Below are 112,811 nucleotides of genomic sequence, written 5' to 3'. Positions count from 1 at the left end.
GGTGGGGCTCATGCAGACACTGAGCATCGAAGGCGCGAAGAACGACATCCGCGTCAACTGCCTGGCGCCGACGGCGGCCACCCGCATGACCGAGGGACTGATGCCGCAGGAAGTGCTGGACGCGCTCAAGCCCGAGGCAGTGGTGCCCGCCATGCTGGTGCTGGCGGCCGAGAACGCGCCGAACCGCACCATCCTCTGCGCTGGCGCCGGCACCTTCGAGGCCGCGCACATCACGCTGACGCAGGGCGCCTGGCTCGGCATCGGCGTGGACACGCCCGAGCAGCTGGCCGCACGGCTCGCCGAGGTGACCTCGCGCGAGGGCGAGATCGTGCCGCAGAGTGGTTCGGCCCAGGGCAGCAACGAGGTCGGCAAGGCGATGGCCAACGCCCGCAAAGGCTGATCCGCAATCCGGTCCATGGCCGCTTGACCTCGAGTGCACTCGAGCATTTCCAATGGGTTTCGCCGGGCCTTCCGGTTCATTCATTCCCCAGGAAAGCAGCCATGAACACGACAGACGACAGCAGGGCGCTGGTGCAGCGCATCCATTCCGAGCTGGACCAGGGCAACGGCCAGTTCTTCATCGACAGCCTGGCCGACGACGCCCGCTGGACGCTCCAAGGCAGCACGCCGTGGTCGCGCACCTACGCGGGCAAGGCCGCCATCCGCGAAGAGCTGCTCGAGCCGCTGTTCGCGCAGTTCGCCGGGCCCTACGTGAGCAAGACCGAGCGCATCATTGCCGAGGGCGACCGCGTGGTGGTGCTGTTCAGCGGCGACGTGCCCACCCGGGCCGGCAAGCGCTACAACAACCGCTACTGCTACATCTACCGCATCGAAGGAGGCAAGGTGAAAGAGCTGATCGAGTACTTCGACACCGCACTGGTCGAGCAGGCGCTCGAGGCGCCGCCGGCGGCGGCTTCTGCCCATGCCGGCTGAGGGCGGCGCGCCCTTTCACATCGGGGAGCTGGCACAGCGCACCGGCCGCACCGTGCATGCCATCCGCTGGTACGAAACGCAGGGCCTGGTGCCGGGCGTCGTGCGCGACGATGGCGGACGGCGCCTGTACGGCGAGCTGCACGTCGGCTGGCTCGACCTGATGGACCGGCTGCGCCGCACCGGCATGTCGATTGCGGGGATGCGCGAATACACCGCGCTGGCGCTGCAGGGCAAGGCCACGCTGCGCCAGCGCCGCGACCTGCTTGCCGCGCACCGCGCGCGCGTGGCCGAGACCATTGCGGACTGGAACCAGGCGCTGTCGCTGGTCGAGCGCAAGATCGATTTCTACGACGACTGGATGCAAAGCGGCCACCGGCCGCCCCTGCTGCCCGCTGAAGCGCCGCGCGCGCCGCCGCCCCGGCGAAAGGCGCGGTAGCCCGGTTGCCTACTCCGCGATGAAGCCCGTGTCCTTGCGGATCGAATCGCGGTCGCGGTGGTTGTTCAGGCGGCCCAGCGTGTTGTCGAGCAGGCGCTTGAGCTTGTCGGCTGCGCCGCGGAAGGCTTCGTCGAGGGTGGTGGCGTGCTGGGTGACGGCCAGCGGCTGATGGTGGGCCAGGCGTGCTTCCATTACGCAGCACTTGTCTCCGGCGCCGGCCTTGTCGTGGTTCTCGTCGCTCAGATGCACTTCGACGCGGGTGACGTCGTCGACGAAGCGGCCCAGCTGCTGTTTGATCTCGGCGTCGGCCCAGCGCTCCAGCGCGTCCTTGTTGTTGACACCATTGCTCGTGTTGACCTGGATCTGCATGCCTTGTCCCTGATGATGGATGAACGAGCCTCTACTGTGCGCCCTAAACGCCCCAGGTACGCGTAGGCATGTTCCCCAACCCCCGGAACGGGGCGGGATTCAGCTCTGGATATAGGTCGTGAGCTGCGCGATGGTTGCCTCGTGGTCGGCAATGATGTCGTCCATCAGGTCCTGGATGGAGATCATGCCCACCACCTTGGTGCCGTCGACCACCGGCAGGTGGCGGAACTTGCGCTGGCTCATCAGCGCCATGCAGGCGCGCGTGCGGGTCTGCGGGGTCACGGTCATCACGTCGGGCGTCATGATCTCGCGGACCTTCATCTCCTTGGAGTTCTTGCCTTGCAGCGCCACCTTGCGGGTGTAGTCGCGTTCGGACAGGAAGCCCACCAGCCTGTCACCGTCCATCACCATCAGCGCGCCCACCTCGAAGCGCGCCAGCGTGGCCAGCGCATCGAACACGCTGGTGTCGGGCGAGGTGCGCCAGGCCGCGGAATCGTGACGCTTGAGCAGTTCGGAGACGGGTTTCATCGCGGTAACTCCATCAAAAAGGTTCGGCTTCGACCGGCGCGTCCATGCGCCGCACTCGGTCAAATGATAGGGGCGGAACCTCCTCCGCGATGCAAAAACCTCCAGGAGATTGCGTGTGCCGCGCCGGCACGCGCACCCACGCGAACTAAGGTGTTGCTGCGAGCACGCGGCTGAGCGCCACCGGGTCGCCCACCACGGTCTTGACCAGGCCCTTGTCGTCGAAGCTCACCTGGTACTCCGACCAGCTGTCGCGCCAGTAGCGCCAGATGGGCGCATCGAGGCTGGGGTTCTCGCTGGCCACCGGATAGCCGATGGCCATCAGCACCTGTTCGCGCGTCATGCCGGGCGCCACTTTTCCGGCCATGATGGCGTCGCGCACGGCGGGCGGGAAGGCGGCCATCTTCAGCTTGGGGTCTTCGGTCACCACGTAGCGCTGCGCGAAGTCGATCAGGGTGATGTTGCGGCTGTAGTCGTTCTTGATGCGCTGGGGCTTGCCCGCGAGATCGAGGTTGAACCAGCGGAAGTCGTAGCCCGTGATGCGCGCCGGCGTGCCCACGGCCACGATGCTGGTGCCCTGCTCGTCGTAGTTGATGTCGCTGATCGAGTTGCCGTAGGTGCGCATGTTGCAGCACAGGTAGCCGCTGACCAGCGGGCCCGGCGGCGGCGAGGGACGCTGGGCGTGGACGACGGTCGCGGGAACGACGGTGGCTGCCAGCAGGGCGGCAGCGGCAAGGCGCTTGAACATGGATTTCCCTCGGTACTTATTGAAAATGGCTGCGCATGCAGCGCGCGGATTCTAGAGGGCGCAGTGCGCCCAGGCGCAGGCAAAATGGGCCCGTGCAGCTACAGAAAGCGTAGCGGCGTGATTTGCCGCACAGCGCGGTCCACAATGCGCACCCGGCCTTCAGGCCCGCACCTTCCCCCACAGAGCGAAAGAAAGAACACCCTCGATGGCGATCCAGTGGTTCCCCGGGCACATGTACACGACCCAGAAGGCCATCACCGAGCGGGTGAAGGACATCGACGTGGTCATCGAACTGCTCGACGCGCGCCTGCCCGGCTCCAGCGCCAACCCGATGCTGGCCGAACTCACGGCTGGCCGGCCCACGCTCAAGGTGCTCAACAAGCAGGACCTGGCCGACCCCGCGCGCACGGCGCTCTGGCTTGCGCACTACAACGCGCTGCCGGCCACGCGCGCCATTGCGCTCGATGCGAGCCTGACCACACCCGCGCAGGCCATCGTGCGCGCCTGCCACGAGCTCTCGCCCAACCGCGGCGGCATGGCCAAGCCGATGCGCGTGCTGATCTGCGGCATTCCGAATGTCGGCAAGTCGACGCTCATCAACACGCTCACCGGCAGCCGCAAGGCCAAGACCGGCGACGAGGCCGGCATCACCAAGCTGGAGCAGCGCATCACGCTGGCCGACGATTTCTACCTCTGGGACACGCCCGGCATGCTGTGGCCGCGCATCGTGGTGCCCAAGAGCGGCTACAACCTGGCGGCCAGCGGCGCCGTGGGGCGCAATGCCTTCGACGAGGAAGAGGTGGCGCTCGAACTGCTCAACTACCTGAAGGCGCATTACGCGGCGGGCCTCACCGAACGCTTCAAGCTGGCCGAGCACGACGCCGCCGCCATCGCTGCCATGAAGGACGAAGAGGTGCTCGACGCCATCGGCCGCAAGCGCGGCGCGCTGCTGGGCAAGGGCCGCGTCAACCTGCAGAAGGCCGCCGAGATCGTGATGCACGAGTTCCGTGCGGGCAACCTCGGACGCATCACGCTCGAGACGCCCGAGGAGTTTGCGCAGTGGCTCGCCGAGGGGCTGCGTGCCGATGCGGAGCGTGCAGCAAAGAAGGCGGCGCGCGGCAAGAAGCGCAAGCCGGCCGCCGAGTCCGCCGAGGGCGAAGGGCCACCGCCGGACTGACCAGCCGCAGGCCGCCCGCCCACTATCATCGAGCCATGCAACGCCTCACGCGCCAACGCAACGCTGTCTTTTCGGCCTTCAGCGACACCGGCCTGGTGCTGACCGCGCCGGAAATCCTCGAGCGCGCCCGTGCCATCGTGCCCGAGATCAGCCTCTCCACCGTGTACCGCCAGGTGTCCATGCTGCTGGCCGACGGCGAGATCGCCAAGGTCGAGCTGCCGGGCGAACCGGCGCGCTACGAAGTGGCCTGCAAGCCCGATGCGCACCATCACGGCGAAGAGGCCGACCACCACCATCACTACTTTCACTGCAGCAGCTGCGGGCAGGTCTTCATGCTGCATGCCTGCCCCGGGCCCATGACCGACCTCGTGCCCAAAGGCTTCCAGGTGAAGAGCCATGAAGTGACGCTGCATGGCGTGTGCGCGGCCTGCGCCGGTGCCACCCGCAAGGCGCGGACGCCCAGGGCCCACTGACGCTCGGCGGCAGGTCAGCGCATCTGCAGGCGGGCGTCCTTCGGATAGCTGATGGTGTAGTCGGCCGCGACGCGCGCGGTCTTGCCGGCATCCAGATCGAAGCGCCACATGGCCAGTCCAGGCTGCTTGTTCCAGGCCAGCTCGGCGGGCTGCGGCGAGAACTGCGCGGCCACGCGCACCTGTTCGTCCACCGAAACGGGAGCCGCCTCGAGCACCTGCACCGCGATCGGCGTGCGGTGGCGGTTCTCCACCACGTAGGCGCGCTGCACCTTGCGCTCGGCGCGCGAGCCGGCAAAGCCTCCCGTGCCCTGGCTGTCGTTCTCGGGCTCGGCCTGCACGCGCACCAGTTCGTCGCGGCCGAAGGACAGCGTGAGCCTGGCGTCGCTCGGCGCGCTCCAGCGGCCGCTGCCGACGAAGTTGCCGTCGCGGTAGAGCTGCAGCGCACCGGCCGGCCAGACGCCCGCCGGCTGCGCAAGCTCGGCCACCAGGAAGGCGCTGGCGTCCACGCGCGGGCTGGTGCGGGCCGCGAGCTTGGCCGTGTCTTCGTGCTGGCCCAGCGCCAGCGTCACGCGCTGGCCGCTGGAGGGCACGTCGATGCTCTGGGGCACCGCGAATTCGGTGGCAAAGCTGTTGTCGAACACGTTGACGTCGAACAGAGGCTCCGTGGCTTCGGCCATGGCGCGCCGGTCGGCGGATGCGGCGGGCGCGGGCGCCGCCATCATCGCGGGCATGCCCCCCTGGACACGCGGCGGCGGCTCGATGCCGATGCGCCACGCGCTGGGCGTGCGGCCCGCGGTCTCGCGGCGCGGCTGGCCGGTGGAGAGCACCAGCTTCACGCCGCGCCAGTCTTCGCCCGTGGCCTGCGCCACCAGCGCCTGGCGCTCGATGCGCACCTTGCTCGTGGCGGTGTCAAGCAGCGCGCGGTAAGTGGGCGTCCAGCCGGGGCCGGCGACCTGGTAGCTCAGCTTCACGTCGGCATCGGCGCTGGCGGCCAGCGTCACGGTCACCGCCATCACCTGCGCGCCATGGCCTTGCGAGCGCTTGCGTTCGGCCAGCAGCGGGTTCAGCTGCCGGTCGATGTCGGCCTGCCTGCGCTGGATCTGGTGCTGCTTGAGCAGCGAATCCTGCCCGGTGCGGCGCATCGCCTCGGCCATCGCGGCGAGGTTGCGCGCATCGATCGGCGTGCGGGCGCCCTGGGCCGATTCGCCGCTGCCGCCCGAGAGCCCTTTCAGGTAGCCCGTCACCATGCCGAGCGCGTCGTTCTCGGCCTGCAGCGCGGCTTTCTGGTCCTCGAGTTCGCGGATGCGGCCATCGAGCGCGCTGGTGGCGCAGCGGGGCGACAGTTCGCGCGCCTCGCTCAGCACCGAGGTCTCGCCCACGCGCACCGATGCGCCGGCCGACACCTGCAGGCTCTGCACGTCGAGGCCCGCGGGCAGGCAGGCGAAGGTGACCGACCGGCTGCCGGCCGCAATGCGCGCGACGCGCTCCACGGTGGCGCTGCCGGGGTAGACCTTGACCTGGGTGATGCGCGAGTTGTCGGCTGCGGCTTGCGCGTGGGCGCCGGCGCTTGCCGCCAGCCAGGCGGTGGCGGCGAAGCTGGCACGGAGAAGAAGGAAGGCGGTGGAGGGTGCTTGCATGGAGAACCTTCGGAAGTGGATGGATGGCTTGTCTCCACTCATACGGCCGGGCTCGTCCAACGGGGTTAAGTCATTGCGGATTTTTTCGTCGCGGGCATTGCTGTCGCCCATGCAACCGCGGCGGCGCGGCCGGTCGCACGCGCGACGACCTGCGGCGGCTGCGCTTCATAAAGTAGGCCGTGCCCATCGCCGATGCACTTCTGCCCAGAGGAGACCTTCCATGCTCGACACCATCCAGGCTATCAACAAGACCGCCGCCTTCAACCGCTGGGCCGGCTTCGAAGTCACCCGCGCGGCCGAAGGCGAAGCCGAACTGCGCATGCAATGGCGCGAGGAAGACATGGGCCAGTACGCCGGCTTCCTGCATGCGGGGCTCATCGGCGCCATGCTCGACACGGCCTGCGGCTTCGCGGCCGCCACGGTGGCTGGCCGCGTGCTGGCCTCGCACTTCTCGGTGAACTGTTTGTCGCCCGCGCTGGGCCGTGCCTTCATTGCGCGCGGCAAGGTGGTGAAGGCCGGACGCAAGCAGGTGTTCGCCACCGCCGAACTCTATGGCCAGGGCGATGGCGACAGCCTCAAGCTCGTGGCGACGGGGAGCGCCATCCTGGTTCCGGTGCAAGAACCTCCGCCGGCGAAGTGACTGCGGCCCTGCCGCCGGCGCGCCGGGGCTTGAGCCCGAACAGCGGCCGCAGCCAGTTGAAGCGGCGGATCAGCCCGTCGGTGAGCAGCCAGCAGCCCACGATGGTCAGCACGACCAGCAGCGTGGGCTCCAGCACCGGCCCCAGCGCGAGCGGAGCCAGCAGCGCAATGCCCGCGATGATCAGCGTCTGGTGCAGCACGTACCACGGGTACACCGACTCGTTGGCCCAGCGCAGCCACGGCCACGGTCGGTTCAGGTGGCGGTGTCCGTGGCCGAGGATGGTGGCGACCGCCAGCCACAGGTAGAGCACGCGCAGGCTGTCCATCGGCACGCCGGAAGGCGGCCCCTTGGCGCCGAGCCTCAGCGCGATGAAGGTGGCGATCGCCGCCGCAGCCAGTGCCAGCGACACCCGCCGCAGGCGCTCCAGTTCGCGCCACACGCCCGTGTCCACACCCATCCAGTAGCCGTACAGGAACACGGTGAAGTAGATGCTGTGCAGGTGAAAGTCGCGGATCAGGTTGTGCGTGGGCGGAAAGTGCCGGGCCAGCAGCATCGTCCAGGCCAGCAGCGGAAGCGCCGGCAGCAACAGCAGCTTCCAGCCGCGCAGCCCGTTGAAGCGGCGGCGCATCCATTGGCCGGCCGGCGACTTCCACAGCGGCAGCGTCAGCGCGATGAGCGCCGTGTAGCTGAACAGGTAGGGCAGGTACCAGAGGTGGTTCCAGGTGATGCCGAACTCCGCGCCGTCGAAGGCCGCTTTCGGCCACGGATCGCCCATCGAAAGATAGCGCAGCAGGAAGGCGCCGAAGCCTGGCGCCACCAGGCCGCTGGCCACGCCCTGCGCATAGGCCTGGTAGGGCACGACCACCGCCATGCCGAAGGCCAGCGGCAGCATCAGCCGCACGCCTCGGCTGCGCAGCAGGCCCCAGGTGCCCTGGTGGCGGCTCAGGAAGCCCAGCGATACCCCCGAGACCAGGAACACCAGGTCCATGCGCCAGAGGTTGAGCATGCGCATCGGCCACTGCAGCCATTCGGCCGCATGCGGGCTCTTGAGATGCCACGGCCAGTCGGCCACGTAGTACATCGCCACGTGGTACAGGATGACCAGCAGGAAGGCCAGCGCGCGCAGCGCGTCGATGTCGTGCCGGCGGTCGGGCAGGGTGGCTGGGGTTGTGCTCATCGGTCGATGGTTGCGTCCACCCGCCGCGCGCCGACTGCACAAGGGACGGATCCCGGCCCTTTTGTGACGAGCGGTGGCCTGCGGGGACGAAATTCGCCCATGGGAAGCGCGGATCGCGAGAATCCCGGGCATGGCAGATTCCCGGAAGAACCTGTACGAGCGCTACGAACCCATCCGCCGCCGCGTGGAAGTGGGCTTCTGGATCGTCTTCATGGCGCTGCAGGCAGTGTTCAACACCACCGTGGCGCTGATCGACGCGCGCGACCGTGCCGTGCCCCGCGCCGCCTGGGAAATCGTCACCTGGGAGGTGTCGAGCCATCTCGTGCTGCTGGCGCTGGTGCCGGCGGTGGTGGCCATCCAGCACCGGCTGTCGCCGCTCGCGCGCACCCACCTGCTGCGCTACCTGGGGTGGCACCTGGCCGCCAGCGTGGTCTTCAGCGTGGTGCATGTGGCGGCGATGTTCGCGCTGCGCGCGATGGTCTATGCGGCCGTGGGCGAGCGCTACGACTTCGCCGGCTGGACCGGCCGCTGGGGTTACGAATACCTGAAGGACGTGCGCGCCTACCTGTCAATGGTGTTCGGCATCTGGGCCTACGGTGTGTTCATGCTGCGGCTGCAGGGCGAGGCGCGCGTGCTCGACCCGCCCGAGGCGGCGGCAGCAGCGGCCGCCGAGCCCGCCGAAGCCCATCAGGCAACTGCGCCGCCCGCGCGCCCCGAGCGCTTCCTGGTGCGCAAGCTGCGGCGCGAATTCCTCATTGCCGCGAGCGACATCGACTGGCTCCAGGCCGAAGGCAACTACGTCGGCCTGCACGTCAACGGCCACGACTACCTTCTGCGCGCCACGCTCACCGATTTTCTGGCGCAGCTCGACCCCGCCCATTTCGTGCGCGTGCACCGAAGCCATGCGGTCAATCTCGGCCGCATCAAGGAAATCGAGCCGCTCGACGGGGGCGATGCCCGGCTGCACATGCACGATGGCAGCACGGTGCCGTGCAGCCGGCGCTATCGCGAGGCCTTGCGCGCCGGGGCGGGCTGACTGGGGCCGATCCGTCCTGTTCCGGTGCGAACGCTGCACTGGGAACGCCCATTTCCACCTGTGACGCACCACTAATGAGCTTTTAGGCACCATTTTTGCTTTCTTGCGGCGCTGGCCCGAGCAATTCGGGTGCATGCACCAATTCAAAACCAAAAACTGCAAGAAGCTCCAATGGACGCACTCAAACAGGGCGCAGACGCGCTGTTCATCCTTCTCGGCGCGATCATGGTGCTGGCCATGCATGCCGGTTTCGCCTTCCTGGAACTGGGCACCGTGCGCAAGAAGAACCAGGTCAATGCGCTGGTCAAGATCCTGGTCGACTTCTCGGTCTCGACCATCGTGTACTTTCTCGTGGGCTATGGCGTGGCCTATGGCACCCACTTCTTCGTGGGGGCCACCGAGCTTGCGGCCAGGAGCGGCTACGAGCTCGTGAAGTTCTTCTTCCTGCTCACCTTTGCGGCGGCGATTCCGGCGATCATTTCGGGCGGCATCGCCGAACGCGCCAAGTTCTGGCCGCAATTGATCGCTACGGCGGTCATTGTCGGTTTTGTCTATCCGCTGTACGAGGGCATTGCCTGGAACAAGGCCTTCGGCATCCAGGCCTGGATCGCCTCGGCCACGGGCAGCGAGTTCCATGACTTTGCCGGTTCGGTGGTGGTGCATGCGGTGGGCGGCTGGCTCGCGCTGCCGGCCGTGCTGCTGCTGGGCGCGCGCCGCAACCGCTACCGCGGCGACGGCTCGCTGAGCGCGCATCCACCCTCGAACATTCCCTTTCTGGCGCTGGGCGCCTGGGTGCTGTGCGTGGGCTGGTTCGGCTTCAACGTGATGAGCGCGCAGAGCATCGACAAGATCTCCGGCCTGGTGGCTGTCAATTCGCTGATGGCAATGGTCGGCGGCACGCTGGTGGCGCTGGCGCTGGGCAAGAACGACCCCGGCTTCGTCTACAACGGCCCGCTCGCCGGGCTGGTGGCCGTGTGCGCGGGTTCCGACCTGATGCATCCGCTGGGCGCGCTGGTGGTGGGTGGCGTGGCCGGCGCCATCTTCGTGGTGATGTTCACGCTCACGCAGAACAAGTGGAAGATCGACGACGTGCTCGGCGTCTGGCCGCTGCACGGCCTGTGCGGCACCTGGGGCGGCATCGCGGCGGGCATCTTCGGCACCCAGGCGCTGGGCGGCATCGGCGGCGTGAGCGTGTGGGCGCAGCTCATCGGCACCTTGATGGGTGTGGCATGGGCGGCGCTGGCGGGCGCGGCGGTCTACGGCGCGCTCAAGGCCACGCTGGGGCTGCGCCTCACGCAGGAAGAGGAATACGACGGCGCCGACCTGTCGATCCACCACATCTCGGCGACGCCGGAGCGGGAGGTCAATTGGTGAGTGCTGCGCGGTAGATCGGCTTGGGCTATTCTCGGCGCCCTTTGCAACCGCCCGAGGAGAAGAACCCATGACAACATCCACCCGCTGGCTGCGCCGCGGCATTGCCGCAATGGCCGGCAGCATGCTGATGCTTTCGTTTGCAGCCTACGCCGGCGCCCCGCAGGTCAAGACCCAGGCGCCGGGCTTCTACCGCACGATGCTCGGCGACTTCGAGGTGACGGCGCTGTTCGACGGCACCATCGACCTGGAGCCCAGGAAGCTGCTCACCAACACCACGCAGGCACAGGTCGGCAAGCTGCTCGATCGCGGCTTCGAGAAAGACACTGTGCCCACCTCGGTGAACGGCTATCTCATCAATACCGGCAGCAAGCTGGTGCTGGTCGACACCGGTGCCGGCGGCCTGTTCGGCCCCACGCTCGGCAGCCTGCAGGCCAACCTCAAGGCTGCGGGCTACCAGCCCGAGCAGGTCGACGACGTGCTCATCACCCACATGCACGGCGACCATGTCGGCGGCCTCGTGCAGGACGGCAAGCTGGTGTTCCCCAACGCCACCATCCACGCCGGCCAGGAAGACGCCGACTTCTGGCTGGACAAGGGCAACCTGGAGAAGGCCTCCGCCGAGATGAAGGGCTTCTTCCAGGGTGCGATGGCCTCGCTGAACCCGTATGTGGAGGCCGGCAAGTTCAAGGGCATGAAGGGCAGCACCGACCTGGTGCCCGGCATCAAGGCCGTGCCTGCCCACGGCCACACGCCGGGCCACAACATCTACGTGGTCGAGTCCAAGGGCCAGAAGCTGGTGCTGTGGGGCGACCTGATGCACGTGGCCGCCGTGCAGTTCGCGCAGCCGCAGATCACCATCTCGTTCGACGTCGACTCGAAGCCGGCGGCGGCGGAGCGCAAGAAGGCCTATGCCGATGCGGCCAAGGGGCGCTACCTGGTCGGCAGCGCGCACCTGCCGTTCCCGGGGCTGGGCCATGTGCGGGCCGAGGGCAAGGGCTATGTCTGGGTGCCTGTGGATTACCAGCAGCTGCGATAGACAGCCAGCCGGCTGAAGGTTGAACGGCGCGGGCAGGTGTTGTCGCGCCAGCAGCACGAATGTGCGCGCTGTAGCAAACTCGCCCGACCGCTCCGTTCCACACCCCACGCCAACATGACCCAATCTCCCCCCGCCCTCGAAGTCCTCCCGCGCGACCTCTCCGCCTACCGCAAGGGCAACGTCGGCATCGACTACGTGCACCGCTTCGAGTCCGGCAAGCCGGGCCCGCACGTGCTGATCAACGCGCTCACGCACGGCAATGAAATCTGCGGCATGACCGCCGCCACGCACCTGCTCGACACCCAGGTGCGCCCGAAGATCGGCACGCTCACCGTGAGCTTTGCCAACGTGGAGGCGTACGAATCCTTCGACCAGGCGCTGCCTTTCGACAGCCGCCAGCTGGTGCACAACCTCAACCGCATCTGGTCGCCCGAATGGCTCGACGGCACCGAGGACAGCCCGGAGCTGCGCCGCGCCCGCGCGCTGCGCCCGGTGGTGAGCGCGGCCGACCACATCCTGGACATCCACTCCACCAGCCAGCCGGTGATTCCGTTCTGGGTGTATCCCGCGTTCGATCGCAATGCCGAAGCGGCGCTGGCCATCGGCCGTCCGTCGGTGCACCTGGTCATGCCCGACGGCCTGGGCTCCGGCACCCCGCTGATCCAGCATGGCCGCCACGGCCTGCCCGATGGCAAGGGCGTGGCGCTGGTCGCCGAATGCGGCCAGCACTTCCTGCGCTCGGCGTCCGAACTGGCCACCGCCATCTCGCTCGACTTTTTGGCGCACTTCGGCCTCATCGACAAGGACCCCGCCGTGCCGGCACCCGGCCCGCAGCGCCGCTTCGAACTGCTGCAGACCCACGTCATCAAGTCGGAAGACTTCGCGTTCGTGCGCCCGCTGATCGGCTTCGAGACCTTTGCCAAGGGCGAGCTGATCGCCACCAACGGCCCGGACGAGATCCGCGCGCCCTGCGACGAGTGCACGATCTTCATGCCCGCGCAGCGGGTGATCGTGGGGCGCGAGGCGGTGTACCTGACGAAGCCGATCTGAAGCGAGCCGTTTGGCAGACCCGGGCGGGCCAGTCCGTGTCTAGGCGGCGATAAACAGCGCCGGATCCACCATCGCCCGGTTCAGCATCACGGACCAGTGCAGATGCGGCCCCGTCACGCGCCCGGTGGCGCCCACGGCCGCCAGCTGCTCGCCGGTCTTCAGCACATCGCCCACCTTTGTGTCGATGCGGCTCAGGTGGCAATACATGGTCAGCAGGCCACCGCCATGGTCGAGCCATACCGTGCCGCCGTTGAAGAAATAGTCGCCGGTGTCGATCACGCGTCCCGGCAGCGGCGCCAGCACGGGCGTGCCGGTGCCGGCCGCGATGTCCATGCCGCTGTGCGGATTGCGCGACTGGCCGTTGAACACGCGGCGCAGGCCGAACGAACTGGAACGGCGGCCCGGCACGGGGACGCGCATCTGCAGCGAGGCATCGGGCCGCAGATCGGTGAAGGTGGCCATCACGGCGGCCAGGTGCGCGCGTTCGCGTTCGTAGCGTGCCTCGTCCTCGGGCGACAGGTCGACGGTGCGCGGCGGCACCGTCAGGCGCTGCTCGCGGTATTGCTTGGGGCTCACCGTGTAGGCGATCTGCTTTTCATTGCCGCCCTCGTACCGTACGGCGATGCTCGCCTCGCCCGGAACGGCCGCGAGCGGAATGCCCACCAGTGCGGTCCACTCGATGGCATCACCCACCACCAGCAACGGCACGTCGCCGGAGAAGGCCTTCGGGCGCCGGGCCGCCGGACCGAGCGACAGGCGGGCCACGCCGCCCGGTACCTGGGATGCATGCGGCCAGACCTCCGGCGGCTTCTTTCGGGGCGAGGGAGCCGCACCGGCGTGCGTCGAGGCCAATGCCATGAGGCCGAAGGTGCCGAGCAGGGCGCAGCGGCGGTCGAGGCCGGTCGAGCGGGAATCGGGAAGCGAGGGATGCATGGCGTTGAACTCAAGGCTTGCGAAGCGAACAAACAAGGGCGCAGCGAACACAAGGGGACCGGAAATGAACATCCGAGCACTGGGCCGATGGGTCTTGATGGTAAGCGCGGCCGCCGTGGCCGCCGGGTGCAACAGCACCGCGATCCGTGTAGGCGGCGCGCCCGAGGCGAGCATCAGGAACTGCGTGGCCGCGGCCGCGCGCGAATTTCGCGTGCCGGCGTCGAGCGTCATTGCGGACAAAGGCACGACGCCGCGCGACGGCGTCTACACGGTCAACCTGAAGATCGGCGCGCAGGGGCGGCCGGCGCTGTGCACGACGGATGAAAACAGCGCGGTGCTGGGCGTGGTCTACAAACGGCACGAATGAATGACAAAAAAGCCGGCGCCATCGCGGCCGCCGGCTTTGTGCAGACAGAGGGCGGCTACTTGCCCCAGCTGTCCCGCATGCCCGCAGCGCGATTGAACACGCGCTTGCCATCGGCACTTGCCTTCGCATCGAGCACGAAGTACCCGTGCCGCTCGAACTGGAACGCCACACCGTCCTGCGCCTTGGCCAGCGACGGTTCGACGTACGCGGAGCAAACCTCCAGGCTCGCCTTGTTGAGTTCGTCGAGCAGATCGCCGCTGCCGGGATTGGCCGCCGCGAACAGGCGCTCGTAGAGCCGCACCTCGGCCTCGACCGCATCGGCCGCGGCCACCCAGGTGATGTTGCCCTTCACCTTGATGGCGTCCGCGCCGGGCGTGCCGCTCTTGGTGTCGGGCACCAGCGTGGCCTGCACTTCGACGAGCTTGCCGTTGGCATCGCGCGTGGCGCCGGTGCATTCGATGACGTGGCCGTACTTCAGCCGCACCTTGTTGCCGGGGAAGAGGCGGAAGAACCCTTTGGGCTGCACGTCCTCGTAGTCGGTGCTTTCGATCCAGACCTCGCGGCCGAGCTTGAACTCGCGCTTGCCCATCTCGGGGTGGTGCGGATGCACAGGGGCGGAGCAGTCGTCGAGCACCTCGTCGCCGCCCATCAGTTCGCCCCAGTTGGTGATCACCAGCTTGACCGGGTCGAGCACGGCCATGGCGCGCGGCGCGATGGGGTCGAGGGTGTCGCGCAGCGCGGCTTCCAGGCTCGCGTAGTCGATCCAGCCGCCGGACTTGGTGGTGCCGCTGCGTTCGCAGAACAGGCGCAGCGCCTCGGGCGTGTAGCCGCGGCGGCGCAGGCCCGCGAGGGTGGGCATGCGCGGGTCGTCCCAGCCGTCGACGTGCTTTTCCTCGACCAGCTGGCGCAGCTTGCGCTTGCTGGTGAGCACGTGGGTGACGTTGAGGCGCGCGAACTCGTACTGGCGCGGATGCGGGCTGGCGATCAGGCCGCCTTCGGCCAGGCGGTCGAGCAGCCAGTCGTAGAAGGGGCGCTGGTCTTCGAATTCCAGCGTGCAGATGGAATGGGTGATCTGCTCGAGCGCGTCCTCGATGGGGTGCGCAAAGGTGTACATCGGGTAGATGCACCACTTGTCGCCGGTGTTGTGGTGGGTGGCCCGGCGGATGCGGTAGAGCGCGGGGTCGCGCATATTGATGTTGGGGCTCGCCATGTCGATCTTCGCGCGCAGGATGGCGGCGCCGTCGGGCAGCTGGCCGGCCTGCATGGCGCGGAAGCGGGCGAGGTTTTCTTCCACGCTGCGGCTGCGGAACGGGCTGTCGGTGCCGGGCGTGTTGAAGTCGCCGCGGTTGGCGCGGATTTCCTCGGCGCTTTGCTCGTCCACGTAGGCCAGGCCCGCGCCGATCAGGTATTCGGCGGCGCGGTACATGAAGTCGAAGTAGTCGCTCGCGAAGTATTCATGCGGCTGCAGGGTGCCCGGGGCGCTCGGGCGGTCGGCCAGGAAGGTTTCGTAGCCGAGCCACCGGACGGCATCGCGGATGGAGTCGACGTATTCCTGCTCTTCCTTCTCGGGGTTGGTGTCGTCGAAGCGCAGGTGGCAGACGCCGCCGTATTCCCTGGCCAGTTCGAAATTCAGCCAGATGCTCTTGGCATGGCCGATGTGCAGGTAGCCGTTGGGCTCGGGCGGAAAGCGCATGCGCACCCTGGCCGGGTCGGCCATGCCCTGGGCGTGATGGGCGGCGTCGCCGGGCGAGCCACCCCATTTGCGGCCAGAATAGGCCCCCTGCGCAAGGTCGTTTTCGATCACGTGGCGCAGGAAATTGCTCGGTGCAGCGGCTGTTTTTGCGCTGTCTTTGTCGGTCGGGGAGGTCATTGCGGCATTCTAGAACGCACCCCCTGCCAGTTACCTTTGGCTACGTTCTTCACATTGCGGCGGGCAACCGCTTTGCATTTGGCGCGTTCAATACACACATGGGCGGGAAACGCCCCAACAAGGAGTCCAACATCATGAGCCTCACACGTTCAACCTTCTTCAAATGGGCCGCCGCGGGTGCCGTGGCAGCCGGTGCATTGTTTGCGGCCACCTCGGCCAGTGCCCGTGGCGACGTGAGCTGGTCGATCGGCGTGGGTCTGCCAGGAGTTGCCGTGGGCGTGGGCGCTCCGGCCTACTACCCGGCCCCGGTCTATGCGGCCCCTGCGCCGGTGTACTACGCACCGCCGCCGCCCGTGTACTACCGTCCGCCGCCGCCGGTCTATTACCGTCCGGCCCCGGTGTACTACGCGCCGCCGGCTTACTACGGACCGCCGCGCTACTACGGTCCGCGTGGCTACTACCACGGCCATCGCCACTGGCGTTGAGCGGTTCCGCAGGCGGCAAACATCCGCCCAATAAGAAAGGCCGACCTTCCGGGGTCGGCTTTTTTTATGCGCCCGCGCCGTGCCCGCCATTTCACATGGCGCGAAACAGGTGGCCGTAGAGCCGGCTGACAGGGATTTTTTCGGGCCGGCCGCGCAGGTCGAGGTGCAGCTTGCCGGCCTCGTCGCGGTGCACGGCCTCGATGGCCGAACTGCGCACCACCACCGCGCGATGCACCTGCCAGAAGGTTTCGGGATCGAGCTGGGTCAGCAACTGCTTGAGCGGCGTGCGGATCAGGTATTCGTGCGCGGCGGTCAGCACGCGGATGTATTTGTCGGCGGCCTCGAAATACAGCACCTCTTCGATCGGAACCATGCGCACGGTGCTGCCGCCGGCGTCGCTGGCGGCGATCATCTTCAGCAGGGCGGTGGAAGTGGCGGGCGGCGCCGACGCGCCGTTGCCTGCTGCGGCGGCAAGCACCTCGCGCCATTGCGCAAGCGTGCGCTCGAGCGCCTCGTCGGCGGCGGCGGGCGCTGGCTTTGCCTGCTGCTGCGCAGCCAGCGCCTGCTGAAGCCGCAGCACGGTCTTGCGCAAACGCTCGGGCTGCACGGGCTTGAGCACGTAGTCGATGGCCTGGGTTTCGAAGGCGCGGGCGGCATATTCGTCGTACGCAGTCACGAAGACCAGCTGCGGCATGGGCGCCTCGTCCACGGGCCAGCGGTCGGCCAGCTCGGCGGCGGCGCCCAGGCCGTCGAGGCCCGGCATGCGGATGTCGAAGAACAGCACCTGTGGCAGCAGGCGCAGCGCCTCCTGCACGGCGCTGCGGCCGTCGCCCGTGGTGGCGAGCACCTGCAGTCCGGGCCATGCGGCGCCGAGTTCGGCCTTGAGGGCCTGGGCGAGCAGCGGTTCGTCTTCGGCGATGAGGGCGGTGGGATTCATGGACGGGGCTGCAATGGAAAGCTGAGTGTGGCAAGGGTTCCGCCCGAAGGCCCGGCGGCCAGGTTCATGCGGCCCTGGTCGCCATACACGGTGGCAAGCCGTTCGCGCACCTGCTCGAGCCCGAAGCCGCTGCCTTCGGAAGTTTGCGCTGCATCGAGGCCGACGCCGGTATCGCGCACTTCGATGATCAACCGGCCGTCGAGCTGCCGCGCACGCACATCGATCGCACCGCCTTCGACCTTGGGTTCGAGCCCGTGGCGGATGCTGTTTTCGACCAGCGGCTGCAGCAGCAGCGGCGGCACCGGCGCGTCGCGCAGTTCGGCGGGCAGATCGAGCGTGTAGCGCAGGCGCTCGCCCATGCGCACGGACATCAGCTCGAGGTAGTCGGCCAGCCGTTCGAACTCGGCCGCGAGCGGATGCGCAAGTGCGCGCGAGCCGCTGAGCGTCATGCGCAGGTAGTTGTTGAGGCGGTCGAGCATGGCCACGGCGCGCGGCGGATCGGTGGTGATCAGCACGCGCAGGTTGGCCAGCGTGTTGAACAGCATGTGCGGCTCGAGCTGGGTCTCGAGCAGCTTGAGCCGCGCCTCGGTGGCGTTGCGCTGCGCCAGCTCGATCTGGCTGCGCAGGTGCTTGCTCCGGCCCAGGCTGTAGAAGAAGAAGCACATGCAGACGGTGGCCGTCACGGTGATGACGATCGTGGTTGCGAGCTTGCGTTCCGTGAAGCTGCCGAAGTCGAGCAGGGGCTGGTGGGTCCACGCGTCGCCGATGGCGTTGCCCCCGAGGAAGCCCACAGTCACGCCGCCCGCCACCAGCAGATAACCCCAGGGGCCGGACGGCCAGAGGATCTCCCGGTGGCCGCTGATCAGCAGCCGGCCCACGTCGATGAAGAGCCAGCTGATCAGCCCGATCGACAGCGAATACACCATCTGCGCATCCCAGTTCCCGTGCTGCGTGATGGCCAGCGCGGCGGCAATGAAGCAGCAGAACACGACAGTGATCAGGCCATGCCGCAGCATGCCCCGGACATTCTCCGCGCGGAAACGGGGGAGCGCTTCGGCACTCATCCGCGCGTTCCGGAGCGCAGCGCCCGCCGTTCGCGCTCCACCAGCCGGTCATGGAAGCTGCCGCCGGGCGCAACGAACCAGATCACGGCGCCGTGGATCAAGAGGCCCAGGCCCCAGCCCATGAGCGGATACACGGCCCAGGTGTGGCCGCGCGATGCGGAGAGCGCCACCAGAGCGAGGTTCACCAGCACATAGACGAAGGCGTGGATGTACCAGCCCATCTTGGCGCCGGCGCGGCGGCGGGCGAGCTTTTCGATGTCGGGAAGAGACGAATCCGAACGGGATGCAACGGGGTTCATGACAGCTCCTTGAACTGGACGGGAATGAGAGTGGCGGCGGTTGATGACGGTGATGATGGCGGCTGCAGCGCAGCCCGCCGCCGCATTTCCTCGGTCGTCTCGCCCGGCCCGTCGGGGCGCCAGCCCGGCGGCTTGAGCAGGTAGCCGGCGAAAGCCCGCACCGAGCGCGCCGAGCGCAGGTCGCGCAGCAGCGCCCGCCAGTGGGTGAACTCGATCTCGAAGAGGTTGTTGGAGGTGATCGGCCTCACCAGCCCATAGCGGCAGGGCAGGTCGGCGCGCTCCGGAATGTAGGTGCCGAACAGGCGGTCGAACACGATCAGCACGCCGCCGTAGTTGCCGTCCAGGTACTCGAGGTTCGAGGCATGGTGCACGCGGTGGGCCGATGGCGTGTTGAGCACCCATTCCAGCGGGCCGAGCTTCGGAATCCAGGCCGCGTGGATCCAGAACTGGTACAGCAGGTTCAGCGTGAGCATCAGCAGGATCACCTTTGGCGGCATGCCCAAAAGCGGCGCGAGCATGAAGAAGGCGAGCGTGCCGGTGAGCTTGCCCGTCCAGCCGAAACGGTAGGCGGCCGACAGGTTGAGCTGGTTCGGCGAATGATGGATGGCATGCGTGCACCAGAACCAGCGCACCCGGTGAGCCGCGCGGTGGTACCAGTAGTAGCAGAACTCCTGGCCGATGAAGCAGGCGACCCAGCCGCTCCAGTGGCCCATGGGCAGCGTGAAGAGGCGGTGGTTCCAGAACCAGTCCATGGCCCCGGTCCAGAAGGCGAGCGGCAGCAGCCAGCGCAGCGGGTACTCGCGCACCAGGAAGTCGACCACCGAAACGCCGGCGGCCTTCCAGTCGTAGCTGCGCCATCCATTGCGCCACGACAGCACCAGCGCCTCTGCGATGGAGGCGGCCAGCACCACCGAGACGGCAATCTTGAGGATCAGAAAGAGCACTGTCATGGCGGTTCCTGGAGTGTGGCCGGCGGCGATCTTAGGCTGCGCGGGCGGCCACGGCCATGGCGTCGCTACGGATCGCCAACTTCCACAGCCGCACCGCCCGCGCCGCGAACACGCCACTGAAGGCGCCGTACACCATGGGAACGGCGACGCTGAAGCCGGCCTGCTGCCGCAGCTCGGGGCGCATGGCCAAGGCCACGCCCACCGCGTACTTGGTGAAGAAGATGCCCATCATCAGCAGCAGCGGCACCACGCTGCCGGCCAGATGGAATTCGCGGGTGGCCCGGTCGTAGCGCGTGCTGGCGGGCAGCGGCTGCTGCAACACCACCAGCACCAGGGCGGCCGCCGCCACGGCCCAGCCGAGCAGGGCGCCGGGCGAATCGCCGAAGGCCGAGATCACGCCGGCCAGCGAAAGGCCGGTCATGGCAATCGGCATCAGCGTGACCTTGGCCAGGCTGACGCTGCCGGACATCAGCTGCTTGCAGCCAAGCCACAGGAGCAGCACGAAAACGGCGAAGACCCACTTCGGGGTGTGAAGAATGATTTGCAGCAGCATGGCGTTTCTCCGGTTGAAAAGACGATTCGATGGAGCGGACTGTGCCGGCGCCCCCGCGCCGCCGCCAGGCTCCTGCGACGAAATGCGGAGCGGCGGCGCGAGCTGCGGCGAACCGGCGCGAAATGCAGCCCTTGTCCGCAGCTTTACCGGCGCTTTACGGTTCATAAGACAGGCGCGCTACGATGCGGCGCTCCACTAGCGGCTGTACTTGCGCACTGCCACACCCCATGGAATCACCGAACTCCGAGCCTTCTTCCGGCGATTCGCCTGCTGTCCAACCGGCAACCCCACCTTCTTCGTCCCCGCCTGCACGGCCACCCTCGCGCCGCAGGCTCTGGCTCGGCAGCCTGATTGCGCTGGTGCTGCTGCTGGTGCTGGGGGGCGGCGCCTGGTATCTGATCAACCGCAAGGGCAGCCCTGCCGGCGGACCGGGCTTCGGCGGCGCGACCGTCACGGTGGGCCATGCGGCGGCGCGCGAGATCGAATTGCCGGTGACCATCGATGCGCTCGGCACGGTCACGCCGCTCGCGACCATCACGCTCAAGGCGCAGGTCGGCGGCGTGCTGACCGAAGTGCTGTTCACGGAAGGGCAGACCGTGGCAAAGAACCAGCTGCTCGCCCGCATCGATCCGCGGCCCTACGAGCAGGCGCTGATGCAGGCCCGCGGCACGCGCCAGCGCGACGAGGCGCAGCTCGATGCCGCGCGCGTCACGCTGGCGCGCTACCGCACCCTGCTGGGACAGGACTCCATCGCCCGGCAGGACGTCGACACCCAGGCCGCGCTGGTCCGCCAGCTCGAAGGCACGGTCACCACCGACCTGGCGGCCGAGGCCGCCGCCAAGCTGAACCTCGACTACACCCGCATCACAGCGCCGGTGGCCGGCCGCATCGGCCTGCGCGCTGTGGATGCGGGCAACACCGTGACGGCCAACGCGGCCACCGGCATCGCGGTCATCACGCAGATGAACCCGATCGACGTGCAGTTCTCGATGCCGCAGGACCGCGTGCCCGACATCCAGGCGCAGCTTGCCAAGGGCGAGCCGCTGCCGGTCACCGCCTTCGACCGCACCCGCGCGGCAACGCTCGACACGGGCACCTTCTCTACGCTCGACAACGTGGTCGACACCACCACCGGCACGGTGAAGGCCAAGGCGCGCTTCGGCAATGCGCAGACCACGCTGTTCCCGAGCCAGTTCGTCAACGTGCAGATGCTGCTGCGCAAGGTGCGCGCGGTGGTGGTGCCGGTGACGGCGGTGCGCACCGGCCCCAATGGCGACTACGTCTATGTGATCAACGAGGACCGCACGGTGTCGATGCGCGCGGTGAAGCGCGGCGAGGCCAACGTCGAGGTGGTGGCCATCACCTCGGGCCTGAAGGCCGGCGAGAACGTGGTGACCGAGGGCGGCGACCGCATCAAGGACGGCGCGGTCGTGCAGCTGCAGGGCGACCGGCCCGCGGCAGGCCCGCGCGGCGGCGCTTCCGGGCCGCGCGGTGCGGCCTCGGGCCCGCGCGGACAGCGCGGCGAAGGCGGTGGAGAGCGGCGGCGCCAGCGTCCGCCGCAATGATGAAGAGCAGCCGCCACAACAACCCCCGGAACAAGCGAGCGCGTTCGCGATGAGCCCCTCCCGCCCCTTCATCGAACGGCCGGTGGCCACGGCGCTGCTGATGGTGGCCATCGTGCTGGCCGGCCTGGTGGGCCTGCGGCTCTTGCCGCTGGCCGCGCTGCCGCAGGTCGACTACCCGACCATCCAGGTGCAGACCCTCTACCCCGGCGCCAGCCCCGAGGTCATGAGCCGCACCGTCACGGCTCCGCTCGAGCGCCAGTTCGGCCAGATGGCGGGGCTCAACCGCATGAGCTCGGTGAGCTCGGCAGGCGTGTCGATCGTCACGCTGCAGTTCGCGCTCGACCAGACGCTGGACGTGGCCGAGCAGCAGGTGCAGGCCGCCATCAATGCCGGCGGGTCGCTGCTGCCGGCCGACCTGCCGGCGCCGCCCGTGTACGCCAAGGTGAACCCGGCCGACGCACCCATCCTCACGCTGGCCGTGAGCTCCCAGACCATGCCGCTCACCGAGGTGCAGAACCTCGTGAACACGCGGCTCGCGCAGAAGATCAGCCAGGTCAGCGGCGTGGGGCTGGTGTCGCTTTCGGGCGGACAGCGGCCGGCGGTGCGCATCCAGGCCGACACCAACGCGCTCGCGTCGGTGGGCATCGGGCTGGACACGCTGCGCAGCGCGATCAGCGCGGCCAATGCCAACAGCGCCAAGGGCAGCTTCGACGGACCTCGTCGGGCCTACACCATCAATGCCAACGACCAGCTCGTGACGGCGGACGACTACAAGAACCTGATCGTCGCGTGGAAGAACGGCGCGCCGGTGCGCATGACCGACGTGGCGCGCGTGGTCGACGGCGCCGAGAACACGCAGCTGGGCGCCTGGGCCGCATTGCGCGCGGGAGAACAGCGGCCTGTGCTCTACCCGGCCATCATCCTGAATGTGCAGCGGCAACCGGGCGCCAATGTGATCGGCACGGTCGATGCCATCAAGAAGCAGCTGCCCGAGCTGCAGGCCTCGCTGCCGGGCTCGCTCAAGGTGGAGGTGCTGAGCGACCGCACCACCGGCATCCGGGCCTCGGTCTCGCACGTGCAGCTCGAGCTCGGGCTGGCCGTGGTGATGGTGGTGCTGGTGATCTTCTTCTTCCTGCACAGCGTGCGCGCCACGGTGATTGCCAGCCTGGCGGTGCCGATCTCGCTCGTGGGCACCTGCGGGCTGATGTACCTGCTGGGCTACAGCCTCAACAACCTGAGCCTGATGGCGCTGACCATTGCCACCGGCTTCGTGGTGGACGACGCGATCGTGATGATCGAGAACATCGCGCGCTACCTGGAGGAGGGCGATCCGCCGTTCAAGGCGGCGCTCAAGGGGGCCACGCAGATCGGCTTCACCATCATCTCTCTCACGGTGTCGCTCATCGCGGTGCTGATTCCGCTCTTGTTCATGGGCGATGTGGTGGGGCGGCTGTTCCGCGAGTTCGCGGTCACCTTGGCCATCACCATCCTGATTTCCGCGGTGGTGTCGCTCACGCTGGTGCCGATGATGTCGGCGCGCTGGCTCAGGCCGCAGGCGGAGGAGGGCGGGCGCTTCGGTGCCAGCGTGCAGCGCTTCTTCGATGGTGTGATTGCCCGCTACGACGTGTGGCTGCAATGGGTGTTGCGCCACCAGCCGCTGACACTCATCGTGGCGGTGGCCACGCTGGCGCTGACCGTGCTGCTCTACGTGGTGATTCCGAAGGGGCTGTTCCCGACCCAGGACACCGGGCAGCTGCAGGCGCGCATCGAGGCCGCGCAGGATGTGTCGTACACGCGCATGGCCGAGCTGCAGCAGCAGACAGCCAACGCGATCCTGGCCGACCCCGAGGTGGCCAGCGTGAGCTCGGTGGTGGGCGTGGATGCGGCCAACAACACGGCGCTGAACACCGGCAGCATGCTCATCAACATGCGCGCCGACCGCGGCAACCAGGAAGCCACGATGCAGCGCCTGCGCGAGCGCGTGCGGGCCGTGGCCGGCGTGACGCTGTACCTGCAGCCCACGCAGGACCTGACCATCGACGCCGAGACCGGCCCGACCGAATTCCGCGTCTCGCTCGAAGGGGTGGACACCAACACCGTCGATGCCTGGGCGCAGAAGCTGGTGGAGCGCCTGCGCACCGAACCGCTGGTGCGCAACCCCACCACCAACGCAGGCGCGAAGGGACTGGCCGCCTACGTGGACATCGACCGCAACACGGCCTCGCGCCTCTCGGTCACGGCCAGTTCGGTGGACGACACGCTCTACAGCGCGTTCGGCCAGCGCATCGTCTCGACCATCTTCACCGAGACCAACCAGTACCGCGTGATCCTCGAAGCGCAGCGCGAGGCCCTGGCTTCGCCGCAGCTGCTGGGCAACCTGCAACTGCGCACCGGCAGCGGCGGCGCCACCACGCTGTCGTCGATTGCCACGGTGCGCGAGCAGGCCGCGCCGCTGCAGGTGACGCATGTGGCGCAGTATCCGGCCGCCACCGTGGGTTTCGACACGGCCGACAACGTGGCGCTCGGAAAGTCGGTGGCGGCCATTCGCGCGGCGGCCAGGGAGATCGGCATGCCCGCGAGCATGACCATGACCTTCCTGGGTGCGGCGGGGGCCTACGAGAAATCGCTGTCCAACCAGCTGTGGCTGATCCTGGCGGCGGTGGTGTGCGTGTACATCGTGCTGGGCGTGCTGTATGAGAGCTACATCCATCCGCTGACGATTCTCTCGACGCTGCCCTCCGCCGGCGTGGGTGCGCTGCTGGCCTTGATGGTCACGGGCAACGACCTGGGCGTGATCGGCATCATCGGCATCATCCTGCTGATCGGCATCGTCAAGAAGAACGCGATCATGATGATCGACTTTGCCATCGACGCCGAGCGGCGCGAGGGCAAGTCGCCGCACGAAGCCATCCACCAGGCGGCGCTGCTGCGCTTCCGGCCGATCCTGATGACCACGCTGGCGGCGCTTTTTGCGGCGCTGCCGCTGATGTTCGGCTGGGGCGAGGGCGCCGAGCTGCGGCGGCCGCTGGGCCTGGCCATCTTCGGCGGCCTGGTGGTGAGCCAGGTGCTCACGCTGTTCACCACGCCGGTGGTCTACCTGGCCTTCGACCGGCTGGGCCGCCGGTTCGGACGCAAGCGGGAGGCCGCGGCCGCATGAACCTGTCCAGGCCTTTCGTCGAACGCCCGATCGCGACGGTGCTGCTGACCATCGGCATTGCGCTGGCCGGGATCGCGGCGTTCTTCGTGCTGCCTGTGTCGCCGCTGCCGCAGGTCGACTTTCCCACCATCTCGGTCACGGCCAGCCTCTCGGGGGCGAGCCCGAGCACCATGGCCTCGAGCGTGGCCACGCCGCTGGAGCGCCGCCTCGGCGTGATCGCGGGTGTCAACGAACTCACCTCGACCAGTTCGAACGGCTCGACCCGCATCAGCCTGCAGTTCGATCTCAAGCGCAACATCGACAGCGCCGCGCGCGAGGTGCAGGCAGCCATCAACGCGGCGCGGGCCGACCTGCCGGCCACCCTGCGCAGCAACCCGATCTACCGCAAGCGCAACCCGACCGCCGCGCCCATCGCGATCCTGGCGCTCACGTCCAGGACGCGCACGCCGGGCCAGATCTACGAGGCCGTGTCCAACATCGTGAGCCAGAAGCTCTCGCAGGTGGAGGGCGTGGGCGAGGTCGAGATCGGTGGCGGCTCGCTGCCGGCCGTGCGGGTGGAGCTGGAGCCTTTCTCGCTCAACCGCTTCGGCATCAGCAGCGAGGACGTGCGCGCCGCCATCCAGGCCAACAACGCCAACCGGCCCAAGGGCGCCATCGAGAACGACGAGCGCCGGCTGCAGATCTACACGCCCTCGCCGGGCCGCCATGCCGTGGAGTACCGCGACATGGTGATCGCCTGGCGCAACGGCTCGGCGGTGCGGCTGGGCGACGTCGCGCGGGTGATCGACAGCGTGGAGAACACGCGCACCCTGGGCCTCTTCAACGGCCAGCCCGCGGTGATCGTGCTGGTCACGCAGGAACCGGGCGCCAACATCATCGACACCGTGGACGGCGTGCGCGAGCTGCTGCCCGAACTGCGCGCGCAGCTGCCGCAGGACATCGAGGTGCAGGTGGCCTCCGACCGCACCAACTCCATCCGCGCGTCGCTGCGCGAGATCGAGGCCACGCTCATGATCTCCATCGCGCTGGTGGTGCTGGTGGTCGGCCTTTTCCTGCGCCGGGCGCGCGCCACCATCATTCCGGCGGTGGCCACGGTGGTGTCGCTGCTCGGCACCTTCGGCGTGATGCACCTGCTGGGCTACAGCCTCAACAACCTGAGCCTGATGGCGCTCACCGTGGCCACCGGCTTCGTGGTGGACGACGCCATCGTGGTGCTGGAGAACACCAGCCGCCACATCGAGGCCGGCATGGGCCGCATCGAGGCGGCCCTGCGCGGCGCGCGCGAGGTCGGTTTCACCGTGCTGTCGATCAGCCTTTCGCTGGTGGCGGTGTTCATTCCGCTGCTGTTCATGGATGGGCAGATCGGCCGGCTGTTCCGCGAATTCGCGGTCACGCTGTCGGTGGCGGTGCTGATCTCGCTGGTCATTTCGCTCACCACCACGCCCATGCTGTGCGCCATGCTGCTGCGGGCCGAGGAGCCTGGCGCCAGGCCGCCGGGGCGCCTGGCGCGCATGGCGGAGAGCGTGTACCAGTGGAGCCTGCGCACCTACGCCCACAGCCTGGACTGGGCGCTCGCGAGCAAGACCGTGGTCATGGTAGTGCTGCTGGCGGTCATCGGGCTCAACGTGTACCTGTTCTCCGCCATTCCCAAGGGCTACTTCCCCGAGCAGGACAACGGCCAGCTCAATGCGGGCCTGCGTGCGGACCAGAGCATTTCGTCGCTGGCGCTGAGCGAAAAGCTGCGCCAGGCGGTCGACATCATCCACAAGGACCCGGCCGTGGACACCGTGGTGGGCTTCGCGGGCGGCAGCCGCTCGGGCGGCGGCTTCATGTTCGTCAACCTGAAGCCGCTGTCGCAGCGCACCGAGAAGACCGCCGCGGTCATCAACCGGCTGCGGCCGCAGCTCAACCAGCTCACCGGCCTGCGCGTGTTCCTGAGCCCGGTGCAGGACCTGCGCATGGGCGGGCGCTCGAGCAACTCCACCTACCAGTACACGCTCAAGGGCGACAACCTGGCCGACCTGCGCACCTGGACCGCCAAGCTGGCCGACCGGCTGCGCCAGGAAACCGCGCTGACCGACGTCGACAGCGACCAGGCCGACAACGGCGTGGAGACCTACGTCGACGTCGACCGCGACAGCGCCGCGCGCCTTGGCGTGACCTCGGGTGCGGTCGACAACGCGCTCTACAACGCCTACGGCCAGCGCTCGGTCGCCACCATCTACGACGAGCTCAACCAGTATTCGGTGATCATGGAATGGGCGCCGCGCTACCAGCGCGCGCCCGTGGTGCTGAAGGACCTGTACGTGCCTTCGACGCTCACCACCAGCACCAGCGCGAGTGGCGCCACCACGGTGAGCTCGCTCGCCAACACCACCGACGCGAGCACCGGCACCTCGACCACCACCTCGGCCAACCCCGGCCTGCGCACCGCTTCCACCGGCCAGGCGCTGGCGGCCAACACCACGCTGATGGTGCCGCTCTCGGCCATTGCCAAGGTCAGCGAGCGCGCGGTGCCGAGCTCCATCGACCACCAGGACACCGAGCTTGCGAGCACCGTCTCGTTCAACCTGGGCGAAGGCGTCACGCTGCAGGACGCGCGCCGCATCGTCGCGCAGGCCGAGGCCGACATTGCGATGCCCGTCAACGTGCGCGGCAGCTTCCAGGGCACGGCGCTCGCAGCGCAGCAGTCGCAGGGGCAGCAGCTGGCGCTCATCCTGGCGGCGATCGTGGTGATCTACATCGTGCTCGGCGTGCTCTACGAAAGCCTGATCCATCCGATCACGGTGCTGACCACGCTGCCTTCGGCGGGTGTGGGCGCGGTGCTGGCGCTGCTGCTGTTCCGCATGGATTTCTCGATCATTGCGCTGATCGGGCTCTTCCTGTTGATCGGCATCGTGAAGAAGAACGCGATCCTGATCATCGACTTTGCGCTCGATGCCGAGCGCGCGCGCGGCATCTCGGCCGTGGAAGCGGTGCGCGAGGCCTGCCTCTTGCGCTTCCGGCCGATCCTCATGACCACGCTGGCCGCCGCGCTGGGTGCGCTGCCGCTGGCCATCGGCTTCGGCCAGGGCGCCGAGCTGCGCCAGCCGCTGGGCGTGGCGATCATCGGCGGCCTGATCGCGAGCCAGCTGCTCACGCTGCTGACGACGCCGGTGGTCTACGTGCTGCTCGACAAGCTGCGCCGGCGCTCGGGCAACGAACGGCACCTGAGCCGCGCCGCAAGCATATGACCCACCCCCGTCCCTCGCTCACTTCGTGTAGCTCGACTCCCCCCTCAAGGGGGCAACACCAGCGGCCCGGCAAAGCCGGTTCCGCGGTGTTCCTGGCCTGGGGCTGCGTGGTTTCAGCCGCCGCGGGCAAAGCGGTCGCGTGGTGAAAGACCCGGAAGAATGAATGAAGCTGCCATGACACACCGACAACGCATCCTTTCGCATCTGCCCGGCAGGCTGTCCGCCCTGGCATTGGCCGCTGTGCTGGCCGGCTGCGCCGTAGGGCCCGCCTACGAAGTACCAACCTCGGCCGCACCCGCCGGCTGGAAGGAGCAGAAGACCGCCGAGGGCTGGCTGCCCGCCGCGCCGGCCGATGCGCTCGACCGCGGCGAATGGTGGAAGCTTTTCGGCGACGCCACGCTCGACGAGCTGGCCGCCCGCGTGCAGGTGTCGAACCAGAACATCGCCGCGGCCGTGGCCAACTACGCACAGGCCCAGGCGCTGGTGCGGGGCGAGCGGGCCGCGCTGTTTCCCACGGTGTCGCTCGACGGCAGCGGCCGGCGCAGCGGCAACGTCGGCGGCACCAGCAATGCGTCCAATGCCTTTTCGGCGACGCTGGGCGTCGACTGGGCGCCCGATGTGTGGGGGCGTCTGCGGCAGGCCGTGAGCAGCGCGCAGGCCAATGCACAGGCCAGCGAGGCCGACCTGGCGTCGGCGCGGCTGTCGGCCGTCGGCGACCTGGCCACCAACTACTTTTCGCTGCGCGAGGCCGATGCCGAGATCGTGCTGCTCGACCAGACCATCGAGGGCTACCAGCGCGCCTTCGAGATCACGAGCAACCGCTACAAGGCCGGCATTGCCGCGCAGACCGACGTGTTGCAGGCGCAGACCCAACTCGTGAGCGCACAGGCCGAACGCGTGGGCCTGCAGCGCACCCGGGCCACGCTGGAGCATGCCATTGCCATGCTGGTGGGCGTGGCGCCGGCCGATTTCAGCCTGCCCCCGGCGCAGTGGACGCCCACGGTGCCCGGCATTCCTACGGGCGTGCCTTCCACGCTGCTGCAGCGCCGGCCGGACATTGCGGCGGCCGAGCGCGCGGTGGCCGCGGCCAACGCGCAGATCGGCATTGCGCGTTCGGCGTACTTCCCCAACTTCGGCCTCAGCGCCTCGGTGGGCAGCAGCGCGAGCCGGGTGAAAGACCTGTTCAACGCATCCAATACGCTGTGGGCGCTGGGCCTGTCGGTGGCGCAGGTGGTGTTCGATGCGGGTGCGATCGGCGCCAGCGTCGATTCGGCCAAGGCGGCCCACGAAGCCAGCGTGGCGCGCTACCGCCAGACCGTGCTCACCGCCTTCCAGGCGGTGGAAGACCAGCTCACCGCAGGCGCCGCACTGGCGCAGCAGGAAGGCCTGCGGCGCGAAGCCTCGGCCGCAGCCGACAAGACCGAACAGCAACTGCTCAACCGCTATCGCGCGGCCCAGGTGAGCTACACCGAGGTCGTCACGGCGCAGGCCGCCGCCCTCGGCGCGCGGCGCACGCTGGTGCAGTTGCAGGTGAATCGCCAGACCGCCGCGGTGGCGCTGATCCAGGCCCTGGGCGGCGGCTGGCAAGCCGGCTGGACGGGCGAAACCTTGTCGCCCGCGCCGCCGACGGCGCAGGCTGCCCCTTCTCCGCAGAGCGGAGTGAAGTAGCTGCCCGGGGAGGGGCGGCTGCCCCGTCCCCCTCAGCCCCGCTGCGCCAGGCGCGCGGGGCCGCTTCTCACGACGCGATCGCCTGCGCGCTCAATGCGCGTGGCGATCCATGCTCCCGCCGAGGTAGTCCTTGTCGGTGACAAGCACCCACAGCGCGAGCACCAGGATGGCCGCAGCCACGAGCACCGCGTTGACCATCGCCTTCTCCACGGTGGCAAAGCCGAGCACCCAGGGTGACACGGCCAGCCAGATGGCGAGCGCGCCTTCGGTCCACTCTTCCCATGCACGCGGTACCAGCGTTGCGCCCAGCGCCACGGCGCCCAGCAGGACACCCGTCGCCACTGCGCTCCACATCGCGGCTGTGACGCCCTGGAAGCCCAGGACCCAAGGCGAGATGATCAGCCACGCGCCCAGGGCGACGTTGACCGGATCTTGCCAATGCTTCACTTGCTTCATGGTCATTACCTCCTGTCGCGACACACAACCGCGACAGCGGTTGGACCGCGCCGATCCGGCGGGGTTCCGCGATGCGGCACTGCAGCATGCAATCGGATCCGATCTGTGCCTAGCCCCCGCGCGCCACCGGCGCCACCAGATAGGCGCCCGACTCGAACAATTGCGCCTCGGCCTGGTCGATGCGCCGGATCACCGGCTTGCCCGCGCGGCTCGCGAGCAACTCGACCAGTGCTTCGGTCACGGCCACGCCAGCCGCCACCGAGGGAAAGAACGAGGGGCTGTTGATCGTGAAGAGCAGCGTTTCGTCCGCCAGCAGCGACAGCGGCGAAGCCACGCTGTCGGTGATGGCCACGATGCGGCAGCCGGCGGCCCGGGCCGCCTCGGCCACCTGCAGCGCCTCGCGCGAGTAGGGCATGAAGCTGGCCACCACCAGTGCGTCGCCCTTGGCGAAGGCGCGCTGCTGCATTTCGAGCGAACCGCCCTGGCCATCGACCAGGTGCACGCTGGCGCGGAAGAGCCGGTAGACGTAGACGAACGAGAACGCGATCGGAAAGCAGGCCCTGAAACCCGCCGCATGCACCGCGGGAGCCTTCTCGATCAGCGCGCAGGCCTTTTGCAGCGCCTGCTCGCTCTGCTGGTGCGTGGCTTCCAGGTTGCGGCGCTGCACCTCGAACATCTCGGCCGTGAGGCTGCGGTCCTGCGCGCGGCCGATGAGCTGCTTGGCGCGCCCGCCGTAGGTTTCGCTGCCCAGGCCCATGTCGCCGGCAAAGGCTTCCTTGAGCTGCGGCCAGCCCGCATAGCCCAGGTGCTGCGCAAAGCGCACCAGCGTGGCGGGCGTGCTCTGCGCGCGCGTGCCCACACTGCGCATCGAGGCGGTCACCACCTCGTTGGGATGGTCGAGCACATAGCGCGCCACCTGTTGCAGCGCGGGGCTCAGTTCGTTGAAACGCTGGCGGATCTGGTCTCTGGCGCCCATGGCGGTGTCTCTCTTCTGGCGGTCGTTGGAACGAATGTACCGGACGTGGAACGACGGAACAGTTGACGGAACAAATGTTCCAGATAACAATATCGTGGAAACGTTAGTTCCAAACACGAATCCGCCAGCCACCCGCCATGACGCACGTCTTCCACCGCCACCTTCGCCACACCCCGCCGGTTGCCGCCGGCTCCAGCGGCATGTTCATCCGCGATGCCGAAGGGCGCGAATACCTCGACGCCTCGGGCGGCGCGGCCGTGTCTTCGCTCGGCCACGCGCACCCCGAGGTGCTGGCCGCCATGCATGCGCAGCTCGACCGGCTGGCGTATGCGCACACCAGTTTCTTCACCAGCGAAGTGGCCGAGCAGCTGGCCGACGAGCTGGTCGCTTCCGCCCCCGAGGGCATGAGCCACGTGTACCTGGTGAGCGGCGGCTCCGAGGCGGTGGAGGCGGCGCTCAAGATGGCGCGGCAGTATTTCGTCGAGACCGGCCGGCCGCAGCGCACGCACTTCATCGCGCGCCGCCAGAGCTACCACGGCAACACACTGGGCGCGCTGGCCGTGGGCGGCAACGCGTGGCGGCGCGAGCCGTTCGCGCCCATCCTGGTGCTGGCCACCCATGTGGCGCCGTGCTATCCGTACCGCGAGCAGCGTGCCGATGAGAGCGCCGAGCAGTACGGCCTGCGGCTCGCGGCCGAGCTCGAAGCAGCCATCCTCGCGCAGGGCGCCGACCGCGTGATCGCCTTCGTGGCCGAAACGGTGGGCGGTGCCACGGCCGGCGTGCTCACGCCCGTGCCGGGCTACTTCAAGGCGGTGCGCGCGGTGTGCGACAAATACGGCGTGCTGCTGATCCTCGACGAGGTGATGTGCGGCATGGGCCGCACGGGTTCGCTGCACGCCTGCGAGCAGGAGGGCGTGGTGCCCGACCTCATCACCATCGCCAAGGGCCTGGGCGGCGGCTACCAGCCGGTGGGCGCGGTGCTCGCGCAGCGCAGGATCGTCGAGGCCATGTCGAAGGGCAGCGGCTTCTTCCAGCATGGCCACACCTACCTCGGCCATCCGATGGCCTGCGCGGCGGCGCTCGCGGTGCAGCAGGTGATCCGGCGCGACGGCCTGGTCGCCAAGGTGCGCGAAGACGGCGCAGCCTTCGGCGCGATGCTGGCCGAGGCGCTCGGCGGCCACGCGCATGTGGGCGACATCCGCGGCCGCGGCTTCTTCTGGGGCATCGAGCTGGTGGCCGACCGCGCGAGCAAGGCACCGTTCGATCCAGCGCTGAAGGTCCATGCGCTGGTCAAGAAGGAAGCCATGGCGCGCGGCCTGCTGTGCTACCCCTTCGGCGGCACGGTCGATGGCCGGCAGGGCGACCACGTGCTGCTCGCGCCGCCCTTCATTGCCACGCGGCAGCAGCTGCAGGACATCGCGGCCCGCCTCGCGGCTTCCATCGATGCGGTGACGCGCGCCGCCGCGCGCTGATCCTTTCGTTGCCGATTTTCTTTCGTCTGTTTTCTTCAACGCCGTTCCGAGGAGCGCTTCCATGCCCAAGCTTCGTCTGCCGATCCCTTTCGGTGCTGCCGCTCTCGCGGTGGCCTTTGCCGCCCTGTTGCCGCACGCAGCCGCGCAGGCCCAGGAGAACGACACGCTCGCCAAGATCAAGGCGAGCGGCGCCATCACCTTCGGCTACCGCGAGTCGTCGTTCGGCTTCTCCTACCTCGACGGCAACCTGAAGCCGGTGGGCTACAGCATCGAGATCTGCAACCGCATCGTCGAGGCGGTGAAGACCGAGCTCAAGCTGCCGGCCATCGAGATCAAGTACCAGGCCGTGACCTCGGCCAACCGCATTCCGCTGGTGCAGAACGGCACGGTGGACATCGAGTGCGGCTCCACCACCAACCTGGTCGAGCGCCAGAAGCAGGTGGCGTTCTCGCCCGACATCTTCCGCTACAACGTGCGCATGCTGGTGAAGGCCGATTCGGGCATCAGGAGCATTGCCGACCTGCAGGGCAAGACGGTGGCCACCACCACGGGCACCACCTCGTTCCGCCTGCTGCGCGAGGCCGACAAGGGCCGCAACCTCGAGGTGAACAACCTGGGCGGCAAGGACCACAGCGATTCCTTCCTGCTGGTGGAAAGCGGCCGTGCGCAGGCCTTCGTGCTCGACGACATCCTGCTGGCCGGCCAGATCGCGAATGCGCGTAATCCGAAGGACTTCATCATCACCGGCGAGAGCCTGCGCACCGAGAACCAGTCGCTCATGTTCCGCAAGGACGATCCGGCCTTCAAGGCACTGGTGGACCGCGTGGTGTCGGGCATGATGAAGTCGGGCGAGATGGAAAAGCTCTACAACAAGTGGTTCATGTCGCCGATTCCGCCCAAGGGCATCAACATCAACTACCCGCTCAATGCCGAGACGAAGGAGGCCTTTGCCAACCCCTCGTCCAAGGGCATCTGACCAATCCTGCCGCATGACCCGCATCGCCCTGATCCACGCCCTCTCGCACTCGGTTGCGCCCATCAACGCCGCCTTCGAGCGCGACTGGCCCGAGGCCGTGCGCATGAACCTGCTGGACGACAGCCTTTCGGCCGACCTCGCGCGCAACGGCCGCGGGCTCGACGCGGCGATGCATGCGCGCTTTCAGCAACTCGCGCAGTACGCGGTCGACACGGGTGCCGAAGGCATCCTCTTCACCTGCTCGGCCTTCGGGCCCTGCATCGAGGCGGTGGCGAGGCGGCATGCGGGCATGCCGGTGCTCAAGCCCAACGAGGCGATGGTGGCGGAGGCCGCGCAAGGGCAGGGCCGCCTCGGGCTCATCGCCACCTTCGCGGCCACGCTGGTATCGATGCCGCCGGAGTTTCCGGCCGGCACCGCACTCGAGCCCGTGCTGGCCGAAGGCGCGCTCGACGCGCTGAACGCCGGCGACACGCAGCGGCACGACGCGCTGATCGCCGCCCAGGCGGTGGCGCTGCGCGAGCGCGGCTGCACGCGCATTGCGCTCGCGCAGTTCAGCATGGCGCGCGCGCGCGCCGCCTGCGAAGCGGCCAGCGGCCTGCCGGTTCTCACCACCGTCGACAGCGCGGTGCGGGCCCTGCGGCTGCGCACGAATCAAGCTGCGCGATAAAGCCCGCGGATGCCAGGGGCCAGCTGAACCTGGCCTGACTCGATGCCTCGCCATAATTGCTGCTCTTTAAAGGAGTAAGCGTGGACATCGTTTTGCTGGTGAAGGCCGCCATCATGGGCATCGTCGAGGGGCTGACCGAGTTTCTGCCCATCTCGTCGACGGGACATCTGATTCTTGCAGGCTCGCTGCTCGGCTTCGACGACGACAAGGCGAAGGTGTTCGACATTGCCATCCAGACCGGTGCGATCTTCGCGGTGATCCTGGTGTACTGGCAGAAGATCCATTCCACCGTGGTGGCGCTGCCGAGGCAGCCCAAGGCAAGGCGCCTCGCGCTCAACGTGGTCATCGGATTTCTCCCCGCCGTGGTGCTTGGGCTGGTGTTCGGCAAGATGATCAAGGCGCACCTCTTCACCCCGGTGGTCGTGGCCAGCACCTTCATCATCGGCGGCTTCATCATCCTGTGGGCCGAGAAGCGGCCGCCAGGCTCGGTGCGCATCGAGCATGTCGACGACATGACGATGTGGGACGCGCTCAAGGTCGGCCTGGTGCAGTGCTTCGCGATGATTCCGGGCACCAGCCGCAGCGGCTCGACCATCATCGGCGGCATGCTGCTCGGCCTGTCGCGCCAGGCGGCCACCGACTTTTCGTTCTTCCTGGCCATCCCGACGCTGATCGGCGCCGGTGCCTACAGCCTCTACAAGGAACGCGCGCTGCTGTCGGTGGCCGACATTCCGCTGTTCGCTGTGGGGCTGGTGTTTTCCTTCATCAGCGCCTGGCTCTGCGTGCGCTGGCTGCTGAAGTACATCAGCACGCACGACTTCATTCCCTTTGCCTGGTACCGCATCGCCTTCGGCATCGTGGTGCTGGCCACGGCCTGGACCGGCACGGTGGTCTGGGCGGAATAGGAACAGGCGCAGCGGCTGTCCCGGCGCTCAGGCGCCGTTCCCGTGCCCCAGGATGGCGCTTGCGGCGCGGGCCTCCTGGCGCACCGCGGCAGCGATCGGGCCGTCGATGGCGGGGTCGAAGCCGCCTGTCGCCCCCAAGGCCGTCAGCACGGCGCACACGCGGCCCGCATAGTCGTAGACCGGCGCCGCCACGGCGCTGATGCCGCGCAGGTAGGTGTCTCTCACGCTCGCGCAGCGCGCCTTCTGCACGTCGCGCCGCAGCTGGCCGATGGGGTCCTTCGCGTCCAGCGTGGCCCGCATGTCTTCCGGTGACTCCGCCAGTTCCTGCTCGGCCAGCGCCAGCACCCGCGACTCGTCGAGGAGGCCCAGGAACGCGCGGCCGGTGGCCGACCAGAGCATCGACATCACCGAGCCCGCGCGCACGTTCACCGTGACCGGCAGGCCCGGTTCCTCGAAGCGTACGATGGTCGGCCCCTTGTTGCCCATGACCGCGACGAAGCAGGTCACTTCGAGCGATTCGCGCAGCCGGACCAGGCTGGGCTCGGCCGCGCGGATCGGGTCGGCCTGGCGCATGGCGGCCAGGCCGATCTGGATGGCTTCCGTGCCCAGGTAGTAGTGCTGCGAGACGGCGTCCTGCAGCACCAGCCCTTCCTCCATCAGGCTGGCAAGGTAGCGGTGCACCTTGGCCGGGCTTTCGCCGACGTGGGCCGACAGGGCGGTGAGGCTGCTGCGGCCGCCCAGGTGGGCCAGCCCCTTGAGCACCGCCATGCCGGTTTCGGCCGATTGCACGCGCTGGCGGCGTTCGCGGGTCGCGGGGGAGAGCGCGGGGAGTTCCGGGGCTTGGGTCATGTGGGCTTCATGTTAGGTGCTGGAACCGGGCGCCGAGCGGCCGCCCGGGTTCAGGGTTGTCCCTTGACCATGATTACGCAATGCGTATGATACTTACGCAATACGAAATCATGTCGGAGACATCCATGAAAAACCGCCTTGCTCGGTGCCTTGCCGTTCTTTCCCTTGCTGCCGCGGCAAGCGCCAGCGCCCAGACCTTTCCCGCCAAGCCGATCCGCTGGCTCGTTCCGTACGCGGCGGGCGGCGGCTCCGACTTCCTGGCGCGCACGGTCGCGCAGACGCTCTCCGCCCAGGTGGGGCAGCCGGTGCTGGTGGACAACAAGCCCGGCGGCAATACCGCGCTGGCCGCGGCCGAGACGGCGCGCGCGCCGGCCGACGGCTACACGGTGCTGTCGGCCGACAACGGCACGCTGGTGTTCAACCCCGCGCTCTACAAGGCGCTGTCTTACAGCCCGACCAAGGACCTGGCACCCGTCACGCTGATGGGCAAGTTTCCGATGATCCTGGTGGTCGGCGCCAATTCCGGCATTGCCACGGCCAAGGATTTCATCGCCAGGGCCAAGGCCAAGCCTGGCGACCTGAGCTACGCCTCGGCCGGCGCGGGCAGCCCGCATCACCTGGCGATGGAACTGCTCAAGGTGGAGGCCGGCCTCTTCATGGTCCACGTGCCGTACCGCGGCGCGGCGCCTGCGCTGGCCGATGTGGTGGGCGGGCAGCTGCCGGCCATGATGGTCGACCTGGCGGCCGGCGCGGGCTTCATCAAGGGCGGCAAGGTCCGCGCTCTGGCGGTGGCCAACCCGACGCGGCTGCCGCAGCTGCCCGACGTGCCCACTTTCGCCGAGCTCGGCTACAGGAACGTCGAGGCCGCCGCGCTGGTCGGCGTGGTGGTGCCCTCGGCCACGCCGCCGGAGGTGGTGAACACGCTCAACCGCCAGCTGGTGGCCGCGATCAACGAACCCTCGGTGCGCACGCGCATGACCGACTTCGGCGTGGAGCCCGTGGGCAGCACGCCCGCGCAGTACGCCGCGCTGCTCAAGAGCGAGACCGTGCGCTGGCACAAGCTCATCCGGGACCTGAAGATCACCCTCGACTGAGCCCGCCGCCATGTCCGCCGACACCGCCTTGCCTCCACGCACCTCCGGCTGTCCCGTCGCGCACGGGCCGCTGTCTTCCGAGCGCACGCCCACCGGCTGTCCCGTCAGCGCGCGCGCGGCCGAGTTCGACCCCTTCGAGGACGGCTACCAGCAGGACCCGCCCGAATACGTGCGCTGGGCGCGCGAGAAGGAGCCGATCTTCTTCAGCCCCAGGCTCGGCTACTGGGTGATCACGCGCTACGACGACATCAAGGCGGTGTTCCGCGACAACATCACTTTCAGCCCCTCGAACGCGCTGGAGAAGATCACGCCCACGAGCGACGAGGCCAATGCCGTGCTCGCCTCCTACGGCTTTGCTTTGAACCGCACGCTGGTGAACGAGGACGAGCCCGCCCACATGCCGCGCCGCCGCGTGCTGATGGACCCGTTCACGCCCGAGGCGCTCAGGCACCACGAGCCGATGGTGCGCGAGCTGGCGCGCAGCTATGTCGACCGCTTCATCGACGACGGCCGCGCCGATCTCGTCGACCAGATGCTGTGGGAAATTCCGCTGACCGTGGCGCTGCACTTCCTTGGCGTGCCCGAGGAAGACATGGACACGCTGCGCAAGTATTCGATTGCGCACACCGTCAACACCTGGGGCCGGCCGAAGCCCGAAGAGCAGGTGGCCGTGGCGCATGCGGTGGGCAACTTCTGGCAGTACGCCGGCAAGGTGCTCGAGAAGATGCGCCAGGACCCCGACGCGCCCGGCTGGATGCAGTACGGCATCCGCAAGCAGAAGCTGCACCCCGAGGTGGTGACCGATTCGTACCTGCACTCGATGATGATGGCCGGCATCGTGGCCGCGCACGAGACCACCGCCAACGCCACCGCCAACGCGGTCAAGCTGCTGCTGCAACATCCGCAGGTGTGGCGGGAACTCTGCGAAGACCCGGGTCTCATTCCCAACGCGGTGGAAGAGTGCCTGCGCCACAACGGCTCGGTGGCCGCCTGGCGGCGCCTCGTCACCAGGGACACGCAGGTGGGCGGCGTCGATTTGCCGGCCGGCTCGCGGCTCCTGATCGTCACCTCGTCGGCCAACCATGACGAGGCGCATTTCGCGGATGCCGACCTGTTCGACATTCGCCGCGACAACGCCAGCGACCACCTGACCTTCGGCTATGGCTCGCACCAGTGCATGGGCAAGAACCTCGCGCGCATGGAGATGCAGATCTTCCTCGAGGAGTTCACGCGGCGGCTGCCGCACATGCGCCTTGCCGAGCAGCGCTTCAGCTACGTGCCGAACACCTCGTTCCGCGGGCCCGAGCACCTGTGGGTCGAATGGGACCCTGCGGCCAATCCGGAGCGCGCGAACCCCGCGCTGCGCGAGGTGCAGGTGCCGGTGCGCATCGGCGAGCCCTCGCGGCACGCGATCGCGCGGCCGGTGGTGGTGGAGCGCGTGACGCCGGTGGCCGAGGGCATCGTGAAGCTGCGGCTCGTGTCGCCGGACGGCAAGCCGCTGCCGCGCTGGACCGCGGGTTCGCACATCGACGTGGAATGCGGCTCGCCCGAGCTGTCGCGCCAGTATTCGCTGTGCGGCGATCCCGACGAAGCCGGCGTGCTGGAGATCGCGGTGCTGCACGAGCCCGGGGGGCGCGGCGGCTCGGCCTGGGTGCACACGCAGGTGCAGGCCGGCGACCGGCTGCGCATCCGCGGGCCGCGCAACCACTTCCGGCTTGACGAGTCGCTCCGGAAGGCGATCTTCATTGCGGGCGGCATCGGCATCACGCCCGTGAGCGCCATGGCGCGCCGCGCGAAGGCGCTGGGCATGGACTACGAACTGCACTACAGCGGCCGCAGCCGCAGGCGCATGGCCTTTCTGGACGAGCTCGCGGCGCTGCACGGCGAGCGGCTGCATGTCCATGCGAGCGACGAAGGACGGCGCTGCGATCTGCGCGCGCTGCTCGTCGAGCCGGTGGCCGGTGCGCAGGTCTATGCCTGCGGCCCGCTGCGCATGCTCGAGGCGCTCGAAGACTGCTGCGCCGCCTGGCCCGAGGGTGCCTTGCGCGTGGAGCATTTCGAGTCGACGCTCGCCACGCTCGATCCGTCGAAGGAGCATGCGTTCGAAGTCGAGCTGAAGGATTCCGGCCTGGTGGTCACCGTGCCGCCCGACCAGACCCTGCTGTCGGCGTTGCGCGCCGCCAACGTCGATGTGCAGAGCGATTGCGAAGAGGGCCTGTGCGGCTCGTGCGAGGTGCGGGTGCTGTCCGGCAAGGTCGATCACCGCGACGTGGTGCTGACCCGCCCGGAACGCGAGGCCCACAACAAGATGATGGCCTGCTGCTCGCGCGCCTGCGAAGGCCGGCTGGTGCTCGAACTCTAGGGTTGGTCAGCGCGCCTAGGCGTGCCCGCCGGCCATGTGCGCCGTCTCGGCGCGCGAGCCGAGTGCCAGCTTTCTGTAGATGCCCTTGATGCGGCATTCCACCGCCAGCCGGGGCATCGCCAGCGCTTCGGCGACGTCGCGGTGGCCGAGCCCCTGCACCACGAGTTCAAGCGTCTTGCGCTCCTGCGGCGTCAGCGCCGCCTCAGGCATCGACCCCGGATCGGCCGCGTGCCCCGCATGCCAGGCAAGCACGCGCCGCGCAATGGCCGGATCGATGGTGGCGCCGCCCTGCTCGATGCTGCGCAGGCCGATGCTCAGTTCGAGGTCGTCGCGCTCCTTCAGGAGATAGGCCACCGCGCCGGCGCGAAGCGCGGAAAAAATGGCTTCTTCGCTGCGGGAGGCGGAAATGGCCACGGCCGGCACCTGCGGATGGTGAGCCTGCAGCCACTCGACGAGCTCGACCGTTTCGTCGCCGGGCAGGCCGATGTCCACCAGCACCACGCCGAAGCTCGGCTTTTCCAGCAGATGCATGGCCATCTCGGCATCGTCGGCCCAGATGATCTGCGGCTCGTCGCATCCGAGCGTAGGCAGGATGTAGCGCAGACGTTCTTGCATCGCCGTGTCGTTTTCGACCACGAGCACCGAGCTCAGCGAGACGGTTTCGACGGCTTCCGAGGAGAACATTTGGGCGGCATTCCGGGGCTGTGGCCGAAAAACTGGGACGTTTCGACTTATTTTCCATGAATGTTGCCTTAGTTCACATTTGTGGCGCCTCGTTTGTCCATGCGGTGGTCAGGGCTTTGCGACAGCGAGTGCTGAGGCCGACGCCGCCGGTGCGCGGTTCGAAGGCAAGGCTGCGGTCGAGGCTTCTTCATCTACCAGTTCTCCGGGATGGTCTTGCCGAAAACAAAAAGACACACTTTCCACGTTTTGTTCTAACTGTTCACGGGGAAAAGTCTATGGCCAACCAGACGACGGCAAAACAGCAGCAGTTCGCACGCAGGCTCGGACGGCTGCTGCCGATGACCCTGCTTCTTGCGGGAAGCGCACACGCTGCCGGTTATGCAGCCGGCGATGCGGGCAACCCAGGCCCTATTCGGCCAGGCTGGTCATCGAGCAGCGGCGGCAGCGCGGCCGTGGCCACCGCAGACGGCGCCACCGCAATCGGTGCGGGTGGAGATGGCAGCAACGGAACTGCCGGCGGCATCGGCGGAACCGGCGGCGCGGGAGCCAGCGCAACCGCCAATGGCTCGACGGCCATTGGAGGCGGTGGAACCGCTGGGCAGGGCTTTGCAGGAGGCACCGGCGGAGCTGGCGGCAGCGGCGCCCGGGCTTCGGCAAGCGGGGCTATCGCGCTGGGGGCGGGAGGCGCGGGCCCGGAAGGCTGCTGCGGCTACCCCGGCCATGCAGGTGGCAGCGGCGCGCAGGCCACGGGCAACGCGGCGGTCGCCATCGGAAGCGCCTCGGGCACCCAGCAGGGCGCCGTGGCGTCCGGCAGCGGCAGCACGGCGATCGGTGGCGCCAACGATGGCGTCTCGGGCGCGGCGGCGCTTGCAACGGGCAGCGTGGCCATCGGCTCTGGCAGCCAGGTCGCAGGCGGCGCGACCGGAAGCGTGGCCATCGGCGCGAACTCCTCTGCCACGGCGCCCAACACGGTCTCTTTCGGATCGACCGGCCAGACGCGCGGCCTGGTCAACGTCAGCGCCGGATCAGTGACCGCCACGAGCACCGATGTCGTCAACGGCAGCCAGCTGTACACCGTGCAGCAAGCCGCCAATGCGGCTTCCAACGCAGCGGACACCGCGCAGGCCACCGCCAGTGCCGCAACGGGCACGGCGGTTCTTGCCCAGACTGCGGCGGCGGCGGCCCAGGGCACGGCGAGCACCGCGCTTGCCAATGCGGCCACGGCACAGGCCACGGCCAATGGCGTCCAGAGTACGGCGAACACTGCCCTTGCCAATGCAGCCACTGCGCAAACCACGGCCAACGGCGCCCAAACCGCGGCAGCGGCTGCCCAGGGCACGGCCAACACCGCCTTGGGCGTGGCGAACAATTCGGTCCAGTACGGTCCGGGTGGCACGACTGTCAGCCTGAATGCCAACGGCGGCGCGGGAACCACGCTTGGCAACGTCCGGGCCGGCACGGCCGCGACGGATGCCGCTAACGTCGGTCAGGTCCAGCAGGCGGAGCAGGGTGCCGTCGCGGCCTCCAACAGCTTCACGGTGCAGCAGGTGACGGCCTTGCAGAGCGTGATGAACCAGGCCCTTGCCAACGGCCTGTGCAGCTTCAGCGGGGGCAGCGTGACCTGCGGCACGGGCAGCAAGGCCACCGGTGCGGGTGCCACGGCGCTGGGCGCCAATGCCACGGCCAATGGCGACAGCACCACCGCGGTGGGCAGCGGCGCCGAGGCCCGCCATGCCGGCTCGGTGGCCATCGGCGCCGGCGCCAGGGCCCTGGCCGATCCCACCACCGCCGTGGGCAACAACGCGGTGGCCACCGGCAACAACGGGGTGGCGCTGGGTGCCAACACGCTGGCCGCGGGCAGCAATGCGGTCGCGCTGGGCCAGGGCTCGGTGGCGGATCGCGACAACACCGTGTCGGTGGGTAACGCGGCCACCGGACAGCTGCGTGGCATTGCGAACGTCGCGCCTGGGTTGCTGGGCACCGATGCGGTCAACGTGAACCAACTGCAGCAGGCGGTGAGCAACGCGACCAGCCAGGCGAACGCCTTTGCCGCAAAGGGCGTGGCATCGGCATTGGCCATGCCGTCGATGCCGACCCTGCCGGCGGGCAAGAAATGGATGGGGGCGGCCGTGGGCGGCTACGCCGGCGCATCGGCCATCGGCTTTGCTTTCGGCTATCAGGTCAGCGACAACCTGAACCTGGGGCTGGGGGTCTCCACCGCCACCAGCAGCGGCAGCAGCAACCGCATTGCCGCCCGCGTGCAGGCCGGCTATTCCTGGTGAGGTGCGCCGCGAAGACCAGGCGCGCCTGTGTTGCCGCTGCCGATCAGCCCATCAGGTTGCGCAGCGCCGCCTCGACCGCCGCCGCTGTGGCCAGCGGCTTTTCCATGGGAAACAGGTGCGTGCCGTCGAGCATGGCGATGCGTCCCCTGGTGACCTTCTGGGTCATCGCCATGCCCACCTGCTTCATCTCCGCGGACTGGCGCCCGCCGATGAAGGCCGCCTTGCACTTGAGCGGATGGCGGCGCAGCAGCGCGCCCAGGTTGTGGGGCAGGGTGTTGTAGATGGCCGTTTCCACGTCGCGGTCGAAACTCAGTTCGCGCATGTCTTCGCTCGCGAAGGTGCCGTGGTCGATGTAGTCGTGCAGCACCTGCTCGTCCCACCTGGCAAAGGCCTTCTTGCTGCGGAAGTGCTCGAACACCGCTTCGCGGTGCGCCCAGCTGTTCCTGCGCTTGCGGCTGATGGCGCCGGGCGAAATGCTCTTCATGAGCGGTGTGCGCTTGACGACATTGAGCGTGTTCGCGCGCCAGCCGCTGAGAACCGGCGAGTCGAGCAGCACCACGCCGCAAGCGAGCGCCGGATGCAGCGCCGCGCACATCAGGCTCAGGATTCCGCCCAGCGAATGGCCGACCAGGAACACCGGGCCGCCGGCGCGGTCGGCGCGCTGCTGTGCGAAGTCGGCCAGCTGCTGCACCAGGTGCGGCCAGTTGTCGGTGACGGGGTACTTCGGGTCGTGCCCGAATTTCTCGATGGCATCGACCTCGAAGCCGCGGCTGCGCAGGCTGTCGAGGACGACGCGGTAGGTGCTCGCAGGAAAGCTGTTGCCGTGCGAGAACACGACGGGAGGCATCGGCATGGCCGCGGTCGGCTTCAGATCAGTTTTTCGTCGGGCGTCGAGATCTTGCGCAGCGGGCTGTGCCGCGTGGCCGGCATCTTCAGCGGATGCTCGGTGGCGGAGTCGTCCCACACCGGATCCTCGATGCTGTCGAACACCTCGCGCAGCTTCTGGCCCCAGCTGTTGTGCATCATGCGGTAGTAGGGGTTGTCGGCGTCGATGCAGATCACGCGGTCGGTCTCGAGCTTGTTGGCCTCGTACACCACCAGGTCGAGCGGCAGTCCCACCGACAGGTTCGACTTCATGGTCGAGTCCATCGACACCAGGGCGCACTTGGCGGCTTCGTCGAGCGGGGTCTCGGGCGTGAGCACGCGGTCGAGCACCGGCTTGCCGTACTTGGATTCGCCCACCTGGAAGTAGGGCGTCTCGGTGGTGGCCTCGATGAAGTTGCCGGCCGCATAGACCAGGAACAGGCGCATGCCTTCGCCCTTGACCTGGCCGCCGAAGATGAAGGACACGTTGAAGTCCAGCCCCGCATGCTTGAGCGCCTCGGCGTCGCGGTCATACACGTGGCGCACCGCCGAGCCGAGCACGCGCGCGGCGTCGAACATGCTCTTGGCGTTCCAGATGGTGATGGGGTCGCCCTGCGAGCCGTCTTCGCGCGTTTCGCGCAGCTCCTCGATCTGCAGGATTTCGCGCACCGACTGCGAGATGCTCAGGTTGCCCGAGGACAGCAGCACCATGACGCGGTCGCCCGGCTGCTCGTAGACGATCATCTTGCGGAAGGTGCTGATGTGATCCACGCCCGCATTGGTGCGCGAGTCGGAAAGAAACACCAGGCCGGCGTTGAGTTTGATGCCTACGCAATAAGTCATTTTTTCATCTCGCACGAAGGATGCCCGCTACGCAGCGCTGCGTTCGCGCGTGTTCAGTTTTTGTAAGGCATAGAGCGCGTCGAGCGCCTCCCGTGGCGTCATCGCATCGGGGTCGAGCGCGGCCAGGGCGGATTCTACGGCGCTGGCCATGGGCGTTTCGGCCGACGGGGGCGGGGCGAACAGGTCGACCTGCGCCCGCGTCTGGGCATGCTGCGACTCCAGCGCCTCGAGCGCCTGCCGCGCATGGTTGACCACCGCGGCCGGCATGCCCGCGAGCCGCGCCACCTGGATGCCGTAGCTCTTGCTGGCCGGACCGGGCTGCATTTCGTGCAAAAACACGATGTCGCGCCCCGCCTCGGTGGCGCTCACGTGCATGTTCACGGCGCAGTGGTGCGTGGCCGGGAATTCGGTCAGCTCGAAGTAATGGGTGGCAAACAGCGTGAAGGCCTTGCTGCGGTCGTGCAGCTGGGCCGCGATGCCCGCGGCCAGCGCCAGCCCGTCGAAGGTGCTGGTGCCGCGGCCGATCTCGTCCATCAGCACCAGCGACTGGGCGGTGGCGCTGTGCAAGATTTGCGCGGCCTCGGTCATCTCGAGCATGAAGGTCGACTGCGCGTTGGCCAGGTCGTCCGCGGCGCCGATGCGGGTGTGGATGGCGTCGATCGGCCCGAGCCGGCAGGCCGCCGCCGGCACGTGCGAGCCGATGGACGCCAGCAGCACGATGATCGCCACCTGCCGCATGTAGGTCGACTTGCCGCCCATGTTGGGGCCGGTGATCACCTGCATGCGCTGCTGCGGCCCGAGCTGGGTGTCGTTGGCGATGAAGCCGCCCGACGATTTTTCGGCCAGCCGCGCCTCCACTACGGGATGGCGGCCCTGCTGGATCTCGATGCAGGGGTGCGAGACGAAGCTCGGCGCGCGCCAGTGCAGCGTGTGCGAGCGCTCGGCCAGCGCGCACAGCGCGTCGAGCGTGGCAATGGCGCCGGCCAGCTGCGTGAGCGCCGGCACCGAGGGCTGCAGCGCATCGAGCAATTGCTCGTAGAGCCACTTCTCGCGGGCGAGGGCCCGGTCCTGCGCGCTCAGTGCCTTGTCCTCGAAGGCCTTGAGTTCGGGCGTGATGAAGCGCTCGGCGTTCTTCAGCGTCTGGCGGCGGCGGTAGTTGTCGGGCACCTTCGAGAGCGCGCTTTGCGTGACCTCGATGTAGAAGCCGTGCACGCGGTTGAACTGCACGCGCAGGTTGGAAATGCCGGTGCGCTCGCGTTCGCTGACTTCGAGCTTCAGCAAAAAATCGTCGCAGTTCTCGCTGATGGCGCGCAGCTCGTCGAGCTCGGCGTCGTGGCCGGTGGCGATCACGCCGCCGTCGCGCACCAGCGCCGACGGGTCGGGCTTGATCGCGCTCGCCAGCAGGTCGGCACAGCCCGGCGGCGGCGCGAGCCGTTCGATGATGCGGCCCAGCAGCTCGCCAGAGGCCGGAAGCGCCGGTGCCAGCTGCTCGGCCTTCGCGAGCGCGAGGCGCAGCGCGAGCAACTCGCGCGGACGCACCTGCCGGAGCGCGATGCGCGCCGCGATGCGTTCCACGTCGCTGGTGTTCTTGAGCTGCTCGCGCAGGGTGCGCCAGGGCGCGGCCGTGCCGCCCAGCACGGTGGACTGGAGCGCGGCAATGGCTTCGAGCCGGGCCTGCGCCTCGCTGCGGTCGCGCCGCGGCGACAGCAGCCAGCGCTTGAGCAGCCGGCTGCCCATGCCCGTCATGCAGGTGTCGAGCAGCGAGAACAGCGTGGGTGCGTCTTCGCCTCGCAGCGTTTGAACCAGCTCCAGGTTGCGCCGCGTGGTGGGCGGCAGTTCGATCAGGTCGCCATCGCGTTCCACCGACAGGCGTTGAACGTGCGAGAGCGCGCGGCCCTGCGTGTGCTCGGCATAGCCCAGCAGCGCAGCCGCGGCGGCATGCGCATTGGCGAGCGATTCGGCATTCCAGGCCGCGAGGCTGTTGCTGCCCATCTGCTCGCTGAGCTTGCGTTCGCCCAGGCCGCCGTCGAACTGCCATGCGGGCCGGATCGAGAGCGTGAAGGGCGTGGACGCACGCGCGGCCTTCAGGCGCTGCTCGAAGGCCGGCGTCACCTCGGCGCTGTAGAGCAGTTCGCTCGGCGCGATGCGCGCGATCCAGGCTTCGAGCGCATCGGCCGGGCATTCGGCCAGCCGCAACTCGGCGCCGGTCACGCTGAGCCAGGCCAGGCCGCAGAAGTTGCGTGTGCCCGCATGCACCGCGAGCAGCAGCGATTCGCTCTTGTCGTTCAGCAGTTCCGAATCGGTCAGCGTGCCGGGCGTGACCACCCGCACCACCTTGCGCTCGACCGGCCCCTTGCTGGCGCCGACTTCGCCCACCTGCTCGCAGATGGCCACCGATTCGCCCAGCTTGATGAGCCGCGCAAGATAGGTGTCGACCGCATGGAAGGGCACGCCGCACATCACCACCGGCTGGCCGGCCGACTGGCCGCGCTGGGTGAGCGTGATATCGAGCAGGCGGGCGGCCTTTTCGGCGTCGGCCCAGAACAGTTCGTAGAAATCGCCCATCCGGTAGAACAGCAGTGTGTCCGGATGGTTCGCCTTGAGGCCCAGGTACTGCGCCATCATGGGCGTGTGCCCGGAGAAGTCGCTGGTGGAGGGGGAGGGTTGCGCGGTCGTCGTTTTCACTCGGACGATTATCGGGGACGGCGAACGGTCCGGCCGGGCCGGCAGCCCACCTTTAAAATCCGCCGGCGCGAACCCCGCGTGAAGAAACAAGGCGCCCATGGTCCACCCGGATGAATTCAAAGGCCCTGAAGCGGACGCGCTGCCCGACACCGCCACCGTGCCGGCAGAACTCGCTGCGCTGTACCTCTGCATGACGCCAGCACAGCTCGCCGACCTGCGCAAATCGAAACGGCCCGACGGGCGGGCAGGCCACGGCGCGTCCATCATCAGGCCGGTGGAAGGCGGCGCTGCAGCCGGGCCGAAAGACGCGGTGCTCTATCAGCTCGGCACCTTGCGCGGCTTTGCGAAGGCGCACACCGCCCCAACGGCCTTCGACACCGCGTCGGACTCCGGGTTGCCGGGCTGGCTGTCCGCCAGGCTGCCTTTCTTTGCCGAGCGCGAACCGCGCATCAAGCGCGGGCGGCGCGTGCTCATCGGCGGCGCCTGGGACCGGGCGGACCCGCTGCGCGAGAAACGCTTCGCCGAGCTGGCGAAGGGCCGCATCCGATTCACATCATTGACATGCGCCGAAGCCGCCGCGAGCCTGTGGGCCGACGTGGCAAGCCATCGCGCATTCGCCGAAAAGGGCCTCGCGCTGCTCAGGAGCGAGACGCAGGCCATCGAGGCCGCGCTGGCCGACACCGGCCTGCTGCTGGCCGCGGCTTCGAATCCGGAGACGGTGGCCTGACCCGCCTCCTTCAAGACCGACCATGGACGAGTACCGATGCTGATCAACTGCGTGGCCTACGAGAACGGCGCCAAGCTCGCCGACATTCCGGTCGAGGACATCAGCGAGTACATCTCCCGGCCCGGCTGCTTCGTCTGGGTGGCGCTGAGCGACGCCACGCCGGAGGAACTGGCCCAGATGCAGGATGAATTCAACCTGCATCCGCTGGCGGTGGAAGATGCCCACCACGGCCACCAGCGGCCCAAGGTCGAGGAATACGGCGATTCGCTCTTCGTCGTGATGCACCTGGTCGAGCCTTCTGCCGAGGGCGAGCACTGCGTGAACGTGGGCGAGGTCGACGTGTTCGTGGGGAAGAACTACGTGCTCTCGGTGCGCAACCGCAGCCAGCAGGGCTTCCTGGGCGTGCGTGAGCGCTGCGAGCGCGAGCCCGAGCTGCTGCGCAACGGCGCGGGCTTTGTGCTGTATGCGCTGATGGATGCGGTGGTCGACCGCTACTTTCCCGTCATCGACGCGCTCGAGGTGGAACTCGAATCCATCGAGCAGCAGATCTTCGCGCAGGGCGGCGCGGCGCGCGACAAGATCAAGCAGCTGTACGACCTGAAGCGCCGCAGCATGATCCTCAAGCGCGCCGTGGCGCCGCTGGTCGAGGCGGCGGGCAAGCTGCACGGCGGGCGGGTGCCGCAGATCTGCGTGACCTCGCAGGAATACTTTCGCGACGTGGCCGACCACCTGGGCCGCATCAACGGCTCGATCGACGCGATGCGCGACACCATCGGCACGGCCATTTCGGTGAACCTCTCGATGGTCACCATCGAGGAGAGCGAAGTCACGAAGCGGCTGGCGGCCTGGGCCAGCATCTTTGCGGTGTGCACCGCGTTCGCGGGCATCTGGGGCATGAACTTCGAGCACATGCCGGAGCTGAAATTCCGCTACGGCTATGCGGTGGCGCTGGCGCTGATTGCGGCCACCTGCAGCTATCTCTACTACCGGTTCAGGCGCGCCGGCTGGCTCTGAGGGGCCGGGTCACTCGTCGTGCGTATCGTGCGTGGCCGCCGCGCCGCGCCGCCAGTAGCCGGAGGCGCGCGTCCACTTGGGGTTGGCGCCGCGTTCGCCCACGAGATGCGCGCGCAGCGCCTTCGCAATCGCCGATTCGCAGCCCACCCAGGCGTGGAAGTCGCCGGCCGGCAGTTCCATGGCCTTGAGCGTATCGAGCAGCACCGGGCTCAGGCCCGGTTCCGCGCCGTTGCGGTGCACCCACTTCAATGTGAGCTCCGCCTGCGTTTCGAACGGAACCTGGTCGGCCTCGCTGTCGACCTCGGCCAGCACCACCACGCGTGCACCGGCCGGCAGCTCGGCCAGGCGCCGCGCAATGGCGGGCAGGGCGGTGTCGTCGCCGATCAGCAGGTGCCAGTCGAACGCCGTCGGCACGATGAACGAGCCGCGCGGGCCGCCCACGCCGAGCACGTCGCCGGGCCTGGCCCGCTCGGCCCATTGCGTGGCGGGGCCGGCCTCGTGCAGCGCGAAGTCGAGTTCCAGCGTGTTGGCGCGGGCGTCGTGGCGGCGCGGCGTGTAGTCGCGCATGGCGGGCCGGCCGCCCGCGGGCCACACCGGGCCGTCCGGCCCCATGGTCGGGAGCGCGAGCTGGCCGGCCGCGTCGGGGAAAAAGATCTTTGCGTGGTCGTCGAAGCCCGGGCTCGCGAAGCCTTCGAGGTCGTCGCCCGCGAGCGTGATGCGAATCAGGTGCGGCGTCAGGCGCTGCACGGTCTGGACCGCGAGCCGGCGAAAGCGAAGCTCGTGGCGCACGCGGCGCGGCGTGCGGTCGGGCGTGATGGAGGCAGAAGTGGTTGTGAAGTCGGTCATTTCAAAGAAAGAAGTTCAGATGCGCTCTAGCTGTTGAGCGGCGCTGTCGAGCACCGCGGCGAAATCGTGGGCTTGTTGTTCGGTGAGGGGGGCGCCAGAGAGGCGCATGCGCATCGCGAGCTTCAGGTTCTCGATGGCGCGCGTGACCTGTGGCGGGCGGCCGCCGCGCGGGCCGGCGCCGTCGACGCCGCCGTTCATGCGGGCCATCATGGCGTCGGCCGTGTCGCGGTTGGCGGCCAGGAATTCCCGGCCGCTCGCGGTGATGCTGTAGCGCTTGCGCCCGCCGGTGTCGGCCGTTTCCACGCTCAGGTAGCCCATCTCCTCGAGCAGCGTAAGGGTGGGGTAGACCACGCCGGGGCTCGGCGCGTAGCTGCCGCCCAGGCGGTCCTCGATGGCCTTGATGAGTTCGTAGCCGTGGGCAGGCTTGTCGGCGATGAGTTGCAGCAGCACGAAGCGCAGCCCGCCATGGCCGAACACCCGGCTGCCGCCGCGTCCGCCGCGGCCTCCGTGCATGCGCTCGTCGCCGCCGTGGCGTCCGCGGCCGCCCGAGAGACCGTCTTCGTGTTCGCCGCGCGGAGAGTGGCAGTGGTGATGGTGGTGGTGGCCGAAATGGAAGTGCCGCATATCGATGTCCTCTTGAGGTATATCTAAATTATTTTCGATATATCTAAAAAAGTCAAACAGCTCTGCCTTTCGCATCACTGCGGCGCATCCATGGGCGGGTAAGGCAGTGGGGCCGAGGCCCCGGCAAACGGGCGGGCGGCGCCCGTCCGGTGATCAGGCGATCATCGATTCCAGGTCGGACGCCAGTTCGCGCGGTGCCGGCATGTCCTGCATCACGTCCTCGGAGAGGCCGATCGCGTCGGCAGGCTGGGCTGGCCATACGTGTTGCGCGTCGCCGATGCGGAGCCCTTCGCGCTCCAGGGCGACGCGCCAGACCGCCAGGTGCAGCACGCTGGCGAGCGGATCGACGTGTTCGGCCTCCATCGGGTTGGCGAAGGAGGAGAGGGCGCTGACGAACTCGGGTGCGAATTCCCAGCGGGCCGCCAGCCGCGCGCCGACCTGGCCGTAATGGAAGCCGAACTTCTGCCGCTCCACTTCGAGCCGTCCCATGCGGTCGAAGGGATGCACGGCGTTGAGTTCGGCCATCGGCTGCTTCATGGCGCCGGCCATGATCAGGTGGCCGATGGCGTGCATGCTGCCGACCGTGAAGGCCAGGCTCTGGTCCACGCGGCGCGTCTTGCCCGCGAGGTAGCGGGCCACGGCGGCCACGCGCAGGCTGTGCGACCAGAAGGCCGGCAGGTGCACGCCCTCGACCTTGCGGAAGGTGCCCGTGAGGCCGGAGCTCACCACCAGGGAGCGGATCGAGGAGAAGCCCAGCAGCTGGATCGCGTCCTGGATCGAGAGGATCTTGCGGCGCAGCCCGAAGTACGGCGAATTCGCCATGCGCAGCACGCGGGCTGTCAGCACCTGGTCGAGCTCGATCTTGCGTGCCACCACGGAAACCGCGGCGTCCTCGTTGCGCAGGAGCTCGATGAGATCGAACACCACCTTGGGCACCGTGGGAAGCAAGTGGCTGTCGGTAAACAGTTCGTCCAGGGTCATGGCGATCTCGGGCTGTAGTTTTTTGCTGCCCGGGATTGTCCTGCAACCTTAGTGTTACATGTTGATGTCTTCGGAATCAGGCCCCCTCTCGCGGCCCGGTTGCAGACTTCCAGCAACACCGATGCGGTCGCGGCGCGCCAGGCACGGCTTTGCCTGGCTGCCGAGACAAATCGCGTGACGTTCTTGCACCGGCCCTATATATTGCGCCAACGATACAACCTGTTGCGTTCTCTGCCGTGCCGCGCTGCTGCACACGGAACCAACCGGCCTGCGTCGAGGACAGGATCAAATCCGATGTCATCGTCCGTCTGGATCAGGATTCGCTTGCCGCTGGTGATTTTCGCGGCTGGCACGGCGCTGTCGATCGTCCTGGGCGCTTCCGCCCGCCAGGAGATCGGGCGCAGTGCCCAAGCGCGCTTCGACGCAACCGCCCTCGACCTGGCGCGCAAGGTCGAAGCCCGCTTCGACGACTACATTGCCGTCCTGATCGGCCTGCGTGCGCGATTCAACACTTCCGAGACCGTGACCCGAAGCGATTTCAGGGACTATGTCGCGGGGCTGAACCTGGCGAGAGCCTACCCCGGTTTCCAGGCCGTCACCTATGCGCCCCGCGTTGCGGCCAACGACAAGCAGGCCTTCGAGGAACAGGTCCGCGGTGATGCCAGCCTCGACGCTGGCGTGGCCTCCCGCTTCGCCATCAAGCCACCCGGTGAGCGGGACACCTACTACCCGCTGGTCTACATCGAACCGCAGGCCGGCAACGAGAGGCTGCTCGGCAATGACCTGGGCGCGATGCCCGACAGGGGAGATGCGCTCGAGCAGGGGCGCGACACCGGCGGCCTCGTCACGTCCGGCCGCAAGGTCCGCATCGCGGGCCGCGAGTCCGACATCGGATTGGCGATGCGGCTGCCGGTCTACCGGCCACGGCAGCCGCTCGATACGCTCGAGCAGCGGCGCAACGCCTATATCGGTTCGGTCGGCTCGGGCTTCAGCGTCGCAGGGATGCTGAGCGACGTGGTGGGGGCCGATGCCAGCAGGACGTTCCGGCTGCGCTTGATCGATGCCGGGCCGGGCCGTGGGGCGATCGGGACACGCGTCGAGACCAGGTTTGTCGCGGCGACCTCATTCAGCGAGCGGCAACTGCTGTTCGACAGCGCGGCCTTGGCCAAGCCCGCTGCGGCACCGGCGCGCAGCCTCGAACGCATGCTCGGCTTCGAGCTGGGCGGCCACTCCTGGCTTGTGGAAGTCGCTCAAGACGAAAACCAGGTCTTCGGTCCGCTCGACAAGGCCATTCCATGGTTCATCGTCTTCGGCGGCCTGGCCACCAGCATGCTGCTTGCCGGCATCGTCTTTTCGCTGACCACCGCACGCAGCCGAGCCCAGATCCTGGCGAACGAGATGACCCGCCACCTGCGCACCAGCGAACGGCAGCTGGAGGAAGCGCAGCACCTGGCAAGCCTGGGCAGCTGGATCCTCGATCCCGAAACCGGAACCCTGCAATGCTCCGACGAAGCTTTGCGCATCCTGGGCTTCGAGACGGGCCCTTTGCAGCCCGACCTGCCCACGCTGCTCCTGCGTGTTCCGGCCGCAGAACGCCCCGCGGTCGAACAGCAGCTCGCGCTGGCCTCCGGGTCCACGGAACGCAGCGAATTCGAGCATCGCCTGTGCCTGCCCGATGGCACCGAACGCTGGCTCCACGTCATCGCACAGTCGGCCGAAGAAGACGGAAAGACGATGGTGCGCGGTACCGTGCGCGACGCCACCCGGCCGCGCAAGGATGCATTGCGCCAGGGGCTCGAATACAGGATCGCTCGTCTGCTTGCCGGCGATGGCAGGGCCGAGACGGTGATCTCGCAGGCGCTGGAAGCCGTATGCACCGACCTGCGCTGGGACTGCGGCGCGTTGTGGAGCGTTGGCGAGGACGGCGTGGTTCGCTGTGCCGCCGCCTGGCATGCCGAGCACATTCCCCCGGCGGTGCGGCAATTCGCTTCCGACAGCCGGTCGTTCGAATACCAGGCCGACGAAGGCTCGCTGGGCCGCGCCTGGAAAACCGGCGGCATCGTGCAGATCAACCTGTTGGCGGCTCCGGGCCATTTCGCGCGCGATGCGATGGCCCGCGAGGCCGGGCTGGCCGTCGGCGTCGTCGTGCCGATGGCCGTTACCGATTCGATCACGGCGCTGGAGCTCCTTGGTTCCAACCCGTACGCCGTCGACGCCGAGACGCAGGAGTCGCTGCGTGTGATCGCCTTGCAGATCGCCCAGTACAAGCAGCGCAAGCTGGCTGAGAGAAGCCTTCGTTTCATGGCCAGCCACGACGGACTGACCGGCCTGTTCAACCGCGCCGCGCTGCAACACGAGCTTGCTCGCGCCATCAAGCGCAGCAACCGCCATCAGAAGCAGTTCGCGGTGATATTCGTCGACCTGGATCGCTTCAAGCACATCAACGACACGCTGGGCCACGGCGTGGGCGACGAGATGATCAAGATCTGCGGCGAGCGCCTCACGGCGCTGCTGCGCGAGACCGATATCGTGGCGCGCTTCGGTGGCGATGAGTTCGTGCTGCTGCTGGAGAACCTGTCCAGCGCGAACGATGCCGCGGGGCTCGCCGAAAAAGTGCTGGCCTGCTGCGCCGAGCCTTTCTTCCTCGCCGGACGCGAACTGCACGTCAGCGCCAGCGTCGGCGTGAGCATCTACCCGGACAACGGCGGCGACGCAGAAGCACTCCTGAAGAACGCCGACACCGCGATGTATCGGGCCAAGGAAAGAGGCCGCAACACCTTCCGGTTCTACGCCGCGAAGATGAATGCACAGAATACCGAACAGCTGATGCTCGAAAGCGCACTGCGCCATGCCTTGGAACGTGGCGAGCTCGAAATGCACTACCAGCCGAAGATGAATCTGCAGACCCAGCACATCGTCGGCGTCGAGGCGCTGATGCGCTGGCACCACCCTGTCCTGGGCATGATTCCGCCGGTGCAGTTCATTCCGATCGCCGAAGAGCTCGGCTTGATCGTGTCCTTGGGCAAATGGGCGCTGGAGAGGGCTTGCGCCGATGCGCGATCGTGGCAGAAATCCGGTTTGCCAAAGGTGCTGATGAGCGTCAATTTGTCGCCGCGCCAATTCGGAAGCCGCACGCTCATCGCTGACATACAGGCCGTCCTGGAAGCCTCGGGCCTGGAGCCGTCGCTGCTGGAGCTGGAAATCACCGAAGGCGCGGTGATGGCGAATCCCGAGCGTGCGGCGAAATTGCTCCGGACGATCCGGGACATGGGCGTCGGCCTCGCCATCGACGATTTCGGAACGGGCTATTCCTCGCTCTCCTACTTGAAGCACTTCCCGCTGTCGACGGTCAAGATCGACCGCTCCTTCATCAACGACCTTTCGCAGGACGCCGACGCGCGGGCGCTCATCGACGGCATCATCACGCTGGCCCACGGGTTGCGGATGAAGGTGGTCGCCGAAGGCATCGAGACCACGGCCCAGCTCGATTACCTGCGCAGCCACGGTTGCGACGAGGCACAGGGCTATTGGCTGTGCAAGCCCGTTCCTGCCGACGAGGCACGCAACTTCATGGCGCGTCACCTGCGCAACCAGTTTGCTCCATCGGAGGCCGCCTGACGGCCGAACTTTTGAAGCAATCGTCGCCGGGCACGTTCGCTCGGACCTTCCCCAACCTTCACAGGAGCATTCATGATCCATTCCACCCAGCGCAAGACACTGGAGCAGACGATCGCCGCCATCGAGGCGATCGACCTCACGCCGATCAAGTTCAAGGCTTGCCGCAAAGAGGATGGCTACGGCTGGTCGGCAGGCTACGCGGACCAGATGGAGGTGGCCTACAAGCGCTACTTGATACTGCACGCCAAGCACCCCGACCTGACGCTCGCTCCCGAGCAGGACGTCGACCGCTTCTGGCACATGCACATCCTCGACACGAGAAAGTACGCCGCGGATTGCGAAACCGCTTTCGGCTACTTCCTGCACCATTTTCCGTACCTCGGCCTGCGCGGCGAGGAAGACGCCAAGGCGCTGCAAGCGGCCTTTCTGGAGATGCAGCGCCTGACCGCCGAGGAATTCGGCGAGCCGGCGGCCGCAGCCCGGCACGAGCCGGGCAAGGACGCGGCGGCATGGTGCTCGCTCGAGGCGGGCAAACCCGCAGCGGCATGGTGTTCGCTTGAGGCAGGCAAACCCGCAGCGGCATGGTGTTCGCTCGAGGCGGACAAACCCGCGGCCGCGTGGTGCTCGCTCGAAGCGGACAAACCCGCAGCCGCGTGGTGCTCGCTGGAGGCGGGCGCTGCCTCCGCGGCAGACCCCTTGGCGATGGCCGGCGCCTCCGAGCTGGCCGCTTCCGCTCGCAGGTTCGAGCTTGGCGTGAACAGGTGAAGGATTGGCGAAGGGACGAGGCGGCGGAGCCGCTCGTTCCTTCGCCTGGGTTCAGCGCTGCGGCATGTCCTTGACCGAGTAGCCCAGGCTCACCGTCGCATCCTCCGGAATCGCGGGCATCGTGGCATTCCAGGCCAGCCAGTCTTCCCGCATGGCCGCGAGCCGCCCAGGCTCCTTCTTGCCCAGGTTCGCCCGCTCGCGCTCGTCGGCCGGAATGTTGAACAGGTATTCGTTGCCGTCCACCTTCAGGTACTTCCAGTCGCCATCGCGCATGGCCTGCTGGCCGCGATGGTTCATGCGCCAGTGCAGCGGGCGGCGGAAACTGTGCTTCGCGTCCTTCAGCACCGGCATCAGCGACACGCCATCGAGCGGGTAGTCCGCATCGGCCTTGACGCCGGCCGCGTCGAGCATGGTGGCGGACCAGTCCATGGTCATGCACAGTTGCCGGCTCTCGCCGCCCTTGGCAATCACCGCGGGCCAGTGCGCGATCCATGGCACGCGGATGCCGCCTTCGGTCAGGTCCATCTTGCCGCCGACCAGCGGCCAGTTGTCCGAAAAGCGCTCGCCGCCGTTGTCGCTGGTGAACACCACCAGCGTGTTGTCGGCCATGCCGTGCTTCTCGAGCGCGGCCATGATCCAGCCGATGCCTTCGTCCATGTGGTGGATCATGCGGCGGTACACATGGATGTTGCCGCCGGCCAGGTCGAACAGGTTGTCTTTCACGAGCGGCGCCTTCCCGGCGTCGTCGCGCGTTTCCCAGGGCCAGTGCGGCGCGGTGTAGTGCAGGCTCAGGAAGAAGGGCGCGTCCTGCTTCGACATGCGCTCCACGTAGTCGACGGCGCGCCTGGAGAGGATGTCGGTGAGGTAGCCCTCTTCCTTTCTGTCTTCCTCGCCGAACCACAGGTCGTGGCGGCCGGTGGAGTCGCAGTGCGTGAAGTAGTCGACGCCGCCCGACATCGGCCCGAAGAACTCGTCGTAGCCCGAGCGCAGCGGCCCGAAGGTGGGCGGGTAGCCCAGGTGCCACTTGCCGATGAGCGCGGTCTGGTAGCCGCCGGCCTTCAGCAGCGAAGGCAGCGTGGGGTGCTCGGTCGGCAGGCCGAGCGTGGTGCTGCCGCGGCTCTTGCTGTTGATGGGCTCCTCGGCCGCGCCGCGCAGGCGGTACTGGTAGCGCGCGGTGATCATCGCGAAGCGCGTGGGCGAGCACACGGGCGAGTTCGAATAGCCCTGCGTGAGCTTCAGCCCATTGGCCGCCAGGCCGTCGAGCACGGGCGACACGGGGCCGAATGCGGCATCGCGGCCGCCGTAGCAGCCGAGGTCGGCATAGCCGAGGTCGTCGGCCACGATGAAGATGATGTTGGGTCTGGTCATGAACAGTTCGCTGCTTTGAGAGATCAGAAAGTCTTTTCGTGAAACACCGCGGAACCGGCTTTGCCGGGCCGCTGGTGTTGCCCCCTGCAAGGGGGTTGGCGAAGCGACACGAAGTGCGCGAAGACTGGGGGTGTTCTAAGGTTGGTAGCCGGATTTCTGGACGACGGGGGCCCATTGCGCCTTGTAGGCCTTGAGCATCGCGGCGGTCTGTGCCTGTGTGCTCACCACCGGCGTCATGCCGGCATCCTTGAACTTGCGCTGCGTGTCGGCATCCTGCATGACTTCGTGGATGGTGCTGGCCAGGCGCTCGACCTTGGCCTTGGGCATGCTCGCGGGCGCGAAGAAGGTGTTCCAGCCGGTGGCGGCAAGGTCGAGCCCGGCCTCCTTGAAGGTCGGGATCTTCGGCGCGAAGGGCGAACGCTTTTCGCCCGAGAGCGCGAGGATGCGCAGCTTGCCGGTGTCGTGCAGCGGCAGCACCACGTCCTCGGTGTCGACCGAGATGGGCACCTGGCCCCCGATCAGGTCGTTCAGCAGCGGAGCCGAGCCGCGGTAGCCGATCACCTGCGTCTGCACCTTGGCCTTCTCGCCCACCATCAGGCCGAAGAAGTGCGGCAGGCTGCCGGTGGCCGGCACGCCCACGTTGGCCTGGCTGGGATTGGCGCGCATCCACGCCAGCAGGTGGTTGAGCTCGCGCACCGGCAGCGTGGGCGACACCGACAGCGCGAAGTTGTAGGTGTTGACGTGCGACACGGGCACGAAGTCGCGCTCGGCGTCGTAGTTGTTGTCCTTGAAGACGAGCGGCGCCACCACCATCACGGCCGGGTTGGCGAGCATCAGCACGTTCTGGCCGGCGGGTGTGAGCTTGACCTGCTGCGCGGCAAGGCGGCCGCCCGCGCCGGGCTTGTTGTCGACGATGACCGGCACGCCCAGTTTGGCGCCAAGCTTGTCGCCGACGATGCGCGCCACGCGGTCGGTGGCGCCGCCGGGCGCGTAGCCGACGACGATGCGCAGCGGGCTGTCGAGCGCCTGGGCGCCCGCGCTGGCGGGCAGGGCGGCGATGGACGCCATGAAGCCGGCCGCGGCAAGCAGCGCGGCAAGGCGGCGGGTGATGGGGATGGTCTTCGGCATGTGGGGGTTCCTCCTCGGTTCGGTCGTTCGTTCGGTTGTTCAGTCGGTGGCCTGGAAGTTCACGGCCTTCATGATGCCCGCCCAGCGCGCGGTGTCCTCGCGCATGGTCTTGAACAGCGCCTCGCTGCCGTCGCCGACCGGGTACATGCCGTTCTGCAGCAGCAGCTGGCGCACCTCGCGCGCATTGACGGCCCGGGTGAATTCGGCGCGCAGCGTGTCGATGACGGGCTGCGGCGTCTTGAGCGGCGCATAGTAGGCAAACCACGCGGTGGCCACCACGTCCTTGTAGCCGGCCTCGACGAAGCAGGGCAGGTTGGGCATGAGCGGCGAGCGCTTCTCGCCGCTGGTGGCCAGCACCTTCGCGCGGCCCGTGGACAGCATCTGCTGCGCACCGCCGACGGTGTCGAAGTAGACAGGCACGGTGCCGCCCATCAGGTCCTGCCGCGCGGGCGTGGAGCCGCGGTAGGGCACGTGCACCATCTTCAGTCCGGCCGCGCGGTTGAGCATCTCGCCGAGAAAGTGCGAAGGCGTGCCCGCGCCATAGGAGCCGAAGCTCAGCTTGTCGCCCTGCGCCTTGGCCCAGGCGATGAACTCGGCCAGCGTGTTGGCAGGCACGTCCTTGTGCACGGTGAGGGCCAGCTCGAAGCGCGCCGCGTTGATGATCGGCACGAAATCCTTGATGGGGTCGTACGAGAGGCTGCGGTACGCGCTCGGGAACATGGTCATCATGCTGGCCGTGCCCAGCAGCAGGGTGTGGCCGTCCGGCGCGGCGGTCTTGACGGTTTCCGCCGCAATCCGGCCCGCCGCACCCGCGCGGTTGTCGATGATGAGCGGACCCAGCGTCTCGCGCACCTGCTGCGCGATGGCGCGCGTCAGCACGTCCTGCGTGCCGCCGGCGGGCACGCCGATCAGCACCTTGACCGGCTGGCCGGGCCTGAAGGCCTGCGCCCGCGCATCGAGGGCGAGCGGCGCCAGGGCGAGTCCGCCCAGCGCGGCGAGTGCGCGGCGGCGGTCGAAGCTGGAAGAAAGAAGAGGCGTGATGGGCATGGGGCGGTGTCTCCGGGATCTTCTGGGATTGGTTTTGTGGATCCCGAAGGACTTTAGAGACGCTACATTCGATTGATCTAATCAACCATCCCCCGGACTAACCCCCAATGACCGCGCCGCGCCGTTCGCTGGACGACCTGCTGCTGTACCGGCTTTCGCGGCTGGTCGGGGTGGCGGGCGGCATGGTGATCCGGCTGTGCGAGGGCCGCTTCGGCATCACGCGGCGCGAATGGCGGCTGATCGCGGTGCTCGCGAGCCGCGGTGAACTGGGCTCCTCCCAACTGGCCGAGCATGCCCAGCTCGACCGCGCCCGCACCTCGAAGGCGGTCGGCTCGCTGGTCGAAAAACAGCTGGTCTCGCGCGTGGCCCGCGCGGGCGACCGGCGGCAGGTGCTGCTGGGCCTGACCGAGAGCGGGCAGGCGCTGTACGGCGAGCTTTTTCCGCTGGTCACGAAGATCAACGCCGAGTTGATGGGGGCCCTGGGCGAGGAGGACGCCACGCGCCTCGACGAATCCCTGCGCCGCCTGCAGGCACAGGCCGAGCGCATGGTGCAAAAGGCCGTGCTGCCCAAGGCCGATCGCGGGCGCCGCGGCGCGGGCGGCATCAGTCCACCTTCATCCCGGTCGCCTTGACGATGCGGCCGTAGCGCGCCTGGCTGCCCGCCAGGCGCTCGGCCGCGGCGGCGCCGGTCTCGCCGAGCGCCACCATGTCGAGCGAGGCCAGGCGCGCCTTGACCTCCGGCAGCGCCAGCGCCTTCTGCAGCGACTGGCGCAGCACCTGCATCACGGGCTCGGGCGTGGCGGCCGGCACCATCGCGAGGTAGAGCACCTCGAATTCCAGGTCCTTCAGGCCGAGTTCGCCCACCGTGGGCACCTCGGGCAGCAGCGGCGAGCGCTGGCGGCCGGTTACGGCCAGCGCGCGCAGCTTGCCGGCCTGCACCTGCGGCAGCAGGCCCGGCGTGGCGAGGATGCCGGCCTGCACCTCGCCGCCCAGCAGCGCCATCACGGCCGGCGCGTTGCCCTTGTAGGGCACGTGGGTGATCTTGGCGCCGGTCGCGGTCGAGAAGATGCCGGCCGCAAGATGCCCCGGGCTGCCGTTGCCGGCCGAGCTGAAGGTGGCGGGCTCAGCCTTGGCCTGCGCGATGAATTCCGGCAGCGTCTTCGCCTTCACGGCGGGCCCGACGCCGAAGCTCAGGCCCGACGAGCTGAAGATCATCAGCGGCTTCAGGGCGTTTGCCGCGAAGGGCATCGACGCATACAGGTGCGGATTGATGGTGAAGGTGCTGTCGATGCTCAGCAGCACCGTGTAGCCGTCGGCCGGGCTCTTGGCCACGAGGTCGGCGCCGATGTTGCCGCCGGCGCCGGGCCGGTTGTCGACCACGAAGGGCTGCTTGAACTCTTTCTGCAACACGTCGCCCAGCGCGCGGCCGAGAATGTCGAGCGGACCGCCGGCCGGGAAGTTGGTGATGAATTTCACCGGCTTGGCGGGGTAGGCCGCGTCGGCATGCGCGGCCGGGCTGCCGAGCGCAAGGCAAAGCGCCGCGCAGGCAGCCGCTGTGGCCAGGGCCAGGCAGCGCGATGCGCCCGGGGCGTTCTTCTTCGAGAAACCGGTGGTCATGTGTTTGCTTGTCTCCGTACAGCCGGCACTCTAGGAGGCAGAGGCGGCCCGCACAACTGAAAGCTCTTCTGCCAGCTATTCCAGCTGGTTATATTTGGATGGCCGCCTCACAGTGAAGCCTCCCATGTCAGCCATGAACAACTTTGCGCGCCTCAAGCTGCGCCACCTGCAATGCCTCGTGATGGTGGCGCAGGAGCGCAACCTCGTGCGCGCGGGCAAGGCTCTGTCGCTCACCCAGCCCGCGGTGTCCAAGACCATTGCCGAGCTCGAGGAGATCGTCGGGCGCCAGCTGCTGCTGCGCCGCCGCCGCGGCGTCGAGCTCACGCCGGCGGCCGAGGTGCTGGTGCGCCATGCCGTCTCCGCGCTGCGCGGGTTGCGCGAAGGCATGGGCCTGGCCATGGACCAGCCCGAAGCCGACCAGCTGCGCGTGGCCGTGGGCGCGCTGCCCAACATGGCGGCCAACCTGTTGCCCGAGGCCGTCGCGCAGCTGTATGCATCGCATCCGGCGCTGCGCGTGCGCGTGGTGAGCGGCACCAACGCGCAGCTGATGACGCAGCTGCGCCAGGGCGAGATCGATCTCGTGCTCGGCCGGCTCGCGCAGGCTTCGGCGATGGCCGACCTGGCGTTCGAACAGCTCTACAGCGAACCGCTGCTGCTGGTGGTGCGCCCGGGCCATCCGCTCGCGGCGCGGCGCAAGCCCAGGCTCGACGCCCTGGCCGCCCATCCGCTGGTGCTGCCCGTCTCGGGCACCCTGATCCGGCACACGGCCGATGCCTTCCTGATCGCGCAGGGCATGGCGCTGCCCAGCCGGCTGGTGGAGGCCACGGACACCAGCTTCGTGGTCGGGCTGCTGCAGCGCTGCGATGCGGTGTGGTTCGCGCCGCAGGGCGCCGTCGAGGGCTTGATTGCACAGGGCGCGTTGAAGCGCGTGGCCATCGACACCTCGGGCACCGAGGGGCCGGTGGGCTTTACCGTGCGGCGCGGCGGCGAAGCGGGCGAGGGCGCACGGCTGCTGGTCGAAGCGATCCGCGGCATCGTCGCGGCTGCGGCGGGCGGCAACCGGGGCAGTGCCGGCGTCAGGAAACCCGCATGAACACCGCCCCGAGCGAACGCCAGCAGATGGTCGATGCGCTGCGCGGCTTTGCGCTGCTGGGCATCCTGGTGGTCAACATCGCGAGCTTCGCGTCAACCTATTACGGCCTGGGCATTCCCGATCCGATGGCCGTCTCGCCGGCCGACCGCGGCGCTTCGTTCGTGCGGGCCCTTGTGTTCGAGAGCAAGTTCTATCTGCTGTTCTCGTTCCTGTTCGGCTACAGCTTCACGCTGCAGATGCGCGCGGCCGAGCGCGACGGCAAGCCCTTCGTGCCGCGCATGGTGCGGCGGCATGTCGGGCTGTGGGCCCTCGGCGTGGCGCATGCCGTGCTGCTCTACTACGGCGACATCCTCACCGCGTATGCCGTGCTGGGCGCCGTGCTGCTCGTGCTGCGGCGGCGCAGCGATGTGTTCCTGGCGTGCACGGCCATCGTGCTGGTGCTGCTCACTTCATTGCTGTGGGCCGCGGTCGGCCAGATGTACACGCACGCGGACATGCAGATGGCGGCGCAGGCGGCCTACGGCGAAGCCGCCGCGGCGCTGGCCGCCTACCGCGCCACGCCCGCCATGGTGGTGGTGCAGCATCTGCGCGACCTCTCGCAGACCTGGTGGATCACGGCGCTGGTGCAGGCGCCGGAGGCGCTGGCCATGTTCCTGGCGGGCTTCATCGCCGGCAAGCGCGGGCTCCTCGCACATGCCGAAGCGCATCGCACACTGTGGTGGCGCGTGTTCTGGTGGGGCCTTGCCATCGGCCTGCCGGGTGCGCTGGCCTACGCCTGGCCGACCTTGCGGCTGAGCGATCCGGTGCGCGACATCCAGGCCCTCGCGCTCACGCTGCTGACGGCGCCGTTCCTGTCGGCCGCGTATGCGGCCGGCATGCTGCTCGTGTTCCAGAGCGCTCGCGGCCGGTGGCTGGCGCGGCTGCTGGCGCCGGCGGGGCGCATGGCGCTGTCGAACTACCTGCTGCAATCGGCGGCTTGCGCGTGGATCTTTCTGGCCTACGGGCTGCGCTGGATCGGAACGGTCGGGCCGCTGGCGACATTCGCGGTCGCGTTCGCGATCTTCGCGGGCAACCTGGCGCTGAGCCACTGGTGGATGCAGCGCTTCGCCTACGGCCCGGCGGAGTGGCTGCTGCGGGCCTTCACGAACCTCCAGCGCCCGCCGCTGCGGCGGCGCCGGCATGTGGATCAGCGCGACAGCTGCGCCGAGAGCTGAAACACGGCAAAGCCCAGCAACAGCACGCCCGACAGCCGGTTGATGGACTGGAGCACCCGCGCACCGAGCTTGTGCCGCACCATCGACACCACGGTAGAGAGGCCCAGCCACCACATGGCCGACCCGAGGAAAACGCCCGTCACCATCGTCACGGCAGCGCTGCTGCTGCCGCTCGCATGCCCGGTGCCGATCGACGCGAACACCGCGACGAAGGACAGGATCGTCATCGGGTTCGCGAGGGTGAGCATGAACACCGACAGCACGGCTTTGAGCGGCGTGGCGGCGTCCTGAGCGGTGCGGGCCTGGGTGGCGGCCGGTGCGCGCAGCAGCTGCACACCCATCCACGCCAGGAAGGCCGCGCCGCCGATCGCCAGCGGCACGCGCGCCGCCACCATCGACGAGATGACCGCCGACACGCCAAACGCGCCGATCGCGCCGTAGCACGCATCCGCCAGCGCGGCCCCGAGGCCGCTGAGAAAACCGATGGCACGGCCGTGCGCGAGCGTGCGCTGGATGCAGAGCAGCCCGATGGGGCCCACGGGTGCGGCGATCGACAGCCCGATGACCAGGGCCTTGAGGAAAAGAGAAAAGTCCATGCCTGCAATTGTTCGGCGCAGGCTAGATAGCGAGAATGGCGAAATTCAGGCGTGCAGCCTGCCCAGCCTGAAATCGGAAGTGAAATTCCCAACTGCACCTTAGATTCATGGAAATCGACTCCAAGAACTGGCAAATCCTCGACGCGCTCCAGCAGGACGCGCGCACCTCGCTGACGGCGCTGGCGCGGCAGGTGGGCTTGTCCGTGCCCTCGACCTCGGAGCGCGTGAAGCGGCTCGAGGAGGCCGGCGTGATCGAGGGCTACCGCGCGGTGGTTCCGCCGCGCAAGGCGGGCTATACGGTGACGGCGCTGATCGGCATCACGACCGCGCAGCCCGACAAGGCCCGGCTGCTGAAGCTGCTCGATGGCCGGCGCGAGGTGCTCGAGTGCTTTCACGTCACCGGGCAGGACTCCTATGTGCTGAAGGTGGTCGCCCGGGACATCGAACATCTCGAGGCCTTCGTGAGCAGCATCAACCACCTGGGGGAGACGCGCACATCGATCGTCATGTCGGTGCCGATTCCGGCGCGCGCGGTGGCGGTGCCGGCGGGCGCCGTGCCCGGATGACGTGCGGCGGTGCGCCGCTTCAGGCCGCCGCCGCGCCCGGGAGCGGATCGGCCTCGATGCGCATCTTCGGCAGGAACTGCGGGTACTCGCGCTGCATGAAGTCGAGGAGGCCTTCGCGCACGGTGCAGCGCAGGTCGAAGGCCAGGCCCGAGGTGGCGGCGGTGCACAGCACCCGAACCTGCATGCTGCGCTCGGTCGCATCGGTGACGCGCATGTTGAAGAAGCGGCCGTCCCATTCGGGCGCCGCCTTCACGATGCGCTCGGCCGCTTCGCGCAGCGGCGCCAGCGGCATGCCGTAGTCCACGTAGATGAAGACCGAGCCGAGCAGCTGCGCCGAATGGCGCGTCCAGTTCTGGAACGGCTTCTCGATGAAGTAGCTGAGCGGCAGGATCAGGCGCCGGTCGTCCCAGATCTTGAGCACCACGAAGGTGCCCGTGATCTCCTCGACGCGGCCCCATTCGCCTTCGACCACCAGCACGTCGTCGATGCGGATCGGCTGGGCCAGCGCAATCTGCAGCCCGGCAATCAGGTTGCTGAACACCGGCTTGGCGGCCAGGCCGGCCACGATGCCGATCACGCCGGCGGAGGCCAGCAGGCTGGCGCCGACCTGGCGCGCGCCCGGAAAGGTCATGAGCATCATCGCGCCGCCGGCCACCAGAACCACCGACATGGCCGTGCGCGCAAGCACGCGCGTCTGCGTGAGCACGCGGCGCGCCTGCAGGTTGTCGGCGATGTCGGACGGATGCTGCGCGAGCACGCCGTCGGCAAAGCCGCTGATGGCCCTCACCGCGAGCCAGGTGGTCGCGGCAATCAGCAGCAGGCCGTTGAAATGCCGCACGCTGCCGAGAAAGCGCAGGTCCTCGGGTGCCGCCTGGAAGATGAGCAGCAGCGCCAACAGCGGCAGTACCAGCCGCGCCGGTGCGTTGCAGTTGATCACCATCGCGTGCACCGCGGGCGCGGGGCGGGTGATCCGTTTCAGCACGAGACCGCCGATGCGGTGGACCAGAAGAGCGAGCGGGACGGCGACGAGAACGGCAATCCAGGTGCCGAACCAGGGGTGGGCAAGTATCTCTTGGGTCATCAGGCGGGGGTCGTTGCTGCGTCTGTTGTCTCGTCCAGGTGTTGAAGAATGCGCGCCGCGTCGTCGCGCAGCTGCGTCGAAAGTGCCGTGGCCAGATCGAGCCGGCGCAGCAGCCAGGGGCTGATGTCGTTGTCGAACGGGTCGGGCAGGGGAATCGGGCCGCCCACGGTGGTGGAGCCGGTGCTTTCGGGCAGCGAGGGGCCGGTGGTCGGCGCGCTGCCGATGGCGGCCTCGATGCGCTGCGCGGTGCGCGCGAGCGGGCCTTCGATCTCGGCGGCCGTGAGCCGGTCGCGCCGCAGCACGAGCATCGACTTGACGGCGCTGAGCTGCGCCAGCAACTGGTAGCTGTGCGCCTGCAGGTGTTCGAGCGGCTCCAGTGGCGGCTGCACCGCGCGCGGCTCCGACAGCGAGCGCTGCGTCGCCTGCACCAGGGCCGAGAGGCTGTCGTAGGCCTCGCGGCGCGCGAGCCGCCATTCGAGCTCGGGGCTGCTGTCGATGGCCTGCAGCTGGCCCAGGCCGAGCGCCAGCCGTGCATGGCGCGCCTGCGCGGTGAGCGTGCGCGCCACCAGCGCCGGAATCTGCCCGCGCTCCCACGAGGGCAGCACATAGCAGAAGCCCCAGGCCAGCGCGGCGCCGATCAGCGTGTCGGCAATGCGCTCGAACAGCGCGAAGATGGGCGCGGCGCCGGTGTTGAGCATGTGCGCCTGCACCAGGCCCAGCACCGTGGCCGCCACCGCCGTGATCAGGTAGCGCCGCACCGCAAAGCTGTGGGCGATGGCCTGCGCCACCGTGAGGATGACCAGCAGCGCGAGCGGCGACGGATGCGCCGAGAGCAGGCCCACCGCGAGCACGCTGCCCAGCAGCGTACCGGCGACGCGGCTGTTGCGCCGCTCCAGCGTCTGCGAAAGGCTGCCGCGCAGCACCACCACGATGGTCAGCAGGATCCAGTAGTCGTGCGAACCCCAGGGCAGCGACACCGCAATGGCGTAGCCGGCCGCAATGGCCAGTGCCGCGCGAATGGCGTGGCGCAGCGGCGGCGCGTCCCAGCGCCACAGCGTGAGAAAGGGCCGCAGCGACCAGTCGGTCGGGCTCACGAACATCTGCCAGTTGGCGCGCACCACCGCAAGGTTGGGCTCGGCATCGCCGCGCGCCATGGCCGACAGGCGCAGCACCTCGTCGTTGATGTGGCCGATGCGGCTGGCCAGGCCGCGCGCGAGCATGGCGGCGTTCGGGCCCGGCAGGCCGTGGCTCGGCGCATGGTCCTCGCCCGGCAGATGGATCGACGCGAGCCGCGGCCGCCGGTCGGCCACCACTTCGGGCTCGCGGCCCATCAGCAGCGCGTCGCCGAGCGCGGTGGTGTCGTCGGCCAGTTCCTCGAGCACCCGGCGCATCTCGATGAGGGCCTGGGCATGCGCGGGATGGCTCTTGAGCGCGTCCAGGTCGAGCTCGCTCGCGAGCAGCTGGTCGCGCATCTCGAGCACGATCACCAGCATGGCGGCGAGCCGCTGACGGCGCGGCGTGCGCGGCGATTCGAGCACGATGTCGCGCGTGGCCTGCAGCTGGTCGGCCAGCGCGGCCTGTTCGCGCAGCAGCCGGCCCAGCAGGGGCGCGGGGGTTTCGCGGATGTCGCTGGTGTCGTCGCGCGGCGTGAACTGGCTGGCCTCGGTGCGCATCAGCGCGGCCAGCGAATACAGCACGTCCGAGACCGACTGCACGCGGAAGCGCGAATTCAGCGCATGGTTGGCGAGCGTGGCCCAGATCACGTAGAGCCCGGCGCCCAGCCCGAAGTGCCAGGTGCGCTCGAGCGCCTCGGCCATGCCGCTGGGTGCGGGCGTGGCCATCGAGAAGATCATCGAGAACATCACCGCGATGGCGATGGGAATGCCCCGCTTGCCCCATGCCATGGCCAGGAAGGCGACGAAGGTGGCGGGCACCAGCACCAGGCCCAGGCGAATGGGCGCGGCGTGCAGCAGCTGCACCAGGAAGAACAGCGGCAGCCCGATCAGCGGAGCCGGCAGCATCTGGAAGAACTTGCCGCGGCGCGGGCCGGGCAGGTCGGGCGGGGCCGTGACGATCACGCCCACCGCGGCTGTGGAGGCCGCGATGGCGCCGAGCCACAGGTGCACGCCGGCCGAGATGACGAGCAGGCCGAGCGCGACCGTGAGGCCGCTGGCGACGTACTGGCTCAGCGCAATGCGCAGCGCCGCACGGAACCGGAGGGCGGCACCTGGCCCCTGCATCACTTGGCGGAAGCGTCGCCTTCGGAGGAGCCGCCTGCAGGCGCGTCGCGGCGCACGCGCGTGAGCTTGCGCTGCACGGGCGCGGCCGGTGCGGCGGCGGGAGCGGGCGCCTCGCCGTCGAGCGGCGCGGCCGTCAGGTCGGTGACGGTGCTGCGGGCGTAGAGGTCGACCGATTCGTCGGCACCGGGCCGCGCGGCGGCCGACACGGCGCGCACGCGGTCGCTGGCGCGCATCTTGTCGTCGATGCCCGCGAACTTGGAGTATTTGGCGAGCAGCGGCACCAATTGGCCGTAGATGCGCGGTGCGCCGGCCAGGCATTCGCGCTGTTCCAGGAAGTCGGGCTCGCCCGTGAAGTTGCCGATCAGGCCGCCGGCTTCGGTGACCAGCAGCGAACCCGCGGCCACGTCCCAGGGGTTCAGGCCGGTCTCGAAGAAGCCGTCGGTGAAGCCGGCCGCCACGTAGGCCAGGTCGAGCGCCGCGGCGCCGGGGCGGCGCAGGCCCGCCATGCGGGGCATCATGTCGGCCATGATGGCCAGGTACTGCTTGAAGTTGTCGCCGCTGCGGAACGGAAAGCCCGTGGACACCAGGCATTCGCTGAGCCGGGTGCGCTTGGACACGCGGATGCGGCGCTCGTTCATGTAGGCGCCACGGCCCTTGGTGGCGGTGAACAGGTCGTTGCGGCTCGGGTCGTAGATGACCGCCTGCTCGATCTTGCCGCGCACCGACAGCGCGATGGACACGCAGTAGACCGGGAAGCCGTGGATGAAGTTGGTGGTGCCGTCGAGCGGATCGATGATCCAGACGTACTCGGAATCCTGGGCGCCATGCTGGGTGCCCGATTCCTCGGCCAGGATGCCGTGCCCCGGATACGCGCCAAGCAGCGTTTCGATGATGACCTGCTCGCTGGCGTGGTCGACTTCGGTGACGAAGTCGTTGACCTGCTTTTGCGAGATGCGCACGGCCTCGACGTCGAGGGCGGCGCGGTTGATGATGGCGCCGGCGGCGCGTGCGGCCTTGACGGCCACATTGAGCATGGGATGCAGGTTGGGGGACGACATTCTGGATTGTGAGAAGAACGGTGGGGTAGGTCCCCTAGAGGCGACCCTGCGGTCCGGCGATGCGGGCGGCGAGAATCAGGCATTTTACCGGCTCCGCCCGTTAGTGTCTCCCAACCCGCCATGCGCACCCGCTTCATCCTGATCCAGACCAGCCACGCCGGCAATGTGGGCGCCGCCGCCCGCGCCATGAAAACCATGGGTTTCGACGACCTGGTGCTGGTCGCGCCCCGATGGGCCAACGTGCTGCGGCGCGAGGAAACCATCCAGCGCGCGAGCGGCGCCCTCGACGTCCTGACCAACGCCCGCATCGTCGAGACGCTCGACGATGCGCTCGACGGCGTCACCCACCTGTGCGCCACCGCCATGATCCCGCGCGACTTCGGACCGCCCACCCGTACGCCCCGGGAGCACCTGGAGCCGCTCGCGAAGCAGGGGGAGCAGCACGTGGCCTTCCTGTTCGGCTCCGAGCGCTTCGGCATGCGCAACGAGGATGTCTACCGCTGCAACGTGGCGCTGAGCATTCCGACCGATCCGAAGTTCGGCTCGCTCAACCTCGGGGCCGCGATCCAGGTGGTGGCCTACGAATGGCGGCTTGCCCTGGGCGGCTACGAGGTGCGCGATGCCACGGCGCCCATCGAGGCGGCCGATGCCAAGGCCGTGGCCGGCATGCTCGACCACTGGGAGCGTTCGCTGGTGGAGATCGGCTTTCTGGACCCGGCGGCGCCCAAGAAGCTGATGCCGCGGCTGCAGCAGCTTTTCAACCGCGCCCAGCCCACGCCGGAAGAAATCCACATCCTGCGCGGCATCGCCAAAGCGATGGCCGATGCGGCCCGGACGCCCCGCAACGGCTAAAACCCCCATCGTTCGTACGCGAAGAACCCGGGCTTTAGACTGCCGTCCCCATATCGATATAACGACAAAAGGCAGCGATGTTCTCTCGACTGCGCGCCGACATCCGGTGCATCCTCGAACGCGACCCGGCCGCGCGCAGCGCCTGGGAAGTGATCACGGTCTATCCCGGCTTCCATGCCGTGGTGCTGCACCGCTGGGCGCATGCCTGTTGGACGCACGGTTTCAAGTGGCCGGCCCGCTTCATCGCGCACGTGGCGCGCGGGCTCACGGGCATCGAGATCCATCCGGCCGCCAAGATCGGCGAACGGGTGTTCTTCGACCATGCGATGGGCGTGGTGGTGGGCGAGACCGCCGAGATCGGCGACGGCTGCACCATCTACCAGGGCGTGACGCTGGGCGGCACCTCGCTCTACAAGGGCACCAAGCGGCATCCGACGCTGGGGCGCAACGTGGTGGTGAGCGCGGGGGCCAAGGTGCTGGGCGGTTTCGTCGTCGGCGACGGCGCGAAGATCGGCAGCAACGCGGTGGTCATCAAGCCGGTGCCCGCAGGGGCGACTGCGGTGGGCATTCCCGCACGCATCATCCCGTCGAAGGCCGGCGAGAGCGCCGATGTGGCCGCGCCGCAGAAGTTCTCCGCCTACGGCATCACGCAGGACGACGACCCGCTGAGCCTGGCGATGCGCGGGCTGATCGACAGTGCCGCGAGCCAGGAACACCAGATCGCGCTGCTGTGGCAGGCCATCGAGAAGCTGTCGTCGCAGCCGGGCACCAAGGACTGCGTGCCCTGCGACGCGGCGCGCGACGAGAGCTTCGAGGCGGAGAAGCTGACGCAGCTGGTCGGGAAGTGACCGGGCTGGAGGGCCCTCCTGTTCCTCAAGCCGAACGCTTCGCCGCCGCGTTGTGCAGCGGCCCATGCACATGCCCCGCGTGCTGCCCGAACGGCTCGGTGGCCGGTGCGGCGGTGTCCAGCTCCTGCAGGATGCCGCAGTTGCGCGCCGATTCGGAGCCGCAGCATTGCTGGCGCAGTGCCTTCAGCTGCTTCTCCAGCGTCTTGAGCTCGCGGATGCGCGCGGCCACGTGGCCGATGTGGTCGTCCAGCAGCTGGTTGACCTCGCCGCAGTCTTCCTGCGGTGCATCGCGGAACCTCAGCAGGCTGCGGATCTCGTCGAGCGTCATGTCCAGCGAACGGCAGCGGCGGATGAAGCCCAGCCGCTGCGCATGCTCGTCGTCGTAGATGCGGTAGTTGCCCTCGGTGCGCGCGGGCTCGGGCAGCAGCTGCTCGCGCTCGTAGTACCGGATGGTTTCGACCGGCGTGTTCGCGGCCTTGGCCAGTTCTCCGATTTTCATGATGCGGCAAGAATGAAGTGGAGGAATCGTCGTTTGACTCTACACCTGCTTCAGGGTTTCCAATCGGTTTCATGACGAACCAGAATGCCCTGAAACCGATGGCGCCGCATGCCCACTCCCATGCGCAGGCCGCTCCCGAAACGGCCTGCTGCGGCAACCCGGCCTGCGGCTCGCCGGCCGTCGCCATGCCTGCTGCCGACATCCCGAAGGGCGCCTTGCTCTTCCGCATTCCCACGATGGACTGCGCGGTCGAAGAGTCCGAGATCCGCCGCGCGCTCGAACCGGTCGCGGGTGTGCGGGGGCTGCGCTTTCGGCTCGGCGACCGCACGATGGCCATCACGGCCGACGACGGTGCCATGGCCGGTGCACTCGACGCCATCCGCAAGGCCGGCTTCAAGCCCGAACCGCTGAACGATGCGGCAGGCAGCCCGGCTGCCGGCGCACAGGCAGCCACTGCTCCCGCAGGCATCGTGGGCATGGGCAGCGGCCTCGTGCGCCTCATTGCCGCGCTGGCGCTGGCCATCGCGGCCGAGGCGGTTTCCTTCCTCGCACTGGAGGGCGCCGGGTTCATGGCGGCGGAGATGGGGCTCGCGCTCGCAGCCATCGCGCTGGCCGGCCTCGACACCTACAAGAAGGGCTTTGCCGCGCTGCTGCGCGGGCGCCTGAACATCAACGCGCTGATGGCCGCGGCGGTCACGGGCGCTTTCCTGATCGGGCACTGGCCCGAGGCCGCGATGGTCATGGCGCTCTATGCCATTGCCGAACTGATCGAGGCGCGCGCCGTCGACCGCGCCCGCAACGCCATCCAGGGCCTGCTGGCGCTGGCGCCCGAGCTGGCCGAGGTCAGGCAGCCCGACGGCAGCTGGAAGACTGCCAAGGCCGATGCGGTGGCGCTCGATGCCGTGGTGCGCATCCGGCCCGGCGAACGCGTGCCGCTGGACGGCGTGGTGACCGAGGGCGCGAGCGCCATCGACCAGGCGCCGGTCACGGGCGAGAGCATCCCGGTCGACAAGATGGTGGGAGATCCGGTGTTCGCGGGCACCATCAACCAGACGGCCGCACTCGAATTCCGCGTGACCGCGGTGGCGGCCAACACCACGCTCGCCCGCATCATCCATGCGGTCGAAGAGGCACAGGGCACGCGCGCGCCCACGCAACGCTTCGTCGACCGGTTTGCGGCCGTCTACACGCCCGCGGTCTTCGTGCTGGCCGTTGCCGTTGCGCTGCTCACGCCCTGGCTCATGGGCTGGAGCTGGACCGAGGCCATTTACAAGGCGCTGGTGCTGCTGGTCATCGCGTGCCCGTGCGCACTCGTCATCTCGACACCCGTCACGGTGGTGAGCGCGCTGGCTTCGGCCGCGCGGCGCGGCATCCTGATCAAGGGCGGCACCTACCTCGAAGAGGCGCGCAGGCTCAAGGCCGTGGCGCTGGACAAGACGGGCACCATCACCGAAGGCAAGCCCAAGCTGGTCGCGTCGCGCCTGCTCGACCGCGCATCGGATGAAGCTGCGGTCTTTGCGATTGCCGCGAGCATCGCGGGCCGCTCCGACCATCCGGTGTCGAAGGCCATTGCCGAAGGCCTGGATCGCGAGCACCAGCCGGTCGGCGACTTCAGGGCCCTGCCCGGACGCGGCGTGCAGGCCGAGCACGAAGGCCGCAGCTATGTGCTTGGCAACCACCGCCTGATCGAAGAGAAGGGGCTGTGCAGTCCCGCGCTCGAGGCCGAGCTGAAGCAGCACGAGGAAGCGGGGCGCACCGTCACGCTGCTGGCCTCCGGCCAGGCCGTGCTGGCGCTGTTCGCGGTGGCCGACACCATCAAGCCCTCCTCGCAGGCGGCCATGGCCGAGCTGCGCGCGCTGGGCGTCACGCCCGTGATGCTGACCGGCGACAACGCCGCCACGGCCAGGGCGATCGGCATGCACGCGGGCATCGACGACGTGCGCGGCAACCTGCTGCCAGAGGAGAAGCTCGAGGCCATCAAGGCGCTGCAGCAGCGCCACGGCATGGCCGGCATGGCGGGCGACGGCATCAACGATGCACCCGCGCTCGCGCAGGCCGACATCGGCTTTGCGATGGGCGGCGCCGGCACCGACACCGCCATGGAGGCGGCCGACGTGGTCATCATGAACGACGACCTGCGGCGCCTGCCCGAAACCATCCGCCTCTCGCGCCGCACGCATGCGGTGCTGTGGCAGAACATCACGCTGGCGCTCGGCATCAAGGCCGTGTTCTTCGTGCTCGCGGTGTTCGGCAGCGCCACCATGTGGATGGCCGTGTTCGCCGACATGGGCGCGAGCCTGCTGGTGGTGGCCAACGGATTGCGGCTGATGCGCTCTCCGAAGACCGACTGAGCGGCACGCGCGGGGCAAACTAAGATCGGGCGATACCCGTCACCGCCATTTCGTCCATGTCCGTCACCTCGCTGCTGCTGCAGCTCGTCGTCATCCTCACCACTGCGCGCATCTGCGGCTGGGTGCTTCGCCATGTGGGCCAGCCCAGCGTCGTGGGCGAAATGGCCGCGGGGCTCATGCTCGGGCCGGCGGTCATGGGCGCGCTCTTTCCGTCGCTGCACGCGCAGCTGTTCTCCAAGGACCTGCTGCAAGGCCTTTCGTCGCTGTCGACGGTGGGGCTGGTGCTGTTCATGTTCGTCGTCGGCCTGGAATTGCGCGCCTCGCGGAACATGCGCTCGCAGCTCAAGGCGGCGGGCGCCGTGGGCGTGCTCAGCGTGATCGTGCCGATGGCGCTGGGCCTTGCGGTCTCGCCGGCGCTGTATCCCACGCTTGCGCCGGCCGGCGTCGCTTTCTGGCCCTTCGCGCTGTTCATGGCGGCGGCGCTCTCCATCACGGCCTTTCCGGTCATGGCGCGCATCCTCAAGGACCGCGGCATGACGCGCACCTCCTTCGGCCAGCTTTCGCTCAGCGCCGCCGCGGTGGTCGACGTGTTCGCCTGGATCCTGCTGGCCTTCGTGGTGGCCCTGGTTGGCGCGGGCGAGGGCTACGCCGGCCTCATCAAGATCACGGCCGGCGTGGCCGTCATGCTTGCCTTGCTGTTTTTCGGCCTGAAGCCGGCCTTTGCCTGGCTGCTGCGCGTGAAGGCGCCCGATGGCGAGCCTTCGACCACGGTGATGGCCTCGCTCATGATCGGCCTGCTGGTCACCGCGCTGCTGACCGAATGGCTGCATCTGCATGCGGTGTTCGGTGCCTTTTTGTTCGGCGCCTGCCTGCCGCGCGACGACCGCCTGCTGCGCTCGCTGAGCGAACGCATCGAGCCGATTTCCATCGTCGTGCTGATGCCGCTGTTCTTCGCCCTCGCCGGGCTGGGCACCACGGCGAATGCCTTCTCCGGCGCGAGCCTGGGTGCGATGCTGCTGATCGTGGCTGTTGCCACTGTCGGCAAGATCGCCGGCGGCGCGGCCGGCGCGCGCATCGCCGGCTACGGCTGGCGCGACAGCCTGGCCACCGGCTCGCTGATGAATGCGCGCGGCCTGATGGAACTCATCGTGATGAAGATCGGACTCGACGTGGGCCTGATCGGCCCTGAGCTCTTCACCATGCTGCTGGTGATGGCGCTCGCCACCACCGCGATGACGGGGCCGCTGATCAACCTGGTGATGGGGCGAGCCAAGGCTCCCGCCAAGGCCGAAGAGGCCGAGGCGCGCGCCAAGCCGTGATGCGCCGTCAGCGCGCGAGCGGCACCGCGAAGCCGATGCGGGTCTCGCCGTTCGCGCTGGAGGCGAACACGCGGCCGCCATGCATGCGCGCAATCGCCTCCACGATCGAGAGCCCCAGGCCGTGGTGGCGCGCCGACCTGTCGCGTGCGGGGTCGGCGCGGTAGAAGCGCTCGAACAGGCGCGGCAGCGTCTCGGCCGCGATCGGGGCGCCGCGGTTCACGACGGTGAGCGTGGCTTCGTCCGGGCCCGTGCCGATTTCGATGCCGATGCGCGACGCCGGCGCCGCGAAGCGGATCGCATTGCCCAGCAGGTTGGAAAGCGCTCGCCGCACCAGGGACGCGTCGACGTCCGCCACGGCCTCCCCCGTGACAACGGCCGCGAGCCCGGCCTCCTCGAGCATGGCGTCGTGGAAGTCGATCACGTCGCGCGCCTGCGCGGCCAGGCTCGTGCCGGCCTTGACGCGCAGCGGCGCGCCGCGCTCGGCCTGCGAGAGAAAGAGCATGTCGGTCACGATGCCCGAGAGCCTGCCGACTTCCTCGAGATTGGAGGCGAGAACGGCCTGCAGTTCGTCGTTCGGCCGTGGGCGTGACAGCGCAAGCTCGGTGGAGCCGATCAGGTTGGCGAGCGGCGTGCGCAGCTCGTGCGCGACGTCGGCATTGAACGATTCGAGCTGCACATAGGCCTTCTGCACGCGCAGCAGCAGGGCATTGAACTGCGTGATCCACGGGTGCAGTTCCCGCGCGAACGCCGATGCGTCGATGGGCCGGTTGATGTGGTCGGGCGTCAATGCGGCGGTGCGTTCGGCCAGCGCCTCGAGCGGCCGCAGCCCGCGCCGCACCAGGTGCGCGCCGGTCAGCGACACCAGCAGCGTGCCCAGCACGGCGGCCGCAAGCAGCGTCCATGCAAGCCGGCGCAGCAGCACCACGTCCCTTGCCACGTCGATGCCGATGCGGATCGAAAGCGGCGTGCCGCCGCCCGCCTGGCCCCACGTGTACACGAAGTCGCGCTGGATCCAGCGCCCGCCCGCGGGCGGTGCCGAGCGAAAGAAAACACTGCCGTCGGACTGCCGCGCGATCGACAGGCTGACGTCGTCCTGCAGCGAGAAGAAATCCTCCAGCTTGTGGCGCAGGAACGAGAGATCACCGTCCTTCTCGCCTTCCTCGAGCAGGTGCCGCACCAGCTGCGCCTTGTGGTCGAGCTCGGCGTCCTGCTTCTCGCCGAAGCTCCACGCCGTCACCAGGTAGACCGCGAGGCAGGCCACGCTGAGGCAGAAGAAGGCCTGCGCGGCAAACCAGGAGGTGAGCCGGTTGCGGATCGAATGCGGCCGTGCCGGGCTCACGACCAGGAACGATCCTCGAGCACGTAGCCCATGCCGCGCACCGTGTGCAGCAGCTTGACGTCGAACGGATCGTCGATCTTGCTGCGCAGCCTGCGGATGGCCACCTCGACCACGTTGGTGTCGCTGTCGAAGTTCATCTCCCACACCTGCTCGGCCAGCGTGCTGCGCGAAAGTATCTGCCCGCGGCGGCGCAGCAGCACCACCAGCAGCGTGAACTCCTTGGCCGTGAGGTCGAGCCGCGTGCGGTTGCGAAAGCACTTGCGGCTGGCCAGGTCGAGCTCCAGGTCGGCCAGCCGCAGCACGGTGGACTCCTGCGGCTTGCCGCGGCGCAGCAGGGCCTGGATGCGCGCCAGCAGTTCGGAAAAGGAAAAGGGCTTGACGAGGTAGTCGTCGGCGCCTTGCTGCAGGCCGTTGACCCGGTCTTCGACCTTGTCGCGCGCGGTGAGTACCAGCACGGGCACGTTGCTGGTGCGCCGGATCGCCTGCAGCACCGCGAAGCCATCGATGCCGGGAAGCATCACGTCGAGCAGGACCAGCGCGTAGTCGCCCTCGGTGGCAAGGTAGCGGCCTTCGATGCCGTCGCGCGCGATGTCGACCACGTAGCCGTTCTCTTCCAGGCCCTTCTTCAGGTAGTCGCCCAGCTTGGGCTCGTCTTCAATGACCAGAATTCGCATCGACGGATGTTAACGATGGGACAGGGCCCGTGGAGGTTACGAATTCGTAATCCAGGCGACGGACAAAGCCCGGCGCGCTCGTCTTACATTGCGCGCAACCTGCAAACCGCGGGGGCATTGCAGACCGGCATGCCACGTGCCGCCGATATACTTTTTGCTCCATGCGCCGCTGGCTCCCGATCTTCCTGCTGCTTCTGCTGCCGTTCCAGTTCAGCTGGGCGGCATCGGCCGCCTATTGCCAGCACGAGCGCGATGCCCAGCCGCGCCACTGGGGCCATCACGAGCACGAGCCGGACCGCAGCGCGGGCAGCTCCCGCACCGACGACGCGCAGAACAGCCCCGGCAACCAGCCCAACACCGCGCTCGGCGATTGCGCCGCCTGCCACCTGGGCCAGGCCCAACACCTGCCCTCGGCTTCCGATCGCGCGCATGCGCTGCTGCCGACGGCGCAGGCGCTGCGCGCCGTGACCGCCGAACATTTCATCTCGCACATCACCGAAGTGCCCGTGCCTCCCGCATGGCCTCTCGCCCTTTGATTCGGCGAGAGAACAACCCATCCCCCTGATACCCGACATCAGCTGAGCTCTCGCCGAATTCGTCCGTCCGTTGTTTTGCAACCCAGGAGAATTCGATGCGCACGCTCTTCGTGCCGCTGGCCGTGATGGCCTTGGCGGTGCCCCCGGCATTTTCACAACCCATTGCCGGTTCCCACCTTTCGCCGATCCGGCACACGGCCGCGGGAACGGCGGAGCCCGCCGGCCCGCTCGACCTGCGCAGCGCGCTGGCGCTCGCACAGCAGTTCAACCCCGGGCTTTCGTCCGCCTCGCGCGAGCGGGAAGCCACCGATGCGGCCCTGGTGCAGGCCGGTGCATGGCCCAACCCGGTGCTCGAGGCGCAGGTGGAAGACCTGCGCCGCGGCAACCGCACCACCACGCTGCAGCTGAGCCAGCCCATCGAGCTGGGCGGCAAGCGCGCGGCCCGCGTGACGGCGGCCGAGCGTGCGCGCGACCAGGCCGCCTCGGCGCTGCTCGCGCGGCGTTCCGAGCTGCGCGCATCGGCGATCACGCTGTTCTTCGAAGTGCTGGCTGCGCAGGAGCGCCTGCGCCTGGCGCAGGACTCGGTGGGGCTTGCGGAGGCGGCCACCCGCGCCGCCGCCAACCGCGTGGCGGCCGGCAAGGTCTCGCCGCTGGAAGAAAGCCGCGCGCGCGTGGCCGAGGCCGGCATCCGCGTCGAGCTGCTGCAGGCCGAAGGCGCGCTGCGTTCGGCACGCCAGCAGCTGGCTGCGCTCTGGGGCAACCCGAACCCGCGCTTCACGCAGGCGGACGGCGCGCTCGACCGGCTGCCGGCTGCGGCGGGGAATGTGGAGAGCCGGCTTTCCGCGGCGCCGGTGCTGCGCCAGGCGCGGCTCGAGGTCGAGCGGCGCCAGGCGCTGTCAGACCTGGAACAGGCCCGGCGCGTACCCGATGTCACCGTGTCGCTGGGTGCGAAGCGCGTGCCCGCCGATGAGGGCATGGGCAGCAGCGACCGCAACCAGGTCGTGGTGGGCCTGTCGGTGCCGCTGCCGATCTTCGACACCAACCGCGGCAATGTGGCCGAGGCACTGAGCCGCGAAGAGAAGGCGCGCGACGAACTCGCCGCGGCCGAACTGCAGTTGGGCGCCGACGTCGCGCAGGCCACTGAACGCTTGCGCTCGGCGCGTGCCACCGCCCAGACCTTGCAGCGCGATGCGCTGCCCGGCGCTGAAGCCGCCTACAAGGCCGCCGCCAGAGGCTTCGAGCTCGGCAAGTTCAGCTTTCTCGAGGCGCTCGATGCGCAGCGAACGCTGTTCCAGGTTCGCAACCAGCACCTGCTTGCCGTGGCCGACGCGCATCGCGCGGCCGCCGAGCTCGACCGGCTGCTGGGCACCGGCGGCGAAGAAGAAACCCCGCATGCGGCACCCGCCGCGCGCTGACAAGGAATGCACGAATCATGAACACCGAAGAAGAACGCAAGACCTTCGCCGAGCGCGTCGGCAAGAAGCAGTGGACGGCCATCGTGGCCGTGCTGGTCGTGGGCCTGGCAGCCGGCGCAATGATCCTGCGCACCGCGCCGTCCACGCCCGAAGCCGCCGGGCATTCGGAAGCCGAGGGGCATGCCGATGGCGAGCACCATGAGGAAGGCGGCGCCGAGGGCAAGGACGAACACGGCCACGGTCACGGCGAAGCCAGGGGCCACGCCGGCGAGGAGCACAAGGAAGAAGAGAAAAAGATCGCCTTCACCGACGCGCAGATCCAGGCCGCCGGCATGGCCATCGAAAGCGCCGCCCCGGCGCGCATCCGGTCGTCGCTGCAGCTGCCAGGGGAGATCAAGTTCAACGAAGACCGCACGGCCCACGTGGTGCCGCGCGTGGCGGGCGTGGTCGAGAGCGTACCGGCCAAGCTCGGGCAGGAGGTCAAGCGCGGGCAGGTGCTCGCCGTGCTGTCGAGCCCGACGCTTTCGGAGCAGCGCAGCGAGCTTCAGTCGGCGCAGCGCCGGCTCGAGCTGGCCCGCACCACCTACCAGCGCGAGAAGAAACTCTGGGAAGAGAAGATCTCGGCCCAGCAGGACTACCTGCAGGCCCAGCAGGCCATGCAGGAGGCGCAGATCGCGGTGGCCAATGCGAACCAGAAGCTGCTGGCGCTGGGCGCTGCGCCCGCTTCTTCGGCCCTGGGCCGCTACGAGCTGCGTGCGCCCTTCGACGGCATGGTGGTCGAAAAGCACATCTCGCTCGGCGAATCGGTGAAGGAAGACGCCAGCGTCTTCACCATTTCCGATCTCTCGACCGTGTGGGCCGAGATCAGCGTGGCCGCGAACAACCTCAACCTGGTGCGCATTGGCGAGCCGGTGACCATCCGCTCCAGCGCCTTCGACCAGACGGCCAGCGGCACGGTGTCTTACGTGGGCTCGCTGATCGGCGCGCAGACGCGCACGGCCACGGCGCGCGTCACGGTGACGAATCCGCAGCGCATCTGGCGGCCCGGGCTGTTCGTGAATGTGGAGCTCGTTTCGTCGGAGGCAGAGGCCCCGGTGACGGTTTTGGCCGACGCGGTGCAGACGGTGGAGGAAAAGCCCACCGTCTTCCTCAAGGTGCCGGGCGGCTTCCTGCCGCGGCACGTGCAGACCGGCCGCAGCGACGGCCGGCGCATCGAGGTCTTGAGCGGCCTCGCGCCCGGCGCGGCCCATGCCGCGAGCGGCAGCTTCGTCGTGAAGTCGCAGCAGGGCAAGAGCTCTGCCACGCACACCCACTGAGGACGCCGCATGTTCGAACGAGTCATCCGGTTTTCCATCGAGCAGCGCTGGCTGGTGCTGCTGGCCGTGCTGGGCATGGCGGCCCTCGGCATCTTCAGCTACCAGAAGTTGCCGATCGACGCGGTGCCCGACATCACCAACGTGCAGGTGCAGATCAACACCGCCGCGCCCGGCTATTCGCCGCTGGAGGCCGAGCAGCGCGTGACCTACCCCATAGAGACGGTGATGGCCGGCCTGCCGGGGCTGCAGCAGACCCGGTCGCTGTCGCGCTACGGCCTCTCGCAGGTGACGGTGATCTTCGAGGACGGCACCGACATCTACTTTGCGCGGCAGCTCGTGAACGAGCGCATCCAGTCGGCGAGGGAGAACATGCCCAGCGGCATCTCGCCGGTGATCGGGCCGATCTCGACCGGGCTGGGCGAAATCTATCTCTGGACCGTGGAGGCCGAAGAGGGCGCGAAGAAGGCCGACGGCAAGCCCTACACGCCCACCGACCTGCGCGAGATCCAGGACTGGATCATCAAGCCGCAGCTGCGCAACGTGAAAGGCGTGACCGAGATCAATTCCATCGGCGGCCACGCCAAGGAGTTCCGGATCGCGCCCGACCCTGCCAAGCTGCTGGCGCACGGCCTGACGATGAGCGACATCGCGCTCGCGCTGGAGCGCAACAATGCCAACGTGGGCGCGGGCTACATCGAGAAGCGCGGCGAGCAGTACCTGATCCGCGCGCCGGGCCAGGTGAAGTCGGTGGAGGACATCGGCAACGTGATCCTGGGCAACGCCGGAGGCATTCCGCTGCGGGTGCAGGACGTGGCCGAGGTCGGCATCGGCCAGGAACTGCGGACCGGCGCCGCCACCGACAACGGCCGCGAGGTGGTGCTGGGCACGGTGTTCATGCTGATCGGGGAGAACAGCCGCACCGTCTCGCAGGCGGTCGATAAAAAAATGCAGGAGATCAACCGCACGCTGCCCGCGGGCGTGAAGGCCGTCACCGTGTACGACCGCACGGTGCTGGTCGACAAGGCCATCGCCACGGTGAAGAAGAACCTGTTCGAGGGCGCGGTGCTGGTGATTGCCGTGCTGTTCCTGTTCCTCGGCAACCTGCGCGCGGCGCTGATCACCGCGCTGGTGATTCCGCTGTCGATGCTCTTCACCTTCACCGGCATGGTGAACCAGAAGGTCAGCGCCAACCTCATGAGCCTGGGCGCGCTGGACTTCGGCATCATCATCGACGGCGCGGTGGTGATCGTGGAGAACTGCGTGCGGCGCCTCGCCCATGCGCAGGCCAGGCATGGGCGGGCGCTGACGCGCAGCGACCGCTTCCACGAGGTGTTCGCGGCCTCGCAGGAGGCGCGGCGCCCGCTGCTGTTCGGCCAGCTGATCATCATGGTCGTGTACCTGCCGATCTTTGCGCTCGCGGGCGTCGAGGGCAAGTTGTTCCACCCGATGGCTTTCACCGTGGTGATCGCGCTGCTGGGCGCGATGATCCTGTCGATCACCTTCATTCCCGCGGCCGTGGCGCTCTTCATCGGCCACAAGGTGAGCGAGAAGGAGAACCGGCTGATGCAGTGGGCCCGGCGCGGCTACGAACCGCTGCTGGCGCGCGCGATGGCGGCCAGGCCGCTGGTCATCACCATCGCGGTGGTGGCGGTGCTGCTCTCGGGCCTGCTGGCCACGCGCCTGGGCACGGAGTTCGTGCCGAGCCTCGGCGAGGGCGACTTCGCGATCCAGGCGCTGCGCATCCCGGGCACCAGCCTCACGCAGTCGGTCGAGATGCAGAAGCAGATCGAACGCACGCTGAAGGCGAAGTTCCCGGAGATCGAGCGCGTGTTCGCGCGCACCGGCACGGCCGAGATCGCGTCGGACCCGATGCCGCCGAACATTTCCGACGGCTACATCATGCTGAAGCCGGAGAGCGAGTGGCCCGAGCCACGCCGCACGCGCGCCGAACTGCTGGCTGCCGTGCAGCAAGAGGTCGAGAAGCTGCCGGGCAACAACTACGAGTTCTCGCAGCCGATCCAGCTGCGCTTCAACGAGCTGATCTCGGGCGTGCGCAGCGACGTGGCCGTGAAGATCTTCGGCGACGACATGGAGGTGCTGGATAAGACGGCGGCCGAGGTGTCGCAAACCCTGGGCAGGATCCCCGGCGCCGCCGAAGTGAAGGTCGAGCAGACCAGCGGCCTGCCGATGCTCACGGTGAACATCGACCGCGGCAAGACCGCGCGCTACGGCCTCAACGTGGGCGATGTGCAGGACGCGGTCTCCATCGCAGTGGGCGGGCGCGAGGCGGGCACGCTGTTCGATGGCGACCGGCGCTTCGGCATCATCGTGCGGCTGCCCGAGGACCTGCGCACCGACCTGGAGGCGATCAAGCGCCTGCCGGTGGCGCTGCCCGTGGGCGCGGGCGCGCAGGCGCCGCAGCGCGCCAGCTTCATCCCGCTCGGCGAAGTCGCCACGCTGGAGCTTGCGCCGGGCCCGAACCAGGTGAGCCGCGAAGACGGCAAGCGGCGCATCGTGGTGAGCGCCAACGTGCGCGGCCGCGACCTCGGCTCCTTCGTGGCCGAGGCCGAGGAAGCGATGCGCAAGGTGAGCATTCCGCCGGGCTACTGGACCGCATGGGGCGGCCAGTACGAGAACCTGGCGTCGGCCACCGACCGGCTGCAGGTGGTGGTGCCGGTGTCGCTGCTGCTGGTGTTCACGCTGCTGTTCGCGATGTTCGGCAACCTGAAGGACGGGCTGCTGGTGTTCACCGGCATTCCGTTCGCGCTCACGGGCGGCATCGTCGCGCTGTGGCTGCGCGGCATCCCGCTGTCGATCTCGGCGGCGGTGGGCTTCATCGCGCTGTCGGGCGTGGCGGTGCTCAACGGGCTGGTGATGATCTCGTTCATCCGCAAACTGCGCGAAGGCGGGCTGCCGCTCAATGCGGCGATCCGCGAAGGCGCGCTCACGCGGCTGCGGCCGGTGCTGATGACTGCGCTGGTCGCGTCGCTGGGCTTCGTGCCGATGGCCATCGCCACCGGCACCGGCGCCGAGGTGCAGCGCCCGCTGGCCACGGTGGTGATCGGCGGCATCCTGTCATCGACCGTGCTGACGCTGCTGGTGCTGCCGCTGCTCTATCGCATCGCGCACCGGCGCGATGATGATGATCAGGCCGGCCCGCTCAGCGCCTGATGGCCGACTTGGGCCGGAAGGCCTTGCAGACCGTGTCGTCCGTTTCCAGGTACGGTCCGCCGATCAGGTCGATGCAGTAGGGCACCGCCGCGAAGATGCCGGGCACCACCTGCACGCCTTCGGTGTCCTTGAGTCCTTCGAGCGTTTCCGCGATCGACTTCGGCTGCCCCGGCAGGTTGATGATCAGGCTCTTGTCGCGGATCACCGCCACCTGGCGCGAAAGGATCGCGGTGGGCACGAAGCGCAGGCTGATCTGGCGCATCTGCTCGCCGAAGCCCGGCATTTCCTTGTGGGCCACGGCCAGCGTGGCCTCGGGCGTCACGTCGCGCAGGGCCGGGCCGGTGCCGCCGGTGGTCAGCACCAGCGAGCAGCCGGCGTTGACCAGCTCGATCAGCGTGGCGCTGATGAGGGCCGCTTCGTCGGGGATCAGCCGGGCCTCGAAATCGATCGGGTTTTTCAGCGCCCGGGCTAGCCATTCCTTCAGCGAGGGCAGGCCCTTGTCCTCGTAGGTGCCGCTGGAGGCGCGGTCGCTGATGGAGACGATGCCGATGCGGACGGGGGCGGGTGTGGTCATGGTGTTGCTCCTTCCCCTTCCGGGGGAAGGTTGGGATGGGGGCGCGCAGAGCGCCCGATGGTGGCGCCGCTTGCCCCCACCCCGGCCCTCCCCCGGGAGGGGAGGGAGAAAGACGGGGCACTCATGCGTCCTCTTCCCGGTCTTGCGCGGCCGCCGCCGCAGCGTGGTCTGCACCGCCGTGCACCGCGAGCTGCGCGCGCACCAGCTGGAAGATCTCGCGGTAGGCCTTGCCCTGGCGCGGCGCCTCGCCGGCCGGGCCGGCCTTCATGTCCTTGCGGGCCTGGCGCACCAGGGCGCGCAGCTGCTGGGAATCGGTGGCGGGGTGGGTCTCGATCCAGCCGCCCAGCGCATCGTCGTCGGCAATCAGCCGGTCGCGCCAGCGTTCGGCCTCGTGCAGCGCGGCGGTTTCGGCCGCTGGCACGCTGTTCTGCTCGGCGAGGGCGGCGCGCACGGCTTCGAGCACCTCGGGTTCGAGCTTGCGCATCAGCTTGCCGATGAACTGCATCTGGCGGCGCTTGCCCTCGAAATTGGTGATGCGCTTGGCTTCGGCGACGGCGTCGACCAGTTTTTCGTCCAGCGGCAGCGCGTCGAACAGGCCGGCGCGCAGGCCCAGCAGCTCGGTGCCGAGCTTTTGCAGTTCATCGCTTTCGCGCTTGAGATCGGTGCGGCTGGCTTCGTCGGTGCCCTTGAGCTCGCGCTTGAGCTCGAGGTCGAGCTCGCTGCCTTCGGCGACGAACTGGCCACGGACGAAATAGCCTTTTTTGGGTTTGCGGGACATGGGGTGGATTCTGGGCCGCACCGTGCGGCGTTGCAACGCGTGCAATGCGCAACGGGAAGCCGGGGCAAAACGGGATTTGGGGGGCGCAAGTATCATAGCCACCACATGACGACATCTTCCTCGCGCGCCGATTCCGGCTTCGCCTACAGCCGCTCCTTCTTCGAAAACCTGGTCGACACGGCCCTGGCCCACGCCAAGAAGCTCGGTGCCACCGATGCCGGCGCCGAGGCCTCCGAGGGCTGCGGCCTCAGCGTCTCGGTCCGCAAGGGCGAGCTCGAGAACGTGGAGCGCAACCGCGACAAGTCGCTGGGCATCACGGTCTACGTGGGCCACCGCCGCGGCAACGCCAGCACCTCCGACTTCTCCGAGGCCGCCATCGCCCAGACCGTGCAGGCGGCCTACGACATCGCCCGCTTCACCGCCGAAGACCCGGTCAGCGGCCTTCCCGACGAGGAAGACATCGCCAGGGAACACCCCGAACTCGACCTGTTCCATCCCTGGAGCGTGACCAGCGAAGAAGCGGCCAGGCTCGCGCTCGAATGCGAAGAGGCGGCGCTCTCGACCGACAAGCGCATCACCAACAGCGAAGGCGCGGGCGTCTCGGCCCAGCAGAGCCATTTCTTCAGTGCCCACACCCACGGTTTCCGCGGCGGCTACGCCAGCTCGCGGCATTCGATGTCGGTCGCGCCCATCGCCGGCAAGGGCGACGACATGCAGCGCGACTCCTGGTACAGCTCCATGCGCTCGGCCGACGAACTGGCCAGCCCGCAGGCGGTGGGCCGCTATGCCGCCGAACGGGCGCTGAGCCGGCTCAAGTCGCGCAAGATCAAGACCACCGAATGCCCGGTGCTGTTCGAGTCGCCGCTGGCCGTCGGGCTGCTGGGCGGGCTGGTGCAGGCCGTGAGCGGCGGGGCGCTGTACCGCAAGAGCACTTTCCTGCTCGATTCGCTCGGCAAGCCGGTGCTGCCCAAGCACGTCGACGTGGCCGAAGACCCGCACATCCTGCGCGGCAAGGGCAGCTCGCCCTTCGACGACGAGGGCGTGGCGACCCGTGCGCGCAAGGTGGTGGATGCCGGCCGGCTCGAAGGCTACTTTCTCTCGACCTATTCCGCGCGCAAGCTGGGCATGAAGACCACCGGCAACGCCGGCGGCTCGCACAACCTGATCCTGAGCTCGCGCCTCACCCAGCCCGGCGACGACCTCGACGCGATGCTCGCCAAGCTCGGCACCGGCCTCTTCGTGATCGAGCTGATGGGGCAGGGCGTGAACTACGTGACCGGCGACTACTCGCGCGGCGCGAGCGGCTTCTGGGTCGAGAAGGGAAAGATCGCCTTCCCGGTGCACGAGATCACCATTGCCGGCAACCTGAAGGACATGCTGATGGGCATCGAGGCCATCGGCGCCGATGCCTACACCTTCGGCGCCAAGACCACGGGCTCGGTGCTGGTCAACCGCATGAAAGTGGCCGGCAGCTGAGAAGGTGTGAATGAACCTGCTGCGCACCCCGATCTCGCATCTGCGGTCCTCACCGTACGCGAGTACGGCTCCGGTCCTCGACGCAAGCTCGGGGCGCTCGCGACGGTTCCTTCACACCTTCTGAGCGCCACGCTCGTCCTTCAGACGATGCGCATCGACAGGTTCGGCAGGCCGTCGATGTGGATCTCGATCACGTCGCCGCGCACCACCGGGCCCACGTTCTCGGGCGTGCCCGAATAGATGATGTCGCCGGGCATCAACTCGAAGGCCTGCGACAGGCGGCTGATCTGCTCCGCCACCGACCAGATCATGTGCTTGAGCGTGGCATTCTGCTTGGTCTGGCCGTTCACCTTGAGCCAGATCGCGCCGTCGCTGTAGTGGCCGACCTTGGCCACCGGATGGATCGGCCCGATGGGCGCCGAATGGTCGAAGCTCTTGCCGATCTCCCAGGGCTTCTTCTGGTCGCCCATCTCGCGCTGCAGGTCGCGCCGGGTCATGTCCAGCCCGAGCGAATAGCCGTAGACCAGGTCCAGCGCATCCGCCGCCGCGATGTTGCGGCCGCCCTTGCCGAGCGCGACCACCAGCTCCACCTCGTAGTGGTAGTTCTTCGTCAACGTGGGGTACGGATGGTCGGCCACGGTGCCGGGCATGACGACCTGGATCGCGTCCGCCGGTTTCTGGAAGAAGAAGGGCGGTTCGCGGCTGGGGTCGGAGCCCATCTCGCGCGCATGGGCCGCATAGTTGCGGCCGATGCAGTAGATGCGGCGCACCGGAAACGCCTGCTCGCTGCCGGCGATTGGCACCGTGGCCTGCGCCACCGTGAACGGCGTGGGCGCCGAGCGCGATGCGCCGCCGGCCGGCAGCGCGCAGCCTGCCATGGCGCTGGCGGCCACGGCGGCGGAGCCGGCCAGCAGGCCGCGTCGTGAATTGGACATGGTCTTTGTCTCCTGGATCTTTGATGAAAGGCGATGAAGGCCGGCCGCAGCCGGCCGGGCCATTCTGGAGCGCGCTGCGGCGGTGCGTGCGTACGCATCTACGCAAAAACAGGACGCAGGCAACACCGGGCCGCCTGCAGGGCCAGCCTGGGCTGGGGCTTACTATCGCGCCATGTCGGCCCTTCCATCCAGCAGCCTGCGCCTCTACGGCATGCAGGAGCGCGCGAACCACCTCGACTTCGACATCCGCTTCGAAGGCGCGCGCGACGTGCTGGCGCGGCCGCACCGGCACGAGTATTTCCAGATCCAGGTCAGCATCCACGGCGGCTCGCAGCAGGTGATCGGCGGCGCGGTGCGCCCGTTCACCGCGGGGCACCTGAGCTTCGTGCTGCCGTATCGCGTGCACGTGGTGCCGCATCCGCCCGGTGCGCGCTATGCCATCGTGAACTTCGACCAGGGCTTTCTCTGGCCCGAGCTGGCGGTCGAGGCGCTCGACCTGGAGGAGGTGCCGGCCGCGCGCCAGCCCGAGCTCGCGCCCTTCCTGTTCCAGGAGTGCCTGGACTTCCATTTCGGCGATGCCGATTTCGCGCGCATCCTCGAATGGCTCGATGAACTCGCCGCGCTGAACCGGGAGCGGCGCTTCGGTACCGTGGGCGCGATCCGCGGCATCCTGCTGCAGCTGATGGCGCTGGTTTGCCACCGGCACGAGGGGCCGCTGCTCGCGCAGGCGGCGCTGCAGGGTGGCCGCAGCGCGGGCCACGCTGCGCTGCAGCGCGTGATGCGCTACGTGCGCGAGCACCTGGCCGAGGAGATGTCGCTCAACGATGCCGCGGCGGCGGCCATGCTCTCGCCCAACTACCTTGCGCACCTGCTCAAGAAGCAGACCCAGCGCACCTTCACCGAGCTGGTGACCGAGCGCCGCCTCGAACGCGCGAAGGAACTGCTGGTGACGTCGAACGCCCGCATCGGCGACATCGCGCGGCAGTGCGGCTTCGGCGACGCGGTCTACTTCGCCCGCCGCTTCAGGCTGCAGAACGGCGTCACGCCGCGGGAGTTCCGCAGCCAGGCGGATGCCGGGCTGGCCCAGGCGGCGCAGGCGCTTTCCAGCCGCTAGGGCCGCGCGCTGCGAAGCGCCTCGGTCATCGCATCCACGACGGCCGCGTTGGCCGCATCCTGCAGCCGCACCACGCCCACGGGCGGCAGATTCCACTGCAGGCGCTGGGGCATCACGCGGGCGCCGCTCGCATCGGCCACCTCCTGCGCAATGTCGTCGGGCAGGATGGTGATCGCATCGGGCATGTGCCGCAGCACCGACACCAGCGTCTTGTGCGCGTAGGCCTCCAGCAGCGGCACTGGCACCGGCTGTCCGGCCGAGGCGAAGATCGAATGGATCATCTGGCGGATCGGCGTGTCCGCCGGCGGGAAGATCCAGTGCAGGGACACGAAGGCCTCCCAGTCCAGTCCGCGCCGCAGCAGCCGCTGGGCGGCCGCGCGCGACACCACGAGGCGCGGCTCCTGCTTGTAGAGGAACTGCTGTGCCAGCCCGGCTTCGGCGCTGGCCGGCGTGAAGCGGCAGATCGCGCAGTCCAGCGTGCGCGCCTGCACGGCCTGGACGAGCGCATGGGTCGTGGCCTCTTCGACCATGAAGCCCAGGCGCGGCCGCACCGCCAGCAGGTGCTGCCAGACGGCGTCCTGCGTGACGCCCGAAAGAAAGGGAATGACGCCGATGCGCAGCCGCCCCTGCAGCCCCGTGCCGAGCGCTGCCAGGTCCTCGCCCAGCGATTGCGCATCGGCCAGCGCAACCCGTGCCCGCGCCAGCACCAGCAGGCCCGCGGCCGTGGGCTCCAAGCCGCGCCCGCCGCGGGTGAACAGCGGCGTCATGAAGATGTTCTCGATCTCGCCGAGCGCGCGCGTGACGGTGGGCTGGCTCAGGCCGAGATGCTGCGCCGCGCGGCTGACCGAGCGCTGGCGCTCGAGCTCCGCGAGAAGGGCGAAGTGGCGCAGCTTGAGCCGCGGCGTGAGGTGTTGCAGTGTCGGCGCCGGCATGCCGCCATCCTATGCGAGAGGTATAGCAATAGATGCATGCATTCATCAGAAAATATGCAGTGGCCGCTATTCGTTGTTTCTACACTCGGCCGGATGTTCACGACCCGTCCTGAAATCGCCGGCACCTTCGGCGTTGCCTCCTCGACCCACTGGCTGGCCTCGCAGACCGCGATGGGCGTGCTCGAACGCGGTGGCAACGCCTTCGACGCCGCCGTGGCCGCGGGCTTCGTGCTGCAGGTGGTGGAGCCGCATCTCAACGGCCCCGGCGGCGAGGCGCCGATCCTGCTGTGGAGCGAACGCGAGCGGCGCATGCACGCCATCCGCGGACAGGGCTGCGCGCCGGCCGAGGCCAGCGCTGCGGCATTCCGCGCGCTCGGCTTCGAGCAGGTGCCGGGCATCGGCCTCCTGGCGGCCACGGTGCCGGGGGCGTTCCCCGCCTGGCTTACCATGCTGCGCGAGCACGGCACCTGGTCGCTCGCCGGGGTGCTGGCACCGGCGATCGGCTATGCGCGCGATGGCTTTCCGCTGGTGTCGCGCGCCGCCGAGGCCATTCTTGCGGTGCGCGGCCTGTTCCTCGAACACTGGCATTCGTCGGCCAAGGTGTGGCTGCCTGGAGGTAAGCTGCCGCAGCCCGGTTCGCTGTTCCGGCTGCCGGCGCTGGCGGCCACCTACAGCCGCATCGTCGAGACCGCCGAGCGCGAAGGCAGCGGCCGCACCGGCGTGATCGATGCGGCAATCCGCATCTGGCAGCAGGGCTTCGTGGCGCGCGAGATCGACAGCTACTGCCGCGGCACCGCCGTGCGCGACAGCAGCGGAGAGGCGCATGCCGGCCTGCTGCGCTACGAGGACATGGCCGCGTGGCGCGTTGCCACCGAGGCGCCGCTCACGGCGCAGTTCGGCCGCTACACGGTCGCGAAGTGCGGCTTCTGGAGCCAGGGGCCGGCGTTCCTGCAGCAGATCGGCATGCTGCGCCACGCGGGGCTCGAGCATCACCTGCCCGGCACGGCAGGCTTCGTGCACCGCATCACCGAGGCCGCCAAGCTGGCCCTGGCCGACCGGCTGGCGTGGTATGGCGCGGCGTCCGGCGCGCGCGCCGATGCGCAGCAGGCGCTGCTGTCGGACGCCTATCTGCGCGAACGCTGGGCCATGGTCGATCCAGAGCGCGCGTCCGACACGCTGCGGCCAGGCGAGCCGCTCGGCCTTGCGCCGCGCCTGCCCGACCTGGACGTGAGTGCGCGGACCCTGCGCACGGCCGACACACGCTTCGGCGTCGGCGAGCCCACCTTCGCCGCGCTGCCGCCGGTCGCCGAATGGGCGGAGCGCGAGATCTTCGTGGGCGACACCTGCCACATCGACGTGATCGACCGGCACGGCAACATGGTCGCGGCCACGCCTTCGGGCGGCTGGCTGTCCTCGAGCCCCGCGATTCCGGCGCTGGGCTTTGCGCTCAACACGCGGCTGCAGATGAGCTGGCTCGACGAAGGGCTGCCCAGCTCGCTCGAGCCGCGCGTCGCACCCTGCACCACGCTGTCGCCGTCGATGGCGCTGCGCGACGGCGAGCCCTACATGGCGTTCGGCACCCCCGGCGGCGACCAGCAGGACCAGTGGTCGGTCGGTTTCTTCCTGCGCCATGCGGTGCACGGCCTCAACCTGCAGCAAGCCATCGATGCGCCGGCCTGGCACGTCAAGCACGCCCCCGGCTCCTTCTGGCCGCGCCAGACCACGCTCAACACGCTGACGCTGGAATCGCGCTTCGACCCCGAGACGCTCGAACAGCTGCGCGCAATGGGCCACCAGGTGCAGGTCGGCGATGCCTGGTCCGAAAGCCGCATGTCCGCCTGCAGCCGCGAACATGACGCGCAGGGCCGGCTGGTGCTGCGCGCCGGCGCCAATCCGCGCGGCATGCAGGGCTATGCCGTGGGCCGCTGATCTCCACCGCCTTTGCTTCAACTTCCTCACCTTCGTTCCAAGGACATCACCATGCTCCAACGTGCCTTGCGGGGCCTGCTTCTGCTGGCCTTCTCATGCGCCGCGCAGGCCGCACCGGCCGCCTACCCCGAGAAGCCGATCACGCTGATCGTCCCCTGGGCCGCCGGCGGCTCGACCGACATCCTGGCGCGCGCCATTGCCGAGCAGCTCGGCAAGTCGATGGGCCAGCCGGTGGTGGTCGACAACCGCGTCGGCGCTTCCGGCAACATCGGCTCCAACTTCGTCGCCAAGGCCAGGCCCGACGGCTATACGCTCCTGATCGGCTCGATGAGCACGCACGCGATGAATCCCGCGCTGATGCCCGGCATGCCCTTCAAGGGCGCGGAGGACTTCACGCCCATTGCGCTGGTGGCCAACGTGATCAACACGATGGTGGTGAACCCCTCGGTGCCGGCGAAGGACCTGCGCGAATTCATCGCCTACGCCAAGGCCAACCCCGGCAAGCTGGCGTACGCCTCGGCCGGCGGCGGCTCCACCAACCACCTGAGCGCCGAGATGTTCAAGAAGGCGGCCGGCATCGACATGCTGCACGTGCCCTACAAGGGCGGCGCGCCGGCCGTGCTCGACACGGTGGGCAACCAGACCCAGGTGCTGTTCTCCGCCGGCACGCAGACGCTGCCGCACGTCAAGGCGGGCAAGCTGCGCCTGCTGGCCGTGACGGAGCCCAGGCGCTCCGCGCTGCTGCCCGACACGCCCACCGTCGCCGAGACGCTGCCCGGCTACGAGATGAGCGTGTGGTACGCCGCGTTCGGACCCGCGGGCATGCCCGCCGAGCTGGTCACGCGGCTCAATGCCGAGATCAACAAGGCGCTGGCGGTGCCCGAAGTGCGCGCCCGCATGGATGCGATCGGCGTCGAGCTGGTGAAGAGCACGCCCGAGCAGCTGGCTGCGGCGCTGCGCAGGGACACCGAGCGCTACGGCAAGGTCATCCGGGACCTCGGGATCAAGCTTGACTGAGGTGCTGTCCGTCGAGGTGTGCGAGCAGCTGTGCGACGCGCTGCCGCGGGCCGCCACGGTCGACGCCGCGCTGGGGCACATCGAGTCGGCGCGCCGCGCGCTGCTCGGCCCGGGGCTTCTCACGGTGAACCTGAACGCGACGGCCCCGGACGATCCGCCCGACGAAGTGCAGCTGCAGCGCCTCTGGTCGTCCGACCCGCAGGCCTATCCGGTGGCCGGCCGCAAGCGCAAGACGCTCACGCGCTGGACGCAGCACCTGCTGCTGCGCGCCGAGGTCTTCGTCGGCGAAGGCGAGGCGGCGCTGGCCGAGGTGTTCGACGACCATGCGCTCATTGCCACGCTGGGCCTGCGCGCGGTGGTGAACGTGCCGCTGCTGGAAGACGGCCGATGCGCGGCCACCTTCAACGTGCTGGGCACCCGCGCGCGCTGGACGCCGCAGGAGATTGCGCTGGTGCGGTTGCTGGCCCTGCTGGCTACGCCGTGGGTGCTGCGCGCGCGCCGCGATGCCCGGGCATCGCCGCCGGAGCCGGGCTCCCGGCCCCCTCCACCGTCGCGTAAGTCCTAAGTCCTACAGACACTCGCCGCGCGCAGACTCGCTCTTGCCGGCCCCATGGCCGGCAAGCACAAGGAGCGGCATGGTTGCACTGGACCGGATCGGCTGTCATCGCTGCGGGCGCGTTCGTCTGCACGCCGATGCCTCATGTCCGGCCTGCGGTGCGGCGCCTGCCGCAAGAGCGGCGGTGGCGGGCGCGAGCGAGCCCTTCGTCGGCCGCCGCGGCGAATTGCAGCTGGCGCACGATGCGCTCGGCGGGGCGCTGGCCGGGCGCGGCCGCGTCGTCATGCTGAGCGGGGAGGCCGGCATCGGCAAGACGCGGCTGGCCCAGGAGGTGGCAACGCTGGCCCTGCGGCGCGGCATGCTGACCCTGTGGGGCCGCTGCCTCGAGGAGCCGGGTGCGCCGCCTTTCCTGCCGTGGACCCGCGCGATGCAGGCCTGCCTGCGGGCCTGCCGCGACGAGCGCCTGCCCGCGCTGCTCGGGCGCGAGGCCGCGGCGGCCGTCGAGATTGCGCCCGAACTCGCCGAGCGGCTGCCCCCCGGCACCGCGGTGCCGGCGATCGGCGAGGGCGACCAGGCACGCTTCCGGTTGTTTGCCGCGGTTGCGCATTTCTGGCGCCAGGTGGCGACCCTGCGCCCGCTGCTGCTGATCCTCGACAACCTGCACTGGGCCGATGCATCGTCGCTGCGGCTGCTGGCCTTCATCGCCCAGGACGTCGGCGAATCCCGCATCCTGCTGCTCGGCTCCTACCGCGAGGCCGGCCTGTCGCGCCAGCATCCGCTGGCGGCCACCCTGGCCGAGCTGCTGAACACGCGGCAGTTCTGCCGCCTGCCGCTGCAGGGCCTGAGCCTCGAGGAAACCGAGCGGATGGTGGCCGCGGCCAGCGCCGTGACGCCGCCGCCCGCCGTGATCGCGACCATGCATCGCCGCACCGAGGGCAATCCGCTCTACCTGGTCGAGATGCTGCGTTTCCTGCAGCAGGGCCCCTGCGGGGACGACCCGCACGCCGCCGCGGCGCGGGCCGGGACCGTGCCGAGCGGCATCCGCGCGGTGATCGGCCAGCGGCTCAACCAGCTCTCGGCGCCGTGCTGCGAACTGCTCGCGATCGCTGCGTGCATCGGCCGCGACTTCGACCTGCCGCTCCTGGCCGAGCTGGCCGGCGCCGGCAGCGAGGCCACGCTGCTGGGCAGGCTCGACGAGGCGCTGGCGCAGCGCGTCATCGAGGCCGTGCCGCCCGGGCCGCAGTACCAGTTCAGCCACGTGCTGATCCGCGAGGTGCTCTATGACGAGCTGCCCGCGGCACGCCGCGTCGCGCTGCACGGGCGCATCGCCGAGTCGCTCGAGGCGCGCCATGCCGGGCGGCTCGACGCCGTGCTGGCGCAGCTCGCCTACCACGCGGCCGCGGCCCTGCCCGCGGGCAATGCGGCGCGCGCGCTGGACATCGCGCAGCAGGCCGCCGCGCGGGCCGTGGCGCTGATGGCGCACGAAGAAGCCCTGCGCTGCTACCGCCTCGCGCTGCAGTTGCAGGAGCGCTGGCTGCCGGCCGCGCGCGCGCGGCATGGCGTGCTGCTGCTGGCGCTCGGTGCGGTGCAGACGCACGCCGGCGAGAACGATGCCAGTGCCGCCACCTTCCTGGAAGCGGCCACGCTGGCGCGCGCGCTCGGCGACGCGGACCTGTTCGCGCAGGCGGCGCTCGGCTTCGAGAACAACGGCTGGCGCATCAGCCGCCCGGGCGAGCAGGCGGCGGCACTGCTCGAAGAGGCGTTGGCCTCGTCGGACGGTTTCGACGCCGCGCTGCAGGTCGACCTGCTGGCCGCGCTGTGCCGCGCCTGCATCTTCTGCGGCCGGCAGTCGCAGGCCAACGCGGCGCAACACCAGGCGGTCGCGCTGGCGCGCGGGCTGGCGATGCCGCACCCGCTGTTCAAGGCGCTGGCGGCGATCCTGCCGGCGCGCGCCGATCCCACCCAGCTCGACGAGCGCCTGCGCTGCGCGCGCGAGGCGCTCGAAGTGGCCGAGCATGCCGGCCACATGGAATGGGTCGACGCGCTGACCGGCTGGTACTTCGGCGACCTGGTCGAGAAGGGCGAGCTCGCCGCGGCGCGCCCGCTGGCCCAGGTCCATGCGCGGGTGGCAGACGCGATCCGCCAGCCCTTCATGCAGGCCATGGGGCTCGCCAGCCTCACATTGCTCGCCGCCTACGAGGGCCGCTTCGCAGATGCCGAGCGGCTGGCCGGCCAGACCTTCACGATCGGACAGCGCTTCCTGCCCGGCAACGCGCAGGGCGCCTACAGCCTGCAGATCTTCGTGCTGCGGCGCCACCAGGGCCGCCTCGGCGAGGTGCTGCCGGTGCTGCGCGGGCTGGTGGGCAGCGTGCCTCGCGACAGCCTCTGGCAGCCCGGTCTCGCGCTGATCTGTGCCGAACTCGACCTGCACGAACCGGCCCGAGAGGCCTACGAGGCGCTCGCGGGCGACGGCTTTGCCGGCATTGCGCGCGACGGCATGTGGCTGACCAACATCGTCTTTGCGGCCGAGGTCTGCGCCCGCCTCGGCGACCGGCCGCGCGCGGCGCTGCTGTACCGGCTGCTCGCACCCTACGCCGGCCGCAACGTGGTGACCGGCACCAACATCGCCTGCTTCGGCGCCGTGGACCGCTACCGCGGCATGCTGGCCGCGCTGGCCGGCGACGACGCGAACGCCGCGGTGCACCTGCAGGCCGCGGTTGCGCTGGACGAGCGCTGCGGCGGCCGTCCCTGGCTCGCGCACAGCCGCCTGGAATGGGCGCGCTGGCTGGCCGCGCGCGGCGATGCGGCAGCCGCGGGCACGCAGCTCGATGCGGCACTCGCACTCGGCCGCGAACTGGGCATGGCCAGCCTGGCGCGGCGCTGCGAGGCGCTGCAGCGCGAACTCGAGGGCGCCGGCGCGGCGCCGTCGGCATCCCCCGAGGGCCTGAGCCGGCGCGAACTCGCCGTTCTGCGGCTGCTCTGTGCCGGCTGCAGCAACCAGGCGATCGCCGAGCGCCTGTTCATCAGTCCGCACACGGTGGCGCACCACGTGCGCCACATCCTTGCCAAGACCGAGTGCCGCAGCCGCACCGAGGCCGCGGCCTGGGCGCACCGCCACCGCGTCGCGGCCGAGGGCCGGGAGCCATCCTGATGGCCGGGGCGGCACGGCGCGAAATGGTCAATTCGGGCGATGCGCGGCCGCGCGCCCAAGCCTAACTTCGGGTCTCGGGCTCGGCGCCGCCGGGTCCTCAACCCGAAGGAGTGCGCCCCATGCCTGCAACCCTGTACGAACGACTTGGCGGAGAGGAGCGCATCCAGCGCCTCGTCACCGACGTCGTCGAGAACCACTACGCCAACCCGCTCATCCGTTCGCGCTTCGCCAACAGCAACCGCGCCGAGGTCGAGCGCCATGTGGTCGAGTTCCTCTGCTCCGGCAGCGGCGGCCCGCAGTGCTACACCGGCAAGGACCTGGTGTCGGCCCACAAGGGCATGAACATCAGCGAGCAGGAGCTGGTCGCCGCCATGGACGACATCGTCGCGGCCATGACCAAGAACGGCTACGACCAGGCCGAGAAGAACGAGGTGGTCGCGATCCTCTATTCGTTGAAGGGCGACGTGGTGCGGCTGTAGACGCAGCCGCGGCTCTCGCTTGCGCCCCGGCGGCGCTTCGCCGGTGACACGGAAAGGAAAGGAACCTCACCATGACACGCCAGCCATTTGCCGCCTGGGCGATCGGCGCCGCCCTGATCGCGGCCATCGCCACCAGCTGGGCCCAGTCCGGCGACCACCAGATGATCTCGCCCGCCGACCTCAAATGGGCCGACGTTCCCTCGCTGCCGCCCGGCGCGAAGCTCGCGGTGATCGAAGGCCCGATGAGCGAGGCCGTGCCCTTCACGGTGCGCCTCAAGGTGCCGGCCAACTACCGGGTACCGTCGCACTGGCATCCGGCCGTCGAGCGGGTGACCGTGCTTTCGGGCACATTCCACATGGGCCTGGGCGACAAGCTCGACATGCAGAAGTCGATGCCGGTGGTGGCGGGCGGCATGATGATCCTGCAGCCCAAGACGCCGCACTTCGCCTGGACCAGCGAGGAAACGGTGGTGCAGCTGCACGGCACCGGGCCCTGGGGCATCACCTACGTCAATCCGGCGGACGACCCGCGGGCGAAATGAACTTCAGGCCGACAGGAGGTCGGCCGGCAGCGCCGGCGGGCGCAGCTCGCCGACCTCGATCACCACGTCAGCCGGCAGTCCGTTGCGCCGTGCCGCCTCGCGGATCGGCTCGATGCCGGGGGCTTCGTACAGACAGTAGGTCTTCTTCTTGTCGGCGCTGAGGAACGAATACAGCCAGCGCACGCCGACGTCGTCGTTGACGCGGATGATGCCGGCCGCGGCCTCGGGCGAGACCTCGAGTTGATCCGCAAAATTGCGCTCGATCAGGTAGAGAGGCATGGCGGCTCCTTCGTCGTGAGGAAGTGCCATCGTAGTACGGCTGGCCGCAAAAACCTAAGATGTGCCCTTCATGGACACATCCCCCGACAACCCGGCGCGCCCGCGGATCTACCTTGCCGGCCCCGACGTCTTCCGCCCCGACGCCAGGGAGCACTTCATGCGGCTCGCGGCCGCCTGCGATGCGCTGGGGCTGGCAGCCCTGCTGCCGGCCGACGGCAACGAGGAGCCGGGTGCGCAGGCGCCGGAAATGCAGATCTACCAGGCCAACATGCAGCGCCTTCGCGGCGCCGACGGCGTGGTGGCCAACCTCGCGTGCTTCCGCGGCCTGGAGCCCGATTCGGGCACGGTGTTCGAGGTGGGCGCCGCGGTGGCGCTGCAGATTCCGGTCGTGGCCTACGGCGTGCCTGCGGGCAGCTATGCCGACCGCGCCCGCGCGGCGCTGCAGTGCGCGCCCGATGCCGCCGGGGTGCTGCGCGAGAGCGGCAGCGGCATCGCGGTGGAGGATTTCGGACAGCCGCTGAACCTCATGCTGGCCTGCTCGATCCACATCGCGCCGACGCCGGAAGCGGCGCTGCAGAAGATGGCGCAGCTGCTCGCCGCGCCTGCGCGCTGAGCCGCCCGGGGAAGGGCGCTGCGGCTATTTCGCCGCAGCCTGTTCCACCGGCGCCACCAGGTGCTCGAGCATGCGCCGCGCATTGAGCGGCAGTTCCTGCGACGAGCGCACGCATGCCATCAGCGTGCGCTCGGCCCAGGTGTCGCCGAGCGCGGCGCGCGCGATCTTCATCGAGCGGGCGCAGCGTTCGGCCGCCGTCTGCGGCACGATGCCCACGCCGATGCCGTTTTCCACCATGCGGCACACGGCCTCGAAGTTGCCCACGCGCACGCGATAGGCCAGGTGCCTGCCGAGCGCGCGGGCATGCTGCGCGAGCAGCAGCTGCAGCGCGCTGTCGGCGGGCAGGCCGACGAATTCGCTGTCGATCACCTCGGCCAGCATCACGCGCCGCCGGCCGGCCAGCGCATGGCCGCGCGGCATCACCAGCACCAGGTCGTCGCGGCGGAACGGGTGGCATTCGAGGCCCTCGGTGTCGATGGCGTCCGAGACGATGCCGATGTCGCAGCGGCCGCCGCGCAGCGCGTCGACGGTGTCCGGGCTGGGCCGCTCCTCGAGGTCGACCGAGATGCGCGGATGCTGCATGAGAAAGCGGCTCAGCACCTCGGGCAGGTGCTCGGTCAGCGCCGAGGTGCCGCACATGAAGCGCACGTGGCCCTTGAGGCCCTGGCCGTATTCGCCGAGCTCGCCGCGCAGGCGCTCCATCTGCTGCAGCACCACGCGCGCATGATGCAGCAGCGTACGTCCGGCCTCGGTGGGGCGCACGCCCTGCGCATGGCGCGTGAGCAGCGGGCTGCCGAGGGCGTCTTCCATGCCGCGCACGCGCTGGCTGGCCGAGGCGAGCGTCATGTGCGAGCGCGCCGCACCGGCCGTGAGGCTGCCGGCCTCGACCACGTGGAGAAAGAGCCGCAGGTCGGTGAGATCGAATCGCATCGCCGCAAGGTAGCACGGGAGCCTCAGCCTGTGCCTGAGGCCGGCTGCGCGAATGCCGCATTTCCAGGCGCCGCCGTGGCCGGCAGACTGCGCCGCAATGACGATCTCGAACGAACTGGCAGAACTGGCAAGAGGCCACTGGGCGGCCGCTGCCCTGGTGTTTCTGCTGGCCGGCGTGGTCAAGGGCGTGATCGGGCTCGGGCTGCCGACGGTGTCGATGGCGCTGCTCGCGCTCTGGATGCCGCCGGTGCGCGCGGCGGCGCTGCTGATCGCGCCCTCGCTGGTCACCAACCTCTGGCAGACCGGGCCGCGCGCGAGCTTCTGGCCGGTGCTGCGCCGCATCGGCGGTATGCAGGCGGGCATCGTGGCAGGCACCCTCGGTGGCGCGCTGTGGCTGGGCGTGCCTGCGGGTGAATGGGCCTCGGTGGCGCTGGGCGCGGCGCTGGTGGCCTATGCGCTCTGGGGCCTCACGGGGCGGCAGCTGCAGGTGCCCGCGGCGCACGAGCGCTGGCTCGGGCCGGTGGTGGGCGCCGCCACGGGCCTGGTGACCGCGGTGACCGGCGTGTTCGTGGTGCCGGCCGTGCCTTATCTGCAGGCCCTGGGCTTGCAGCGCGACGCGCTGATCCAGGCGATGGGCATCTCGTTCACCACCTCGACCGTGGTGCTGGCCATCGGGCTCGCGGGCAACGGCGGCTATCCGGTGGCGGCGGTGGGAGGATCGCTTGCGATGCTGGTGCCGGCCCTCGGCGGCATGGCGATCGGCACCTGGCTGCGCAAGCGGCTGCCGGTGGCGGTGTTCAGGCGCTGCTTCCTGGCCGGGCTGGCGCTGCTGGGGCTCTACATGGTGGCTCGCGCGCTGGCGTGAACCCGACCGGCTTTACTGCGTTGCGAGCAGGGCCGCGCGAACGCGCTCGATGGCCTGCCGGTAGGGCAGGGTGAAATTGGCCGTGTCGTCGCCGGCTGCGAGCCAGCTGAACGAGAACACCAGGCCGTCCTCCTCGGGGCTGCCCATGGCCACGTGGTCGAAGGTTTCGGGCAGCGGGCCGTCGGCGCGCATCAGGAACAGGTGCCACAGCTGGGGGTGGCGCAGCGTATTGCCTTCGATGCCGGCTTCGCAGTCGCGCTGCAGGGTGCCGAGCGGCAGCAGTTCGCCGACGTGGTCGATGCCCGATTCCTCCAGCAGCTCGCGCCGCACCGCCACCTCGGGCGATTCGCCGGGCTCGATGGTGCCCTTGGGTAGCTGCATGTTGCCGTCGCCCGGGTGGCGGAACACCAGCAGCCGGCCCCTGGCGTCGACCAGGCAGGCGCAGGCCTTCAGGATCGGGCTGGTGCGGCCGCTGCTGCTGTCGTTCATCAGGCGTTCGCGAGGGCGGCCTTGACGGCGGCGCTCACCTGGCCCATGTCGGCCTTGCCTGCGAGGCGGGTCTTGACCGCGCCCATCACCTTGCCCATGTCGCCGGGACCCTTGGCGCCCAGTTCGGCCACGATGGCCTTCACTTCGGCGGCCACCTCATCGGCGCTCATGCGCTGCGGCAGATAGACCTCGAGCACCTTGATCTCGGCGGCTTCCTTGTCGGCCAGGTCGGTGCGGCCGCCGGTCGTGAACGCGGCGATCGAGTCCTTGCGCTGCTTGACCATCTTGTCGACGATGGCAACGACCATGGCGTCGTCGAGCTCCACGCGCTCGTCGACTTCCTTCTGCTTCATCGCGGCCAGCAGCAGGCGGATGGTGGCCAGGCGCTCCGAGTCCTTGGCGCGCATCGCGGTCTTCATGTCTTCGGTGATCTGTTCTTTGAGTGTCATTCGGCACAACCTTTCGGAAAAAACAAAAGCCGCGGCAGGTTTCCCTGGCGCGGCTGGGGCAACGGGGGCTGGCGGCGACTTTCGTCGGCGGCCGGGCCCGGGTGTTGCTTAGTACAGCTTCTTGGGCAGCTGCATGCTGCGCACGCGCTTGTAGTGGCGCTTGACGGCGGCTGCCTTCTTGCGCTTGCGCTCGGCGGTCGGCTTTTCGTAGAACTCGCGGGCGCGCAGGTCGGTCAGCAGGCCGAGCTTTTCGATGGTGCGCTTGAAGCGGCGCAGGGCGACGTCGAAAGGCTCGTTTTCTTTAACGCGGATGGTGGTCATTGATGAATCGTTGAACTGAATTTGGCCTGGGGAGATCGAGGCCCCAAGCCGGGGTTCCTCAACTGAAAATTTTTGCGGCCGTTGAGGGAAGGCCAAAAGTTAGCCCGCGAGTATAGCACTCCCCAGGGCTGCGCATGCTTCGCGGTCTTTTCAGAAGGAGGTGGCGCAGGCGTGCGCGCTGGCCCAGGCCCATTGGAAGTTGTATCCGCCCAGCCAGCCCGTCACGTCGACCACTTCGCCGATGAAATACAGGCCCGGCTGCTTCGATTCCATGGTCTGGGAGGACAGATCGCGGGTGTCGACGCCGCCAGCCGTGACTTCCGCCTTCTTGTAGCCCTCGGTGCCGCTCGGGGTGATCTGCCAGCGGGCAATGCGCTCCGCCAGGGTGGCCAGGGCCTTGTCGGCCGCCTCGTTGACGGGCCGCTGCAGCGCCGGGTCCTGCCCGACCCAGGCATCCGCCAGCCGGGAGGGCACGAGCGCGGCCAGCTCGTTGGCGATGCGCTTCTTCGAGCGCAGCTTGGCTTCGCCCAAGGCTTCGGCCACGTCCACGCCGGGTGCAAAGTCGAGCGTGAGCGGGCTGCCGGGCTTCCAGTAGCTCGAAATCTGCAGCACCGCCGGGCCCGACAGGCCGCGGTGGGTGAACAGCAGGTCTTCGAGGAAGGCCATCTTTTCCTTCCTGGCGCCGGTTTCGATGCGCACCGGCAGCGCCAGTCCGGCCAGTTCGGCATATGGCGCCCAGGCTTCGCCGCCGAAGGTCAGCGGCACCAGGGCCGGGCGCGGCGCGACGACGCGCAGGCCGAACTGCTCGGCCAGGCGGTAGCCGAAGTCGCTGGCGCCGATCTGCGGAATCGACAGGCCGCCGGTGGCGACCACCAGCCTGGGTGTCTCGATGGGGCCCCGGGTGCTATCGATCCTGTAGCTGCCTGCGCCCGCCGTGCCGTCGCCGGAGGCCGAGAAGACGATCTTTCCGAGCTTGCACGGCTGCCAGCGCGTGACGCTGCCCGCATCGCACTCCGCCAGCAGCATGTCGATGATCTGCTGCGAGGAGCCGTCGCAGAACAGCTGGCCCTTGTGTTTTTCGTGATACGCGATGCCGTGCTTGTGCACCAGCTCGATGAACTGCTGTGGCGCATAGCGCGACAGCGCCGAGCGGCAGAAATTCGGGTTGTCGCCGATGAAGTGGCGCTGCGGCGCGCGCACGTCGAGGTCGCGGTTGGTGAAATTGGCGCGCCCGCCGCCCGAGATGCGGATTTTTTCCGCGATCTTTTCACTGTGGTCGACCAGCAGCACCTTGAGCCCGCGCTGCCCGGCCAATGCCGCGCAGAACAGGCCCGCGGCACCGGCGCCGACCACGACGGCGTCGAATAAATGAACCGAAGACGAATTGCTCAAGGCGGTCAGGGGCCGTCTGCGGCAAGCAGCGGCGGCGCGTTGTACTTGAGGTGGCCCACGTAGCGCAGCGGCTGCGTGGCGGCAATCGAGGGCACGTCGCCCTCGCGCATGTGCAGCAGGTCGGCCGGGCTGACCCAGCGCGGGTCGGCGTCGGTGATCGGCAGGCCGGCCCTTCGGTAGGCCTCGAGCACGAACTGCGAGCAGAAGAACTGGTCGTCGCGGCTCGCGCCCAGCTGCACCATGGCCATGCCGCTGATGCAGTAGTGGCTGACGGCGGAGGGGACGAGCGGCAGCTCGCACAGGCGCCGGTTCAGCACGAATGGCGCATTCAGCAGCACGCCGGTGGTGTTGTAGCGGATGCCCACCTGCGAGTTGGCCCAGGCGCGCAGTTTCTGGGCACCCGAGGCATCGAGCCCGGGCACCCGGAAGGCCACGACCATCTGTTCCTCGTCCACCACGTCGGCCAGCGGCCGCGCGCGCACGCCGCTGCCTACCGCCTCGGCGATCAGGCCGTCGCCCAGGTAGAGCACGGCGTGGCTCACGGGCGAGAAGGTGCCCAGCCGGATGCCGAAGGAATTGACCGTGGCGATGGAGGTCAGCAGGATGTCGCCGGGCTGCAGCGCGTCGGCGGCAATGAGCTCGCCGCCGTTGCCGGGCGCGATGACCGAGCTCTGCACGCGCAGGCGCAGCCCCGCGTCCTTGGACGGCAGGTCGACGCGGGTGGCGCAGGCCGAGAGCAGCAGCAATGCGGCAGCGCCGAGCGCCGCCGCGTGCAGAGGGCGCCGCATCATCCCTTCCAGACGAAAGGAAACTTCAACTGCTTGAAGAAGCCGTTGGGCACGTAGTCGCCGAGCACGCCGTACTTCTCGGGCCAGAGCTTGGTGCTCTTCACCGCCGTGCCGAAGAGATAGTCGAGAAAGGCGTAGTGCGCCGAATAGTTCTTGTCGAGCGCCTCCACGTCCTGGCTGTGGTGCCAGTGGTGGAAGTTGGGCGTGACGATGACGTAGCGCAGCGGCCCGAGCCGCACGCTCACGTTGCAGTGGTTGAACACCGCCTGGAAGCCCACCACCACGATGTACGCGTCGATCACTTCCTTGGAGAAGCCCAGCACGTAGATCGGCGCCAGCACCAGCGTGCGCGTGATCAGCAGCTCGAGGATGTGCTGGCGCGAGCCGGCCATCCAGTCCATGCTCTTCACGCTGTGGTGCACCGCGTGCAGGCGCCACAGCACCGGCACCTCGTGGTAGGCGCGGTGGGTCCAGTACTGCACGAGGTCGGCCACCAGGATGATCAGCAGCAGCCCGGCCCAGAACGGCAGGTTGCCCACCCAGCCGCGCACGCCGTCGTTGGCGGCCCAGCCGAAGAACTTGTGCACCATCAGGTTGGTGGCCAGCAGGACGAATCCCACGATCATGTGGTTGACCACGAAATGATGGAAGTCGGTCTGCCATTCGGCGCGGAACACCGGCTGGTCCTTGCGCAGCGCGAACAGCTTCTCGATGAAGATGAAGATCAGCGAGGAGCCCAGCAGGTCCAGGATGAACCAGTCCAGGCCGATGTAGGGCGTGTTGTCGGCAAAGTCGTTCACCGGCACCTTGTGCCCGCCCAGCAGCGCGGCCGCGGCCACCAGCAGGAAGGCGGCCGAAGAGAGCCAGCGCGAGCGGTTGAAGATGATGTTCACCAGCGCCAGCCCGCCCGAGACCACCATGGCCGCCAGCAGGATGAAGCGCATCACGTCGACGTTGTAGCTCTTGCGCAGCTCGGGCGTCGTGAGGTATTGGGGAAAGTGGAAGGCCAGCACGCCGAGGAAGCACAGGATGCCCAGGCTCAGCGCGATGGTTCCGGTGACGAGGCCCCGGCCGCGGCGCAGCTCGCCATGGGTCTGGGTGAATTCGTTGAGTTTGTCGATGTCCAGCATTGCCCGCCTCTCTCTCGCTCGTGTTGTGTCTTGTTGGGCGCGATTTTAGGCGGCTGTAGGAAAACTCTCACGTCGGCCGAACGGCCAGGCATGGCCATGCCATCCGGGCCTCAGCGCGGCCGCACGGCGCGCCGGCGCAGCAGCGCAGCCGTGCCCAGCGCCACGGCCATGACCAGCAGCGACACGACGGTGGTCACCGTCCCCAGCGCATAGATGGAAGGCGTCGTGACCGTCGAGGTCAGGCCCTGCAGCTCGAGCGGCAGCGTGTTGACGTCGCCGATGGCCTGCGAGGTGCGGGCGATCTCGTCCCACGACAGCGTGAAGCCGAACATGCCGATGCCGACGATCGACGGCCCGATCAGCGGCAGCACCACGAAACGGAAGGTCTGCCAGGGCGTGGCGCCGAGATCGCGCGCGGCTTCCTCGTAGGCCGGGTTGAAGCGGTTGAACACCGCGAACATGATGAGCAGGCCGAAGGGCAGGGTCCACGTCAGGTGCGCGCCGAGGGCGGAACTGAAGAGGCCGAGCGCGGTGCCGTAGCCCTCGAGCAGCGTGGTGGCATCCATCGCCGTCAGCAGGCTCTTGATGCCGGTGTCGAGCAGCCGGAACTGCAGGCCGATGCCGAGCGAAATGATGATCGACGGCATGATGAGGCTTGCCACGGTCACGAAGAACAGGGCGTTGCTGCCCGCGAGCTTCTTGCGGAACGCGAGCCCGGCCAGCACCGACAGCACCACGGTGAAGCCCATGACCACCGCGCCCAGCGCCAGCGAACGCCGGAAGGCCGCGCCGATGTCGACGGTGCCCAGGCCCTCGGCCAGCTTGTGGAACCAGTGCAGCGAGACGCCGCGCAGCGGAAAGGTCAGGCCGCCTTCGGGGCCCTGGAAGCTCAGGATGAAGATCGTGATCATCGGGCCGTAGAGGAACAGCACGAAGAGGCCGAACACGATTGCGAGCGGCCAGAAGCCGGGTCGGCGTTCCATCTCAGAGCTCCTTGCGGATATCGACCAGCCGGGTGAGTCCCCAGATGATCATCAGCACCACCGCCAGCAGGATCATCGCGTTGGCCGCGGCCAGCGGAAACTGCAGGTACGAGGTCTGCACCTGGATGATCTTGCCGATCGATGCGATCTGCTGCCCGCCCATCACGCCGATGGTGACGAAGTCGCCCATCACGATCGTGATGACGAAGATCGAGCCGATCAGGATGCCCGTGCGCGACAGCGGCACCACCACGTTCCAGAGCGTCTGCCAGCCCGAGGCGCCCGCGTCGCTGGCCGCTTCGAGCAGCGAGCGGTCGATGCGCATCATGCTGTTGAAGATCGGCACGATCATGAACATCGTGTAGAGATGCACGAAGGCGAGCACCACCGAGAAATTGGAGAACAGCAGCCACTCGACCGGCTGGTTGACGACGCCCAGGCCCATCAGCGCCTGGTTCACCAGCCCGTTGCGGCCCAGGAGCGGCACCCACGAGATCATGCGGATCACGTTGGAAGTCCAGAAGGGCACGGTGCACAGCACGAACAGCGCCGTCTGCATGCCCGGCGAGCGCACGTGGAACGCCAGAAAGTAGGCCACCGAAAAACCGATCAGCAGCGTGATGCCCCACACCAGCAGGCAGAACTTGAAGGTGCTCAGGTAGGTATTGAGCGTGACGCACAGGTCGCCGTTGTCGGTGAGCTGCGAACAGCCCTCGAACAGGCTCAGGTAGTTGCGCAGCGTCACCGCCGGGATCAGCTCGTACTCGTTGAAGTTCCACAGGCTGACCATCGCGACCAGCGCCAGCGGAACCAAGAAGAACAGCAGGAACACCAGCGCGAACGGCGCGGCCTGCCACCACGCCTTCACGGCATGGACGGACGGGCTGGGCGCGTGCGCGCTGGCGGTGGGGGCGTTCACGGGATCAGGCAGCGACGAACTCGTTCCACTTCCGGACCATGTACTCGTTCTCGTCCATGACGGCGTTCCAGCAGGCAATGCCGCCCATGCGCTGCTCGTAGCTGCCGCCGTCGCGCACCGCGCCGGCCTTGGCGAGCAGGTCGCCGTTCGGACTCTTGATGTCCTGCGCGGCGGGCTTGCCTTCCATCCAGTAGGCCCATTCGTAGGCTTCCATCTTGGCCTTGGCGGTGTCGAGCACGGCGCTGTAGTAGCCCTGGCGGTTCAGGTAGGCGCCGGCCCAGCCGTCGAGGAACCAGTTGATGAATTCGTAGGCGCCGTCGAGCTTCTTGCCCGAGAGCGTGGCCGGCAGGCCGAAGCCGGCGGCCCAGGCGCGATAGCCCTCCTTGAGCGGCTGGAAGTTGCAGGCGATGCCCTTGGTGCGCACGGCGGTGACGGCCGGCGACCACATCGACTGGATCACCACTTCGCCCGAAGCCATCAGGTTGACCGACTCGTTGAAGTCCTTCCACAGCGCGCGGAACTGGCCGGCCTTCTTGGCTTCGATCAGGGTCTTGATCGTGAGGTCGATCTCGGCCTTGGTCATGTTGCCCTTGTCCTTGTACTTGTGGATGCCCTTGGCTTCCACCACCATCGCCGCGTCCATGATGCCGATCGACGGAATGTTCAGGATCGCGGCCTTGCCCTTGAACTCGGGGTTCAGAAGCTCGGCCCAGGAACCAATGGGACGCTTGATCAGGTCGGGACGGATGCCCAGCGTGTCGGCGTTGTAGACCGTGGGAATGAGCGACATGAACTGTGTTGGCGCAGTCGCGAACTTCTTGCTCTTCTCGCCTTCGAGATAGATCACCTTCTTGGGCGCGGTGCCCTGGTCGCCCACGGCCTTGCCGGCGACCTCGCCCTTGGTGAAGAGCGTGGTGATCTTGTCGGCGTTCTTGATCTTCCGGGTGTCGATGCCCTTCAGGTTGCCGGTGGGCACGATCTTCTTGAGCGAGAAGAACTCGGTGTCGATCAGGTCGAAGCTGTTGGGCGCGGTGACGGCGCGCTTGGTCACGTCGTCGGTGGTCACGGCCACGTACTGGATCTCGATGCCGGTGTCGGCCTTGAACTTCTCGGCGATGGCCTTGTCCTGGTTCACCGCCGTGCCCAGGTAGCGCAGCACGATCTTTTCCTGCGAATGCACGAAGGGCGCGATGCCCGTGGCCAGGATGCCGGCGGTGCCTTGCAGCAGGGTGCGGCGCTGGAGGCCGGCGGACGAGTCGATGGGGTCGGTCATGGAAGAGTCTCCGTGGAAGAAAAAGGCAGGGGAGGGAAAGTGGAAAAAAGCGAATGGAAATGCAGGCAATGCCAGAACGGCCGCGCGCTCACAGCGGCATGCTCGCGAGCGCGGCCAGGTCGTCGCGTGCGGGGCGGCTGCCGCTCGCGGCCGGCGCCGGCGCGCGCTCGGCAGGCGGCTTGGCACCGGGGCCGAGCACGCGCACATCGGCCGCGGCCCAGGACAGGTGCACCGCATCGCCCGGCGCATGGGGGCTTGCAAGAAAGGCGGCCTCGCCCAGCAGCACCGAGACGCTGCCGCCGGGCGCGGCGTCCTGCAGCGCGAGGCCGAGCAGCACGTAGGTGCCCTGGTACTCGACGTCGGTGACCGTGGCGGCCAGGCCGCCCGCCGCGTCGCCGCGGGCGATCCGCATGTGGTCGTTGCGCACGGCGATCGGGCCGGCAGGCGTGTCGAACACGTTGTGGCCGCCCATGAAGCGCGCCACGAATTCGCTCGCGGGATGGTTGTAGACCTGGTGCGGCGAACCGGCCTGCTCGATCACGCCGTGGTTCATGACCACCATGGTGTCGGCCAGCGCCATCGCTTCTTCCTGCGAGTGCGTGACATGCACGAAGGTCAGCCCCAGTTCCTTCTGCCAGCGCCGCAGCTCGGCGCGCATCTGGATGCGCAGGAACGGATCGAGCGCCGACAGCGGCTCGTCGAGCAGCAGCACGCGCGGCTCGGTGATGAGCGCACGCGCGAGCGCCACGCGCTGCTGCTGGCCGCCGGAGAGTTCGCCGGGCTTGCGTTCGGCCAGGTGGCCCATCGCCACGCGCTCGAGCAGCTCGCGTGCGCGCTGCTGGCGCTCGGCCTTGCCGACACCCTTCATCTTGAGGCTGAAGGCCACGTTGTCCAGCGCCGAAAGGTGCGGGAACAGCGCGAAGCTCTGGAACATCATCGCGGTGCCGCGCGCGGCCGCGGGCAGGTTGGTGATGTTGCGGTTGTCCAGCAGGATGTCGCCGCTCGTGACCGACTCGTGGCCCGCGATCATGCGCAGCGTAGTGCTCTTGCCGCAGCCCGAGGGGCCCAGCAGGCAGCAATAGCTGCCGCTTGCGATGCGCAGGTCGATCTGGTCGACGGCGGCGGGCGTGCCCGCGGCATAGCGCTTGCTGAGCGCGACGACTTCGACGGCGGCGGGCGGGGGCGCGATGGCGGCGGTCATCGCTGGGCCCCGGGCGCGGGAAATGATCGGAAGGCGAGCATGCTGGCGTTAAGCACGCTCCATGCCACGTTGGCGGCTCGAGGGCCCATGGCCCCGAGCGGGGATGCCCGGCGGCCCTCGCCCCGAAACCCCGGAAACCTAGGTGCCGAAGCGGTTCGCGTCCGCCGGCAGCGCCGCTGCGGCGAGTCCGCGCAGCACGTCGCCCACCACGATCACCGCAGGGCTCGCGATGCCGGCTTCGGCAATGCCGGCCTGCAGCCTCTCGAGCGTGGTCGCAACGTGGCGCTGGTGCGGAAGGCTCGCATGCTGCACCACGGCCACGGGCGTGTCGCCCGGCAGGCCGTGCAGCAGTTCGCGTTCGATGTGGCCGGCGCCCGCCACGCCCATGTAGATCACCAGCGTGAGCCGCGCGCTGTGCGCGGTGGCGGCCAGGGCGCGCCAGTCGGTCGGGTCTTCGGCCGCGCCGGCGCCGGTCTTGGCATGGCCGGTGACGAACACCACGCCCTGCGCATGGTCGCGGTGCGTGAGCGGCACGCCGAGCGAGGTGACGGCCGCGAGGCCGGCGGTGATGCCGTTGACCACCGTGCATTCGATGCCGGCTTCGCGCAGGTGCTCGACCTCTTCGCCGCCGCGGCCGAAGATGAAGGGATCGCCGCCCTTGAGCCGGACCACGGTCTCGCCTTCGCGCACCGCGGTGATCATGAGCCGCTCGATGAAGGCCTGCGGCGTGCTCTTGCAGCCGCCGCGCTTGCCCACGTGCACGATGCGCGCATCGGGCCGCGCATACGAGGCCAGGATGCTGTCGCTCACGAGGTCGTCCACCAGCAGCACGGTCGCGGCCCGGATCGCCTTGACGGCCTTGAGGGTCAGCAGTTCGGGATCGCCGGGGCCGGCGCCCACCAGCGTGCAGCTGCCGGCGGTGGATGAAGAAGCGGCGTTGTTCATGCGTGGGATGCCAGTTGCGTGATGTGCCTCACCTGGGTGGCGATGGCCTCCGGCACGGGAAGCTCGCCATTCAATACGCGCCGCGTGTAAGCGGCCGTGGTCGCGACGTCGATCTCCTTCGGCAGGCCCGGCACTTCGCTTGCCGTGCCGCTTTCCTGGGCCTGCAGCTCGCTGCGCACGCCGCGCACGAAGCCGTCGATCTGCGCGGTGCGGCGCGGGTCGGACACCACTTCGCCCTCGAGGCCGCGCGAGAGCAGGGCGGTCATGCCCATGAGCTCGAAGGTTTCGCCCATGGTGCGCGCGTATTCCGGATGGGTGTAGCTTGCCACGATCACGCAGGGGCCGGTGGTCGGCTGCATCAGCTTGACCACGCTGTGGCCAGGGTTGCGCAGGCCGACCACGCGGCGCACGTCGAGCAGCCGCTTGAGCGCGGGATTGAGCAGCTCGGTCGGCGCAAAGCCCACCCCGCCGCAGGGGATCTTGCGGATGGCCGGCAGCGCGGGCACGTCCAGCGCCTCCAGCACGTTCGACGCCAGCACGCGCGAGGTTTCGGTGGCGCTGCCATGCACCAGCACCGGCAGGCCTTCGCGGGCCAGCAGCAGTGCCAGCAGCGGCGTGAGCACCGGCAGCCGGCGCGCGCCGTTGTAGCTCGGCAGCACGACGAGCGGGCGGTCGGCGGCGGGCAGGTGGTTGAGCCGCGCATGCGTGGCATCGAGGAAACCTGCCATCTCCTCGGGCGTTTCGCCCTTGATGCGCATGGCCAGGCAGAAGCCGCCGATCTCCAGGTCGGTGACGGTGCCGTCCAGCACCTGGCCGAACAGGTCCGTGGCCTGCTCGCGCGTGAGCGGCTTGGCGCCGCGCGCGCCGCGGCCGATTTCCTTGATGTATTGGCTGATTCCCATGGGTGCGCCGATTGTCCCGCAATGCTTATGCCGGAATGCAAGTCGGCTTATGCACCCTCGGCCACGGTTTCGGCGGGCGTCGCGCGCACCATGCGCTTGAGCTCGGGCAGGCAGGAGCCGCAGTTGGTGCCGCATTTGAGCGCGCCCTGCAGTGCGGCCAGGCGCTCGTCGGGTGTGCCGGTGCAGCGGCCCAGCTCGGCCTGGATCGCCAGGTCGGTCACGTTGAAGCACGTGCAGACCGGATGTCCCCGCGACTGCACCGCCACCGGCGCGCGCGCGCCCGGCGACAGCAGCAGCCGGCCATAGGTCTGCGCCGGGATTTCCTCGCGCAGCAGGGTGCCGATCCAGGCTTCGGCGCTGGTGTCGCCGCCCAGCAGGAAGGCTTCGAGGCCGGCGTTGCCGTCGGCGCGCCGCACCAGCCGCGCCACGCGGCGCTGGCCGCGCCGGCGGTCGGCGTAGCGCAGGGCATCGCTGCCGCGCAGGCCGAGCAGGCCTTCGATGCGGTCGATGGTTTCATCGGCCGGCGCATCGTGCGCGGCGGCGCGGAACAGGATGCCGCTGCGCTCCTCGCCCGGCGCGTTGCCCGAGAACGGCACGCAGGTGGCAAACGGAAACATCGCCATCATCGGCTTGAGCGCCTGGTGCGCGGCCAGCGCGGCGTCCGGCGGCAGCCAGGCCATGGCCAGCAGCGACCACGGCAGCTCGGCCTTGAGGATCTTGACCGGCGTGTGCTTGAGCTCGGGCTGCTTCGAGGTGGGGCAGAAGGCCGAGGTGGTCAGCGCATTGATGCCCGCCAGCGGCGTGCCGGTCGAAGAGCAGCCGCTCAGGTATTCCTCGCCCCAGTGCATGGCGACGAAGGCCTGGCTCAGGCCGATCTCGGCACTGGCCTGCACAGGCAGCAGGATCGAGCCGCGCTTGGAGGTCAGGTGCACGAGGTCGCCGTCCTTCAGCTGGCGGCGCGCCATGTCCTGCGCGTTCATCTGCACCACCGGCTCGGCCACGTGGCCGAACAGCCGGCCGACCGTGCCGGTGCGGCTCATGCCATGCCACTGGTCGCGCAGGCGGCCCGTGTTGAGCGAGAACGGATAGCGCGCCTCGCGCGCCTCGGCCACCGGCTTGTAGACCGTGTCGACGAAGCGTGCGCGGCCGTCCGGCGTGGGGAAGATGCCGTCCTCGTAGAGGCGTGCGCGGCCGCTGGCCTCGCCTTCCTTCAGCGGCCATTGCTGCGGACCTGCGCTGTCGAGCATCGCGTAGCTCATGCCGGTGATGTCGAGGTCGCGGCCGCGCGTGGATTCGCGGTGCTCGTTCCACACCCGTTCGGCGGAGTCGTACGGAAACAGCGTGTCGGCGCGGCCGAGCCGCTGTTCGAGCCGGCGCGCGAAGTCGACCGCAATCGACCAGTCGTGGCGCGCTTCGCCGGGCGCCGCCACCGCAGGGCGCACACGCGAGATGCGGCGCTCGCTGTTGGTCACGGTGCCTTCCTTCTCGCCCCAGGTGGTGGCGGGCAGCAGCAGGTCGGCGAAGGCGCAGGTGGCGGTGGTCGAAAAAGCCTCCTGCACCACGACGAATTCGGCGCGCTCGAGGGCGCGGCGCACCGTGGCCTGGTCGGGCATCGACTGGGCGGGGTTGGTGCAGGCGATCCACAGCGCGCGGATCTCGCCGTCGGCCGCGGCCTGGAACATCTCGACCGCGGTCTTGCCGGGCTTTTCGGGCACCGAGGGCACGTTCCACAGCGCCGCCACCTCGGCCCGATGCGCCGGATTGGCCAGGTCGCGGTGCGCGCTCAGCAGGTTGGCCAGGCCACCCACTTCGCGCCCGCCCATGGCATTGGGCTGGCCGGTGAGCGAGAACGGGCCGGCGCCGGGCTTGCCGATCTGGCCGGTCGCGAGGTGCAGGTTGATCAGCGCCGCGTTCTTCGCGGTGCCGCTCGACGACTGGTTGAGGCCCTGGCAATAGAGGCTCAGCGTGGCCGGCGAGGTCGCGAACAGGCGCGCCGCGGCGAGCAGGTCGTCCTTCGAGATGCCGCAGATCTGCGCCACCTTGTCGGGCGTGCATTCGCGCACCGTGGTCTTCAATGCATCGAAGCCGCTGGTGTGGGCCGCGATGTAGCCGTTGTCGGTCCAGCCCTCCCACAGCATCAGGTGCAGCATGCCGTTGAACAGCATGACGTCGGTGCCGGGCTGGATGGGCAGGAACAGGTCGGCAATTTCCACCGTGTCGGTGCGGCGCGGATCGGCCACGATGATCTTCAGTTCGGGATTCACCGCCTTCGCATCCTCGATGCGGCGGAACAGGATCGGATGCGCCCACGCAGCATTGCTGCCCACGATGAAAAGGCATTGCGCGTGCTTCAGGTCGTCGTAGCAGGCCGGCGGTGCGTCGGCGCCCAGCGTCTGCTTGTAGCCGGCCACCGCGCTGCTCATGCACAGGCGCGAGTTGGTGTCGATGTTGTTGGTGCCGATCAGGCCCTTGGTGAGCTTGTTGAAGACGTAGTAGTCCTCGGTGAGCAACTGGCCCGAGACGTAGAAGCCCACGGCGTCGGGGCCGTGGTCGCGGATGACCTGGTCGAACTTGCCGACCGCGATGTCGAGCGCGCCGTTCCAGCCGATGGCTTCGGGCGCGGCGCCGCGTTCGGTACGCCGCATCGGCTGCAGCAGCCGTGTCTGGCGCGTGACCGTGGCCGTGGCCGTCAGATGCAGCGTCGAGCCCTTGGTGCACAGGCGCCCGAAGTTGGCCGGATGGTCCGGGTCGCCGCGCACGCCGGTGATCTGCGCGCCATCGGATTCGATGACAACGCCGCAGCCGACGCCGCAATAGGGGCAGGTGGAGCGAGTCTCAGCCATGGGTGGTGTCTTGGTTTCGCGCCTAGCTGCTGTGCGGCGCCTGCACGTCGAAGGTCTCGTCGCCCAGCTTGCCGGCCGTTGCGGCACCGGGGCCGGCGCGCGGCGGCGCCAGGTCGAGCGCGTGCGTCTTCAGTTCGACCATGTTCATCATGACCTGGCCATCTTCGAGCTTCACCGCAAACCGCGGCGTGCACCCTTCGTCGGGCGATTGGGCACACCCGTCCTGCAGCCCGATGGCCCAGTTGTGCAGCGGGCAGGCCACGCTGGTGCCGAACACGATGCCCTGGCTCAAGGGG

The 112,811-nt window shown here is 68.8% G+C and carries 101 protein-coding genes and 1 pseudogene (1 of these 102 running past the window's edge); 49 read left to right on the top strand and 53 right to left on the bottom strand.

Translation table 11 applies throughout. The features are described from left to right. The 3 genes from IB278_RS12705 to IB278_RS12695 form a co-directional block, all read left to right on the top strand. Positions 1–400, top strand: the 3' portion of a protein-coding gene (locus IB278_RS12705) for an SDR family NAD(P)-dependent oxidoreductase (RefSeq protein WP_192323593.1). 524 nt of this gene lie to the left of the window's left edge; only the last 400 of its 924 coding nucleotides appear in the window; its start codon lies beyond the left edge, outside the window; its stop codon occupies positions 398–400. 101 nt (positions 401–501) lie between these two features. Then, positions 502–933, top strand: a complete 432-nt coding sequence (locus tag IB278_RS12700; protein WP_192323592.1) for a nuclear transport factor 2 family protein — start codon at positions 502–504, stop codon at positions 931–933. Then, complete coding sequence (locus IB278_RS12695; RefSeq protein WP_145746169.1) at positions 923–1,369, top strand: MerR family transcriptional regulator; 447 nt, start codon at positions 923–925, stop codon at positions 1,367–1,369. Before IB278_RS12700 ends, IB278_RS12695 begins: the two co-directional genes overlap by 11 nt. 9 nt (positions 1,370–1,378) lie before the next feature. On the opposite strand, the gene IB278_RS12690 is transcribed toward IB278_RS12695, so the two are convergent. The 3 genes from IB278_RS12690 to bamE all read right to left on the bottom strand — a co-directional run bounded on the left by IB278_RS12690 (position 1,379) and on the right by bamE (position 3,011). Then, complete coding sequence (locus IB278_RS12690) at positions 1,379–1,738, bottom strand: HPF/RaiA family ribosome-associated protein (RefSeq protein WP_145746170.1); 360 nt, start codon at positions 1,736–1,738, stop codon at positions 1,379–1,381. Between the two features lie 99 nt (positions 1,739–1,837). Further along, positions 1,838–2,266, bottom strand: a complete 429-nt coding sequence (locus IB278_RS12685) for a CBS domain-containing protein (protein ID WP_145746171.1) — start codon at positions 2,264–2,266, stop codon at positions 1,838–1,840. Positions 2,267–2,411: 145 nt separating this feature from the next. Then, positions 2,412–3,011 (bottom strand): outer membrane protein assembly factor BamE, encoded by a 600-nt coding sequence (bamE, locus tag IB278_RS12680; protein WP_192323591.1) that lies wholly within the window; start codon positions 3,009–3,011, stop codon positions 2,412–2,414. 205 nt (positions 3,012–3,216) lie between these two features. Here bamE and ylqF point away from each other — a divergent pair, with 205 nt between their 5' ends. Both ylqF and IB278_RS12670 read left to right on the top strand, forming a co-directional pair. Beyond that, positions 3,217–4,188, top strand: a complete 972-nt coding sequence (ylqF, locus tag IB278_RS12675; RefSeq protein WP_192323590.1) for a ribosome biogenesis GTPase YlqF — start codon at positions 3,217–3,219, stop codon at positions 4,186–4,188. 35 nt (positions 4,189–4,223) lie between these two features. Continuing rightward, the gene (locus tag IB278_RS12670) at positions 4,224–4,661 is read left to right on the top strand and encodes a Fur family transcriptional regulator (RefSeq protein ID WP_192323589.1); all 438 of its coding nucleotides are present in this window, start codon (positions 4,224–4,226) and stop codon (positions 4,659–4,661) included. 14 nt (positions 4,662–4,675) lie between these two features. On the opposite strand, the gene IB278_RS12665 is transcribed toward IB278_RS12670, so the two are convergent. Further along, entirely contained in the window at positions 4,676–6,298 is a 1,623-nt protein-coding gene (locus IB278_RS12665) for a DUF4139 domain-containing protein (protein ID WP_192323588.1), read from the bottom strand. Positions 6,299–6,518: 220 nt separating this feature from the next. On the opposite strand from IB278_RS12665, the gene IB278_RS12660 reads away from it, so the two are divergent. Next, the gene (locus tag IB278_RS12660) at positions 6,519–6,938 is read left to right on the top strand and encodes a PaaI family thioesterase (RefSeq protein WP_192323587.1); all 420 of its coding nucleotides are present in this window, start codon (positions 6,519–6,521) and stop codon (positions 6,936–6,938) included. Here IB278_RS12660 and IB278_RS12655 read toward each other — a convergent pair. Then, positions 6,874–8,115, bottom strand: a complete 1,242-nt coding sequence (locus IB278_RS12655; protein WP_192323586.1) for an acyltransferase family protein — start codon at positions 8,113–8,115, stop codon at positions 6,874–6,876. The genes IB278_RS12660 and IB278_RS12655 overlap by 65 nt on opposite strands. A gap of 130 nt (positions 8,116–8,245) precedes the next feature. Between IB278_RS12655 and IB278_RS12650 the strand changes: the two genes are divergently transcribed. The 4 genes from IB278_RS12650 (at position 8,246) to IB278_RS12635 (ending at position 12,611) form a co-directional block, all read left to right on the top strand. Beyond that, positions 8,246–9,151, top strand: coding sequence for a LytTR family DNA-binding domain-containing protein (locus IB278_RS12650; RefSeq protein WP_145746178.1), 906 nt, complete (start codon positions 8,246–8,248; stop codon positions 9,149–9,151). 171 nt (positions 9,152–9,322) lie between these two features. Beyond that, complete coding sequence (locus IB278_RS12645) at positions 9,323–10,525, top strand: ammonium transporter (protein WP_145746179.1); 1,203 nt, start codon at positions 9,323–9,325, stop codon at positions 10,523–10,525. A gap of 67 nt (positions 10,526–10,592) precedes the next feature. Continuing rightward, positions 10,593–11,561: an MBL fold metallo-hydrolase gene (locus tag IB278_RS12640; protein WP_145746180.1), complete on the top strand. Its 969-nt coding sequence runs from the start codon at positions 10,593–10,595 to the stop codon at positions 11,559–11,561. A 114-nt stretch (positions 11,562–11,675) separates the two neighbouring features. Then, positions 11,676–12,611, top strand: a complete 936-nt coding sequence (locus IB278_RS12635; RefSeq protein ID WP_145746181.1) for a succinylglutamate desuccinylase/aspartoacylase family protein — start codon at positions 11,676–11,678, stop codon at positions 12,609–12,611. A gap of 39 nt (positions 12,612–12,650) precedes the next feature. On the opposite strand, the gene IB278_RS12630 is transcribed toward IB278_RS12635, so the two are convergent. Continuing rightward, positions 12,651–13,544, bottom strand: coding sequence for a M23 family metallopeptidase (locus IB278_RS12630; protein ID WP_192323585.1), 894 nt, complete (start codon positions 13,542–13,544; stop codon positions 12,651–12,653). A 64-nt stretch (positions 13,545–13,608) separates the two neighbouring features. On the opposite strand from IB278_RS12630, the gene IB278_RS12625 reads away from it, so the two are divergent. Continuing rightward, on the top strand, positions 13,609–13,911 hold the full coding sequence (locus IB278_RS12625; protein WP_225612871.1) for a hypothetical protein: 303 nt from the start codon (positions 13,609–13,611) through the stop codon (positions 13,909–13,911). Between the two features lie 55 nt (positions 13,912–13,966). Here IB278_RS12625 and IB278_RS12620 read toward each other — a convergent pair whose 3' ends face one another. Next, positions 13,967–15,781, bottom strand: coding sequence for a glutamine--tRNA ligase/YqeY domain fusion protein (locus tag IB278_RS12620; protein WP_145746183.1), 1,815 nt, complete (start codon positions 15,779–15,781; stop codon positions 13,967–13,969). 134 nt (positions 15,782–15,915) lie between these two features. Between IB278_RS12620 and IB278_RS12615 the strand changes: the two genes are divergently transcribed. Next, a complete protein-coding gene (locus IB278_RS12615) occupies positions 15,916–16,266 on the top strand; it encodes a hypothetical protein (protein ID WP_145746184.1) in 351 nt (116 codons plus the stop codon). 91 nt (positions 16,267–16,357) lie between these two features. Here the strand turns inward: IB278_RS12615 and IB278_RS12610 are convergent, their stop codons facing one another. The 5 genes from IB278_RS12610 to IB278_RS12590 are packed head-to-tail and all read right to left on the bottom strand — an operon-like array spanning position 16,358 to position 20,069. Continuing rightward, positions 16,358–17,203 (bottom strand): LytR/AlgR family response regulator transcription factor, encoded by an 846-nt coding sequence (locus IB278_RS12610; protein WP_192323584.1) that lies wholly within the window; start codon positions 17,201–17,203, stop codon positions 16,358–16,360. Next, positions 17,200–18,267 (bottom strand): sensor histidine kinase, encoded by a 1,068-nt coding sequence (locus IB278_RS12605; protein WP_192323583.1) that lies wholly within the window; start codon positions 18,265–18,267, stop codon positions 17,200–17,202. Before IB278_RS12605 ends, IB278_RS12610 begins: the two co-directional genes overlap by 4 nt. After that, entirely contained in the window at positions 18,264–18,566 is a 303-nt protein-coding gene (locus IB278_RS12600) for a 2TM domain-containing protein (RefSeq protein ID WP_192323582.1), read from the bottom strand. The genes IB278_RS12605 and IB278_RS12600 overlap by 4 nt, the downstream gene beginning before the upstream one ends. Beyond that, positions 18,563–19,516, bottom strand: a complete 954-nt coding sequence (locus tag IB278_RS12595) for a sterol desaturase family protein (protein ID WP_145746188.1) — start codon at positions 19,514–19,516, stop codon at positions 18,563–18,565. Before IB278_RS12595 ends, IB278_RS12600 begins: the two co-directional genes overlap by 4 nt. Positions 19,517–19,547: 31 nt before the next feature. Further along, positions 19,548–20,069 (bottom strand): DUF6622 family protein, encoded by a 522-nt coding sequence (locus IB278_RS12590; protein ID WP_192323581.1) that lies wholly within the window; start codon positions 20,067–20,069, stop codon positions 19,548–19,550. A gap of 227 nt (positions 20,070–20,296) precedes the next feature. Between IB278_RS12590 and IB278_RS12585 the strand changes: the two genes are divergently transcribed. From IB278_RS12585 to IB278_RS12570, 4 genes are all read left to right on the top strand, one after another. Continuing rightward, on the top strand, positions 20,297–21,634 hold the full coding sequence (locus IB278_RS12585; RefSeq protein ID WP_145746190.1) for an efflux RND transporter periplasmic adaptor subunit: 1,338 nt from the start codon (positions 20,297–20,299) through the stop codon (positions 21,632–21,634). A gap of 49 nt (positions 21,635–21,683) precedes the next feature. Further along, positions 21,684–24,791, top strand: coding sequence for an efflux RND transporter permease subunit (locus IB278_RS12580; RefSeq protein ID WP_145746191.1), 3,108 nt, complete (start codon positions 21,684–21,686; stop codon positions 24,789–24,791). Next, complete coding sequence (locus IB278_RS12575) at positions 24,788–28,024, top strand: efflux RND transporter permease subunit (protein ID WP_192323580.1); 3,237 nt, start codon at positions 24,788–24,790, stop codon at positions 28,022–28,024. Before IB278_RS12580 ends, IB278_RS12575 begins: the two co-directional genes overlap by 4 nt. 159 nt (positions 28,025–28,183) lie before the next feature. Then, positions 28,184–29,692 carry an efflux transporter outer membrane subunit gene (locus IB278_RS12570; protein ID WP_192323579.1) on the top strand — a complete coding sequence of 503 codons (1,509 nt, stop codon included), beginning with the start codon at positions 28,184–28,186 and terminating at the stop codon, positions 29,690–29,692. Between the two features lie 90 nt (positions 29,693–29,782). Here IB278_RS12570 and IB278_RS12565 read toward each other — a convergent pair whose 3' ends face one another. Together IB278_RS12565 and IB278_RS12560 are read right to left on the bottom strand one after the other, a co-directional pair. After that, positions 29,783–30,148 (bottom strand): SPW repeat protein, encoded by a 366-nt coding sequence (locus IB278_RS12565; protein WP_021008268.1) that lies wholly within the window; start codon positions 30,146–30,148, stop codon positions 29,783–29,785. 109 nt (positions 30,149–30,257) lie between these two features. Next, positions 30,258–31,124: a MurR/RpiR family transcriptional regulator gene (locus tag IB278_RS12560; protein WP_192323578.1), complete on the bottom strand. Its 867-nt coding sequence runs from the start codon at positions 31,122–31,124 to the stop codon at positions 30,258–30,260. A gap of 137 nt (positions 31,125–31,261) precedes the next feature. On the opposite strand from IB278_RS12560, the gene IB278_RS12555 reads away from it, so the two are divergent. The 4 genes from IB278_RS12555 to IB278_RS12540 all read left to right on the top strand — a co-directional run bounded on the left by IB278_RS12555 (position 31,262) and on the right by IB278_RS12540 (position 35,144). Beyond that, entirely contained in the window at positions 31,262–32,596 is a 1,335-nt protein-coding gene (locus tag IB278_RS12555) for an aspartate aminotransferase family protein (RefSeq protein ID WP_192323577.1), read from the top strand. Between the two features lie 61 nt (positions 32,597–32,657). Continuing rightward, positions 32,658–33,572, top strand: coding sequence for an amino acid ABC transporter substrate-binding protein (locus IB278_RS12550; RefSeq protein ID WP_192323576.1), 915 nt, complete (start codon positions 32,658–32,660; stop codon positions 33,570–33,572). Between the two features lie 13 nt (positions 33,573–33,585). Next, entirely contained in the window at positions 33,586–34,239 is a 654-nt protein-coding gene (locus IB278_RS12545) for an aspartate/glutamate racemase family protein (protein ID WP_192323575.1), read from the top strand. Positions 34,240–34,319: 80 nt separating this feature from the next. Further along, positions 34,320–35,144 carry an undecaprenyl-diphosphate phosphatase gene (locus tag IB278_RS12540; protein ID WP_145746198.1) on the top strand — a complete coding sequence of 275 codons (825 nt, stop codon included), beginning with the start codon at positions 34,320–34,322 and terminating at the stop codon, positions 35,142–35,144. Positions 35,145–35,171: 27 nt separating this feature from the next. Here the strand turns inward: IB278_RS12540 and IB278_RS12535 are convergent, their stop codons facing one another. After that, positions 35,172–35,993 carry an IclR family transcriptional regulator gene (locus tag IB278_RS12535; RefSeq protein WP_145746199.1) on the bottom strand — a complete coding sequence of 274 codons (822 nt, stop codon included), beginning with the start codon at positions 35,991–35,993 and terminating at the stop codon, positions 35,172–35,174. Between the two features lie 125 nt (positions 35,994–36,118). Between IB278_RS12535 and IB278_RS12530 the strand changes: the two genes are divergently transcribed. Together IB278_RS12530 and IB278_RS12525 are read left to right on the top strand one after the other, a co-directional pair. Further along, entirely contained in the window at positions 36,119–37,087 is a 969-nt protein-coding gene (locus IB278_RS12530) for a Bug family tripartite tricarboxylate transporter substrate binding protein (RefSeq protein ID WP_145746200.1), read from the top strand. Positions 37,088–37,097: 10 nt separating this feature from the next. Beyond that, positions 37,098–39,449: a cytochrome P450/oxidoreductase gene (locus IB278_RS12525; RefSeq protein WP_192323574.1), complete on the top strand. Its 2,352-nt coding sequence runs from the start codon at positions 37,098–37,100 to the stop codon at positions 39,447–39,449. A 15-nt stretch (positions 39,450–39,464) separates the two neighbouring features. Here IB278_RS12525 and IB278_RS12520 read toward each other — a convergent pair whose 3' ends face one another. Then, entirely contained in the window at positions 39,465–40,133 is a 669-nt protein-coding gene (locus IB278_RS12520) for a response regulator transcription factor (RefSeq protein WP_192323573.1), read from the bottom strand. Positions 40,134–40,471: 338 nt separating this feature from the next. On the opposite strand from IB278_RS12520, the gene IB278_RS12515 reads away from it, so the two are divergent. After that, positions 40,472–42,415: a YadA family autotransporter adhesin gene (locus tag IB278_RS12515; protein ID WP_410000816.1), complete on the top strand. Its 1,944-nt coding sequence runs from the start codon at positions 40,472–40,474 to the stop codon at positions 42,413–42,415. 43 nt (positions 42,416–42,458) lie between these two features. Here IB278_RS12515 and IB278_RS12510 read toward each other — a convergent pair whose 3' ends face one another. The 3 genes from IB278_RS12510 to mutS are packed head-to-tail and all read right to left on the bottom strand — an operon-like array spanning position 42,459 to position 46,807. Next, positions 42,459–43,268, bottom strand: a complete 810-nt coding sequence (locus IB278_RS12510) for an alpha/beta fold hydrolase (protein WP_186454237.1) — start codon at positions 43,266–43,268, stop codon at positions 42,459–42,461. Between the two features lie 14 nt (positions 43,269–43,282). Then, positions 43,283–44,122 (bottom strand): proteasome-type protease, encoded by an 840-nt coding sequence (locus IB278_RS12505; RefSeq protein ID WP_012748685.1) that lies wholly within the window; start codon positions 44,120–44,122, stop codon positions 43,283–43,285. A gap of 27 nt (positions 44,123–44,149) precedes the next feature. Continuing rightward, a complete protein-coding gene (gene mutS / locus IB278_RS12500; protein ID WP_192323572.1) occupies positions 44,150–46,807 on the bottom strand; it encodes a DNA mismatch repair protein MutS in 2,658 nt (885 codons plus the stop codon). A gap of 97 nt (positions 46,808–46,904) precedes the next feature. Here mutS and IB278_RS12495 point away from each other — a divergent pair, with 97 nt between their 5' ends. Both IB278_RS12495 and corA read left to right on the top strand, forming a co-directional pair. Continuing rightward, on the top strand, positions 46,905–47,534 hold the full coding sequence (locus IB278_RS12495; RefSeq protein ID WP_192323571.1) for a hypothetical protein: 630 nt from the start codon (positions 46,905–46,907) through the stop codon (positions 47,532–47,534). Between the two features lie 36 nt (positions 47,535–47,570). Next, positions 47,571–48,548, top strand: a complete 978-nt coding sequence (gene corA, locus IB278_RS12490; protein WP_192323570.1) for a magnesium/cobalt transporter CorA — start codon at positions 47,571–47,573, stop codon at positions 48,546–48,548. 9 nt (positions 48,549–48,557) lie between these two features. On the opposite strand, the gene IB278_RS12485 is transcribed toward corA, so the two are convergent. The 3 genes from IB278_RS12485 to IB278_RS12475 form a co-directional block, all read right to left on the bottom strand. After that, positions 48,558–49,394: a siderophore-interacting protein gene (locus tag IB278_RS12485; RefSeq protein WP_145746207.1), complete on the bottom strand. Its 837-nt coding sequence runs from the start codon at positions 49,392–49,394 to the stop codon at positions 48,558–48,560. Positions 49,395–49,409: 15 nt separating this feature from the next. After that, positions 49,410–50,018 (bottom strand): PadR family transcriptional regulator, encoded by a 609-nt coding sequence (locus tag IB278_RS12480; protein WP_192323569.1) that lies wholly within the window; start codon positions 50,016–50,018, stop codon positions 49,410–49,412. A 153-nt stretch (positions 50,019–50,171) separates the two neighbouring features. Further along, entirely contained in the window at positions 50,172–50,999 is an 828-nt protein-coding gene (locus IB278_RS12475; RefSeq protein ID WP_145746209.1) for an HDOD domain-containing protein, read from the bottom strand. A gap of 294 nt (positions 51,000–51,293) precedes the next feature. Between IB278_RS12475 and IB278_RS12470 the strand changes: the two genes are divergently transcribed. Together IB278_RS12470 and IB278_RS12465 are read left to right on the top strand one after the other, a co-directional pair. After that, positions 51,294–54,617, top strand: a complete 3,324-nt coding sequence (locus IB278_RS12470; RefSeq protein WP_145746210.1) for an EAL domain-containing protein — start codon at positions 51,294–51,296, stop codon at positions 54,615–54,617. Positions 54,618–54,689: 72 nt separating this feature from the next. Next, positions 54,690–55,382, top strand: coding sequence for a glycine-rich domain-containing protein (locus tag IB278_RS12465; RefSeq protein ID WP_145746211.1), 693 nt, complete (start codon positions 54,690–54,692; stop codon positions 55,380–55,382). 51 nt (positions 55,383–55,433) lie between these two features. On the opposite strand, the gene IB278_RS12460 is transcribed toward IB278_RS12465, so the two are convergent. The 3 genes from IB278_RS12460 to IB278_RS12450 form a co-directional block, all read right to left on the bottom strand. Next, positions 55,434–56,750, bottom strand: a complete 1,317-nt coding sequence (locus IB278_RS12460; protein ID WP_145746212.1) for a sulfatase — start codon at positions 56,748–56,750, stop codon at positions 55,434–55,436. 135 nt (positions 56,751–56,885) lie between these two features. Further along, the gene (locus tag IB278_RS12455) at positions 56,886–57,878 is read right to left on the bottom strand and encodes a Bug family tripartite tricarboxylate transporter substrate binding protein (RefSeq protein WP_145746213.1); all 993 of its coding nucleotides are present in this window, start codon (positions 57,876–57,878) and stop codon (positions 56,886–56,888) included. A gap of 39 nt (positions 57,879–57,917) precedes the next feature. Then, the gene (locus IB278_RS12450; RefSeq protein WP_192323568.1) at positions 57,918–58,925 is read right to left on the bottom strand and encodes a Bug family tripartite tricarboxylate transporter substrate binding protein; all 1,008 of its coding nucleotides are present in this window, start codon (positions 58,923–58,925) and stop codon (positions 57,918–57,920) included. Positions 58,926–59,032: 107 nt separating this feature from the next. Between IB278_RS12450 and IB278_RS12445 the strand changes: the two genes are divergently transcribed. Next, positions 59,033–59,557, top strand: coding sequence for a MarR family winged helix-turn-helix transcriptional regulator (locus tag IB278_RS12445; protein ID WP_145746215.1), 525 nt, complete (start codon positions 59,033–59,035; stop codon positions 59,555–59,557). Here IB278_RS12445 and IB278_RS12440 read toward each other — a convergent pair. After that, a complete protein-coding gene (locus IB278_RS12440) occupies positions 59,529–60,542 on the bottom strand; it encodes a tripartite tricarboxylate transporter substrate binding protein (protein WP_145746216.1) in 1,014 nt (337 codons plus the stop codon). The two genes, IB278_RS12445 and IB278_RS12440, sit on opposite strands and share 29 nt — an antisense overlap. Before the next feature lie 124 nt (positions 60,543–60,666). Between IB278_RS12440 and IB278_RS12435 the strand changes: the two genes are divergently transcribed. Both IB278_RS12435 and IB278_RS12430 read left to right on the top strand, forming a co-directional pair. Next, positions 60,667–61,635, top strand: coding sequence for a LysR substrate-binding domain-containing protein (locus tag IB278_RS12435; RefSeq protein ID WP_145746217.1), 969 nt, complete (start codon positions 60,667–60,669; stop codon positions 61,633–61,635). After that, positions 61,632–62,849, top strand: coding sequence for a DUF418 domain-containing protein (locus IB278_RS12430; protein WP_192323567.1), 1,218 nt, complete (start codon positions 61,632–61,634; stop codon positions 62,847–62,849). The genes IB278_RS12435 and IB278_RS12430 overlap by 4 nt, the downstream gene beginning before the upstream one ends. Here the strand turns inward: IB278_RS12430 and IB278_RS12425 are convergent. Then, positions 62,822–63,445, bottom strand: a complete 624-nt coding sequence (locus IB278_RS12425) for a LysE/ArgO family amino acid transporter (protein ID WP_145746219.1) — start codon at positions 63,443–63,445, stop codon at positions 62,822–62,824. The two genes, IB278_RS12430 and IB278_RS12425, sit on opposite strands and share 28 nt — an antisense overlap. A gap of 107 nt (positions 63,446–63,552) precedes the next feature. Between IB278_RS12425 and IB278_RS12420 the strand changes: the two genes are divergently transcribed. Further along, entirely contained in the window at positions 63,553–64,011 is a 459-nt protein-coding gene (locus IB278_RS12420; RefSeq protein ID WP_012748664.1) for an Lrp/AsnC family transcriptional regulator, read from the top strand. A 19-nt stretch (positions 64,012–64,030) separates the two neighbouring features. Here the strand turns inward: IB278_RS12420 and IB278_RS12415 are convergent, their stop codons facing one another. The 3 genes from IB278_RS12415 to IB278_RS12405 are packed head-to-tail and all read right to left on the bottom strand — an operon-like array spanning position 64,031 to position 68,390. Next, positions 64,031–65,092 (bottom strand): mechanosensitive ion channel family protein, encoded by a 1,062-nt coding sequence (locus IB278_RS12415; protein ID WP_145746220.1) that lies wholly within the window; start codon positions 65,090–65,092, stop codon positions 64,031–64,033. Then, on the bottom strand, positions 65,092–67,332 hold the full coding sequence (locus IB278_RS12410; protein ID WP_192323566.1) for an FUSC family protein: 2,241 nt from the start codon (positions 67,330–67,332) through the stop codon (positions 65,092–65,094). The genes IB278_RS12415 and IB278_RS12410 overlap by 1 nt, the downstream gene beginning before the upstream one ends. Continuing rightward, positions 67,332–68,390, bottom strand: coding sequence for an inositol monophosphatase family protein (locus tag IB278_RS12405; RefSeq protein WP_192323565.1), 1,059 nt, complete (start codon positions 68,388–68,390; stop codon positions 67,332–67,334). Before IB278_RS12405 ends, IB278_RS12410 begins: the two co-directional genes overlap by 1 nt. Positions 68,391–68,510: 120 nt before the next feature. Here IB278_RS12405 and IB278_RS12400 point away from each other — a divergent pair, with 120 nt between their 5' ends. Continuing rightward, positions 68,511–69,242 carry an RNA methyltransferase gene (locus tag IB278_RS12400; protein WP_145746223.1) on the top strand — a complete coding sequence of 244 codons (732 nt, stop codon included), beginning with the start codon at positions 68,511–68,513 and terminating at the stop codon, positions 69,240–69,242. A 77-nt stretch (positions 69,243–69,319) separates the two neighbouring features. Beyond that, the gene (gene cysE, locus IB278_RS12395; protein WP_145746224.1) at positions 69,320–70,090 is read left to right on the top strand and encodes a serine O-acetyltransferase; all 771 of its coding nucleotides are present in this window, start codon (positions 69,320–69,322) and stop codon (positions 70,088–70,090) included. 25 nt (positions 70,091–70,115) lie between these two features. Here the strand turns inward: cysE and cadR are convergent, their stop codons facing one another. After that, positions 70,116–70,589, bottom strand: coding sequence for a Cd(II)/Pb(II)-responsive transcriptional regulator (cadR, locus tag IB278_RS12390; protein WP_145746225.1), 474 nt, complete (start codon positions 70,587–70,589; stop codon positions 70,116–70,118). Positions 70,590–70,660: 71 nt separating this feature from the next. Between cadR and IB278_RS12385 the strand changes: the two genes are divergently transcribed. Continuing rightward, entirely contained in the window at positions 70,661–72,940 is a 2,280-nt protein-coding gene (locus tag IB278_RS12385; protein ID WP_145746226.1) for a heavy metal translocating P-type ATPase, read from the top strand. 56 nt (positions 72,941–72,996) lie between these two features. Continuing rightward, entirely contained in the window at positions 72,997–74,259 is a 1,263-nt protein-coding gene (locus IB278_RS12380) for a cation:proton antiporter (RefSeq protein WP_145746227.1), read from the top strand. A gap of 7 nt (positions 74,260–74,266) precedes the next feature. Here IB278_RS12380 and IB278_RS12375 read toward each other — a convergent pair whose 3' ends face one another. Together IB278_RS12375 and IB278_RS12370 are read right to left on the bottom strand one after the other, a co-directional pair. After that, positions 74,267–75,598, bottom strand: coding sequence for a heavy metal sensor histidine kinase (locus IB278_RS12375; RefSeq protein WP_192323564.1), 1,332 nt, complete (start codon positions 75,596–75,598; stop codon positions 74,267–74,269). Further along, positions 75,595–76,272, bottom strand: a complete 678-nt coding sequence (locus IB278_RS12370; RefSeq protein ID WP_145746229.1) for a heavy metal response regulator transcription factor — start codon at positions 76,270–76,272, stop codon at positions 75,595–75,597. The genes IB278_RS12375 and IB278_RS12370 overlap by 4 nt, the downstream gene beginning before the upstream one ends. 161 nt (positions 76,273–76,433) lie before the next feature. Here IB278_RS12370 and czcI point away from each other — a divergent pair, with 161 nt between their 5' ends. The 4 genes from czcI to IB278_RS12350 all read left to right on the top strand — a co-directional run bounded on the left by czcI (position 76,434) and on the right by IB278_RS12350 (position 82,710). Next, positions 76,434–76,808 (top strand): cation efflux protein, CzcI family, encoded by a 375-nt coding sequence (gene czcI, locus IB278_RS12365; RefSeq protein ID WP_145746230.1) that lies wholly within the window; start codon positions 76,434–76,436, stop codon positions 76,806–76,808. A gap of 95 nt (positions 76,809–76,903) precedes the next feature. Next, entirely contained in the window at positions 76,904–78,223 is a 1,320-nt protein-coding gene (locus IB278_RS12360; protein ID WP_145746231.1) for a TolC family protein, read from the top strand. Positions 78,224–78,240: 17 nt separating this feature from the next. Next, positions 78,241–79,539, top strand: coding sequence for an efflux RND transporter periplasmic adaptor subunit (locus IB278_RS12355; RefSeq protein WP_192323563.1), 1,299 nt, complete (start codon positions 78,241–78,243; stop codon positions 79,537–79,539). 9 nt (positions 79,540–79,548) lie between these two features. Beyond that, on the top strand, positions 79,549–82,710 hold the full coding sequence (locus IB278_RS12350; protein WP_192323562.1) for a CusA/CzcA family heavy metal efflux RND transporter: 3,162 nt from the start codon (positions 79,549–79,551) through the stop codon (positions 82,708–82,710). Here the strand turns inward: IB278_RS12350 and mog are convergent. Next, positions 82,700–83,284 carry a molybdopterin adenylyltransferase gene (gene mog / locus IB278_RS12345; protein WP_145746234.1) on the bottom strand — a complete coding sequence of 195 codons (585 nt, stop codon included), beginning with the start codon at positions 83,282–83,284 and terminating at the stop codon, positions 82,700–82,702. The two genes, IB278_RS12350 and mog, sit on opposite strands and share 11 nt — an antisense overlap. A gap of 121 nt (positions 83,285–83,405) precedes the next feature. After that, positions 83,406–84,062 carry a ribosome biogenesis factor YjgA gene (gene yjgA / locus IB278_RS12340; protein ID WP_192323561.1) on the bottom strand — a complete coding sequence of 219 codons (657 nt, stop codon included), beginning with the start codon at positions 84,060–84,062 and terminating at the stop codon, positions 83,406–83,408. 105 nt (positions 84,063–84,167) lie between these two features. Here yjgA and pmbA point away from each other — a divergent pair, with 105 nt between their 5' ends. Beyond that, positions 84,168–85,538 (top strand): metalloprotease PmbA, encoded by a 1,371-nt coding sequence (gene pmbA / locus IB278_RS12335; RefSeq protein ID WP_145746236.1) that lies wholly within the window; start codon positions 84,168–84,170, stop codon positions 85,536–85,538. Positions 85,539–85,678: 140 nt separating this feature from the next. Here pmbA and IB278_RS12330 read toward each other — a convergent pair whose 3' ends face one another. Then, positions 85,679–86,473, bottom strand: coding sequence for a fumarylacetoacetate hydrolase family protein (locus tag IB278_RS12330; protein ID WP_192323560.1), 795 nt, complete (start codon positions 86,471–86,473; stop codon positions 85,679–85,681). Between the two features lie 211 nt (positions 86,474–86,684). Between IB278_RS12330 and IB278_RS12325 the strand changes: the two genes are divergently transcribed. After that, complete coding sequence (locus tag IB278_RS12325) at positions 86,685–87,587, top strand: helix-turn-helix transcriptional regulator (RefSeq protein ID WP_145746267.1); 903 nt, start codon at positions 86,685–86,687, stop codon at positions 87,585–87,587. Here the strand turns inward: IB278_RS12325 and IB278_RS12320 are convergent. After that, positions 87,584–88,519, bottom strand: coding sequence for a LysR family transcriptional regulator (locus tag IB278_RS12320; RefSeq protein WP_145746238.1), 936 nt, complete (start codon positions 88,517–88,519; stop codon positions 87,584–87,586). The genes IB278_RS12325 and IB278_RS12320 overlap by 4 nt on opposite strands. A gap of 93 nt (positions 88,520–88,612) precedes the next feature. Here IB278_RS12320 and IB278_RS12315 point away from each other — a divergent pair, with 93 nt between their 5' ends. From IB278_RS12315 to IB278_RS12290, 6 genes are all read left to right on the top strand, one after another. Then, positions 88,613–90,448 carry a gamma-glutamyltransferase family protein gene (locus IB278_RS12315; protein ID WP_145746239.1) on the top strand — a complete coding sequence of 612 codons (1,836 nt, stop codon included), beginning with the start codon at positions 88,613–88,615 and terminating at the stop codon, positions 90,446–90,448. A gap of 51 nt (positions 90,449–90,499) precedes the next feature. Continuing rightward, the gene (locus IB278_RS12310) at positions 90,500–91,465 is read left to right on the top strand and encodes a Bug family tripartite tricarboxylate transporter substrate binding protein (protein WP_145746240.1); all 966 of its coding nucleotides are present in this window, start codon (positions 90,500–90,502) and stop codon (positions 91,463–91,465) included. 1 nt (position 91,466) lies between these two features. Beyond that, on the top strand, positions 91,467–92,030 hold the full coding sequence (locus IB278_RS12305; protein WP_261380375.1) for a GAF domain-containing protein: 564 nt from the start codon (positions 91,467–91,469) through the stop codon (positions 92,028–92,030). Positions 92,031–92,100: 70 nt separating this feature from the next. Beyond that, on the top strand, positions 92,101–95,172 hold the full coding sequence (locus IB278_RS12300; RefSeq protein ID WP_192323559.1) for a helix-turn-helix transcriptional regulator: 3,072 nt from the start codon (positions 92,101–92,103) through the stop codon (positions 95,170–95,172). Between the two features lie 119 nt (positions 95,173–95,291). Further along, positions 95,292–95,651, top strand: a complete 360-nt coding sequence (locus IB278_RS12295) for a group I truncated hemoglobin (protein ID WP_145746242.1) — start codon at positions 95,292–95,294, stop codon at positions 95,649–95,651. Between the two features lie 71 nt (positions 95,652–95,722). After that, positions 95,723–96,193, top strand: coding sequence for a cupin domain-containing protein (locus tag IB278_RS12290; protein ID WP_145746243.1), 471 nt, complete (start codon positions 95,723–95,725; stop codon positions 96,191–96,193). A 3-nt stretch (positions 96,194–96,196) separates the two neighbouring features. Here IB278_RS12290 and IB278_RS12285 read toward each other — a convergent pair whose 3' ends face one another. After that, complete coding sequence (locus tag IB278_RS12285) at positions 96,197–96,472, bottom strand: DUF4242 domain-containing protein (protein ID WP_145746244.1); 276 nt, start codon at positions 96,470–96,472, stop codon at positions 96,197–96,199. 70 nt (positions 96,473–96,542) lie between these two features. On the opposite strand from IB278_RS12285, the gene IB278_RS12280 reads away from it, so the two are divergent. Further along, positions 96,543–97,085, top strand: coding sequence for a nucleoside 2-deoxyribosyltransferase (locus IB278_RS12280; protein WP_145746245.1), 543 nt, complete (start codon positions 96,543–96,545; stop codon positions 97,083–97,085). A gap of 24 nt (positions 97,086–97,109) precedes the next feature. Here the strand turns inward: IB278_RS12280 and IB278_RS12275 are convergent, their stop codons facing one another. Continuing rightward, positions 97,110–98,015: a LysR family transcriptional regulator gene (locus IB278_RS12275; protein ID WP_192323558.1), complete on the bottom strand. Its 906-nt coding sequence runs from the start codon at positions 98,013–98,015 to the stop codon at positions 97,110–97,112. 97 nt (positions 98,016–98,112) lie between these two features. Between IB278_RS12275 and IB278_RS12270 the strand changes: the two genes are divergently transcribed. Further along, positions 98,113–98,880 (top strand): sulfite exporter TauE/SafE family protein, encoded by a 768-nt coding sequence (locus tag IB278_RS12270; RefSeq protein ID WP_192323557.1) that lies wholly within the window; start codon positions 98,113–98,115, stop codon positions 98,878–98,880. A gap of 12 nt (positions 98,881–98,892) precedes the next feature. Here IB278_RS12270 and IB278_RS12265 read toward each other — a convergent pair whose 3' ends face one another. The 14 genes and pseudogenes from IB278_RS12265 to IB278_RS12200 all read right to left on the bottom strand — a co-directional run. Continuing rightward, a complete protein-coding gene (locus IB278_RS12265; protein ID WP_145746248.1) occupies positions 98,893–99,369 on the bottom strand; it encodes an NUDIX domain-containing protein in 477 nt (158 codons plus the stop codon). Continuing rightward, positions 99,369–99,818 (bottom strand): GatB/YqeY domain-containing protein, encoded by a 450-nt coding sequence (locus IB278_RS12260; RefSeq protein WP_145746249.1) that lies wholly within the window; start codon positions 99,816–99,818, stop codon positions 99,369–99,371. Before IB278_RS12260 ends, IB278_RS12265 begins: the two co-directional genes overlap by 1 nt. 108 nt (positions 99,819–99,926) lie before the next feature. Continuing rightward, entirely contained in the window at positions 99,927–100,139 is a 213-nt protein-coding gene (gene rpsU, locus IB278_RS12255) for a 30S ribosomal protein S21 (RefSeq protein ID WP_007833691.1), read from the bottom strand. 150 nt (positions 100,140–100,289) lie between these two features. After that, entirely contained in the window at positions 100,290–101,531 is a 1,242-nt protein-coding gene (locus tag IB278_RS12250; RefSeq protein ID WP_145746250.1) for an NAD(P)/FAD-dependent oxidoreductase, read from the bottom strand. 5 nt (positions 101,532–101,536) lie between these two features. Next, positions 101,537–102,322, bottom strand: coding sequence for a YaeF family permuted papain-like enzyme (locus IB278_RS12245; protein WP_192323556.1), 786 nt, complete (start codon positions 102,320–102,322; stop codon positions 101,537–101,539). Continuing rightward, positions 102,319–103,449, bottom strand: coding sequence for a sterol desaturase family protein (locus tag IB278_RS12240; RefSeq protein ID WP_145746252.1), 1,131 nt, complete (start codon positions 103,447–103,449; stop codon positions 102,319–102,321). The genes IB278_RS12245 and IB278_RS12240 overlap by 4 nt, the downstream gene beginning before the upstream one ends. 110 nt (positions 103,450–103,559) lie before the next feature. After that, a complete protein-coding gene (locus IB278_RS12235) occupies positions 103,560–104,432 on the bottom strand; it encodes an ABC transporter permease (protein ID WP_186454239.1) in 873 nt (290 codons plus the stop codon). 1 nt (position 104,433) lies between these two features. Then, positions 104,434–105,351, bottom strand: coding sequence for an ABC transporter permease (locus IB278_RS12230; RefSeq protein ID WP_192323555.1), 918 nt, complete (start codon positions 105,349–105,351; stop codon positions 104,434–104,436). Positions 105,352–105,355: 4 nt separating this feature from the next. Further along, on the bottom strand, positions 105,356–106,624 hold the full coding sequence (locus IB278_RS12225) for an ABC transporter substrate-binding protein (RefSeq protein ID WP_192323554.1): 1,269 nt from the start codon (positions 106,622–106,624) through the stop codon (positions 105,356–105,358). A gap of 88 nt (positions 106,625–106,712) precedes the next feature. Beyond that, entirely contained in the window at positions 106,713–107,825 is a 1,113-nt protein-coding gene (locus IB278_RS12220; RefSeq protein WP_192323553.1) for an ABC transporter ATP-binding protein, read from the bottom strand. Positions 107,826–107,963: 138 nt separating this feature from the next. After that, complete coding sequence (gene cobA, locus IB278_RS12215; protein ID WP_192323552.1) at positions 107,964–108,770, bottom strand: uroporphyrinogen-III C-methyltransferase; 807 nt, start codon at positions 108,768–108,770, stop codon at positions 107,964–107,966. Next, a complete protein-coding gene (ybiB, locus tag IB278_RS12210) occupies positions 108,767–109,672 on the bottom strand; it encodes a DNA-binding protein YbiB (RefSeq protein ID WP_145746258.1) in 906 nt (301 codons plus the stop codon). The genes cobA and ybiB overlap by 4 nt, the downstream gene beginning before the upstream one ends. Positions 109,673–109,719: 47 nt before the next feature. Continuing rightward, positions 109,720–112,515, bottom strand: coding sequence for a nitrate reductase (locus IB278_RS12205; protein ID WP_192323551.1), 2,796 nt, complete (start codon positions 112,513–112,515; stop codon positions 109,720–109,722). Between the two features lie 22 nt (positions 112,516–112,537). Beyond that, positions 112,538–112,811: pseudogene (locus IB278_RS12200) on the bottom strand (nitrite reductase (NAD(P)H) small subunit); the annotation flags it as partial.

It is taken from the genome of Variovorax sp. VRV01 (assembly GCF_014852545.1).
Taxonomy (GTDB): Bacteria; Pseudomonadota; Gammaproteobacteria; order Burkholderiales; family Burkholderiaceae_C; genus Variovorax; species Variovorax beijingensis_A.
This window is presented reverse-complemented; position numbering and strand designations above follow the sequence as displayed.

Coding starts and splice junctions, on each gene's coding strand:
- IB278_RS12700 (WP_192323592.1), top strand. CDS start 502: ATGAACACGACAGACGACAGCAGGGCGCTGGTGCAGCGCATCCATTCC.
- IB278_RS12695 (WP_145746169.1), top strand. CDS start 923: ATGCCGGCTGAGGGCGGCGCGCCCTTTCACATCGGGGAGCTGGCACAG.
- IB278_RS12690 (WP_145746170.1), bottom strand. CDS start 1,738: ATGCAGATCCAGGTCAACACGAGCAATGGTGTCAACAACAAGGACGCG.
- IB278_RS12685 (WP_145746171.1), bottom strand. CDS start 2,266: ATGAAACCCGTCTCCGAACTGCTCAAGCGTCACGATTCCGCGGCCTGG.
- bamE (WP_192323591.1), bottom strand. CDS start 3,011: ATGTTCAAGCGCCTTGCCGCTGCCGCCCTGCTGGCAGCCACCGTCGTT.
- ylqF (WP_192323590.1), top strand. CDS start 3,217: ATGGCGATCCAGTGGTTCCCCGGGCACATGTACACGACCCAGAAGGCC.
- IB278_RS12670 (WP_192323589.1), top strand. CDS start 4,224: ATGCAACGCCTCACGCGCCAACGCAACGCTGTCTTTTCGGCCTTCAGC.
- IB278_RS12665 (WP_192323588.1), bottom strand. CDS start 6,298: ATGCAAGCACCCTCCACCGCCTTCCTTCTTCTCCGTGCCAGCTTCGCC.
- IB278_RS12660 (WP_192323587.1), top strand. CDS start 6,519: ATGCTCGACACCATCCAGGCTATCAACAAGACCGCCGCCTTCAACCGC.
- IB278_RS12655 (WP_192323586.1), bottom strand. CDS start 8,115: ATGAGCACAACCCCAGCCACCCTGCCCGACCGCCGGCACGACATCGAC.
- IB278_RS12650 (WP_145746178.1), top strand. CDS start 8,246: ATGGCAGATTCCCGGAAGAACCTGTACGAGCGCTACGAACCCATCCGC.
- IB278_RS12645 (WP_145746179.1), top strand. CDS start 9,323: ATGGACGCACTCAAACAGGGCGCAGACGCGCTGTTCATCCTTCTCGGC.
- IB278_RS12640 (WP_145746180.1), top strand. CDS start 10,593: ATGACAACATCCACCCGCTGGCTGCGCCGCGGCATTGCCGCAATGGCC.
- IB278_RS12635 (WP_145746181.1), top strand. CDS start 11,676: ATGACCCAATCTCCCCCCGCCCTCGAAGTCCTCCCGCGCGACCTCTCC.
- IB278_RS12630 (WP_192323585.1), bottom strand. CDS start 13,544: ATGCATCCCTCGCTTCCCGATTCCCGCTCGACCGGCCTCGACCGCCGC.
- IB278_RS12625 (WP_225612871.1), top strand. CDS start 13,609: ATGAACATCCGAGCACTGGGCCGATGGGTCTTGATGGTAAGCGCGGCC.
- IB278_RS12620 (WP_145746183.1), bottom strand. CDS start 15,781: ATGACCTCCCCGACCGACAAAGACAGCGCAAAAACAGCCGCTGCACCG.
- IB278_RS12615 (WP_145746184.1), top strand. CDS start 15,916: ATGAGCCTCACACGTTCAACCTTCTTCAAATGGGCCGCCGCGGGTGCC.
- IB278_RS12610 (WP_192323584.1), bottom strand. CDS start 17,203: ATGAATCCCACCGCCCTCATCGCCGAAGACGAACCGCTGCTCGCCCAG.
- IB278_RS12605 (WP_192323583.1), bottom strand. CDS start 18,267: ATGAGTGCCGAAGCGCTCCCCCGTTTCCGCGCGGAGAATGTCCGGGGC.
- IB278_RS12600 (WP_192323582.1), bottom strand. CDS start 18,566: ATGAACCCCGTTGCATCCCGTTCGGATTCGTCTCTTCCCGACATCGAA.
- IB278_RS12595 (WP_145746188.1), bottom strand. CDS start 19,516: ATGACAGTGCTCTTTCTGATCCTCAAGATTGCCGTCTCGGTGGTGCTG.
- IB278_RS12590 (WP_192323581.1), bottom strand. CDS start 20,069: ATGCTGCTGCAAATCATTCTTCACACCCCGAAGTGGGTCTTCGCCGTT.
- IB278_RS12585 (WP_145746190.1), top strand. CDS start 20,297: ATGGAATCACCGAACTCCGAGCCTTCTTCCGGCGATTCGCCTGCTGTC.
- IB278_RS12580 (WP_145746191.1), top strand. CDS start 21,684: ATGAGCCCCTCCCGCCCCTTCATCGAACGGCCGGTGGCCACGGCGCTG.
- IB278_RS12575 (WP_192323580.1), top strand. CDS start 24,788: ATGAACCTGTCCAGGCCTTTCGTCGAACGCCCGATCGCGACGGTGCTG.
- IB278_RS12570 (WP_192323579.1), top strand. CDS start 28,184: ATGAATGAAGCTGCCATGACACACCGACAACGCATCCTTTCGCATCTG.
- IB278_RS12565 (WP_021008268.1), bottom strand. CDS start 30,148: ATGAAGCAAGTGAAGCATTGGCAAGATCCGGTCAACGTCGCCCTGGGC.
- IB278_RS12560 (WP_192323578.1), bottom strand. CDS start 31,124: ATGGGCGCCAGAGACCAGATCCGCCAGCGTTTCAACGAACTGAGCCCC.
- IB278_RS12555 (WP_192323577.1), top strand. CDS start 31,262: ATGACGCACGTCTTCCACCGCCACCTTCGCCACACCCCGCCGGTTGCC.
- IB278_RS12550 (WP_192323576.1), top strand. CDS start 32,658: ATGCCCAAGCTTCGTCTGCCGATCCCTTTCGGTGCTGCCGCTCTCGCG.
- IB278_RS12545 (WP_192323575.1), top strand. CDS start 33,586: ATGACCCGCATCGCCCTGATCCACGCCCTCTCGCACTCGGTTGCGCCC.
- IB278_RS12535 (WP_145746199.1), bottom strand. CDS start 35,993: ATGACCCAAGCCCCGGAACTCCCCGCGCTCTCCCCCGCGACCCGCGAA.
- IB278_RS12530 (WP_145746200.1), top strand. CDS start 36,119: ATGAAAAACCGCCTTGCTCGGTGCCTTGCCGTTCTTTCCCTTGCTGCC.
- IB278_RS12525 (WP_192323574.1), top strand. CDS start 37,098: ATGTCCGCCGACACCGCCTTGCCTCCACGCACCTCCGGCTGTCCCGTC.
- IB278_RS12520 (WP_192323573.1), bottom strand. CDS start 40,133: ATGTTCTCCTCGGAAGCCGTCGAAACCGTCTCGCTGAGCTCGGTGCTC.
- IB278_RS12515 (WP_410000816.1), top strand. CDS start 40,472: ATGACCCTGCTTCTTGCGGGAAGCGCACACGCTGCCGGTTATGCAGCC.
- IB278_RS12510 (WP_186454237.1), bottom strand. CDS start 43,268: ATGCCGATGCCTCCCGTCGTGTTCTCGCACGGCAACAGCTTTCCTGCG.
- IB278_RS12505 (WP_012748685.1), bottom strand. CDS start 44,122: ATGACTTATTGCGTAGGCATCAAACTCAACGCCGGCCTGGTGTTTCTT.
- IB278_RS12495 (WP_192323571.1), top strand. CDS start 46,905: ATGGTCCACCCGGATGAATTCAAAGGCCCTGAAGCGGACGCGCTGCCC.
- corA (WP_192323570.1), top strand. CDS start 47,571: ATGCTGATCAACTGCGTGGCCTACGAGAACGGCGCCAAGCTCGCCGAC.
- IB278_RS12485 (WP_145746207.1), bottom strand. CDS start 49,394: ATGACCGACTTCACAACCACTTCTGCCTCCATCACGCCCGACCGCACG.
- IB278_RS12480 (WP_192323569.1), bottom strand. CDS start 50,018: ATGCGGCACTTCCATTTCGGCCACCACCACCATCACCACTGCCACTCT.
- IB278_RS12475 (WP_145746209.1), bottom strand. CDS start 50,999: ATGACCCTGGACGAACTGTTTACCGACAGCCACTTGCTTCCCACGGTG.
- IB278_RS12470 (WP_145746210.1), top strand. CDS start 51,294: ATGTCATCGTCCGTCTGGATCAGGATTCGCTTGCCGCTGGTGATTTTC.
- IB278_RS12465 (WP_145746211.1), top strand. CDS start 54,690: ATGATCCATTCCACCCAGCGCAAGACACTGGAGCAGACGATCGCCGCC.
- IB278_RS12460 (WP_145746212.1), bottom strand. CDS start 56,750: ATGACCAGACCCAACATCATCTTCATCGTGGCCGACGACCTCGGCTAT.
- IB278_RS12455 (WP_145746213.1), bottom strand. CDS start 57,878: ATGCCGAAGACCATCCCCATCACCCGCCGCCTTGCCGCGCTGCTTGCC.
- IB278_RS12450 (WP_192323568.1), bottom strand. CDS start 58,925: ATGCCCATCACGCCTCTTCTTTCTTCCAGCTTCGACCGCCGCCGCGCA.
- IB278_RS12445 (WP_145746215.1), top strand. CDS start 59,033: ATGACCGCGCCGCGCCGTTCGCTGGACGACCTGCTGCTGTACCGGCTT.
- IB278_RS12440 (WP_145746216.1), bottom strand. CDS start 60,542: ATGACCACCGGTTTCTCGAAGAAGAACGCCCCGGGCGCATCGCGCTGC.
- IB278_RS12435 (WP_145746217.1), top strand. CDS start 60,667: ATGTCAGCCATGAACAACTTTGCGCGCCTCAAGCTGCGCCACCTGCAA.
- IB278_RS12430 (WP_192323567.1), top strand. CDS start 61,632: ATGAACACCGCCCCGAGCGAACGCCAGCAGATGGTCGATGCGCTGCGC.
- IB278_RS12425 (WP_145746219.1), bottom strand. CDS start 63,445: ATGGACTTTTCTCTTTTCCTCAAGGCCCTGGTCATCGGGCTGTCGATC.
- IB278_RS12420 (WP_012748664.1), top strand. CDS start 63,553: ATGGAAATCGACTCCAAGAACTGGCAAATCCTCGACGCGCTCCAGCAG.
- IB278_RS12415 (WP_145746220.1), bottom strand. CDS start 65,092: ATGACCCAAGAGATACTTGCCCACCCCTGGTTCGGCACCTGGATTGCC.
- IB278_RS12410 (WP_192323566.1), bottom strand. CDS start 67,332: ATGCAGGGGCCAGGTGCCGCCCTCCGGTTCCGTGCGGCGCTGCGCATT.
- IB278_RS12405 (WP_192323565.1), bottom strand. CDS start 68,390: ATGTCGTCCCCCAACCTGCATCCCATGCTCAATGTGGCCGTCAAGGCC.
- IB278_RS12400 (WP_145746223.1), top strand. CDS start 68,511: ATGCGCACCCGCTTCATCCTGATCCAGACCAGCCACGCCGGCAATGTG.
- cysE (WP_145746224.1), top strand. CDS start 69,320: ATGTTCTCTCGACTGCGCGCCGACATCCGGTGCATCCTCGAACGCGAC.
- cadR (WP_145746225.1), bottom strand. CDS start 70,589: ATGAAAATCGGAGAACTGGCCAAGGCCGCGAACACGCCGGTCGAAACC.
- IB278_RS12385 (WP_145746226.1), top strand. CDS start 70,661: ATGACGAACCAGAATGCCCTGAAACCGATGGCGCCGCATGCCCACTCC.
- IB278_RS12380 (WP_145746227.1), top strand. CDS start 72,997: ATGTCCGTCACCTCGCTGCTGCTGCAGCTCGTCGTCATCCTCACCACT.
- IB278_RS12370 (WP_145746229.1), bottom strand. CDS start 76,272: ATGCGAATTCTGGTCATTGAAGACGAGCCCAAGCTGGGCGACTACCTG.
- czcI (WP_145746230.1), top strand. CDS start 76,434: ATGCGCCGCTGGCTCCCGATCTTCCTGCTGCTTCTGCTGCCGTTCCAG.
- IB278_RS12360 (WP_145746231.1), top strand. CDS start 76,904: ATGCGCACGCTCTTCGTGCCGCTGGCCGTGATGGCCTTGGCGGTGCCC.
- IB278_RS12355 (WP_192323563.1), top strand. CDS start 78,241: ATGAACACCGAAGAAGAACGCAAGACCTTCGCCGAGCGCGTCGGCAAG.
- IB278_RS12350 (WP_192323562.1), top strand. CDS start 79,549: ATGTTCGAACGAGTCATCCGGTTTTCCATCGAGCAGCGCTGGCTGGTG.
- mog (WP_145746234.1), bottom strand. CDS start 83,284: ATGACCACACCCGCCCCCGTCCGCATCGGCATCGTCTCCATCAGCGAC.
- yjgA (WP_192323561.1), bottom strand. CDS start 84,062: ATGTCCCGCAAACCCAAAAAAGGCTATTTCGTCCGTGGCCAGTTCGTC.
- pmbA (WP_145746236.1), top strand. CDS start 84,168: ATGACGACATCTTCCTCGCGCGCCGATTCCGGCTTCGCCTACAGCCGC.
- IB278_RS12330 (WP_192323560.1), bottom strand. CDS start 86,473: ATGTCCAATTCACGACGCGGCCTGCTGGCCGGCTCCGCCGCCGTGGCC.
- IB278_RS12325 (WP_145746267.1), top strand. CDS start 86,685: ATGCAGGAGCGCGCGAACCACCTCGACTTCGACATCCGCTTCGAAGGC.
- IB278_RS12320 (WP_145746238.1), bottom strand. CDS start 88,519: ATGCCGGCGCCGACACTGCAACACCTCACGCCGCGGCTCAAGCTGCGC.
- IB278_RS12315 (WP_145746239.1), top strand. CDS start 88,613: ATGTTCACGACCCGTCCTGAAATCGCCGGCACCTTCGGCGTTGCCTCC.
- IB278_RS12310 (WP_145746240.1), top strand. CDS start 90,500: ATGCTCCAACGTGCCTTGCGGGGCCTGCTTCTGCTGGCCTTCTCATGC.
- IB278_RS12300 (WP_192323559.1), top strand. CDS start 92,101: ATGGTTGCACTGGACCGGATCGGCTGTCATCGCTGCGGGCGCGTTCGT.
- IB278_RS12295 (WP_145746242.1), top strand. CDS start 95,292: ATGCCTGCAACCCTGTACGAACGACTTGGCGGAGAGGAGCGCATCCAG.
- IB278_RS12290 (WP_145746243.1), top strand. CDS start 95,723: ATGACACGCCAGCCATTTGCCGCCTGGGCGATCGGCGCCGCCCTGATC.
- IB278_RS12285 (WP_145746244.1), bottom strand. CDS start 96,472: ATGCCTCTCTACCTGATCGAGCGCAATTTTGCGGATCAACTCGAGGTC.
- IB278_RS12280 (WP_145746245.1), top strand. CDS start 96,543: ATGGACACATCCCCCGACAACCCGGCGCGCCCGCGGATCTACCTTGCC.
- IB278_RS12275 (WP_192323558.1), bottom strand. CDS start 98,015: ATGCGATTCGATCTCACCGACCTGCGGCTCTTTCTCCACGTGGTCGAG.
- IB278_RS12270 (WP_192323557.1), top strand. CDS start 98,113: ATGACGATCTCGAACGAACTGGCAGAACTGGCAAGAGGCCACTGGGCG.
- IB278_RS12265 (WP_145746248.1), bottom strand. CDS start 99,369: ATGAACGACAGCAGCAGCGGCCGCACCAGCCCGATCCTGAAGGCCTGC.
- IB278_RS12260 (WP_145746249.1), bottom strand. CDS start 99,818: ATGACACTCAAAGAACAGATCACCGAAGACATGAAGACCGCGATGCGC.
- rpsU (WP_007833691.1), bottom strand. CDS start 100,139: ATGACCACCATCCGCGTTAAAGAAAACGAGCCTTTCGACGTCGCCCTG.
- IB278_RS12245 (WP_192323556.1), bottom strand. CDS start 102,322: ATGATGCGGCGCCCTCTGCACGCGGCGGCGCTCGGCGCTGCCGCATTG.
- IB278_RS12240 (WP_145746252.1), bottom strand. CDS start 103,449: ATGCTGGACATCGACAAACTCAACGAATTCACCCAGACCCATGGCGAG.
- IB278_RS12235 (WP_186454239.1), bottom strand. CDS start 104,432: ATGGAACGCCGACCCGGCTTCTGGCCGCTCGCAATCGTGTTCGGCCTC.
- IB278_RS12225 (WP_192323554.1), bottom strand. CDS start 106,624: ATGACCGACCCCATCGACTCGTCCGCCGGCCTCCAGCGCCGCACCCTG.
- IB278_RS12220 (WP_192323553.1), bottom strand. CDS start 107,825: ATGACCGCCGCCATCGCGCCCCCGCCCGCCGCCGTCGAAGTCGTCGCG.
- cobA (WP_192323552.1), bottom strand. CDS start 108,770: ATGAACAACGCCGCTTCTTCATCCACCGCCGGCAGCTGCACGCTGGTG.
- ybiB (WP_145746258.1), bottom strand. CDS start 109,672: ATGGGAATCAGCCAATACATCAAGGAAATCGGCCGCGGCGCGCGCGGC.
- IB278_RS12205 (WP_192323551.1), bottom strand. CDS start 112,515: ATGGCTGAGACTCGCTCCACCTGCCCCTATTGCGGCGTCGGCTGCGGC.